110 protein-coding genes, 4 tRNA genes and 2 pseudogenes (1 of these 116 cut by a window edge) are annotated in these 111,249 nt (G+C 71.2%); 67 read left to right on the top strand and 49 right to left on the bottom strand.

The window, feature by feature from the left end; genetic code table 11:
* Window positions 1–1,759, bottom strand: partial view of an N-acetylmuramoyl-L-alanine amidase gene (locus ACIQOE_RS06300; RefSeq protein WP_401409918.1) — the 5' portion only. 161 nt of this gene lie to the left of the window's left edge; the window shows 1,759 of its 1,920 coding nt (coding positions 1–1,759); the start codon lies at window positions 1,757–1,759; its stop codon lies beyond the left edge, outside the window.
* 272 nt (window positions 1,760–2,031) lie between these two features.
* Here ACIQOE_RS06300 and ACIQOE_RS06295 point away from each other — a divergent pair, with 272 nt between their 5' ends.
* Both ACIQOE_RS06295 and ACIQOE_RS06290 read left to right on the top strand, forming a co-directional pair.
* The gene (locus ACIQOE_RS06295) at window positions 2,032–2,877 is read left to right on the top strand and encodes an alpha/beta hydrolase (protein ID WP_351322992.1); all 846 of its coding nucleotides are present in this window, start codon (window positions 2,032–2,034) and stop codon (window positions 2,875–2,877) included.
* Between the two features lie 22 nt (window positions 2,878–2,899).
* The gene (locus tag ACIQOE_RS06290; RefSeq protein WP_401410124.1) at window positions 2,900–3,433 is read left to right on the top strand and encodes a TetR/AcrR family transcriptional regulator; all 534 of its coding nucleotides are present in this window, start codon (window positions 2,900–2,902) and stop codon (window positions 3,431–3,433) included.
* Window positions 3,434–3,471: 38 nt separating this feature from the next.
* Here ACIQOE_RS06290 and ACIQOE_RS06285 read toward each other — a convergent pair whose 3' ends face one another.
* A complete protein-coding gene (locus tag ACIQOE_RS06285; RefSeq protein WP_401409916.1) occupies window positions 3,472–6,630 on the bottom strand; it encodes a DUF3427 domain-containing protein in 3,159 nt (1,052 codons plus the stop codon).
* A 124-nt stretch (window positions 6,631–6,754) separates the two neighbouring features.
* Here ACIQOE_RS06285 and ACIQOE_RS06280 point away from each other — a divergent pair, with 124 nt between their 5' ends.
* On the top strand, window positions 6,755–7,606 hold the full coding sequence (locus ACIQOE_RS06280) for a DUF6602 domain-containing protein (RefSeq protein ID WP_401409914.1): 852 nt from the start codon (window positions 6,755–6,757) through the stop codon (window positions 7,604–7,606).
* On the opposite strand, the gene ACIQOE_RS06275 is transcribed toward ACIQOE_RS06280, so the two are convergent.
* A complete protein-coding gene (locus ACIQOE_RS06275) occupies window positions 7,603–8,727 on the bottom strand; it encodes a hypothetical protein (protein WP_401409912.1) in 1,125 nt (374 codons plus the stop codon). The two genes, ACIQOE_RS06280 and ACIQOE_RS06275, sit on opposite strands and share 4 nt — an antisense overlap.
* Window positions 8,728–9,065: 338 nt before the next feature.
* Between ACIQOE_RS06275 and ACIQOE_RS06270 the strand changes: the two genes are divergently transcribed.
* The 4 genes from ACIQOE_RS06270 to ACIQOE_RS06255 are packed head-to-tail and all read left to right on the top strand — an operon-like array spanning window position 9,066 to window position 11,890.
* A complete protein-coding gene (locus tag ACIQOE_RS06270; protein WP_401409910.1) occupies window positions 9,066–9,383 on the top strand; it encodes a hypothetical protein in 318 nt (105 codons plus the stop codon).
* Complete coding sequence (locus tag ACIQOE_RS06265) at window positions 9,380–10,669, top strand: putative T7SS-secreted protein (RefSeq protein ID WP_401409908.1); 1,290 nt, start codon at window positions 9,380–9,382, stop codon at window positions 10,667–10,669. The genes ACIQOE_RS06270 and ACIQOE_RS06265 overlap by 4 nt, the downstream gene beginning before the upstream one ends.
* Window positions 10,666–11,292, top strand: coding sequence for a hypothetical protein (locus ACIQOE_RS06260; RefSeq protein WP_401409906.1), 627 nt, complete (start codon window positions 10,666–10,668; stop codon window positions 11,290–11,292). The genes ACIQOE_RS06265 and ACIQOE_RS06260 overlap by 4 nt, the downstream gene beginning before the upstream one ends.
* 4 nt (window positions 11,293–11,296) lie before the next feature.
* On the top strand, window positions 11,297–11,890 hold the full coding sequence (locus tag ACIQOE_RS06255; RefSeq protein ID WP_401409904.1) for a hypothetical protein: 594 nt from the start codon (window positions 11,297–11,299) through the stop codon (window positions 11,888–11,890).
* A gap of 21 nt (window positions 11,891–11,911) precedes the next feature.
* Here ACIQOE_RS06255 and ACIQOE_RS06250 read toward each other — a convergent pair whose 3' ends face one another.
* Window positions 11,912–12,931, bottom strand: coding sequence for a hypothetical protein (locus ACIQOE_RS06250; RefSeq protein WP_401409902.1), 1,020 nt, complete (start codon window positions 12,929–12,931; stop codon window positions 11,912–11,914).
* Between the two features lie 77 nt (window positions 12,932–13,008).
* On the opposite strand from ACIQOE_RS06250, the gene ACIQOE_RS06245 reads away from it, so the two are divergent.
* Window positions 13,009–13,299, top strand: a complete 291-nt coding sequence (locus ACIQOE_RS06245; protein ID WP_351323002.1) for a DUF1905 domain-containing protein — start codon at window positions 13,009–13,011, stop codon at window positions 13,297–13,299.
* Window positions 13,300–13,339: 40 nt separating this feature from the next.
* Here the strand turns inward: ACIQOE_RS06245 and ACIQOE_RS06240 are convergent, their stop codons facing one another.
* Window positions 13,340–14,812, bottom strand: a complete 1,473-nt coding sequence (locus ACIQOE_RS06240) for a beta-1,6-galactanase (protein WP_401409900.1) — start codon at window positions 14,810–14,812, stop codon at window positions 13,340–13,342.
* Between the two features lie 194 nt (window positions 14,813–15,006).
* Between ACIQOE_RS06240 and ACIQOE_RS06235 the strand changes: the two genes are divergently transcribed.
* The 7 genes from ACIQOE_RS06235 (at window position 15,007) to ACIQOE_RS06205 (ending at window position 22,900) form a co-directional block, all read left to right on the top strand.
* Window positions 15,007–15,639, top strand: a complete 633-nt coding sequence (locus ACIQOE_RS06235; protein WP_365561176.1) for a DUF2461 family protein — start codon at window positions 15,007–15,009, stop codon at window positions 15,637–15,639.
* A gap of 206 nt (window positions 15,640–15,845) precedes the next feature.
* Window positions 15,846–16,559, top strand: a complete 714-nt coding sequence (locus tag ACIQOE_RS06230; protein ID WP_365571998.1) for a class E sortase — start codon at window positions 15,846–15,848, stop codon at window positions 16,557–16,559.
* Window positions 16,560–16,668: 109 nt separating this feature from the next.
* Window positions 16,669–16,980 carry a hypothetical protein gene (locus ACIQOE_RS06225; RefSeq protein ID WP_351936380.1) on the top strand — a complete coding sequence of 104 codons (312 nt, stop codon included), beginning with the start codon at window positions 16,669–16,671 and terminating at the stop codon, window positions 16,978–16,980.
* Between the two features lie 7 nt (window positions 16,981–16,987).
* The gene (locus ACIQOE_RS06220; RefSeq protein WP_401409897.1) at window positions 16,988–21,412 is read left to right on the top strand and encodes a DUF6531 domain-containing protein; all 4,425 of its coding nucleotides are present in this window, start codon (window positions 16,988–16,990) and stop codon (window positions 21,410–21,412) included.
* A 16-nt stretch (window positions 21,413–21,428) separates the two neighbouring features.
* Complete coding sequence (locus ACIQOE_RS06215) at window positions 21,429–21,977, top strand: hypothetical protein (RefSeq protein ID WP_401409895.1); 549 nt, start codon at window positions 21,429–21,431, stop codon at window positions 21,975–21,977.
* Between the two features lie 103 nt (window positions 21,978–22,080).
* Window positions 22,081–22,587 carry an Imm50 family immunity protein gene (locus tag ACIQOE_RS06210; protein ID WP_401409893.1) on the top strand — a complete coding sequence of 169 codons (507 nt, stop codon included), beginning with the start codon at window positions 22,081–22,083 and terminating at the stop codon, window positions 22,585–22,587.
* Window positions 22,577–22,900: a hypothetical protein gene (locus ACIQOE_RS06205; protein WP_401409891.1), complete on the top strand. Its 324-nt coding sequence runs from the start codon at window positions 22,577–22,579 to the stop codon at window positions 22,898–22,900. The genes ACIQOE_RS06210 and ACIQOE_RS06205 overlap by 11 nt, the downstream gene beginning before the upstream one ends.
* A 17-nt stretch (window positions 22,901–22,917) precedes the next feature.
* Here ACIQOE_RS06205 and ACIQOE_RS06200 read toward each other — a convergent pair whose 3' ends face one another.
* Window positions 22,918–24,339, bottom strand: a complete 1,422-nt coding sequence (locus ACIQOE_RS06200; RefSeq protein WP_401409889.1) for an MFS transporter — start codon at window positions 24,337–24,339, stop codon at window positions 22,918–22,920.
* 68 nt (window positions 24,340–24,407) lie between these two features.
* Here ACIQOE_RS06200 and ACIQOE_RS06195 point away from each other — a divergent pair, with 68 nt between their 5' ends.
* From ACIQOE_RS06195 to ACIQOE_RS06180, 4 genes are all read left to right on the top strand, one after another.
* On the top strand, window positions 24,408–24,935 hold the full coding sequence (locus ACIQOE_RS06195; protein WP_362646787.1) for a helix-turn-helix domain-containing protein: 528 nt from the start codon (window positions 24,408–24,410) through the stop codon (window positions 24,933–24,935).
* Window positions 24,936–24,967: 32 nt separating this feature from the next.
* The gene (locus ACIQOE_RS06190; protein ID WP_351323140.1) at window positions 24,968–25,282 is read left to right on the top strand and encodes a DUF6412 domain-containing protein; all 315 of its coding nucleotides are present in this window, start codon (window positions 24,968–24,970) and stop codon (window positions 25,280–25,282) included.
* Window positions 25,283–25,379: 97 nt separating this feature from the next.
* Window positions 25,380–26,087 carry a membrane protein insertase YidC gene (gene yidC / locus ACIQOE_RS06185; RefSeq protein ID WP_401409887.1) on the top strand — a complete coding sequence of 236 codons (708 nt, stop codon included), beginning with the start codon at window positions 25,380–25,382 and terminating at the stop codon, window positions 26,085–26,087.
* 129 nt (window positions 26,088–26,216) lie between these two features.
* Window positions 26,217–27,074, top strand: a complete 858-nt coding sequence (locus ACIQOE_RS06180; protein ID WP_351323011.1) for a fumarylacetoacetate hydrolase family protein — start codon at window positions 26,217–26,219, stop codon at window positions 27,072–27,074.
* A gap of 69 nt (window positions 27,075–27,143) precedes the next feature.
* On the opposite strand, the gene ACIQOE_RS06175 is transcribed toward ACIQOE_RS06180, so the two are convergent.
* A complete protein-coding gene (locus ACIQOE_RS06175; RefSeq protein ID WP_365561192.1) occupies window positions 27,144–27,644 on the bottom strand; it encodes a heme-degrading domain-containing protein in 501 nt (166 codons plus the stop codon).
* Window positions 27,644–28,714 (bottom strand): Gfo/Idh/MocA family oxidoreductase, encoded by a 1,071-nt coding sequence (locus ACIQOE_RS06170; protein ID WP_365561194.1) that lies wholly within the window; start codon window positions 28,712–28,714, stop codon window positions 27,644–27,646. The genes ACIQOE_RS06175 and ACIQOE_RS06170 overlap by 1 nt, the downstream gene beginning before the upstream one ends.
* Before the next feature lie 48 nt (window positions 28,715–28,762).
* Here ACIQOE_RS06170 and ACIQOE_RS06165 point away from each other — a divergent pair, with 48 nt between their 5' ends.
* The 13 genes from ACIQOE_RS06165 (at window position 28,763) to ACIQOE_RS06105 (ending at window position 41,345) form a co-directional block, all read left to right on the top strand.
* Window positions 28,763–29,884, top strand: coding sequence for an ROK family protein (locus tag ACIQOE_RS06165; RefSeq protein WP_401409884.1), 1,122 nt, complete (start codon window positions 28,763–28,765; stop codon window positions 29,882–29,884).
* Between the two features lie 113 nt (window positions 29,885–29,997).
* Window positions 29,998–31,002 (top strand): hypothetical protein, encoded by a 1,005-nt coding sequence (locus tag ACIQOE_RS06160; protein WP_401409882.1) that lies wholly within the window; start codon window positions 29,998–30,000, stop codon window positions 31,000–31,002.
* Window positions 31,003–31,058: 56 nt separating this feature from the next.
* Window positions 31,059–31,814 (top strand): GntR family transcriptional regulator, encoded by a 756-nt coding sequence (locus ACIQOE_RS06155; RefSeq protein WP_351323016.1) that lies wholly within the window; start codon window positions 31,059–31,061, stop codon window positions 31,812–31,814.
* A gap of 141 nt (window positions 31,815–31,955) precedes the next feature.
* On the top strand, window positions 31,956–33,080 hold the full coding sequence (locus ACIQOE_RS06150) for a TIGR03364 family FAD-dependent oxidoreductase (RefSeq protein ID WP_362646766.1): 1,125 nt from the start codon (window positions 31,956–31,958) through the stop codon (window positions 33,078–33,080).
* Between the two features lie 5 nt (window positions 33,081–33,085).
* A complete protein-coding gene (locus ACIQOE_RS06145; protein WP_351323018.1) occupies window positions 33,086–33,769 on the top strand; it encodes a phosphonatase-like hydrolase in 684 nt (227 codons plus the stop codon).
* The gene (locus tag ACIQOE_RS06140; RefSeq protein WP_362646760.1) at window positions 33,766–34,818 is read left to right on the top strand and encodes an ABC transporter ATP-binding protein; all 1,053 of its coding nucleotides are present in this window, start codon (window positions 33,766–33,768) and stop codon (window positions 34,816–34,818) included. The genes ACIQOE_RS06145 and ACIQOE_RS06140 overlap by 4 nt, the downstream gene beginning before the upstream one ends.
* A 22-nt stretch (window positions 34,819–34,840) precedes the next feature.
* Entirely contained in the window at window positions 34,841–35,650 is an 810-nt protein-coding gene (locus ACIQOE_RS06135) for a 2-aminoethylphosphonate ABC transporter permease subunit (RefSeq protein ID WP_351323141.1), read from the top strand.
* Window positions 35,637–36,434, top strand: coding sequence for an ABC transporter permease subunit (locus ACIQOE_RS06130; protein ID WP_351323020.1), 798 nt, complete (start codon window positions 35,637–35,639; stop codon window positions 36,432–36,434). The genes ACIQOE_RS06135 and ACIQOE_RS06130 overlap by 14 nt, the downstream gene beginning before the upstream one ends.
* A gap of 51 nt (window positions 36,435–36,485) precedes the next feature.
* Complete coding sequence (locus ACIQOE_RS06125) at window positions 36,486–37,541, top strand: 2-aminoethylphosphonate ABC transporter substrate-binding protein (RefSeq protein WP_401409878.1); 1,056 nt, start codon at window positions 36,486–36,488, stop codon at window positions 37,539–37,541.
* 97 nt (window positions 37,542–37,638) lie between these two features.
* Entirely contained in the window at window positions 37,639–39,132 is a 1,494-nt protein-coding gene (locus tag ACIQOE_RS06120; protein ID WP_401409876.1) for an alkaline phosphatase family protein, read from the top strand.
* Window positions 39,133–39,210: 78 nt separating this feature from the next.
* A complete protein-coding gene (locus tag ACIQOE_RS06115) occupies window positions 39,211–39,990 on the top strand; it encodes an HAD-IIA family hydrolase (RefSeq protein ID WP_351323023.1) in 780 nt (259 codons plus the stop codon).
* A 215-nt stretch (window positions 39,991–40,205) separates the two neighbouring features.
* Window positions 40,206–40,658, top strand: coding sequence for a hypothetical protein (locus ACIQOE_RS06110; RefSeq protein ID WP_401409874.1), 453 nt, complete (start codon window positions 40,206–40,208; stop codon window positions 40,656–40,658).
* Window positions 40,659–40,673: 15 nt separating this feature from the next.
* Window positions 40,674–41,345 (top strand): class F sortase, encoded by a 672-nt coding sequence (locus tag ACIQOE_RS06105; protein ID WP_351323025.1) that lies wholly within the window; start codon window positions 40,674–40,676, stop codon window positions 41,343–41,345.
* A 477-nt stretch (window positions 41,346–41,822) separates the two neighbouring features.
* Here ACIQOE_RS06105 and ACIQOE_RS06100 read toward each other — a convergent pair.
* Window positions 41,823–42,482: pseudogene (locus tag ACIQOE_RS06100) on the bottom strand (glycosyl transferase); the annotation flags it as partial.
* A 343-nt stretch (window positions 42,483–42,825) separates the two neighbouring features.
* Window positions 42,826–42,899 (bottom strand) — tRNA-Lys (locus ACIQOE_RS06095).
* A gap of 185 nt (window positions 42,900–43,084) precedes the next feature.
* Here ACIQOE_RS06095 and ACIQOE_RS06090 point away from each other — a divergent pair.
* The 5 genes and pseudogenes from ACIQOE_RS06090 to ACIQOE_RS06070 all read left to right on the top strand — a co-directional run bounded on the left by ACIQOE_RS06090 (window position 43,085) and on the right by ACIQOE_RS06070 (window position 48,621).
* On the top strand, window positions 43,085–44,386 hold the full coding sequence (locus tag ACIQOE_RS06090) for a peptidoglycan-binding protein (protein ID WP_362646736.1): 1,302 nt from the start codon (window positions 43,085–43,087) through the stop codon (window positions 44,384–44,386).
* Window positions 44,387–44,435: 49 nt separating this feature from the next.
* A complete protein-coding gene (locus tag ACIQOE_RS06085; RefSeq protein WP_351323027.1) occupies window positions 44,436–45,566 on the top strand; it encodes an SPFH domain-containing protein in 1,131 nt (376 codons plus the stop codon).
* Window positions 45,567–45,680: 114 nt separating this feature from the next.
* Window positions 45,681–46,286, top strand: coding sequence for a lytic polysaccharide monooxygenase (locus tag ACIQOE_RS06080; RefSeq protein ID WP_351323028.1), 606 nt, complete (start codon window positions 45,681–45,683; stop codon window positions 46,284–46,286).
* A 130-nt stretch (window positions 46,287–46,416) separates the two neighbouring features.
* Window positions 46,417–46,932 (top strand): DUF3592 domain-containing protein, encoded by a 516-nt coding sequence (locus ACIQOE_RS06075; RefSeq protein WP_401409871.1) that lies wholly within the window; start codon window positions 46,417–46,419, stop codon window positions 46,930–46,932.
* A gap of 31 nt (window positions 46,933–46,963) precedes the next feature.
* Window positions 46,964–48,621, top strand: a pseudogene (locus ACIQOE_RS06070) (AMP-binding protein).
* On the opposite strand, the gene ACIQOE_RS06065 reads toward ACIQOE_RS06070, so the two are convergent.
* The 6 genes from ACIQOE_RS06065 to ehuB all read right to left on the bottom strand — a co-directional run bounded on the left by ACIQOE_RS06065 (window position 48,587) and on the right by ehuB (window position 52,848).
* Window positions 48,587–48,660: transfer RNA gene (locus tag ACIQOE_RS06065), tRNA-Lys, on the bottom strand. The pseudogene ACIQOE_RS06070 and the gene ACIQOE_RS06065 overlap by 35 nt on opposite strands.
* Before the next feature lie 98 nt (window positions 48,661–48,758).
* Entirely contained in the window at window positions 48,759–49,517 is a 759-nt protein-coding gene (locus ACIQOE_RS06060) for an IclR family transcriptional regulator C-terminal domain-containing protein (protein ID WP_365565449.1), read from the bottom strand.
* A 269-nt stretch (window positions 49,518–49,786) separates the two neighbouring features.
* The gene (gene ehuA / locus ACIQOE_RS06055; RefSeq protein ID WP_351936411.1) at window positions 49,787–50,569 is read right to left on the bottom strand and encodes an ectoine/hydroxyectoine ABC transporter ATP-binding protein EhuA; all 783 of its coding nucleotides are present in this window, start codon (window positions 50,567–50,569) and stop codon (window positions 49,787–49,789) included.
* Window positions 50,559–51,209, bottom strand: coding sequence for an ectoine/hydroxyectoine ABC transporter permease subunit EhuD (gene ehuD / locus ACIQOE_RS06050; protein WP_351323032.1), 651 nt, complete (start codon window positions 51,207–51,209; stop codon window positions 50,559–50,561). Before ehuD ends, ehuA begins: the two co-directional genes overlap by 11 nt.
* Window positions 51,206–51,922, bottom strand: coding sequence for an ectoine/hydroxyectoine ABC transporter permease subunit EhuC (gene ehuC / locus ACIQOE_RS06045; RefSeq protein WP_365572038.1), 717 nt, complete (start codon window positions 51,920–51,922; stop codon window positions 51,206–51,208). The genes ehuD and ehuC overlap by 4 nt, the downstream gene beginning before the upstream one ends.
* Window positions 51,919–52,848 carry an ectoine/hydroxyectoine ABC transporter substrate-binding protein EhuB gene (gene ehuB / locus ACIQOE_RS06040; protein ID WP_399008034.1) on the bottom strand — a complete coding sequence of 310 codons (930 nt, stop codon included), beginning with the start codon at window positions 52,846–52,848 and terminating at the stop codon, window positions 51,919–51,921. The genes ehuC and ehuB overlap by 4 nt, the downstream gene beginning before the upstream one ends.
* A 47-nt stretch (window positions 52,849–52,895) precedes the next feature.
* Between ehuB and ACIQOE_RS06035 the strand changes: the two genes are divergently transcribed.
* Window positions 52,896–53,390, top strand: a complete 495-nt coding sequence (locus ACIQOE_RS06035; protein ID WP_365565455.1) for a DUF3830 family protein — start codon at window positions 52,896–52,898, stop codon at window positions 53,388–53,390.
* 40 nt (window positions 53,391–53,430) lie between these two features.
* On the opposite strand, the gene ACIQOE_RS06030 is transcribed toward ACIQOE_RS06035, so the two are convergent.
* Window positions 53,431–54,846: an amidase gene (locus ACIQOE_RS06030; RefSeq protein WP_401409867.1), complete on the bottom strand. Its 1,416-nt coding sequence runs from the start codon at window positions 54,844–54,846 to the stop codon at window positions 53,431–53,433.
* A gap of 11 nt (window positions 54,847–54,857) precedes the next feature.
* Complete coding sequence (locus tag ACIQOE_RS06025) at window positions 54,858–55,811, bottom strand: D-2-hydroxyacid dehydrogenase (RefSeq protein ID WP_351323037.1); 954 nt, start codon at window positions 55,809–55,811, stop codon at window positions 54,858–54,860.
* Between the two features lie 158 nt (window positions 55,812–55,969).
* Between ACIQOE_RS06025 and ACIQOE_RS06020 the strand changes: the two genes are divergently transcribed.
* From ACIQOE_RS06020 to ACIQOE_RS06010, 3 genes are all read left to right on the top strand, one after another.
* Window positions 55,970–56,767, top strand: a complete 798-nt coding sequence (locus ACIQOE_RS06020; protein ID WP_351323038.1) for an aspartate/glutamate racemase family protein — start codon at window positions 55,970–55,972, stop codon at window positions 56,765–56,767.
* Window positions 56,764–57,495: an aspartate/glutamate racemase family protein gene (locus tag ACIQOE_RS06015; protein WP_351323039.1), complete on the top strand. Its 732-nt coding sequence runs from the start codon at window positions 56,764–56,766 to the stop codon at window positions 57,493–57,495. Before ACIQOE_RS06020 ends, ACIQOE_RS06015 begins: the two co-directional genes overlap by 4 nt.
* Before the next feature lie 107 nt (window positions 57,496–57,602).
* Window positions 57,603–58,700 (top strand): LLM class flavin-dependent oxidoreductase, encoded by a 1,098-nt coding sequence (locus ACIQOE_RS06010; RefSeq protein ID WP_401409862.1) that lies wholly within the window; start codon window positions 57,603–57,605, stop codon window positions 58,698–58,700.
* Here ACIQOE_RS06010 and ACIQOE_RS06005 read toward each other — a convergent pair.
* Window positions 58,670–60,577, bottom strand: coding sequence for an EAL domain-containing protein (locus ACIQOE_RS06005; protein WP_365565461.1), 1,908 nt, complete (start codon window positions 60,575–60,577; stop codon window positions 58,670–58,672). The genes ACIQOE_RS06010 and ACIQOE_RS06005 overlap by 31 nt on opposite strands.
* Window positions 60,578–60,927: 350 nt before the next feature.
* Between ACIQOE_RS06005 and ACIQOE_RS06000 the strand changes: the two genes are divergently transcribed.
* Window positions 60,928–62,142: a M6 family metalloprotease domain-containing protein gene (locus ACIQOE_RS06000; RefSeq protein WP_365565484.1), complete on the top strand. Its 1,215-nt coding sequence runs from the start codon at window positions 60,928–60,930 to the stop codon at window positions 62,140–62,142.
* Window positions 62,143–62,220: 78 nt separating this feature from the next.
* Here ACIQOE_RS06000 and ACIQOE_RS05995 read toward each other — a convergent pair.
* The 7 genes from ACIQOE_RS05995 to ACIQOE_RS05965 form a co-directional block, all read right to left on the bottom strand.
* Window positions 62,221–62,294, bottom strand: a tRNA-Lys gene (locus ACIQOE_RS05995).
* Window positions 62,285–62,887, bottom strand: a complete 603-nt coding sequence (locus ACIQOE_RS05990; protein WP_401409860.1) for a bifunctional DNA primase/polymerase — start codon at window positions 62,885–62,887, stop codon at window positions 62,285–62,287. The genes ACIQOE_RS05995 and ACIQOE_RS05990 overlap by 10 nt, the downstream gene beginning before the upstream one ends.
* A gap of 116 nt (window positions 62,888–63,003) precedes the next feature.
* On the bottom strand, window positions 63,004–63,369 hold the full coding sequence (locus ACIQOE_RS05985; RefSeq protein WP_351323043.1) for a hypothetical protein: 366 nt from the start codon (window positions 63,367–63,369) through the stop codon (window positions 63,004–63,006).
* A 271-nt stretch (window positions 63,370–63,640) separates the two neighbouring features.
* The gene (locus ACIQOE_RS05980) at window positions 63,641–64,981 is read right to left on the bottom strand and encodes an AAA domain-containing protein (protein WP_351323044.1); all 1,341 of its coding nucleotides are present in this window, start codon (window positions 64,979–64,981) and stop codon (window positions 63,641–63,643) included.
* Window positions 64,978–66,567: a hypothetical protein gene (locus ACIQOE_RS05975; protein WP_401409857.1), complete on the bottom strand. Its 1,590-nt coding sequence runs from the start codon at window positions 66,565–66,567 to the stop codon at window positions 64,978–64,980. The genes ACIQOE_RS05980 and ACIQOE_RS05975 overlap by 4 nt, the downstream gene beginning before the upstream one ends.
* Window positions 66,558–67,739, bottom strand: coding sequence for a hypothetical protein (locus ACIQOE_RS05970; protein WP_401409855.1), 1,182 nt, complete (start codon window positions 67,737–67,739; stop codon window positions 66,558–66,560). The genes ACIQOE_RS05975 and ACIQOE_RS05970 overlap by 10 nt, the downstream gene beginning before the upstream one ends.
* Window positions 67,636–68,589, bottom strand: a complete 954-nt coding sequence (locus tag ACIQOE_RS05965; RefSeq protein WP_351323046.1) for a phosphatase PAP2 family protein — start codon at window positions 68,587–68,589, stop codon at window positions 67,636–67,638. The genes ACIQOE_RS05970 and ACIQOE_RS05965 overlap by 104 nt, the downstream gene beginning before the upstream one ends.
* A 212-nt stretch (window positions 68,590–68,801) precedes the next feature.
* Here ACIQOE_RS05965 and ACIQOE_RS05960 point away from each other — a divergent pair, with 212 nt between their 5' ends.
* On the top strand, window positions 68,802–69,398 hold the full coding sequence (locus ACIQOE_RS05960; protein ID WP_351323047.1) for a histidine phosphatase family protein: 597 nt from the start codon (window positions 68,802–68,804) through the stop codon (window positions 69,396–69,398).
* A gap of 81 nt (window positions 69,399–69,479) precedes the next feature.
* Here the strand turns inward: ACIQOE_RS05960 and ACIQOE_RS05955 are convergent, their stop codons facing one another.
* Window positions 69,480–70,958, bottom strand: a complete 1,479-nt coding sequence (locus ACIQOE_RS05955) for a hypothetical protein (RefSeq protein ID WP_365565470.1) — start codon at window positions 70,956–70,958, stop codon at window positions 69,480–69,482.
* Window positions 70,959–71,213: 255 nt separating this feature from the next.
* On the opposite strand from ACIQOE_RS05955, the gene ACIQOE_RS05950 reads away from it, so the two are divergent.
* Window positions 71,214–71,618 (top strand): hypothetical protein, encoded by a 405-nt coding sequence (locus ACIQOE_RS05950; RefSeq protein WP_351323049.1) that lies wholly within the window; start codon window positions 71,214–71,216, stop codon window positions 71,616–71,618.
* Window positions 71,619–71,654: 36 nt separating this feature from the next.
* A complete protein-coding gene (locus ACIQOE_RS05945) occupies window positions 71,655–72,527 on the top strand; it encodes a spermidine synthase (protein WP_401409852.1) in 873 nt (290 codons plus the stop codon).
* A 7-nt stretch (window positions 72,528–72,534) separates the two neighbouring features.
* Here the strand turns inward: ACIQOE_RS05945 and ACIQOE_RS05940 are convergent, their stop codons facing one another.
* Entirely contained in the window at window positions 72,535–73,059 is a 525-nt protein-coding gene (locus ACIQOE_RS05940; RefSeq protein ID WP_365565475.1) for a hypothetical protein, read from the bottom strand.
* Between the two features lie 98 nt (window positions 73,060–73,157).
* On the opposite strand from ACIQOE_RS05940, the gene ACIQOE_RS05935 reads away from it, so the two are divergent.
* From ACIQOE_RS05935 to ACIQOE_RS05920, 4 genes are all read left to right on the top strand, one after another.
* Window positions 73,158–73,868, top strand: a complete 711-nt coding sequence (locus ACIQOE_RS05935) for a response regulator transcription factor (RefSeq protein WP_351323052.1) — start codon at window positions 73,158–73,160, stop codon at window positions 73,866–73,868.
* Window positions 73,865–75,316: a HAMP domain-containing sensor histidine kinase gene (locus tag ACIQOE_RS05930; protein WP_365565478.1), complete on the top strand. Its 1,452-nt coding sequence runs from the start codon at window positions 73,865–73,867 to the stop codon at window positions 75,314–75,316. The genes ACIQOE_RS05935 and ACIQOE_RS05930 overlap by 4 nt, the downstream gene beginning before the upstream one ends.
* Before the next feature lie 109 nt (window positions 75,317–75,425).
* Complete coding sequence (locus tag ACIQOE_RS05925) at window positions 75,426–76,904, top strand: cellulose binding domain-containing protein (RefSeq protein ID WP_401409849.1); 1,479 nt, start codon at window positions 75,426–75,428, stop codon at window positions 76,902–76,904.
* A 154-nt stretch (window positions 76,905–77,058) separates the two neighbouring features.
* Entirely contained in the window at window positions 77,059–77,298 is a 240-nt protein-coding gene (locus tag ACIQOE_RS05920) for a hypothetical protein (RefSeq protein ID WP_351323056.1), read from the top strand.
* Window positions 77,299–77,360: 62 nt separating this feature from the next.
* Here ACIQOE_RS05920 and ACIQOE_RS05915 read toward each other — a convergent pair whose 3' ends face one another.
* Complete coding sequence (locus ACIQOE_RS05915; RefSeq protein ID WP_351323057.1) at window positions 77,361–78,779, bottom strand: GH1 family beta-glucosidase; 1,419 nt, start codon at window positions 78,777–78,779, stop codon at window positions 77,361–77,363.
* Between the two features lie 857 nt (window positions 78,780–79,636).
* Here ACIQOE_RS05915 and ACIQOE_RS05910 point away from each other — a divergent pair.
* The 14 genes from ACIQOE_RS05910 (at window position 79,637) to ACIQOE_RS05845 (ending at window position 96,695) form a co-directional block, all read left to right on the top strand.
* A complete protein-coding gene (locus ACIQOE_RS05910; protein WP_351323058.1) occupies window positions 79,637–80,953 on the top strand; it encodes an extracellular solute-binding protein in 1,317 nt (438 codons plus the stop codon).
* Window positions 80,954–81,110: 157 nt separating this feature from the next.
* Window positions 81,111–82,103, top strand: a complete 993-nt coding sequence (locus ACIQOE_RS05905) for a sugar ABC transporter permease (RefSeq protein ID WP_351323059.1) — start codon at window positions 81,111–81,113, stop codon at window positions 82,101–82,103.
* Between the two features lie 14 nt (window positions 82,104–82,117).
* The gene (locus tag ACIQOE_RS05900; protein WP_351323060.1) at window positions 82,118–83,038 is read left to right on the top strand and encodes a carbohydrate ABC transporter permease; all 921 of its coding nucleotides are present in this window, start codon (window positions 82,118–82,120) and stop codon (window positions 83,036–83,038) included.
* A gap of 184 nt (window positions 83,039–83,222) precedes the next feature.
* Entirely contained in the window at window positions 83,223–84,680 is a 1,458-nt protein-coding gene (locus ACIQOE_RS05895; RefSeq protein ID WP_351323061.1) for a GH1 family beta-glucosidase, read from the top strand.
* A gap of 94 nt (window positions 84,681–84,774) precedes the next feature.
* Entirely contained in the window at window positions 84,775–85,830 is a 1,056-nt protein-coding gene (locus ACIQOE_RS05890; RefSeq protein ID WP_351323062.1) for a LacI family DNA-binding transcriptional regulator, read from the top strand.
* Between the two features lie 603 nt (window positions 85,831–86,433).
* Window positions 86,434–88,617: a hypothetical protein gene (locus ACIQOE_RS05885; protein ID WP_401409845.1), complete on the top strand. Its 2,184-nt coding sequence runs from the start codon at window positions 86,434–86,436 to the stop codon at window positions 88,615–88,617.
* 188 nt (window positions 88,618–88,805) lie between these two features.
* A complete protein-coding gene (gene pelF, locus ACIQOE_RS05880; RefSeq protein WP_401410121.1) occupies window positions 88,806–90,293 on the top strand; it encodes a GT4 family glycosyltransferase PelF in 1,488 nt (495 codons plus the stop codon).
* Window positions 90,290–91,636 carry a hypothetical protein gene (locus ACIQOE_RS05875; protein WP_401409843.1) on the top strand — a complete coding sequence of 449 codons (1,347 nt, stop codon included), beginning with the start codon at window positions 90,290–90,292 and terminating at the stop codon, window positions 91,634–91,636. The genes pelF and ACIQOE_RS05875 overlap by 4 nt, the downstream gene beginning before the upstream one ends.
* Before the next feature lie 213 nt (window positions 91,637–91,849).
* Window positions 91,850–92,857, top strand: coding sequence for an SDR family NAD(P)-dependent oxidoreductase (locus ACIQOE_RS05870; protein ID WP_351323065.1), 1,008 nt, complete (start codon window positions 91,850–91,852; stop codon window positions 92,855–92,857).
* Window positions 92,858–92,919: 62 nt separating this feature from the next.
* The gene (locus ACIQOE_RS05865; RefSeq protein WP_351323066.1) at window positions 92,920–93,633 is read left to right on the top strand and encodes a nucleotidyltransferase family protein; all 714 of its coding nucleotides are present in this window, start codon (window positions 92,920–92,922) and stop codon (window positions 93,631–93,633) included.
* A 4-nt stretch (window positions 93,634–93,637) separates the two neighbouring features.
* Window positions 93,638–94,543 (top strand): NAD-dependent epimerase/dehydratase family protein, encoded by a 906-nt coding sequence (locus ACIQOE_RS05860; protein WP_401409841.1) that lies wholly within the window; start codon window positions 93,638–93,640, stop codon window positions 94,541–94,543.
* A complete protein-coding gene (locus ACIQOE_RS05855; protein ID WP_365572078.1) occupies window positions 94,540–95,208 on the top strand; it encodes a spherulation-specific family 4 protein in 669 nt (222 codons plus the stop codon). The genes ACIQOE_RS05860 and ACIQOE_RS05855 overlap by 4 nt, the downstream gene beginning before the upstream one ends.
* Window positions 95,205–96,041: an endo alpha-1,4 polygalactosaminidase gene (locus ACIQOE_RS05850; protein ID WP_401409838.1), complete on the top strand. Its 837-nt coding sequence runs from the start codon at window positions 95,205–95,207 to the stop codon at window positions 96,039–96,041. Before ACIQOE_RS05855 ends, ACIQOE_RS05850 begins: the two co-directional genes overlap by 4 nt.
* Window positions 96,042–96,416: 375 nt before the next feature.
* Entirely contained in the window at window positions 96,417–96,695 is a 279-nt protein-coding gene (locus tag ACIQOE_RS05845) for a hypothetical protein (RefSeq protein WP_388718412.1), read from the top strand.
* Between the two features lie 49 nt (window positions 96,696–96,744).
* Here ACIQOE_RS05845 and ACIQOE_RS05840 read toward each other — a convergent pair whose 3' ends face one another.
* From ACIQOE_RS05840 to ACIQOE_RS05785, 12 genes are all read right to left on the bottom strand, one after another.
* A complete protein-coding gene (locus ACIQOE_RS05840; RefSeq protein ID WP_401409836.1) occupies window positions 96,745–96,933 on the bottom strand; it encodes a hypothetical protein in 189 nt (62 codons plus the stop codon).
* On the bottom strand, window positions 96,930–97,052 hold the full coding sequence (locus ACIQOE_RS05835; protein ID WP_401409834.1) for a hypothetical protein: 123 nt from the start codon (window positions 97,050–97,052) through the stop codon (window positions 96,930–96,932). The genes ACIQOE_RS05840 and ACIQOE_RS05835 overlap by 4 nt, the downstream gene beginning before the upstream one ends.
* Window positions 97,049–97,471: an ATP-binding protein gene (locus ACIQOE_RS05830; protein ID WP_401409832.1), complete on the bottom strand. Its 423-nt coding sequence runs from the start codon at window positions 97,469–97,471 to the stop codon at window positions 97,049–97,051. Before ACIQOE_RS05830 ends, ACIQOE_RS05835 begins: the two co-directional genes overlap by 4 nt.
* Window positions 97,472–97,627: 156 nt before the next feature.
* Window positions 97,628–98,476 carry a helix-turn-helix domain-containing protein gene (locus ACIQOE_RS05825; protein ID WP_401409830.1) on the bottom strand — a complete coding sequence of 283 codons (849 nt, stop codon included), beginning with the start codon at window positions 98,474–98,476 and terminating at the stop codon, window positions 97,628–97,630.
* 7 nt (window positions 98,477–98,483) lie between these two features.
* Window positions 98,484–99,008, bottom strand: a complete 525-nt coding sequence (locus ACIQOE_RS05820) for a DUF6879 family protein (RefSeq protein ID WP_401409828.1) — start codon at window positions 99,006–99,008, stop codon at window positions 98,484–98,486.
* The gene (locus ACIQOE_RS05815; protein ID WP_401409826.1) at window positions 98,980–99,222 is read right to left on the bottom strand and encodes a hypothetical protein; all 243 of its coding nucleotides are present in this window, start codon (window positions 99,220–99,222) and stop codon (window positions 98,980–98,982) included. Before ACIQOE_RS05815 ends, ACIQOE_RS05820 begins: the two co-directional genes overlap by 29 nt.
* Window positions 99,223–99,403: 181 nt before the next feature.
* A complete protein-coding gene (locus ACIQOE_RS05810; RefSeq protein ID WP_401409824.1) occupies window positions 99,404–100,186 on the bottom strand; it encodes a peptidoglycan-binding protein in 783 nt (260 codons plus the stop codon).
* 84 nt (window positions 100,187–100,270) lie between these two features.
* On the bottom strand, window positions 100,271–100,591 hold the full coding sequence (locus ACIQOE_RS05805) for a hypothetical protein (RefSeq protein ID WP_401409822.1): 321 nt from the start codon (window positions 100,589–100,591) through the stop codon (window positions 100,271–100,273).
* 14 nt (window positions 100,592–100,605) lie between these two features.
* Entirely contained in the window at window positions 100,606–100,827 is a 222-nt protein-coding gene (locus tag ACIQOE_RS05800; protein WP_401409820.1) for a hypothetical protein, read from the bottom strand.
* A gap of 1 nt (window position 100,828) precedes the next feature.
* Entirely contained in the window at window positions 100,829–101,167 is a 339-nt protein-coding gene (locus tag ACIQOE_RS05795; RefSeq protein WP_401409818.1) for a hypothetical protein, read from the bottom strand.
* Window positions 101,168–101,230: 63 nt separating this feature from the next.
* Complete coding sequence (locus tag ACIQOE_RS05790; protein WP_401409816.1) at window positions 101,231–102,181, bottom strand: hypothetical protein; 951 nt, start codon at window positions 102,179–102,181, stop codon at window positions 101,231–101,233.
* Window positions 102,182–102,283: 102 nt separating this feature from the next.
* A complete protein-coding gene (locus ACIQOE_RS05785; protein ID WP_401409814.1) occupies window positions 102,284–102,472 on the bottom strand; it encodes a hypothetical protein in 189 nt (62 codons plus the stop codon).
* Window positions 102,473–102,572: 100 nt separating this feature from the next.
* Between ACIQOE_RS05785 and ACIQOE_RS05780 the strand changes: the two genes are divergently transcribed.
* Together ACIQOE_RS05780 and ACIQOE_RS05775 are read left to right on the top strand one after the other, a co-directional pair.
* Entirely contained in the window at window positions 102,573–103,283 is a 711-nt protein-coding gene (locus ACIQOE_RS05780) for a hypothetical protein (RefSeq protein ID WP_401409812.1), read from the top strand.
* 28 nt (window positions 103,284–103,311) lie between these two features.
* Window positions 103,312–104,256 carry a hypothetical protein gene (locus tag ACIQOE_RS05775; protein WP_401409810.1) on the top strand — a complete coding sequence of 315 codons (945 nt, stop codon included), beginning with the start codon at window positions 103,312–103,314 and terminating at the stop codon, window positions 104,254–104,256.
* Here ACIQOE_RS05775 and ACIQOE_RS05770 read toward each other — a convergent pair.
* The 8 genes from ACIQOE_RS05770 to ACIQOE_RS05735 all read right to left on the bottom strand — a co-directional run bounded on the left by ACIQOE_RS05770 (window position 104,253) and on the right by ACIQOE_RS05735 (window position 109,422).
* Window positions 104,253–104,462, bottom strand: a complete 210-nt coding sequence (locus ACIQOE_RS05770) for a helix-turn-helix domain-containing protein (protein ID WP_401409808.1) — start codon at window positions 104,460–104,462, stop codon at window positions 104,253–104,255. The genes ACIQOE_RS05775 and ACIQOE_RS05770 overlap by 4 nt on opposite strands.
* 134 nt (window positions 104,463–104,596) lie before the next feature.
* Window positions 104,597–105,208 (bottom strand): hypothetical protein, encoded by a 612-nt coding sequence (locus tag ACIQOE_RS05765; RefSeq protein WP_401409806.1) that lies wholly within the window; start codon window positions 105,206–105,208, stop codon window positions 104,597–104,599.
* Between the two features lie 124 nt (window positions 105,209–105,332).
* The gene (locus ACIQOE_RS05760; RefSeq protein ID WP_401409804.1) at window positions 105,333–105,944 is read right to left on the bottom strand and encodes a hypothetical protein; all 612 of its coding nucleotides are present in this window, start codon (window positions 105,942–105,944) and stop codon (window positions 105,333–105,335) included.
* Window positions 105,945–106,059: 115 nt separating this feature from the next.
* Window positions 106,060–106,473 carry a hypothetical protein gene (locus ACIQOE_RS05755; RefSeq protein WP_401409802.1) on the bottom strand — a complete coding sequence of 138 codons (414 nt, stop codon included), beginning with the start codon at window positions 106,471–106,473 and terminating at the stop codon, window positions 106,060–106,062.
* A gap of 137 nt (window positions 106,474–106,610) precedes the next feature.
* Window positions 106,611–106,683: transfer RNA gene (locus tag ACIQOE_RS05750), tRNA-His, on the bottom strand.
* 114 nt (window positions 106,684–106,797) lie between these two features.
* Complete coding sequence (gene orn / locus ACIQOE_RS05745) at window positions 106,798–107,400, bottom strand: oligoribonuclease (RefSeq protein WP_351323070.1); 603 nt, start codon at window positions 107,398–107,400, stop codon at window positions 106,798–106,800.
* Between the two features lie 130 nt (window positions 107,401–107,530).
* Window positions 107,531–108,703 carry a helix-turn-helix domain-containing protein gene (locus ACIQOE_RS05740; protein WP_351323071.1) on the bottom strand — a complete coding sequence of 391 codons (1,173 nt, stop codon included), beginning with the start codon at window positions 108,701–108,703 and terminating at the stop codon, window positions 107,531–107,533.
* Window positions 108,704–109,080: 377 nt separating this feature from the next.
* Window positions 109,081–109,422: a hypothetical protein gene (locus ACIQOE_RS05735; protein ID WP_365563658.1), complete on the bottom strand. Its 342-nt coding sequence runs from the start codon at window positions 109,420–109,422 to the stop codon at window positions 109,081–109,083.
* A gap of 356 nt (window positions 109,423–109,778) precedes the next feature.
* Between ACIQOE_RS05735 and ACIQOE_RS05730 the strand changes: the two genes are divergently transcribed.
* Window positions 109,779–110,306, top strand: a complete 528-nt coding sequence (locus ACIQOE_RS05730; protein WP_351323073.1) for a universal stress protein — start codon at window positions 109,779–109,781, stop codon at window positions 110,304–110,306.
* 153 nt (window positions 110,307–110,459) lie between these two features.
* Complete coding sequence (locus ACIQOE_RS05725) at window positions 110,460–111,026, top strand: GPR1/FUN34/YaaH family transporter (RefSeq protein WP_351323074.1); 567 nt, start codon at window positions 110,460–110,462, stop codon at window positions 111,024–111,026.
* Window positions 111,027–111,249 lie beyond the last annotated feature (223 nt).

Genomic DNA, 111,249 nt, shown 5'->3' with positions numbered 1-111,249 from the left:
CCGGCACGGAGTACATGCTCAGCGGCGCCTGCGTGGACGGCGACAGGCCCGCCGGGTACTCGGCGGCGTCCGGGTAGCTGGAGCCGTACACCGCCACCGGCGAGGTGCCGGCCGCCGTGATCACCCGCACGCCGTGGGCGGGGGTGGTGTTGCAGCCGTGCGGGTTGTGGAACCACACCTTCGAGCCGCCGTACCAGACGGCGGTCCAGTCGCCGTCCTTGTCGGCGACCACGAACTGCTGCCCGGCCGCGGCCATGGCGCCCCAGTCGTTGATGCGGTCGGTGCCGGCCGCGCCCGGGTGCAGCGCCTGGTCCCCGAAGAGCGGCGCGCTGTCGCTGGGCCCGGTGCGCAGGTACAGGAAGTCGGACGCCTGCTGCGTCTCGGTGCACGCGGTGGTCGCGCCGGTCGGGTCGTCGGACGGGCAGATCTGCACGGTCTGCAGGTTCGTCTCGAACCGAGGGGCGATGGTGACCACCGAGCCGACCGGGCCGACGCCGTGCCGCCGCGCCTGCACGCCGACCAGGCTCATCAGGCGGTTCCAGTCCCAGGCCGGGCCCGGGTCCCAGTGCATGCCGGAGACGAGGGAGGAGTTCGGCCCGGCAACGTTGTCGTGCCCGACGATGTGCTCGCGGTCCAGCGGTATGCCGAACCGCGCGGAGAGGTACTTCACCAGGTCGGCGGTGGCCTCGTACTGCGCCTCGGTGTACCAGGTGGCACCGTGCGCGGCGTAGCCCTCGTGCTCGATGCCGATCGAGTGCATGTTGGTGGAGTAGTTGCCCGCGTGGAAGGCGAGGTCCTTCGTCGGCACCATCTGCGTCACCGCGCCGTCCGAGGACCGCATGACGTAGTGCGCGGCGGACCCGCCCGGCTGCTGGAAGAGGCTGACGGCGGTGTCGTACGACGTCTCGGTGTCGTGGATGACGATGCTGTCGATCCGGATGCCGTTGGCGGGACGGTTCGACACCTGCCCGTTGGACGCCGCCGCCGGTACGAAGGTGCAGGCGACGGTGGCCGGGCACTCGGTGTCCGCGGTGTCCGCCGACTTCAGGTCCAGGGCCTTCAACTGGCCGGTGGCCGGGGCGACATCGCCGTCGGCCGCCAGCCGTACGCGCTCGCCCTCGGCCGTGGTGCGGCCGACACCCTTCTCGATGGTGGCGAACACCCGCCCCGCGAAGGCCGCGGCACCCTGCCGGTCGGCGGCCTGGCTGTAACGGGCCACCGCGCCGTACCAGTTGCCGGGCCCGGCGGCGACCGAGCCGGTCACGTCCTTCTGGTACGAGGCGAGCAGCGCCGCACCGCCGCGGATGTTGGCGGCCGGGTCGGTACGCAGCCGCTCCGCCGGCAGACCGGTCAGCTCGGCGGCGGCCCGCAGGGTGTGCAGCGCCGGAGCGGCGGCCATCCGCTTCAGGTCCTGGCGCCCCACCGCACCGGCGTCCCCGCCGGCCATCATCGCCGGGGTGACGTCCGTCAGGTGCATCGGCCCGTAACCGCCGTCGGTGCTGTGCTGCCCGGCGTGCGCGTCCCAGGCGGACTCCTGGTAGGCCACGGCCAGCAGCACCTGGAGCGGGACGTGGTAGGCGTCGGCGGCGGCCACGAAGTCCCGCTGCAGACCGCCCGCTTCACCGGCGCCGCCACCGGCGGCCAGCGCCGGCACCGGGACGGCGGCGCCGCCGCCGATCGCGAGCGCGGCGACCGTGCTGAGCAGGGCCGTACGACGGAGCCTCGACGCGGTCCCGCGTCTCGGATTGCTTGTTCTCATGAATGGAGTCCCCGACCTCGGAAGATCAAATGGCTGTGGCGCAATGGGAGATGCGCGGGCCGGACCATCGGTTCATCGGACGACCGGCATCCGCGCGGCTCCGTGACCTTCTCCCTTCGAGCGAGGTCAAGTCAACCTCGCTCGGACGGGGCCGACTTGGGCCGCCCCACCCTCCTCAGGACGTTCACGCGAAGTCCACCGTTGACAGCTGGAGCTAATAGCCTTAGCTTTTAGCTAACAAGATTAGCCAGTGAGTCCTTCGGAGGGACGTCATGACCGAGCACCTTGCCGTCGACGGCGGCACGATCGCCTACGAGGTCACGGGCTCCGGCCCGCTGATCGTCCTCGCCCACGGCATGGGCGACAGCCGCGCCGCCTACCGTGCCGTGATCCCGCACCTGGTGGCCGCGGGCCACCGGGTCGCCGCGGTCGACCTGCGCGGCTGCGGCGAGTCCGACGCCGCCTGGACGGACTGGAGCCGCACGGCCGTCGCCGGCGACCTGCTCGCCGTCGTCCGCCATCTGGGCGGCCCGGCCGTACTGGTCGGCCACTCGATCTCCGGCGGGGCCGCGACCATCGCCGCCGCCCGGGAACCCTCCCTGATCACCGCCGTCGTCGAGCTGGCGCCGTTCACCCGCAAGCAGTCGGTCCGCCTCGGCGACCTGCGGGTCAGGCGCTTCCGGCAGGGGATGCTGCGGCTGCTCGGCACCGGTGTGTTCGGCAGCGTGCCGCTCTGGCGCTCGTACCTCGACGTGGCCACTCCCGGCGTGAAGCCGGCCGACTGGACCGAGCGGCTCGCCCGCATCGACGCCCTGCTGCGCGAGCCGGGCCGGATGAAGGCCCTCCAGGGCATGGGCCGCACGACCCCCGCCGACGCCGGCGCCCAGCTCGGCAACGTCCGCAGCCCGGTCCTGGTCGTCATGGGCACGCTCGACCCCGACTGGGCCGACCCGCACGCCGAGGGAGCCGCGATCGTCGACGCCCTGCCCTCCGGCCTCGGCCGCCTTGAGATGATCGAGGGCGCCGGACACTATCCGCACGACCAGTTCCCCGACCAGGTGGCCTCCCTCATGCTCTCCTTCCTGCGATCCCTCCCGTCGGACGCCGCCCGTGCCTAGGGCCGGCCTGGACCCGGCGGCCGTGGTCGCGGCCGGCGCCGCCCTCGCCGACGAAGTGGGCCTGGCCAACCTGACGATGGGGCTACTGGCGGAACGGGTGGGTGTACGCACCCCCTCCCTGTACAAGCACGTGGCCGGCCAGGAGGACCTCACCCGCCGCATCGCGGTCCTCGCCCTGAACGAGACGGCCGACGCCGTCGGCGGTGCGATCCAGGGCTACGCGGGCCGCGACGCCCTGGCCGCCGCGGCCCGCGCCTTCCGCGCCTTCGTCCTCGCACACCCCGGCCGCTACGCCGCGACGATCGGCATGGAACCGACCGGCCCCGACGACCCGCTCGCCACCGCGGGCGGCCGCCTCCTCGACTCCTTCACGGCGGTCCTGCGCGGCTACGACATCCCGGAGCCCGCCGCGGACCACGCCCTGCGCACCCTCCGCAGCCTCTGCCACGGCTTCGCGACGCTGCAGGCGGGCAACGCGTTCCAGTGGTCCGCGAACATCGACGAGAGCTTCGAGTGGCTGATCGGGTTCGCGGATCGGGGGTTGCGTGGGGTGTGAGGCCGCACGCGCTTCGACCGACGGTGATGCCTGGCGCGTCACCCGGAGGCGATCGCGGAGTACGTCCAGACATCCGCTGGGATCTCGTGCTTCAGTTTCCAGGTGATCGCCATCGGCTTGCTTCCGGTGTGCTCCATGTACTCAGCTGGCCCCAGCAACATCCATGGCTGTGCGCCACCGACGTCTGTGGTCTTGTACCGGCGAACAAAGAGCAGTACGTGACTCCCGTGCGCCACGTGTTGCTGATAACGCAGGCCAGTGGGGGAGGTCTCCGACGTCTGGTTCTGAGACTCCCAGTGAAAGAGGGTCTCGCTCAGCGCGTAGTCGTGGTACCGGGTCTGTGGAGAGAAGTCCTTCTCATCCTTGTCCAGAGTGACCAAGAGGGCGTCGGTTTTGAGCGATTCACACCACTTAACCCCCTCGCGAAAGTCGCTTGGCATGAAGCCGCCGATAGCGGACTGACCAAGAGCGGGCAGGATCTCCTCGCGTGTGTAGGAGGCGTGCACAGTCAACGGGATACCTGCATGGTCGCCGATTTCCAGGAGTGGGATCGGAACGCGTTCGGTGCGGGCCAGGTTGTACGCCAATACCTGTCGTAGCTCACTGCGCACCGCAGGCTGCTCTCGCAGCACGGCGAACCCGGCATCGTAGTGTGCGAATCCCTTCCTCGTCACGCCACCGAGCGGCCAGAGCTGGAAGAAGAGCATGCGAGCGTATGCCTGTCCTTGCTCGTCGAGCTCGTGATAAGTGGGGGCGTCATCGTGCAACTGTCGTGTATAGGCGGCAACGCGCAAAGGGTCGTCCACGTGCAAGAACGAGGAGATGCGCTTCAGGAGCGCCGCTTCCCCCTCCGGGGCATCCCCCTCAAGGATCCCGGAGCGGCGGAGCAGCCCAGTCCAGGAGTTGCCGTTGCCCCGGTACAACTCCTTGAGATCGCGACCGCTCTCGTTCAGGTAGCGGCTGAGAGTTGGCTCTGCATACTCGGCCACCTCACGAGCCAGCGCTGCGACGTTGACGCCAATTTGCTCCCTAATATTGGCGATGACAGTGTTCTTTGCTTTCTCCTCAAGGATGATCTGGCAACCGGAGGGCAACTGCGGAAAGTCGTGCTCGATGTGGTCCAGCAGGCGCTTGCGGCTGAGATTGATGAGTGCCCGAAACTGGTTCTCGAAGCGAAACTCCTTGCGGTGCTGTCCGATGAAATCGAGTACGGTCAGCACGGCCTTGGAATCCGTGCGGCGCAGCCCGCGGCCGAGCTGTTGCAAAAAAACGGTGGCACTGGACGTCGGACGTAGCAGTAGCAAGGTGTCCACGTCGGGAATGTCGAGCCCTTCATTGAACAGGTCAACGGAGAAGATCACTTGCAGCACACCGGACTTCAGGTCGATCAGTGCTTGCTCGCGCTGAGCTGGAGGAGTTTCGCCTGACAGAGCGGCGGCATTGAGTCCAGCTGTGCGAAATGCCTCCGCCATGAACCTCGCGTGCTGTACCGAAACACAAAATCCGAGCGCCCGCATAGCTCCCGGTTCGGAAACCTTCTCCTGAACTGCCTTAAGGATCAGCCTCGCCCGGGGCCCATCGCCGGACACTGCCTTGCTCAACGCGCCAGTGTCGTAAGCACCACGCTTCCATGCCACAGCGCGAAAGTCAGTATTGTCGGTGATGCCGAAATAGTGGAAGGGAGTGAGGAGATCGTTTTCTAGTGCTTCCCACAGTCGCATCTCGGCGGCAATTCTGCCGTCGAAGAACTCGTCCTGGACGTTCCTGCCATCCATGCGCTCAGGCGTCGCTGTCAGTCCGAGCAACTCCAAAGGCTCGAAGCGATCGAGGATCTTTCGGTAAGTGGGGGAGGTGCCATGATGGAACTCGTCGATCACGATCACATCGAAGTGATCGGGTGAGATTTGATCCAACGCCCGCGCGTTCAAGGACTGCACGCTGGCGAACACATGCGTCCACCGCTCCGGGATCTCGCCGCTATGTAGGGACTCGCCGAAGTTCGGTTCGACCAAAACGTCTTGATAGGTCCTCAGAGACTGCTGCAAGATTTCCTTGCGATGAGCCACGAACAGGAGACGCAGGTCACGGCCGAGCTTCTTTCGCATCTGCTTGTAGTCGAGAGCAGCCATGACTGTCTTGCCAGTACCGGTAGCGGCGACCAGGAGATTCCTGTGCCGGTTGTGCACCTCCCGCTCAACCTCCAGGCGCTCCAGCATGTCGCGCTGGTGCGGGTACGGACGCACTTCCAGACCTGACAAGGTAATGCGGCCCGCCGCAAGCTTGGATGATGCGCCGCCTGCGACTGCTAGCGCCTCCTGAAGACGACCGCCGTCAGCTTCAGGGTCGTAGATTTCGAAGGAAGGATCACTCCAGTAGGCCTCGAAAGTGGCCTCGAACTTCCGCAGTACGTCGGGTGTGGCGACGGAGGACAGGCGTACGTTCCACTCCAAGCCGTCGAGGAGCGCGGCCTTAGACAGGTTGGAACTGCCCACATAAGCCGTGTCGTAGCCGCTTGCACGGCGGAACAACCAAGCTTTGGCATGCAGTCGGGTAGATCGGGTCTCGTAGTTGACCTTGACCTCGGCGTTGAATTCCGTCACCAGTCGGTCCAACGCGCGCCGTTCGGTGGCACCGATGTAGGTGGTGGTGATGACCCGTATCGGCACACCTCGCTCACGGGCGGCCCTCAGCGACGGCTCGATGATACGCAGGCCATGCCACTTCACGAAGGCGCAGAGTAGGTCGACGCGGTCAGCGGTGGCGAGTTCGGCGCGCAGTTCGAAGCCGAGGCTCGGATCCTCGGGAGCGTTCGTCAGGAGTGCCGTGTCGGAGAGGGGTGTGGCAGGGCGGATCGCGAAGACGCCCTGAGCCTCCTGGTGAGTGAGCGCCAGCAGTTGGCGAGGTCCCTCTGATACGAGGTCGACCCACTCCCTGGCTCCCTCAAGCGTGCTGATGGACTCCAAGATGTGGTTGGCCGCATGGACCCGTTCCTCGACCGACAGGCTGTGGAGTACCCGCCGGACGGTTCTGGCGACGTGGGTTGCCAGTACTTGAGGGACAGATTCACTCCCCACGTGGTCGACCAGCGGGCGCCAGCCGAGATCACTGAGCTCTTTGAGTCGTTGCTCCACTCGGAGAGTGATCAACTCCTCGTACACACCTGCAACAGGGCGCAATGGCTCCTCCGGCTCAGGCACGTCAGCTCCCCTCGATCGCTCAAACGCCGTGCCATGTGTAACAGAGGCCACTGACAGCAGGGCACGCAGGATGGAGGGAGCGGCCTTCGTGCCGGCGCTAGGCCGAATGATCTACGATCTTGGCATGACTCAAGAGAAGCTTGGTAGAATTCTCAGCTCCGTCGCAATGAAAATGCGGGCAGATTTTGAGCAGTCCAGGAATTTCAAGCACAGCGGTGAAGCTGGAACTTCGCGCGAGCTACTCGTCCGTGAATTTCTCGCCAGCTATCTTCCGTCCCATGTCGAAGCTGTGCACAACGCAGAGGTTGTTACCGCTTCCGGAGAAACCTCTCCGCAATGCGACATCGTTCTGACCGACCGAGGCGCTCCTCCATTTACTCATCTGGCCGGCTATCGAATCATTCCTAATGAATGCGTCTATGGAATGGTTGAGGTCAAGACGAAATTGGACGGTGCTCAACTCGAAGATGCTTGTAGTAAGATTAGCAAACTGCGAAGCTTACCCAAGACATCGTATCGTCCCACTCCCGGAATGATTCCCAGATCTACGTCAGCGTACGGTAGAGTTCAGGACTTCTTTCCGACGTCCGGCGTCATCGTCGCTTTCGACAGTTTGAAGCTGGAGACCATTGGCGCACATCTCGTGGCGTGGTGCAATGAGCGAGACGTTGCTGAGTGGCCGGACAGCATCTGGGTGCTCGGTAAGGGGCAACTGCAGTGGCAGAATCCACATACTGGGCTCATTGATGCGTCGCCGGTTCCTGGGGCATCGCTCGTGCAGATAGACGCGATACCCGCTCAGGACATCCTGCTGGCCCTGGCGTTGCACCTCAATATTCGCTTCTCAGATGCATGGATGAATCCGCTGGACCTCGTTCCGTATTCAGGAGCCACCTTGTTGGGGGAGATGACACGGCGATGGCCTGGGGTCGGTATGAAGCATCGATCTCAAACCAGGGAACTGGAGAATCCCTAGGCAGGCGCAGTGCTGGCTCCACGGGAGAAGTTTCCATCTTCCGCGCGGTGAATTATTTCGACTTCGTATTTTCTGCAGAGGTCGTACATATCTGCATCGGGCTGAGCAGGAAGGAGGATGGTGCACTCTGGAGGATTGGGGTGCTGATCTGTGCTGACGTAGCGGCTGTAGTCGAGGAGTTGACCAAGAGCCATCCTCACATCTTCTCGGGCGTGAGCCCCCTTCACTTCATAGAGTCGGTGTTCAGTGGCGTCGTAGAGGTCGGTTCGAAGCGTTGAACTCAGGCCCTTGACCTTTATCTGAAAGGCGCCTACAGAGTGGCCCAGGGATCGAAGGTGCGCAATGTATTGCTGGGTCAGTTCTGCCTCGCGGCGCACAGCTACGATAGAGGCAGATGCGGAACGCAGGCTCATTTTCGTGTTAAATGCTTCCGGCATCACAAACGTGCCTTCTGTTGAAGCGTGGAGGGACGTCTTTTGTGACGTCAAGTTCTTTCGACGCCGCTTCGGCGTCGACAGCGGTCCGCTTGTGAGTGGATCAGACTGAAGCAGTGCCGCCGTAACTGGGATACTTACAAGTTCGGCGGTGGTCTTTTTGGCGACCGGAATCACGGTTCTCGGTGAACGCCCTATAGTGCTATTTGATTCCGGACGCAGTCGAAAAACGATTACGTTGCGATCGGGGCCGTTCTCGCTAGGTGCTCGACGCCAGACGTAGGGCTCCAGTTGGTCGAGAGTGAACTCGCCGAGATATTCATGTGTTTTTGTATCACTGTGCGGCTTTTTGCCTACTTGTGCGAAAACTCTCAGCGTTCGTTCTTCTATGGCATGCCGCAGAACGGCCCTGTTCCCGGTGCCGACCTGACCTTCGAAGGTTTGGTCTCCAGTCTTTCCGGCGCCCGTGTACTCGAAGACCGGTCCCAGGTCGTCATCCTCTGCAAGCCAGCCATCGTAGTAGCCCAGTTTCTCGCCTACGCTTCGGTCGGAAAACAGGTTGACGGACCGCTTTGGTATGGATGCGCAGATTCCACCTTGTCTGCTATTTCCGAACACCGCCGAGATCTCGGCCCTGGTGACGATATCGCCAGGATTTATCGTCGTGTCATCCGGTCTGCTTGTCATACTTAGATGATGTCATCGCAAGTTCCCAAGAAGCCTTGCAGGTGAGCCTGGAGTGTCAGGGTGATGCGACAGTTGGCCCACTTCGTGTTGTTTACGGGGTCGAAGGGCAACTAGTTGGCAGCTGGGTCCATATCAGACGTTTAGATTGTTTTTGTCTGTCGGGTCGCACTCCTTATGGTGCTCCCGCCCTGGTGCTTTCGCGTCCATGTCCACTGTGCGAGTGGATCTTGACGGAAATCCGGCTGGAGTAGGACCTTGCCGGGCCGCTAGCGTCGAGTCACTCGTGTCGTCCTGCGTGTCATCGGTAACCGGGGGCGCGGCAGGCGTGGAGGAGGGGGATGAGCGGCGGCGGTGGTGACATATTCGTCGACTTCGACGTGCTTCGGCGCGTTCGGGACGACATCCGGCACGTGGGCGAGATCATGCGGCGCCCCGGCCGGGAGATGGACGAGGTCGACGGCGCGGCCATGGGGGTGTTCGCGCTGGCCGTGCGGATGAACGACTTCGGCGACGAGTGGTCGTACGGCATCAAGCAGATCGAGAAGTTCTCCGACGCGGCCGTCAAAGCCCTCGACGGGATACAGCGGGCCTTCGAAGGCCTCGACGACCGGCTGGCCGAGCAACTGCGGAGGTCACCCGAGGTCGGCTCGGTATGAGCGATCTCTTCTCGTGGCCCTCTCCCACGCAGTGCTCGCCTCTGCGGGAGGAATTCACGGCCCTCGGGTTCGTCCCCTGCCCCGGTGATCCGCACGCCGCGAGGCAGGTGGCGGACATCGTGCGGCGTACGGCCGACGCGCTGCACGAGATATCCGACGTGCTGCACGGCACCGGGGAGGGCGACTGGAAGGGGCACCACGCCGAGGCCTTCCGGGAGCGGTTCGAGGACGACTTCCGGCCTCGGGTGGATCAGGCGAGGCGGTCGTTCGGCAAGGCGGCGACGGCGTTGCGCGGCTGGGCCGATGCCATGCCCGAGTGGCAGCGCGAGGCGGCTGTCCTGGAACAGCGGGCGCGGGACGCTCTCGCTGCCCGGCACGCGGCCGAACGGCGGCTGGCCGGTCTCCCGCCGGCCTTTCCGTCCGACCCGGACGCGGAGGACGACGCCGGGTTCCTCAGACGGCAGAAGAACGAGAAGGACAGGGCCTCCGCGGAGCTGGCGATCGCCACCGCCCGGGCGGACCTCGACAAAGCGCTCGCCGAGGCGCGCAATCTCGCGATCGACTTCGACCTCGAAGGCCGGGCCGTCGCGAGACGCCTCGACAAGGCGATGAACATCGCTCCGGACGAGCCCGGCGTGTTCGACAGGCTGGGCGACGCGGTCGCCGGGATCGGGAAAGCTCTGGACGCGATGAACCGAGCCGCCGACGACGCCGCGAGCGCGGCGCTGGGTGATGCCGTCGAGTGGCTCACCGAGCACGCGAACTCCATCGCGGCGCTCGGAGACGTACTGGGGACCGTCAGCGCGGGTCTCGGAGCGATCTCACTCGGCCTCGCCTTCGCCGCTCCCGAGACAGGCCCGTTGGCGTCTCTGCTCCTGGGCGGGGCCGAGGTGATCGGGCTCGCCTCGGGAGGCTTCTCACTCGGCGCGCTGGCGGTGCACGGCACGGCACGTGCCGTAGGGGGAGATGCCGTGGTCTCCGATCGGACCCTGGCCGAGGACGCTCTGGGCGTGCTTCCCTTCGGAGGCGTTCTGAGGGGCGTGTCCCGCGTGGCCGCCGAAAGCCGTCTCGCCGTCGGCGCCGCCAACTTCGGCCTGGTGGACACCGTCGCGGCGTTCATGGGGGATCCGACGGCACTCGGATACTGGGCTCCGGCGAACGAGCGGCAGGTCGCGGAGGACGTGGTCGTTCCCGGTGGGGCGCTCCTGGTGGCCTTCGAGAACGCCTGGCACGCCGGAAGCGAGAAGGACAGGGCGGCTCGGGAGAAGGAGCAGGCGTCGCGATGAAAGAAGCGGAGATTCCTGGCCACTTCGACGGGCGGGGGCGCGTCGAGTTCAGCCTGAGCGGACTTGAGGCCGGACAGTCGGACACGATCAGCGCGATCGCGTTCGAGTTCGGCTACGACCTCGCGGCGACCGAAGTGCGGAGCAGGAGCACAATGCGCCTGGTCTTCGTACGGAACGACTCCCCGACCGCTCGTCGACGGGCCGCGCAGACCCAGGACCGGCTGCGCGCCGGAGGCCCGCTGCTCATGACATGGGCGGTTCCGGTGCCCGGCACGGGACAGGCGGCGTCGCAGCCCCCTCTCACCGCCGTCGAGCTGGCGTCGAAACGCCGAGGTCTCGCCGCCTACGAGAGCAACGGCGTCCGCGGGCTGGTGGTTCTCGCCTCCGTGCTCGGCGCGGGCTGTCTCGTCCTCGCCTGGGCACTGCGCAACGGACCGGTCGGAGCTGTCGTGGCGGCGGTCCTGTTCGCCGTGGCCCTGGCCGTGGCGGCGGCACTCGTTCCCTCGCTGACAAGGCGCTGGTACGAGAAGAACCGACGACTGGTGGACCTCCACGACCGGCAGCGGGCCGGCGCCGTGGGGCCTCCGCCACTTCCGCCCGACCGCTTCGGGCAGAGAGGGTAGGACAGTGATACGGGTCGACTTCTCGCTGCCCGTGGAGTTCCAGGAGATCTCCCTGGAGACGGTCGCCACGGCCGGTGAGGAAGCGGAGCCGGCGGCCGACGCGACTCAGGTCGTGCGTCGCGTCTCACGCTTCCTGAACGATGTCGGCGTGGTGTACGCGGCCGACTGTCTGCACACCTTCGAGGGCCGCCCCTCACTCGGGTCGCTCGCTGTCGCCGTCGTCGACCAGCCGTACGGTCGCAGCGCCACCACGGCGGCACGCGGAGCCGTGCACGCCGTCCTCGGATCCAGGGGAGGGGGCTGGAGCGGACGGGTGGTGCACGCGCCGTGCGGTCCGGCCGCCGTCTTCACCGGTGGCCGGACGCTGAGCCTGCCCGCTCCGCTCGCGCCGCAGGCAGGTACCGGGCCCACCGAGGTGACCACCGCGCAGTTCCACGCCATGATCCCGATTCCACCGGCGACCGCGGACGGAGAAGGACAACACATGTGCCTGCTGGCCTTCTCCACGCCTCAGCCCGCCCATTGGGAGAAGTGCTACGCACCCGTCGTCGCCGGTGTGCTGCGAAGCCTGCGCTTCTCCGGTGACGGCCGTCCCTGACGCCTTCGGCAAGAGACCGGCTCAGGAGGCCGGCCCGCCGTGACACGCGTCGTACGCCTCGCTCTCGCCGCACCAGCACTCCGAAGCCCGCTGCGGCGGCCAGGCCACCGCTCGTCCTCGGGCCGCCAGCGTCGTCGCGTACTGCGGGAGCAGGGTCGTGTCCGACGGGGACGAGCCCTCCGAGGCGGCGAAGGCCTCGTAGGAGGGGACCGTGGCGGTCACGATGCCGAGGTTGGCCGTGCCGGAGGCGGAGAGTTCGCGCAGGGAGGACTCTATGGTCGAGAGGTGTTCGGGGTGGGACGGGTACTCCGTGGCCAGGTCGGGGTAGGCCGAGAGGAGTTCGGTGAGCTCCTGCGCCGGCCAGTGCAGGACCGCGACCGGGAAGGGGCGGGAGAGGGCCTCGCGGTAGGTGCCGAGTTCCGCGCGGAGGCGGGAGATCTCCGCTTCCAGTTCCGCGGGGTTGTCGGAGCCGAGCGACCACACGCGCTTCGGGTCGTGGAGCTCGTCCAGGGAGACCGAGGACGAGTGCAGGGTGTCGGCGCGGGCGTCCCATTCGTCGTGGGGGAGGCCCAGCATGCGGCGGACCCGGTGGCGGCCGAACAGCACCGGGTGCGTGGCGCGCGGCGGTTCCGCCACGTCCGTGAGGAGCAGCGTGGCCGCCTCCGTGAACGTGTCGTGCGCCGCCTCCAGCTCGTCGTGCGACTCCAGGGACTCGGCGACGATCACCCAGGGGGCCGGGTCGCGGGGTGCCGTGGTGCGGACGCCGTCGATGATCGCGCGCGCCTCGGCCTCGTGGTCGTACTCCCACAGGTTCGAGGCCTTGAGGGCTCGCACCAGCGGCGCGTTCTCCAGGCTGTCCGGCGTGGACAGCAGGCGGTCGTAGAGCGCGGTCGCGGCGGGGCGGGCGTCGGACAGCTCCAGGTGGGCCGCGGCCTGGAGGAGCAGGGCCTCGGCGTCCTCGGGGTAGAGGCCGGCGGTCCGCTCCAGGCGTGCCGCTTCGGCGGAGTGGTCGACGTTCTCGGCAGGCGTGTCGGGGCGCATGAACGACACCGTACTGCCCGGCGGTGACAAAGAAGAGATAGAGATGGGGGGCAGTCGCCTGCGAGGGGAGTCGTTCCGTGGAGTTCGTGTTCGGTGGGCAGGTCGTCGAGTGGCGGGGCCCCGCGCCGTACTACTTCGTTCCCGTGCCCGAGGAGGAGTCCGAGGAGATCCGGGGCGTCGCCGCCATGGCCTCGTACGGGTGGGGCGTGATTCCGGTCGAGGCGAGGGTCGGCGGGGTGGCCTTCGAGACGTCCCTGTTTCCCCGGGACGGCGGGTATCTGCTGCCGCTGAAGAACGCCGTGCGCGGGCCGCAGGGGCTGGGGGCGGGGGACGAGGTGCGGGTGGAGATGCGGGTTCTGCTGCGGTAGCGGCGCCGGGGCGCGGTGGGCCCCGGCGCCGCCGGTGCGGCTAGATCCTCACCCCGTCTATCTGGAGTGTCTGCACCGCCTTCGCCGGGACCTGCACCGCCACCGTCTTTCCCGAGACGTACGTGTCCGCGTACGCCCTGTACGCGTCGCCGCCGGTCGTCACCGTGTTCCAGCGGGGGACCAGGCCGCCCGTGCCGCCGGTCACCTTGGTGAAGCGGGAGAGGTCGAAGGTGAGGGTCTGGGCGGAGGCGGCGGTGTTCAGGGCCACGACGACCAGGCGCTCGGCCGACGCGTCGTAGGCCGCCACCGCGTTGCTCACGCCGGTGTCCAGGACGGTCATCCCCGGTCGGATGTGCCGGCTGAACTGGGCCATCACGTAGTACTTGGTGGTGACGGCGCCCGCCGCCAGCGTGTTCGCGTCGTACGCGATCATCGCCCAGTTCGTGGACGGGTCCATGACCTGCCAGTAGACCCAGGCGGTGGGGTGCAGCCAGCGGAAGTCGTAGAGGAGGTTGAAGGCGAGGGTGTAGCCGGTGCCGTCGTCGTCGCCGGTCTCGGAGTTCCACAGGGCCTTGCCCGCCGTGCTGACGACGTCCGTGTAGAGCAGGTCGCGGCGGCCGCCGGAGCCCTGGTAGCCGTGGACGTTGACGCGGTCCACGTAGCCCTTGGTGGTGGACGAGAAGGAGTTCCAGGTGGTGCGGGCCAGGTCGTAACTGGTCTCGTCCGAGGCGGAGATCTTCGTGGCCGTCAGGCCCCTGCCGTTCAACTCGCTGCGCAGATAGGGGAGTACGGCCGACTGGACCGTCGCATCGATGTGGCAGCCCTCCTGGGTGCCGGTCGCGGTCCACCACGAGGACGAGGGCTCGTTGAAGGCCTCGACCGTCGCGAAGTTCACGCCCCAGTGGTTCTTGGCGTACAGGGCGACGGCGGCGAGGTGGGAGGCGTGCTGGCGGTAGTTCCAGGACTGGAGGTTGTTGCCGCCGCCGGCCGCTCCGGACGGGTTGTGGTTCAAACACATCCACCACATGGGGGAGTTGGCGAAGAGCTCGGCCTGCGCGCCGCGGTTCACCGCCTTCACGAGCATCGCGCGCTGTGTCGCGTCCGCGGTCCAGTCCCAGGCGGCGGAGGTGGGGTCCTCGTTGTTCCAGTCCTGCCAGTAGCCCTCGATCTGCTTGAAGGCGGGGATGTTCGCGGAGGCGGCCATCGACTCGCCGTTCACGCTGTTCCAGCTGCACGCGCCCAGGTTGTAGCGGGCGATGTTCAGGCCGAGACCGGGGAGCGAAGTGTTGTTGTACGTCGTCGACTTGGTGGTGAAGAAGATGTCGGCGAAGTCGTCGCGGGCCCCGAAGACGTTCGCCCACCAGGCCAGGGAGGTGCCCCAGCCCTCCCAGGTGCCGTACGACGTCGACGGGCTGACGGCGACGGTGGCGTCGGCGCGGGCCGTGCCGGTGGCCAGGGCGCTGCCCAGCAGGCCGCCGCCCGCCGCGGTCAGGAGTGTTCTGCGTCGGATCATGGCTGTCTCTCCGCCTCTCCGTGCGGCTCGAACGCCGTGTCCCGTACCGGCGTCGACTCGTCCCCCCTGCGCGTGCCAACAGGAAGCATCGGGTGCGGCGCGTGAGGTTGTCGAGGGTTGTGACAGTGCTTGCTAAAACCAATGGAGAAAGGGGAGTCGGGGAGGTTCCGCCATGCGTGAGCTAGCCTGCGCGCATGCGCGGACGGTTCAGCGGCTGGCCGGAACAGGCCATGGACGTGTTGTGGCAGCTCCAGGGCGAACCGAGCCACGCGACCCGCGAGCGCTGTCGCGCGGACCGCGAACGCCTGGTCAGGCAGCCGATGATTGCGCTGCTCAACGAGGTCGCGGACGCCGAGCCGCGGTACGAGGACTTCTCCGTCTGGCACTACCGCACCGACTCCTGGTGGTGGCAGCACCAGAGCGCGGTGATCCGGCTCGGCCGCAAGATCGAGATCGGTCTCCGGTTCGACCTGGACGGCCTGCGGATCCAGGGCGCCTGGTGGTACCCCGATCCCGGCCAGGTGGACGCCTTCCGCGAAGCCGTGGCCGCCGAGGGGAGCGGCCGTGAACTGGCCGCCCTCGTCGAGGACGTACGGACGAAGGGGTACGACGTCTCCGGGGACGTGATGAAACGGCCCCCGCGCGGCTACCCGACGGACCACAGCCGCACGGATCTGCTGCGCCACCGTTCGCTGATCGCCGCCCGTCCCCTCGGCTGCGCGGAGTGGCTGCACACCCCCGAGGCGGTCGACCGGGTCCTGGCGGCCGCCGCCGACCTGGACGCCCTGCTCATGTGGCTGGTCCGCCACGTGCGGCGGGCCGGTTGACGTCACCAGGGTGCCGCGCGGCGCGTCGCAGGTCAGGGCGTCGGTGCGGGTGGCGGAGCGCGCTAGCCCGCGGCCAGGAGCCCTACGGCTCTGGTGACTTGGCGGTGGCCGCCCTATCGTGCGGGCCCAACCGGTGCGGCGGGAGGTGTGCGGTGCGGCGGGTCGTGGGGCACGGTGACCGGCGGTGGCGGGCTCGGCGACGGCGGGTGCTGTGGAGCGGGGGCGAACTCCTCGTCACGGTGGGCGTGGTGCTGATGCTGCTCGTCGTGCACCAGCTGTGGTGGACCAACCGGGAGGCGAAACAGGGGGCCGAACGGAAGGTGGAGGCGCTGGAGCGGGAGTGGGGCGGCCCCGTCGGATCGGGCGGCTCCGGGCAGCGCGAGCCGAGCGCGGGCGGCTCCTCGTCGTCCGCCGGGGCCCCCGGTTCCGGCCGGCGGCGGACGTCGTACCCCGCCCGCGTCGTCGCCTCTCAGGCGTACGCGATCCTCGTCATCCCCCGGCTCGGCCTCCGGGTCCCGGTCGCCGAGGGCGTGAGCAAGCCGGACGTGCTCAACCACGGGTACGTCGGCCACTATCCCGGCACCCAACAGCCCGGTGAGAGGGGGAACTTCGCACTCGCCGGGCACCGGAACACGCACGGCGAGCCGTTCCGGTACCTGCCGCGCCTGCGGCGAGAGGACACGGTCGAGGTCGAGACGGAGACGGCGACCTACACCTACTCGGTGGACCAGATCCTGCCGCAGACCTCGGCGCGGGACTCGGGGGTCATCAGGGCCGTACCGCGCTCGATCGTGAAGCCGTCGTACGGCTACGAGAAGCCGGGGTACTACATCACCCTCACCACCTGCACGCCCGAGTTCACCTCGCGGTACCGGATGGCGGTGTGGGGGGAGTTGGTGTCGGTGCGGGCACGGGGGTAGCGCGCCCGGTCTTTGCCATCCCTTGGGTCTGACCATGCCTTCCGCATAACCGCCCTCCCTAGGGTCTTGGGTTGGCATGTGCACAGAGTGAAGTACGGGGGTGGGCGGCATGTCGGACCTGAAGAAGGAAGCCGCGTCCATGCACAAGGCGGCGTCGGGGCTGCGGGGTGTGGGGCAGCACACGGCGAAGCCCTTGCAGCAGTTCGAGGCGCAGAGTCATGACCTGGGCGCGCTCGGGGCGTTGGGGTCGCTGCTCGGGGCGAAGGGCGAGATAGAGAAGGGCATGACCACCCTGGCCGGGCTCACCAGGCAGTTGGGCGAGGAGTGGGACGCGGAGGCGAAGCTGATCGGCGGGGTGTCCGACGCGTTCGACCTGCTGGACGTGCTGATCGCGGCCGCGGCCCGGGGCGAGAAGGGCTGATCCGGACGTGGTCGACCTCAACCCCCTGCATTACGTCAGCAAGTTCAACCACATGTTCGGCGACTCGGTCGCCAGTGGTCTTGAGTTCCTGGGCATCTCGGATCCCGCGGTGGATCCGGACGGCGTGCGGGAGATCGCGAAGAAGTGGCGGAGCCTGGCCACGGGGCTGGACGACGCGGCGACCGCGGCCGAGCGGTCGCTGCGGGGTGTGGAGTGGGAGGGCAAGACCGCCAAGGAGTTCGGCAAGCGCAACAAGGCGGCCCGCAAGCAGGCGACCGAGATGGCGCACGCGCTGCGCGAGGGCGCCAAGGCGCTGGACGACTTCGCGGACAAGGCGCACGAGTTGCTGTCCGAGATCGGTGTGATGCTCGCGGAGATCGCCGAGTTCGAGATCGCGGGTCTGGCGCTGTCGGTGCTGACCGCGGGCGCCTCGGACGTGGCCGCCACGCTGATGGCCGGTGAGCGGGCGCTGAAGGTGGTGGCGCTGGTCGGGCGGATCGAGGAGGAGGGCACCGCCCTCGGCACCGCCGTGCGCGGGGTCATGGAGGTCATCCGCGGGGTGGAGCGGGCGCTGAAGGCGCTGAAGGAGATCCGCGGGGTCGCGGCGGTGGCCAAAATGGCCAAGGAGGGCGCGGCGTTCACCGCGTTCACCACGCTGCTGGAGGACCCGGGGGCGTTCAAGGACCCGGAGAAGCTGGCCGGGATCCTCGCCGAGGGGGCGGCGATGGGGGTCGGGTTCGGGGTGCTGGGGAAGGCGTTGGGGAAGGGGTTGAAGGCGCTGGGGCCGGCGGCACTGGCCGGGCTCGGCAAGTCGATGGGCCTGGACTGCGCGGCCTTCGAACGGCTGTCGATGCGGCCGGGGTTCGACAAGCTGCCCGCCTCGATCCGCAACATGGTCAAGACGTTCGTGCGGGACCCGATCGACGTGGCGACCGGTGACATGGTGCTGTCCCGCACCGACGTGTCCCTGCCGGGCGTGCTGCCCCTGATCCTGGAACGCACGCACGTCTCGTCGTACCGCCACGGCGGCTGGTTCGGCCCCTCCTGGGCGTCCACCCTCGACCAGCGTGTCCAGGCGGACGACGAGGGCTTCGTGTACGCGGCGGCGGACGGCGCGCGTCTGTGCTTCCCGCCGCTGGACCCGGAGCGCGCGGACCCCGTGCGTCCGCTGACGCCGGGCTCCCGGCTGACCCTCTCCTGGGACGAGGAGACCGACGGAGCGGTCCGCGTCACCGACCCGGACACCGGACTGGCCACCGTCTTCCACTCGCCGGTCGCCGCGGCCGGCGACACGGCCGTCGACCTGCCCCTCCAGCACGTCGTCGACCGCAACGGCAACCGCCTCACCGTCGTCTACGCGCGGGGCGACATCCCGTCCGCGGTCGTCCACTCCGGCGGCTACCGCATCGCCCTCGACCACGACCAGGCCCGCTCCCGCGTCACCGGCCTGCGCCTGGTCGACCCCGCCCGACCGGAGCGGCCCGGTACGACCCTGCTTCGCTTCGGCTACGACGAGTCCGGCCACTTGGCGGAGGAGACCAACTCCTCGGGCCTGCCGATGCGGTACACCTACGACAGCGAAGGCCGCGTCACCTCCTGGACCGACCGGAACGACACCAGGTACTGGTACCGGTACGACGACCGGGGCCGGGTCACCGCCACCGGAGGCATGGGCGACGCCCTCGCCTCCACCCTCAGCTACGACGAGGCCAGCCGCACCACCAGGGTCACGGACTCCCTCGGTCATGCTCGGGTCTACGAGCACAACGAGGCGCTGCGTCTGGTCCGGGAGACAGACCCGCTGGGCGGGAGCGTCCGCCGGGAGTGGGACGGCGACCTTCAACTTGTCTCGGTGGCCGATCCCTTGGGCGCCCAGTGGCGGTACGGCTACGACGAGCACGGTCGTGTGACGTCCGTGGTGCGTCCGGACGGCCGGGAACTGCGTTCCGAGTACGACTCGCTCGGCCTGCCGGTCCTCATCGCGGGGCCTGACGGTGCGGTCTGGCGTCAGGAGTACAACGACCGCGGCGACCGTGTCGCGGTCACCGACCCGGCGGGCGGAACCACCCGCTTCACCCACGATGCCAGGGGGCATCTGGTCACCGTCACCGACGCCCTGGGGCACACCACACGCGTGCGGTGCGACGGTGCGGGACTCCCCGTCGAGATCACCGACCCCTTGGGGGCGTCCACCCGGTACACGCGTGACTTCTTCGGCCGCCCCGGCGTGATCACCGATCCTCTCGGACACGTGACGCGTCAGGAGTGGACCGTGGAGGGCAGACTCGTCCGCCGCACCGCCGCGGACGGATCCAGTGAGGCGTGGGCTTACGACGCCGAGGGCAACTGCGTCACGCACGAGGACGCCACCGGTGCGCTGACCCGGTTCGAGTACACCCACTTCGATCTCCTCGCCGCCCGGATCACGCCGGACGGTGTGCGTCACAGCTACGCGTACGACACCGAACTCCGCCTCACGCGGGTCACCAACCCGCAGGGACTGTCGTGGAGCTATGTGTACGACCCTTCCGGCCAGCTGGTGGCGGAGACGGATTTCGACGGTCGTGCCGTCACCTACGCACACGACCCCGCCGGGCGCCTTACGACCAGCACCGATGCCCTGGGCCAGACCAGCCGGTTCGAACGGGACGTCCTGGGGCAGGTCACACGGAAGACCGCCCCTGATCAGGTCACGGACTTCACGTACACGTCCTCGGGCCGTCTCGCCACCGCCACCACGGCTGAAGCGGCCCTGTCGCGGACGTACGACCTCGCGGGCCGGGTGCTGTCCGAGACCGTCGATGGTCGTGCCATCGCGTACGAGTACGACCTGACAGGCCGCCGGACGAGGCGCACGACACCCACCGGCCTGGTCAGCAGCTGGAACCACGATGCCGCGGGGAACTGTGTCGAGGCGACCAACGCCGGCCGCACGATGAGCTTCGCCTACGACGCGGCGGGCCAGGAACTCGGCCGTTCGGTCGGGAGCATCACGCTGACCAGTGGGTTCGACGCCTGCGGTCGCCTGACCGCCCAGTCCTTGCTGGACACGGCGGGTGACGCGGTGGTGGAGCGGGGCTACGCCTACCGGGCTGACGGCCACCTCGTCCGCATCGACGACCGGTTGAACGGCACGCGTCACTTCGATCTCGATGCCGTCGGCCGTGTCAGGCAGGTCCGTGCCCGGGAGTGGACGGAACGCTACACCTACGACGAGGCCGGTAATCAGACCAGCGCCGACTGGCCCGACGCGCACGCGGGTCACGACGCCACAGGCCCGAGGGACTACGTCGGGACGCGCATCACCCGTGCGGGGAGCATCCGGTACGAGCACGACGCCGCGGGGCGCATCGTCCTGCGCCAGAAGACCCGCGTGTCCCGGAAGCCCGACACCTGGCGCTACGCCTGGAACTCCGAGAACCGCCTCGTCTCGGTCACCGTGCCCGACGGCACCCGGTACCGGTACGTGTACGACCCGCTCGGGCGGCGTATCGCGAAGACGCGACTGGCCTCGGACGGTGTCACGGTCGCCGAGCGGACCACGTTCACCTGGGACGGAGCCACGCTCTGCGAACAGACCACGTCGTCGGCCAAGTCGCCACGTCCGGTGACTCTCACCTGGGACCACCGAGGGCTGCATCCGACCGCACAGATCGAACGCGCGGGCGCCGACGGGGCGACGCAGGACGAGATCGACAGTCGCTTCTTCGCCGTCGTCACCGATGTCGTCGGCACCCCGACCGAACTCGTCGACGACACAGGGCACGTCGCCTGGCGCTCCCGGGCCACGCTCTGGGGCACGACGACCTGGCTGTCCGGCAGTACCGCGTACACGCCTCTGCGGTTCCCCGGTCAGTATTTCGACCCGGAGACGGAACTCCACTACAACTACCACCGGTACTACGACCCGGCGACAGCCCGCTATCTCACCGCCGATCCCCTCGGCCTCGCGCCGGCTCCCAATCCATCCGCCTACGTCGACAACCCGCACGCGTGGACGGACCCGTTGGGGCTCGCTCCGCGTTGCGAGGACTTGATTCCCGGGTTCCGCAAGCAGACGGATCACCCGCTCAGCCGGCGGATCCACATCGGTGAGGACGGCAAGGTCACGATCACCGGCAAGGGGGCGCTGTACGTCAACCTCAGTGGCGATATCGGGCACACGGTACGGTTCCGTGGTGAGGGCGGCCAGATCGTGGAATTCCAGATCTCCTCGGAGTTCCGGGAGCAGATCAGAAGGACCGCGATCCCTCAGAAGCAGCCGGATGGATTGGGTTTCACCAAGGATGAGTGGAAGCAGCTGAAGAGGATCTGTCCTGAGATATCAGACCCGACAATGGGTGACGATCTGTACGGAATCCCGAGCGGGATGCTTGATGAATTCAGGCGTGAAGTGGCAAAGTATCCGGGCAAGATAGTTCGGGAGAATTGACGGAGATTTCTCGAAAATGATTCACGAAATTGAGGACATCGGTCGAGAGTGTGGCAGGCTGACGGCAAGGCCGGGACCGGAGGAGGCTCCTCCGGTGCTGTGTGCCTTCGAGGTGCGGACGAGCTGCCCGGTGCCGGAGTTTCACGACAGGCTCCGCTCCGTCCTGGACCCCGCTCTCCGGCTGGCGCTGTCGCACTCGTTCGACGGTGAGGACCTTCCCGTCGACACGATTCCCGACTGGTTCGCCGCCGCCGGTGACGGACGGCCGGTTCCCGAGTTCACCAGCAGAGGCGTGGAGCGTTATGTCTCTGCGATCGGAGGGGGGCGGTGGGAACTTCAGGAATGGCTGTACCAGTTCGATCCCGAATCCGAGTTCCGGGGATGGGCCTGGTGGGATCTGACGTCCTCGGGTGATCGAGAAGCCGTGATCTGGGTCGACACGTGGGGTGAGTCCTTCTTCGCCTGCGACGAGCTTCGGTGGCTGGCGTACGTCGCGGGCGGTGAGGAGGTGGCGGGCCCGAGGCTCGCCGGAGCCGACGGCTGGGTCGCCGCGAGCACACGCTGAGTCGGCAGGAGGAGGAGAGAGCGGATCGTCGCCTGGGCGCCGCCCGGGGAGAGTCCGCCCGTCTGTAGGGTCCGAGCTCGATCTCTGAGGAGGATGCGGACTCTTGGCTCTGAAGGACCACCTGGCGAACCCGCAGCTGCTGCTGCCCCTCTACGGCGAGGAATTGCCCGAGGTGCTGGCCGGCGTGCGGATCCGTTCCGTCAATCTCGACTGGCGAGGGCCCACGGCTCGGTTGCGGATCGATCTGCCGGGGCTTCCGCGGACGTCCCCCGTGGACTGGGGCGATCTGGACACCGTGCAGTGTCAGTTGGAGTTTCTCGCGGTGGAGCGGATCGCGATGGCGGAGTGGGAGCCGCCGGCGTTCGGGGACGTGCGGATGATGCGGCTCGGCGGCGACGGCGGGGGGCGGCGGATGCGGGTCGAAGTCGCGGGGCGAGGGGTCGATCTGCGTTTCGAGAGCCATGAGTCGGCGACCGTACGGCACGTGAGTGCGTTCCGCCGCGGGGCCGGTGGGGAGGACGACGGGCCTCAGCGGTTCGTCAGCGGACTCGACTCGCGGCTTCACACCTTCCTTCCCCCCACCGATGAGGAGACCTTTTATGAGCGCTGACGTGAGGGAGGTCCTCGGTGCCCACGACTGGTCCCTGTCCTCCGTCCACCTCGACGAACGCGAGAACTCGGTGACCCTCGGCTTCCGGCGGAGCGCGGACGGCCAGGGGTTCGCGTTCCACGTGGTGTTCACGCAGACCGAGGGTCTGCGGGTCACCGGGTGGGGAGCCGCGGAGGCTCGGGAGGTGCGGGTGTCCGGGGGTGCGGAGGACGGGTACGACGTACGCCTCGGGTGGCAGGAGTCCGGGATCCGGTTCCGGGCCGCCGGGGCCCGGCTCGGCGCCCGCCGGTCCGGTCCGGTCGGGCCGGAGTAGGCGCCCGCCGACTCCCTTCAGTCCCCCCGGCGTTCCCGCACCCCCCACACCACCCCCGCAGCCACCCCCGCCAGCCCCGCCGACACCGCGAGGGCGATGTTCGCGCCGTGGCCCGGGCCGGTGGTGGACGAGGTCACGATGGCGATCGTCAGGGCGACGCCCGCGCAGGAGCCGATGTAGCGGAACGTCTGCTGGGCGCCGGAGCCCATGGCGGCGCGGGCGGCCGGGACCGATTCGACGGAGAGCAGGGGCAGGGCCGCGTTCAGGAGGCCGCTGCCGATGCCGCCGAGGATCAGGCCGGGCAGCAGGCGCTGCCAGGAGCCCGAGTCGATGGCGCCGAGCATGCTCAGGACGCCGATCGCGTGGAGGGTGAAGCCGGCCGCCAACTGGTGGCGGGGCGGGACGCGGCCCGCGAGGCGCTTGGCCTGGAGCGCCACCGTGAAGGACAGGCCCGACCAGAGCAGGAACAGCCACGCGGTGTCCAGCGGGGTCAGCCCGAGCACCTGCTGGAACAGGACCGGCAGGAAGCTGAAGAGGCCGATCACCGCGAAGCCCGTGAACAGGCCGCCGGCGGAGGAGGCCAGGAAGGCCGGGCGGCGCAGCAGGCCCAGGTCGATCATGGGGGTGGCGGTGCGGCGCTCCACGAGGACGAAGACGGCCAGGAGGACGACCGCGGCCAGGAACAGCAGGTCCACCTCGGTGCGCAGCCAGCCGTCGCGGCCCAGGGTGAGCGCGGCCACCAGGGAGACCAGCGCCAGGCCGAAGGTGAGGGCGCCCAGGATGTCGGGGCGGCCGCCCCGCGGTGAGCGGGACTCGGTGAGCGCGCGCGGTGACAGGGCCGCCACCAGCAGCGTCGCCGCGGCCAGGACCGCGTAGGCCACCCGCCAGTTGGGGAGCGCGGCCGCCAGGAGCGGGCCGACCGCGATGCCGCCGCTGACGAAGGCGCCCCACACGCCGGTCGCGTGCAGCCGGCCGCGCGGGCTCGGGTAGGCGTGCACGAGCAGGCCGAGGCTGCTCGCGAGGATCGCCGCGCTGGCCGCGCCCTGGGCTATGCGGGCCAGGGTGAACAGCCAGGTGGAGCCGGTGAACGCGCCGAGGGCGGTGGTGATGCCGAGCGTGAGCGTGCCGAGCAGGAAGATCCGGCGGCGGCCGAAGTCGTCGGCGAGGCTGCCGGCCACCAGCAGGAGCGCGGCGAGGCCGAGCGGGGTGCCGTTGATCAGCCAGGCCTGGGCGGAGAGCGGGGTGTGCAGGTCGGCCGCGGTGTCCCGGAGGGTGACGACGGGCGCGGTGTACGTCATCAGGCTCACCGCGGTGGCCGCGCTGGTCAGGGCCAGGGTGGCGCGGGCGCGGGGCGTCGGGCCCGGATGGGGTGCCGGGGGCTCGTGCCGGGTGTCCGGCGCCTCGGACGCAGCGAGGGTTCGTTCATTGAACTCAGCCATGGGAGTACCGTAGCACCGTAGGTTCGTTCATTGAACCTGCAATGGACGGGCTGGCTAAGGTGGTCCCCATGGCACTGGGCAAGGACTATGCGACGCAGGAGTGCTCGATCGCCCGCGCGCTGGAGGTGGTCGGCGAGCGGTGGACCCTGCTCGTCATCCGCGACGCGCTCTACGGCGTACGGCGCTACAACGACTTCCTCGTCCACCTCGGCATCCCGCGCGCCGTCCTGTCGGCCCGCCTCAAGGCGCTCACCGAGGAGGGGATCCTGGAGAAGCGCCGGTACCAGGAGGCGCCGCCCCGCGACGAGTACGTCATCACCGAGCGCGGGACGGAGCTGTGGCCCGCCGTGCGCGCCCTCGCCGTCTGGGGGCGCGACCACCTGACGGACCGGCGGCTGCGCTACTTCCGGCACGCGGCCTGCGGCACCGAACTCGGTTCGTACGGCGAATGTCCCGCCTGCGGAACTCTCGTGCCCGTCGCGGACGTTGTCGTGACACCGGGCCCGGGACTCGACCCGGACCCGGCCGATCCGGTCAGCCGGGCGCTCCTGAAGCCCAAGCGGCTCCTGGAGCCGCTGGAGACGGATCCCGCGTAGCGGGCGAGAAGGGGGAGGGGGCGGACATGCGGATGAACGGCCGGTGGGCCCTGCGGTCGCGCCCGGCCGCCCTCCTGCTGCTGCTCCTGCTCGACCTGCTGCTGCTCGACTCCGGCAGCCTCTTCACCACCGTCGCGCTCGCCGCGACCGCGGCCGCCGGCTCGGCCCTCGCCGTCGCCGCCTTCCGGGCCGCGCGCTCCGCACCCGCCGTGCCGCCCACCCGGGTCCGCACGGCGATACGCGACCGGGCCCGGCGCACGGCCTTCCTGCCGCAGCGCGACCCCGACGCCAGGGGCCGCAGCCGCCCCCGAGCCCCCGGACCCGCCCTCCCGGCGACCACCGTGTAGACACCCGTCGGCACCCGGCGGGTGTCCTCGCGCGGGTCGTCATGCCGTCGCACCTCTTCACCCACGGCACGACGAGACCCCCGGAGGGCTCCCACCCATGTCCGTTTTCGCTGCTCTGGTCGAGCGGCTGGCCGACCTGCTCCAGCCGCTCTTCCACGCCTCCGCGGCCGCCGCCGCGATCGTCCTGTTCACCGCACTGGTACGACTCCTCGTGCTCCCGCTGTCCCGCGCCGCCGCCCGCGGCCGGAGGGCCCAGGCCCGGCTCCGGCCGGACCTCGCGGAGCTGCGGAGGAAGCACGCCAAGGACCAGGAGGCGCTGCGGCGGGCCGTACTGGAGCTGCACACGCGGGAGAAGGTCTCCCCGCTGTCCGGCATCCTCCCCGGCCTGCTCCAGCTGCCCGCCTTCTTCGTGCTCTACCACCTCTTCTCCAGCTCCACGATCGGCGGCCACGGCAACGGCCTGCTGGACCACGCGCTGCTCGGCGCCCCGCTCGGCGGCCGAGGGGCCGACGTCCTCGGCGGCGGCTCCGGCGGTGCCGCCCTGGTCTACGCGGTGCTGTTCGTCCTCGTCGCCGCCGTCGCCACGTTCAACCTCGTGCGCGCCCGGCGGGCCGCGGCGGACACGCCGGGCGCGGGCGGTACGCAGGGCGAGGAACTGCCGGGGCTGGGCGCGGTCACCAAGGCCGCGCCGTACCTGTCGTACCTCACGCTGCTCACGGTGGCCGTGGTGCCGCTGGCCGCCGCCCTGTACGTGGTGACCAGCACGACGTGGAGCGCGGTGGAGCGGGCCGTGCTGTACCCCTGACCACCCGCCCGCGGTCCAGTACATGAACAGGGTATTGCCCGCTGCATCCGAATCTTGGACGATCGACCAGTCCTCCGATGGCTGCACCCATCGGCCGGGCGACTGCTGTCAAAGGAGATGGTGACGACCATGAAGCTGCTGCGAGTCGGTACGGCGGGAGCGGAGCGGCCCGCTCTGCTCGACGCCGAAGGGGTCCTGCGGGACCTGTCGGGGATCGTCGACGACATCGACGGAGCCCTGCTCGCCGACGAGGCCGCCCTCGGGCGGGTCCGGGCCGCGGCCGACGCCGGCACACTGCCCGCGCTCGACGCGGACGGAGTGCGGGTCGGACCGCCGCTGGGCCGCATCGGCAAGATCGTGTGCATCGGCCTCAACTACCACGACCACGCCCGCGAGACCGGGGCCGAGCCGCCCGCCGAACCGGTCGTCTTCTTCAAGGCCGCGGACACGGTCGTCGGGCCGGACGACACCGTGCTGGTCCCGCGCGGGTCCGTGAAGACCGACTGGGAGGTCGAACTCGCCGTCGTCATCGGGCGCACGGCCCGCTACCTGACCGACGACGAGGACCCGCTGGCGTACGTCGCCGGGTACGCGGTCGCGCACGACGTGTCCGAGCGGGAGTTCCAGATCGAGCGCGGCGGGACCTGGGACAAGGGGAAGAACTGCGAGACGTTCAACCCGTTCGGGCCGTGGCTGGTCACGGCGGACGAGGTCGCCGACCCCCAGGACCTGTCGCTGAAGCTGTGGGTCAACGGCGAGCTGAAGCAGGACGGGACCACGGCCGAGCAGATCTTCCCGGTCGCGGAGGTCGTCCGCTACGTCAGCCGGTTCATGGTGCTGCGCCCCGGTGACGTCATCAACACCGGGACTCCCGCGGGCGTCGCGCTCGGGGCGCCCGAGCCGAAGCCGTACCTGCGCGGCGGTGACGTGGTGGAGCTGGAGATCGCGGGGCTCGGGAGGCAGCGGCAGGAGTTCAAGGACGCGTAGACGCTCCGGCCGGGGGGACCCCCAGCGCCCCTTGCGGGGCTGCCCCCTGCGGGGCGCCCCGCACGGGCGTCACCGGTCCAGGAAGCGTTCCAGGGCCTCCACCACCAGGCGGTGGTCCTGGAGCTGGGGCAGGCCGGAGACGGTCACCGAACCGATCACGCCGACGTTCTCGACCGTGACCGGGAAGGAGCCGCCGTGCGCGGCGTAGGTGTCGGGGTCCAGGCGCGAGGACTCCTCGAACGTCGTGCCCTTGGCCCGGAATCGGGCTCCCACCAGGTAGGACGCGGCGCCGTAGCGTTCCACCACCCGGCGCTTGCGGGCGATCCAGGCGTCGTTGTCGGGGGTGGAGCCGGGCAGGGCCGCGTGGAAGAGCTGCTGGCCGCCGCGGTGGATGTCGACGGCCACCGGAGCCTGCCGCTCCCGTGCCATCTCCACCAGCAGGGAGCCGAGCGCCCACGCGTCGTCGTAGGTGAACTGCCGGAAGACCAGCCGGCGTTCCTGCTTCTCCAGCTCCTCCACCGACGGGGTGAGTTCAGGGGTGGACCTGGGGGTGATCTGCGGGTGGTGCATCAGAGGGTCACCGTCACCTTGTCTCGGGCCGAGCGGCGGGCTGCTTCCAGTACGTCCAGGGCGGCGGCCGCCTCCAGCGCGGTCACCGGGTTGGGGCCCTCGCCCCGCAGGGCCGCGGCGACGGCCGCGTAGTAGGCGGGGTAGTCGCCGGGCAGGGTCGCCACGGTACGGCCGCCGCCGGTCACCGGGGACTCGCCCGCGCCGACCGTGCCGTACAGGGACTCCGGTTCGGCGCCCCAGCCGGGACCCGGGCGCTCGCCCTCGCGCAGCGCCGCCTCCTGCGGGTCGAGCCCGTACTTGACGTACCCGGCCTTCGAGCCCAGCACGCGGAAGCGCGGGCCGAGCTGGGCCGCCGTCGCCGAGGCGTAGAGGTGGGAGCGGACGCCGCTCGCGTGGGTGACGGCGATGAAGGTGTCGTCGTCGGTCTCGGCGCCGGCGCGGCGGATCACCGACTCGGCGTACACCTCGGTGGCCGGGCCGAACAGGACCAGCGCCTGGTCGACGACGTGGCTGCCGAGGTCGTAGAGGAGACCTCCGATCTCTGCCGGGTCTCCGGACTCGCGCCAGCCGCCCTTGGGCTGCGGGCGCCAGCGCTCGAAGCGGGACTCGAAGCGCCACGGGTCGCCGAGTTCGCCGTCGGCCAGGAGCTTGCGCAGGGTCAGGAAGTCGTTGTCCCAGCGGCGGTTCTGGAAGACCGAGAGCAGCAGGCCGCGCTCCTCGGCGAGGGCGGCCAGCTCGCGGGCCTCGGCGGCGGTGCCGGCCACCGGCTTGTCGACCACGACCGGCAGGCCCGCCTCGAGCGCGGTGGTCGCGAGCGGGACGTGCGTCTTGTTCGGGGAGGCGATGACGACCAGGTCGAGGTCGTCGGCCCGGTCGAACAGCTCGTCGGGGCCGGCGACGGTACGGACCTCGGGGAACTCGGCCTTCGCCTGTGCCTGCCGCTCGGGGTTCGAGGTGACGACCGTGTCCAGGGCGAGGCCCTCGGCGGCGGCGATCAGGGGGGCGTGGAAGACCGAGCCGGCGAGGCCGTAGCCGATGAGGCCGACGCGGAGGGGAGGGGCAGCTGTCATGCGTCCCACTTTGGCAACGCTGTTGCCAAAGTGCAAGCGGCAGGGAGAATGAGTGGCGTGAACAGGACGACGAGGAGCGGACGCCCGGACGCGGCCGGGGCGAATCTGCTCGCCGTGCGCAGTCACAACACCGCGCTGGTGCTGGACCTGCTGCGCACGGCGGGCGCGGACGGCATCAGCAGGCTGGAACTGGCCGCGCGCACCGGGCTCACCCCGCAGGCGGTCAGCAAGATCACCGCCCGGCTGCGGGAGGAGGGCCTGGCCGCGGAGGCCGGGCGGCGCGCGTCCACGGGCGGCAAGCCGGCCACCGTGCTGCGGCTGGTGCCGGAGGCCGGGCACGCGGTCGGACTGCAGCTCGACCGGGACGAGCTGCGCGCGGTGCTGGTCGACCTCGACGGCACGGTCGTCGGCGAACGGCAGGGCGGCCTCGACCTCGGCGCGGGGGCGGCGGCGGTGCTCGAAGCCGCCTCGGCCCTGGTCGGCGAGCTGCGCGAGGAGATCCCCGAGGAGGTCCTCGGCGTCGGGGTCGCGGCGCCCGGACCGCTCGACCACGTCCACGGGGTGCTGCACCGGGTCACCGGGTTCCCCGAGTGGGACGGCTTCCCGCTGCGGGACGCGCTCGCCGAGCGCCTCGGCGTGCCCGTCGTCGTCGACAAGGACAGCAACGCGGCCGCCCTCGGACTCGCCGTCGGCGGCGAGGGCGGCTCCTTCGCCTACCTCCACCTCGGGACGGGCCTGGGCGCCGGACTGGTGATCGGCGACAGCGTGCACCGCGGGGCGCGGACCGGTGCGGGCGAGTTCGGACACCAGGTCATCCAGCTGGACGGACCGCCGTGCCACTGCGGCAACCGGGGCTGCATCGAGGCGCTGTGCCTGGCGGCGGTGGACCGCGCGGACCCCGAGGAGGCGGCGCGGGTGCTGGGCGCCGGGGCCGCGAACCTGGCCGCGCTGCTCGACATCGACCTCGTGCTGCTCGGCGGCCGGACGATCGCGGCCGCACCGCAGACCTTCGTCCGCGGGGTCGCCGACGTCCTCGACGCCCGCGCGCGCCGGGAGGGCAGCCTCGGTACGACCGTGCCCGTCCGGCTCGCCCCCGGCAGCGACCGGCGCGTCGCGGAGGGCGCGGCCCAGCTGCTGCTCGCCCCGCTGTTCGGCCGGGCCGACGGCTGAGGGGGCCGATCGAGCGGTGTCGGTGTGCCCGCGCGGAGTGGCACCGGGCCGGGTCCGCCGGCACCCGGCATGATCATATGATCATGCGACTGAGCGCGTTACCGTCCCTCTGCGTGGCCGCAGCCGCCGTTCTCGCCCCCGTGCCGCCGGCGGCCGCCGTGTCCCGGCCGTCCCCGGAGCGCGCCGTGCTCCCGCGCCCGGCGGCCACCGTCTCCGCCGGTGCCTCCGGCACCTCCTGCGCCGCCGCCGACGAGCAGGGCTTCCCCCTCACCACCCGCATCCACGACGGCCCCACGTCCTACGAGGCCGGCGGCGGATACGGCACCTGGTACCTGGACCTCACCAACACCACCGGCCGGGTCTGCGCCGACGTCCACCCGGTCGTCGTCCTCGTGGACGACAAACGGGTCCTCAAGCCGTCCCAGGCCGAGCTGGAGTTCTACGACGGCCCGCGCACCCGGCCGGTGCCGCTGACCGAGACCGACGAGTCCGAGCTGGTCGGCGTGTTCGACGGGGACGGCTTCCCGGGGCTCACCGTGGCGCCCGGCGCGACCGTCTCGGTCAAGGTCAGACTCGCCGTCGCCTCGGACGCCGTACGGAACGCGGTCACGGCGAACGCGGCCGTCGTGCAGCGGCGCGGCTCGGACGGGGACTGGGTGGGGGAGTCGAACGGCTACCGGTTCGGCATCGGCGGCGAGCCGCCGCCCGCGAGCCTGGCGCCCGCGGTGCCCTCCGTCGGAGCCGAGATCGGCCCGCCGACGGCCGGCCTCACCGCCCCGGGCTCCTCCGGCGCGAGCAGCCCCGGAGCCGGCTCCGATGCCAGCCCCGGAGCCACCTCCGATACCGGCCCCGGTGCCACCTCCGGCGTCTCGCCCGGAGCCACGCCCGCGGGCACCTCCGCGGCCTCCCCGGACGGCGACCCGCCGTTCGAGGCGGAGGCCGGGGAGGACAGAGAGGCCGGAGAGGACGGAGAGGCCGGGGAGGCCGGTGAGGCCGCTGAACGGGCCCGTGAACTGGCCGGCACCGGCCTCGGCGCGGCCCACGCGCTGCTCGCGGCCGCCGTCGCCCTGCTCGCCGCGGGAGGCGCCGGGTACGCGCTGGCCCGCGGACGGCGCTGAGCTGCGCCCCGAACCCCTGCCCGACGCCGGGCGCCGCCGTCTGCGACCATCCCTGCGTGGACTACCCGAACGACCAGGCCCCCGGCGCCCCCGTCCGCTCCGGCATCCCGGAGCACGGCCGCATCCCGAAGTACTACGCGGTGAAGGCGCAGATCGACCATCTCGTCGGCGACCTCGGGGAGGGCAACGTCATCCCCACCGAGCGCGACCTGTCGGAGGCGTACGGCGTCGCCCGCGAGACCGTACGGCAGGCGCTGCGCGAGCTGGTGCTGGAGGGCAAGCTGCGCCGGCAGGGGCGCGGCACGGTGGTCGCGGGACCCAAGCTGGAGCAGCCGCTCTCCCTCGCCAGCTACACCGAGGGCGTGCGGCGGCAGGGCCGCACCCCGGGCCGTGGCCTGGTCACCCTGGACCGCTTCCCCTGCCCGCCCGCGCTCGCCGCCGAGACCGGCCTGGAGCGCGGCGAGCCCGTCTGGCACCTGGAGCGCGTGCTGCTCGCCGACGAGGAGCGGGTCGGCCTGGAGAGCACCTACGTCGCGGTGGCCCGGGTGCCCCGCCTGGACGCCGACTTCGAGCCCGACTCCTCCTTCTACAGCTACCTGCACGAGAAGGGCATCGGTTTCGGGGACGCCGACGAGCGCATCGAGACCGTGCTGGCCACCCCGCGCGAGGCCCTGCTCATCGGCACCCCGCCGGCGCTGCCGATGCTGCTGATCCACCGGGTGTCGCGGGACACCGAGGGGCTGCCGCTGGAACGCGTGCGGTCGCTGTACCGGGGCGACCGGTTCTCGTTCACCGCTCACCTGGGCGGCTGAAAAGTACCAATTTTTGCCTCTTTCGACCCTTCCTGGGTGTCACGAAAAGATAACGGGTCTAGCCCAAACGTGATGACCAGTTCACGCTTTCGTTGTCAGCCGGTCCCTTCCGGTTCCCCCATTGCGAGGAGCGTTGCCGTCGTGAGAGTGACAGTCGTTGGAGCAGGCGTGGTGGGCACCATGCACGCCTGGCAGGCAGTGGAACGCGGCCACGAGGTCGTCCAGATCGAGCGCGAGGCCGAGGCCCGCGGCGCCTCGCTGCGCAACTTCGGGCAGATCTGGGTGAGCGGGCGCGCGGGCGGTGAGGAACTGGAGACCGCCCTGCGGGCCCGGGAGATGTGGGAGGAGATCGGCGCCCGGGTGCCCGCGCTCGGCTTCCGCGCCAACGGGTCGCTGACCCCGGTGCGCGGCGCCCACGAGCTCGCCGTCGCCGAGGCCGCCGTGGCCCGCCAGGACGCGGCCGCCCGCGGCCACAAGCTGCTCACGCCCGCCGAGGCCCGCGCCCTGAACCCCGCCCTGCGCGGCGAGTTCGACGCGGCCCTGTACTGCGAGCGGGACGCGGCCGTCGAGCCCCGCACCGCCCAGCTCGCCCTCCGCGCCGAGCTGCTGAGGTCGCCGAACTACACCTTCCTGCCGGGCCGCGAGGTCCGCGAGGTGACCGGCCCGGGAACGGTCCGCGACGACCACGGCGACGTCCACCACGCCGACGCCGTCGTCCTGTGCACCGGCGCCTGGCTCGGCGGCCTGGTCCGCGAACTCGCCGGCCCCGGTCTGCCGGTGCGCCGGGTCCGGCTCCAGATGATGCAGACCGACCCGCTCGGCGAACCCCTGCCCACCTCGGTCGCCGACGCCGACAGCTTCCGCTACTACCCGGCCTACGCCTCCCCGGCCCTGGACGCCCTCAACGCCGGGCGGCCGCAGGCCACGACCGCGGCCGTGCACCGCATGCAGCTGCTGATGGTGCAGCGCGCCGACGGCGGCCTGACCATCGGCGACACCCACGAGTACGAACACCCCTTCGCCTTCGACACCGTCGAGGAGCCCTACGAGCACCTCACCGGCGTCGTCGAGTCCCTGCTCGGCCGGCCGCTGCCGCGCGTCCGGCGCCGCTGGGCCGGGGTGTACGCGCAGTGCACCGACACCACCCGGGTGGTGCACCGGCAGGAGCTGGCCGACGGGGTGTGGCTGGTCACCGGGCCCGGCGGGCGCGGCATGACCTGCTCGCCCGCGATAGCCGAGACGACCGCGAACGAACTGGGCTGGTGAGAGAGATGACCGACATGACAGAGAAGACCGAAGACATCCGGCTCGTCGTGCTCGACATGGCGGGCACGACCGTCGCCGACGGCGGGCTCGTCGAGCAGGCGTTCACGGCGGCCGCCCGCCACCTGGGCGCCGACCCCGGCCAGATGATCGACTACGTCCGCGCCACCATGGGCGAGTCCAAGATCTCCGTCTTCCGGCACCTGTTCGGGGACGAAGGCCGCGCCCAGGAGGCCAACCGGGCCTTCGAGGCGGCCTACGCGGACCTCGTCGACGGCGGCCGGGTGCACGCGCTGCCGGGCGCCCGGGAGACCATCGAGAAGCTCCAGGCGGACGGCCGAACCGTCGTCCTCACCACCGGGTTCGCCCGCGCCACCCAGGACGCCATCCTCGGCGCCCTCGGCTGGCGGCACCTGGTCCCGCTCACCCTGTGCCCCGCCGACGCCGGGGGCCGCGGGCGGCCCTACCCCGACATGGTCCTCACCGCGCTGCTGCGCACCGCCGCCGCCGACGACGTCCGCCAGGTCGCCGTCGTCGGCGACACCTCCTACGACATGCTCACCGGCGTCCGCGCCGGAGCGGGCCTGGTCGCCGGCGTGCTGACCGGTGCGCACGACGCGCCGGCACTGCGCGCGGCCGGCGCCACCCACGTCCTGGACTCCGTCGCGGGTCTGCCGGGAGTCCTCGGATGACCAGCGGCATCCGCTTCGACTCCGTCACGGTCGCCTACGACGGGAACGTCGTCCTCGACTCCCTGGACCTCACCGTCGCCCCCGGCGAGGTGATGGCCCTGCTCGGGCCGTCCGGGTCCGGCAAGACCACCGCGCTGCGGGCGGTCGCCGGGTTCGTACGGCCCGCCTCCGGGCGGGTGTTCCTCGGCGACCGTGACGTGACCGATCTGCCGCCGTACCGGCGGGGGATCGGGATGGTCGTCCAGCAGTACGCGCTCTTCCCGCACCTGCGGGTCGCCGACAACGTCGCCTTCGGCCTCAAGGCCCGCCGGACCCCCAGGGGCGAGATCCGCGAACGGGTCGCCGAGGCACTGGAGATGACCGGGATGGCGGCGTACGGGCGCCGCTATCCGCGGGAGCTGTCCGGCGGGCAGCAGCAACGGGTGGCCATCGCGCGGGCGCTGGCCATCCGGCCCGAGGTACTGCTCCTGGACGAGCCGCTGTCCGCGCTCGACGCGCAGCTGCGGTCCGGGATGCTCGCCGAACTCGCCCGGCTCCACCGCGAGCTGCCGGACGTCTCCATCCTGTACGTCACCCACGACCAGGTCGAGGCGCTGACGCTGGCGGACCGGATCGCGGTGATGGACACGGCGCGGCTGCGGGCCTGCGGGACACCGGCCGAGCTGTACCGGGCGCCCGCCGACGCGTTCACCGCGTCCTTCGTCGGCGGGGCGAACCTGCTGCCGGTGACCGTCGCGGCGGACGGCGTCGACTTCGCCGGAGCCGCGGTGAAGGTGGCCACGGGCGGTGCCGTCGCCGGGGCGCGGGCCACGCTGTGCGTGCGGCCGCATCTGGTCGGGCTGGGCCGGGGGCCCAACCAACTCACCGGTGTCGTCCGGGAGATCCAGTGGCGGGGGGCCACGCACCGGCTCCACGTCGACGTGGACGGGCACGTGGTGATGGCCGATCTGCGGGAGCTGAGGGATCCGCCCGGGTTCGGGGACGCGGTGAGTCTGCATTTCGCGCCGGAGGATGCGGTGTTGCTGCCCGCGGGGGTCGGCCGTGACTGAGGTCGTCTCCCGGGTGCGGGTGATGCGTGGCTGGTCGCGCCGCTCCCCGCGCCCCTTCCGGGGCGCGTTGATCCTGCCGCCTGTTGCGCTGCTCGGTCTGTTCTTCCTCTATCCGCTCGTCCTCGTCGTCCGGCAGTCGCTGCAGCCGGACACCGGGGGGACGTCCTTCCAGGCGTACGCCGACGTCTTCGCCTCCGACTCGTTCCGCACCGCGCTGTGGACGACCGTCTGGATCGCCGTCTCCTCCACCGTCGGGTGCATGGTCCTCGGGTTCGTGCTCGCCCTGATCATCGCCTTCGTCCCCTTCCCCGGCGCGAAGGCCGTCGCCCGCTTCGTCGACGTCTACCTCTCCTTCCCCTCCTTCCTCATCACCCTCGCCCTGCTCTTCATCTACGGCACGACCGGGATCATCGGATCGTTCCAGTTCCTCACCACGCCCTGGGGCGTGCTGCTGGCCGAGGTCACCTACTTCACGCCGTTCGTGATGCGGCCGCTGCTCGCCGCGTTCTCCCAGCTCGACACCGCGCAGCTGGAGGCCGCGTCGAGCCTGGGGGCGCGGGCGCCGCGGATCGTGCGGCAGGTGATCCTCCCCGAGGCGCTGCCCGCGCTGGCCGCCGGCGGGAGCCTGGTGCTCGTGCTGTGCCTCAACGAGTTCGGGATCGTGCTGTTCACCGGCGCCAAGGGGGTCACCACCCTGCCGATGCTCGTCTACAGCAAGGCGATCCTGGAGTCCGACTACCCGGGCGCCTGCGTCGTCGCCGTCGTCAACGTCCTGATCTCCGTGGGCCTCTACGGCCTCTACCGGGTGGTGAGCCGTCGTGCTGGTGCATAGCCGCAAGACCCGATGGGCGGTGTGGGCGCTGTTCCTCGTCCTCTTCCTGCCGCTCTTCGCCCTCCCGCTCCTCGTCGTCCTCGGCGCCTCCTTCGCCACCCACTGGTCCGGCGCCCTGCCGTCCGGGGCGACCCTCGGCAACTTCCGTTCCGCGACCCGCGGCGACGCCCTCCAGGCCCTCACCACCAGCCTCGTCACCGCCGTCACCGCGAGCGTGCTCGCGCTGGCCGTCGGCACCTGGGCCGCGCTCGCCGCCCACGCCCTCGGCAGGCGCGGCAAGGCCCTGGTCGACACCCTGTTCGTGCTGCCGGTCGCCGTGCCCTCGGTGGTGGTCGGACTGTCGCTCCTGGTGGCCTTCTCCCGACCGCCGATGCTGCTCAACGGCACCCGGTGGATCGTGATCCTCGCCCACACCGTGCTGGTGGCCGCCTTCGCCCACCAGTCGGTGTCGGCCGCCGTCACCCGCCTCGACCCGGCCTACGAACAGGCCGCCGCCTCCCTCGGCGCCCGGCCCGCCTACGTGCTCTGGCGGGTCCGGCTGCCGCTCCTGCTGCCCTCCCTGACCGCCGCCGCGGGCCTCTGCTTCGCCCTCTCCATGGGCGAGCTGAGCGCCACGATGATGCTCTATCCGCCCGACTGGACCACGCTTCCCGTCCTGATCTACTCGGCCACCGACCGCGGCGCCCTGTTCGCCGGCTCCGCCCTCGCGGTGGTCCTCATGACGGCGACCCTGATCGCCCTGTTCGCCGTCTCCCGCGTCCGCAACCGAGCTTCGTACCGCTGATCACCGTTCGCTGATCCGAAGTCACCACCGATGCAAGGAGTTCGCCTCGCCATGCCCAGAAACACGCTCAAGATCGCCATAGCCGTCTCCCTCCTCGCCACCCCGCTGCTCTCCGCCTGCGGCGGCTCCTCGGCCGCCGCCGACGAGAAGGTCGTCACCGTCTACAGCGCCGACGGCCTCAAGGGCGAGAACAACGACGGCTGGTACGACAAGGTCTTCGCCGACTTCCAGAAGCAGACCGGCATCAAGGTCAAGTACGTCGAGGGCGGCTCCGGCGAGGTCGTGCAGCGCGCCCTGCGGGAGAAGAGCAACACCCAGGCCGACGTCCTGGTCACCCTCCCGCCCTTCGTCCAGCAGGCCGACAGCAAGGGCCTGCTGCAGAAGTACGAGCCGAAGGACTCGGAGCTGGTCAGCGGCGGCGACAAGGCCGCCGACGGCACCTGGACCTCCGTCGTCAACAACTACTTCGGCTTCGTCTACAACAAGAAGGAGCTGAAGCAGGCCCCGACCACCTGGGAGCAGCTCCTCGACGGCTCGTACAAGAACAAGCTCCAGTACTCCACGCCCGGTGTCGCCGGCGACGGAACCGCCGTCCTGATCAAGGCGATGCACGACTTCAGCGGGCAGCAGCAGGCGCTGGACTACCTGAAGAAGCTCCAGGCCAACAACGTCGGACCGTCCGCCTCCACCGGCAAGCTCGCCCCCAAGGTGGACAAGGGCGAACTGCTGGTCGCCAACGGCGACGTGCAGATGAACTACGCCCAGTCCAAGACCATGCCGAACCTCGGCATCTGGTTCCCGGCCGCCCAGGGCGGCAAGCCCACCACCTTCGCGCTGCCGTACGCGGCCGGCCTGCTCACCGGCGCCCCGCACACCGAGAACGGCAAGAAGCTCCTCGACTTCATGCTCGCGCAGAAGCAGCAGCAGGAGGTCAGTTCGATCGGCGGCGGCTTCAGCGCCCGCACCGACGTCAAGGCCGTCGACGCCAACGCCATCGCGCTGACCAAGCTCATGGACGGCGTCGACGTCTTCTCGCCGGACTGGAACGACGTGGACAAGAACCTCACCTCCTACGTCGAGGCCTGGAAGTCCGCCACCGGCAGCTGAACCCTCCCGCACGACCGTCGACGCCCCTGGAACCACCGGGGGCGTCGGCGTGCCCGCACCGCGCACCTGCCCGCACCCCCCCGCTACGGAGGACCCCGTGTCGTACCGCGTGTCCCGTCGCACCTTCCTCGTCTCCGCCGCCGCGGTCGCCGCCACCGCCGGCCCGCTCGCCGCCGTGGCCCGTGCCGCCGCCCGCACCCCCAAGGTCCTGGTCATCGGCCTCGACGGCTGCCTGCTCAGCCGGATCAAGGACGCCGACGCCCCGAACCTCGACGCCCTGACCGCGGCCGGCCTCACCGCGCCCAGCAGCATCTACGCCGACCCGCTCGCCCCGACCCTGTCCGGCCCCGGCTGGTCCACGATCATCACCGGTGTCTGGCCCGACAAGCACAACGTCAAGGACAACACCCTCAGCGGCAACAAGTTTCCCCAGTACCCGGACTTCCTCACCCGGATCGAGACCGCCAGGCCCGCCCTGTCGACGTACGCCGTCTCCTCCTGGGCACCGATCACCGACACCGTCTTCTCGGCGAAGGTCGACACCCGGGTCTCCACACCGAGCGCCGAGTACGACACCGGGACCGCCTCGCGCGCCGTCGCCGTGCTCAAGAACGGCAACCCGGACGCCGTCTTCGTCCAGCTCGACAACGTCGACCACGCCGGGCACAGCTACGGCGCCGCCTCCCAGCAGTACCTGGACGCCATCCACGGCGTCGACGCCCAGGTGGGTCAGATGGTGGCCGCGCTCACGTCCCGCGCGACCTACGCGAACGAGGACTGGCTGGTCATGGTCACCGCCGACCACGGCCACACCGACCCCGGCGGCCACGGCGGCTCCACCCTCCAGGAACGCCAGACCTTCATGATCGCCACCGGTTCGGCGCTCGCCGCCGGTTCCGTCCGGTACGACGTGAAGATGCCGGACGTCGCCGCCTCCGCCCTCGCCCACCTCGGCGTCGCCATCGACCCGGCCTGGGGCCTGGACGGCCGCCCGGTCCAGCAGCCCACGCCGGACGCCTTCGACGGCCTGCGCGGCCGGCTGCAGTCCCGCGTCGACGAGACCGGCATCGCCGCCTCCGTCCTCGGCTTCACCCACACCCCGCCCGCCGGCTGGTCCGTCGACAACTCCGCGATGGGCACCGGCGGCGTCACAGAGTGGCGCGGCTGGTCCTTCACCACCGACGAGTTCTGGACCCAGGCCCAGCGCGACCAGAACCGCGAGTGCAACGTCCGCGCCCGGGGCGTCTTCGCGGTCGCCGACGGCGACGAGTGGAACGACAAGGCCGTCACCGGCACCTTCGACTCCACGCTGGTCAGCCCGGCCTACCCGGTCACCGGCGGCCGCACCGCCACCCTCACCTACACCACCTTCTACCGGCAGGAGTCCCCGCAGAAGGGCGAGGTCCTCGTCTCCTACGACGGCGCCGCCCCCGTCTCCGTGCGGACCTACACCGCCGACGTGCCCTCCCGCACCGAGACCGTCACCCTCCAGGTCCCCGCCGGCGCCACCACCGCCCGGATCCGCTTCCGCTACACCGGAGGCAACAACTGGTACTGGGTGATCGACGGGGTCGCTCTCACGCAGTCCTGACTAGGCTGGGGGCGTCGGTACGCCGTGGTTCCGGCGCCCCCAGCCCACGCACGCCCCGCACGCCAGGAGACGCACCACATGGCAGACCGCAAGCCCATCGAGTCGTGGCTCACCGACATGGACGGCGTCCTCATCCACGAGGGTGTCCCGATCCCCGGGGCCGACGCCTTCCTGAAGAAGCTGCGGGACTCCGAGCGGCCCTTCCTGGTCCTGACGAACAACTCCATCTACACCGCCCGGGACCTGCACGCGCGGCTGCGCCGGATGGGCCTGGACGTGCCGGTGGACAACATCTGGACCTCGGCCCTGGCCACCGCCCAGTTCCTGGACGACCAGCGGCCCGGCGGCAGCGCCTACGTCATCGGCGAGGCGGGCCTGACCACCGCGCTGCACGACATCGGCTACATCCTCACCGACCACGAGCCCGACTTCGTGATCCTCGGCGAGACCCGCACGTACTCCTTCGAGGCGCTCACCAAGGCCGTGCGCCTGATCAACGGCGGCGCCCGGTTCATCGCCACCAACCCCGACAACGTCGGCCCGTCCGCCGAGGGCGACCTGCCCGCCACCGGGTCGGTCGCCGCCCTGATCACCGCCGCGACCGGCAAGGAGCCGTACTTCGTCGGCAAGCCCAACCCGCTGATGATGCGGGCCGGGCTCAACGCGATCGGCGCCCACTCGGAGACCTCCGCGATGATCGGCGACCGGATGGACACCGACGTCCTCGCGGGCCTGGAGGCCGGCATGCGCACCTTCCTGGTGCTGTCCGGCGTCACCCAGCCGGCCGACGTCGACCGCCACCCGTTCCGGCCCTCCGAGGTCGTGGACTCGATCGCGGACCTCGTCGACCGGATCTGACCAGGTCAGACCCGCCCGTCCCAAACCTGATCTCACCCGTACGGAGCAACAAGGCGCCCCCCGAGGATGCGGGGGCGCCCCGTGCGGGGGAGCCTCCAGATATCTGGAGGTTCACGATGGGCTCATTTCGCCTCACTCTCTGTACCGGACTCCTGGCCTGCGCGGCCGGCCTCTCCCCGACGGCCGCCCGAGCCGCGGACGGCCAGGGAGTCACCGTGACCCCGGCCTCCCCGGCCCCGGGCTCGGTGGTGGCCCTGCGGGTGAGCGGCTGCTCCGGCACGACCGGCGCCGCCGCTTCGACGGCCTTCGTCTCGGACGCCCCCGTCAGCGGCTACGACGGCACCCTGACCGGGCAGAGCCAGGTCCGCTCCACGATCGGCGCCGGCGCCTACGACGTGAAGGTCACCTGCGGCGGCCAGGTCGTCACCGGCACCGTCACCGTCGTGGGACAGGCGGCCCTCGCGCAGCCGGACGGCTCCGGCGCGCTGCAGGCCACGCCGGTCGCGCCCGTGCACGCGGGCGGCGGCGGCACCGCCCCGTTCGCCTCGGTCGAGCCCCGCTCGACCGGTCCCGACACCGCGCAGGCGGTCACCGGTCTCGTTCTCGTCGGGTTCGCCGCGGCCGCAGTCGGGCTGCTGGGCGCCCGGCGGAGGCACGGCTCACGCTGAGGAGACGGCACGACGATGTCCGACGACGACACCGAACGACCCGCCGGTACCGGGCGGCTGCTGACCGGCGTGGCCTGGGCGATCCTGCTGCTCGGGCTCTGGCTGTGGGGCCGCGGGGTGACCGAGGTGCCCGACGGCATGTCCGGCCCCACCACGGGCGACGTGGCCGCGGTAGGCCGCCCCGTCGGCGCCGAACTACCGCCCGCCGCAGAGCCGTTGACTTCGGCGGCACCCGAGCGCATCGACATACCCGACCTGGGCGTGCAGGCTCCCGTGGTCGCCCGCGGCCTGGACGCCAAGGGCGGCATCGACCCGCCGCCCTTCGACCAGCCAGGCGTGGTCGGCTGGTACGGCTCCGGGACCGAACCGGGCGCGGCCGGCACCGCCATACTGGTCGGCCACGTCGACACCGAGACCCGGCCCGCGGTCTTCTACAAGCTCAGCGCCCTGCGCCCCGGCGAGACGATCCGCGTGGTCCGCACCGACGGCACGGTGGCCCGGTTCACCGTGGACGACGTACGGGTCCTGCCGCGCGACCACTTCGACGCCCGACAGGCCTACGGCGCACGCGAGTCGGGCCGTGCCGAACTCCGGCTGATCACCTGCGGCGGCACCTTCGACCGGACCAGCCACAGCTACACGGCGAACGTGGTCGTCTCCGCCTACCTCACCGGAACCAGCACGTGAACCGCGTGTGATCCGCACCGGACGCACCTGGCCCGGTCGGCAGTCCGCTCCCCTGAGACCGCCGGCCGGGCCGGCCCTCGACCGCGCGCGCTCGGGCTGCGGGAGTAACCCGGCGGCTGGCGCGGGAGGCTGGGAAGCACGACGGGGGCCGGGCCACCCGCAAGCGACTCTAGAGGGGAACCGGCGCCCGGGCCTAGGTTCACGCCCGCCCTGCCTCCTCCCCGCGGTCCCCGGCCGGTGACGACTCCCGGCCGAGACCGGGCGAACTCGTGGCGAGTGCGGCGGGTATGTCACGATTGGGGCCTGGTCGGGTACAGCCAGGGGGGAATCGGATGGACGACGGCAGGGGGGCCGGGCCGCCGGCCTGGGCGTGGGCACTGGGAGCGGCGCTGCTGCTCGCCGGCTGTTCCCCGGGCGCCGGCGGCGACGACCGTCCGGGACCCGCGGATCCGGGCGCGGCGATCACCCAGCGGCCCGGCGCGCGCAGACCTGCTTCACCTCCGGATCGTCGCCCTCGTCGAGCAGCCAGACGTGCAGCAGTCCCCGGTGGCGCAGCCGGACCGCGGCCTCCAGGGTCCGGGTGACCATGTCCAGCGGTTCCTTGCCGGGCACGAACGTGGTGACGAACGCGACCCGGGTGCCGGTCTCCGGGACCACCGGGACCGGGTCGCGGGCCACCAGGGTGGCGTGCGCGTTGGACAGCACGTTCAGGCAGCGGAAGAGCTCGATCAGGCCGATCGACACCAGCATCACGACGTCCAGGGCCGGCAGGAAGCCGTGGGCCGGGTGGTCGCGGTGCGTCCAGTGCTCGGGCCGCAGCAGCCAGGCCAGCAGCACCAGCGAGAGCAGCGGGGCGGCGCCCAGCATCAGGGCGGCGCGCAGGCGGTGCGGCTCCTGGGAGAGCAGCGAGCGGTACCGCACCCGGTACGGCGTGCCCGGGGCGGGCTCGGTGAGGGGGCCGGCGAGCCTGCTGTAGTGCTCGTAGTCGTAGCGGGGCGGTGTCCTCCCGTGCCGGTGATGGGCGCCGGTGGTGCCCCGCTGCACCGGTATGCGGAGCTGCGCGGTCCGTGACGGGTCGTACGGATCGGACGGGTCGTGTTCCTGCTCCTGGCGGGCGCCCGTCGGCGTCGACGTCATGAGTCATTCCCCCCACACGCGCGGATCGGCGCGTGTCTGTCGGTCTCACCGCCGCCGGCCGGATCCCCCTCGATCGGGCCGGGGCCGTCCATCAATCCCCCCAAGTGCCGTGAATCGTCGGCACTTTGGGCATCCAGGGTTCTACGGTGCCGAGCATGATCGCAAGAGCGAAACACGGTGTTTACCGGTCATAGGTGTTCATTGTGGAATCTCTGGTGAGGGAGTGGAACGACCGTGTTGGTAATTGACAAAACGGTGCACTTGCTGTCGAAGTAGCCGGGTGCGATCCGTGGGGTCTATGCCAGAAGGCCCTCCGCGATGCGGAGGGCCTTCTGGGTGTCTGTGCGCCGCCAGGGACTCGAACCCCGGACCCGCTGATTAAGAGTCAGCTGCTCTAACCAACTGAGCTAGCGGCGCCTGCTGACAGGAGAACTCTACCCGACGTGCGGCGGTGCTCCGGACCGGCGGCCACCGGAGGGACCCCCGTCCGCCCCCTGCCGTACATCATTCGGACCGTCAGCATGCGCACCGGGACGACAGTTGGGAAAGTGATTAATGTGCACAGTCCCGGACATATCCACCTGAAGTGTGAGGGGAATCGCATGCCGGCCCCCGTATTCGAGGAATTCGACCCCGCGAACGACTGCGAATGCCCCGGATGCGTCCACTGGCGGCGGGTCGGCCCGTACCCGCTGCCCGGACGCTTCGGCGGTCACCCGGCCGCCCGGGGAGTCCTGGTCGTGGCCGCCGCCGCGTCCGCCGCCCTCGCCGCGAGCGCCCCCACGGCCGCCGCCCACAGCACCCCGCCCGCCCCGCACCGCCCCGCCGCCCCCGCGGACGGCGAGCCGGACACCCCGCAGGGTGCGAAATCACCCCTGCACGGCCCCGCAGGCAAACCCGTCCACGGCCCCGTCACCACGCCCCCCATCACCCGTACTGAGATCATCAACCGGGCCAAGACCTGGGTCACCGCCAAGGTGCCCTACAGCATGTCCCTCTACTGGACGGACGGGTACCGGCAGGACTGCTCCGGCTACGTCTCGATGGCCTGGGGGCTGACCGGGAACGAGTGGACGGGCAGCCTCGGCCAGTTCGGCACGAAGATCACCAAGGAGGAGCTGCAACCCGGCGACATCCTGCTCTTCCACAACCCCGACAACCCCGAGAAGGGGTCCCACGTCGTGATCTTCGGCGGCTGGACGGACTACACGCACACCGCCTACACGGCGTACGAGCAGACGCCCCCGAACGCCCGCCGCCAGTCCACGCCGTACGCCTACTGGAGCAACTCGGCCAAGTACGTCCCCTACCGCTACAAGGGCCTGGCCACCGACCCCGGCGCGTCCGGCGCCCAGGCCGGCAAGACGGCGGTGCCCTATCCGGGCGCGGCCTACTTCGGGCCCGGCGCCGACAACAAGTACGTCACCCTGCTCGGCCGGCTGCTGATCACCCGGGGCGCCGGCGCCCACTACAGCAAGGGCCCCGGACCGGTCTGGGGCACCGCGGACCAGCAGGCCACCCGCGCCTTCCAGCTCGCCCAGGGCTGGACCGGCTCGGCCGCCGACGGTCTGCCCGGCCCGCGCACCTGGGAACTCCTCGCCACCGGCAGGGGCCGGAACATCAAGCCCGCCACCACGCCCACGCCCGCCCCCGCCTCGCACGGGGTCCCGGGCTACCCCGGCAAGAACTACTTCCGGCCCGGCGCCGACAACGACTTCGTCACCCGGCTCGGCCGGCGGCTGGTCGAGAAGGGTTTCGGCCGCTTCTACACCGACGGACCGGGACCCGCCTGGGGCGAGGCGGACCGCAGGGCCGTCGAGGCCTTCCAGCGCACCCAGGGCTGGCGCGGCGGCGCGGCCGACGGCTACCCGGGGCCGGAGACCTGGCGCCGGCTGTTCCTGTAACGACCCGAACGATCACGTGACGCATCTGGCGCGGAGGCTGGAGGCAGGCATGAGCACGACGACCGCACACACCCCTGAATCGGACGATCCCCTGGACAGCGGGCCGCCCGCCCGGCCCGTCCCACGGCTGATCCAGAACGAGGCCACCACCGAGATCCCGGTCCACCTGCTGTTCCGCGACGACCCCGACCCGGTGTCGGTGCCGCTGCGGCCCGCCGTGGTCGGCCGCCGGCAGGGCACCGGCGAACAGCCCCGGCTGCGGCGGCCGGCCCCGGCCAAGCCACGGCCGGTCGCCGCCGTCGACCCCGAACTGGTGGAGCGCCCCGCCCGGGTGCTGCCCGGCGCGGCCGGGGTCGCCGCCGGGCTGGCCGGGACGGCCGGCGGGCTCGCCACGTCCTGGTGGGCCGGAGTGCTGCCGCCGCTCGCGGTGCACGCGCTGCGGCTTCCGGCGTACGCGGGCGCGGGGCTGGGCCCCGCGCAGTGGGCCGCGTACGCCGGGGCCGGCGCGCTCGGCCTGTTCGGCTTCGCCGGGCTCGCCCGCGGAGCGACCGGACGGGCCTGGGTGCTGGGCCTGTTCGGCCGCTACCGGGGGACGGTGCGGCGCACCGGCCTGCTCTGGGTCAACCCGCTGCTGCTGCGCCGCCGGGTCGACGTCCGGCTGCGGCACTGGCGCAGCGAGGAGATGCCGGCGGCGGACGGCAGCGGGGTCGCGCTGCGGGTCGTCGTCCTGGTGGTGTGGCGGGTGCGGGACACCGCGCGGGCGGTGCTCGGCCTCGACGACCACGAGACCTACCTGCGGGAGTGCGTGGAGGCGGCACTGGCGCGGGTGCCGGTGGAGGTGCCGGGCCGGACCCGAGGCTCGGTGGAGATGGCCACCGACGCGCTGACCCGGCTGGTCACGCGGGACGCCGCCGGGATCGGCCTGGAGGTGTTCTCCGTGCAGCCGGTACGGGTGGAGTACGCCCCGGAGGTAGCCGCGGCCATGCACCGGCGCCGGATCGCCGCGCTCGACGCCCAGCAGCGGTCCGGGATGCTCGCCTCCGTCGTGGACTCGGTCGAGGACACGGTGACCCGGCTGACCATGCGCGGCCTGGTCGAACTCGACGACTACGAGCGCAAGGTGCTGGTGCGCGACCTCACGGTGGCGTTCTGCTCGGGGCGTTCCGACTCCGCACCCTGACCGGCAGGGAACTGTCGTTGATATGGACACGGTCAACGGATGGCAATAATCTGTGACTTGGTCTAGACCTGCACGGCTCACAGAACCTCCCCCACGTTCTCCAGGAGCGGCAGCATGCGTAAACGGACCAAGATCTCGGCCGTCGTGCTCGGTGTGGCGACCGCCGGAGCCTTCGCGCTCTCCACCGGCGGTGCCAGCGGGCACGGCTACACCGACCTGCCCATCAGCAGGCAGAAGCTCTGCGCCAACGGCACCGTGGCCAACTGCGGCGACATCCAGTGGGAGCCGCAGAGCGTCGAGGGTCCGAAGGGCTTCCCGGCCTCCGGTCCCGCCGACGGCCAGCTCTGCAACGGCGGGGTGAGCCGGTTCGCCCAGCTCAGCTCGCCGACCAAGCCGGGCGGCGGCGCGTGGCCGACGACCAAGGTGACGGGCGGTCAGTCGTACACGTTCCGCTGGCAGTTCACGGCCATGCACGCGACGACCGACTTCAAGTACTACGTCACCAAGGCGGGCTGGAACCAGAACCACGCCCTCGCCCGTTCGGACCTCAACACCACCCCGTTCCTCACCGTCCCCTACAACGGCCAGCGCCCGCCGGCCACCCTCAGCCACAGCGGCACGCTGCCGTCGGGGCTGAGCGGTCACCACGTGATCCTGGCGGTCTGGACGATCGCCGACACGGGCAACGCGTTCTACGCCTGCTCCGACGTCACGTTCTGACCGGCACTGTTCGACGGCTGGGTAACATCCGGCTGGTCTGAGCTTCGCTTGAGGCCCCGCAGCAGCCCCCGGGGGTACGTTCCCGCACACGCCGGTCGGTCGGACCGGTGTTCGGAACCGGGGGGTTGCCATGGGCCTGCTGGAGGCGTTCTTCTACGTCATTCCCGGCCTCTTCGTCGTCGGCGGAGTGTACGGGGTGATCAGGACACTGAAGCGTTCGCGTCGGATCAGCCGGACCTGGCGGCACGGCCGTACGGCCGAGGCGCGCTGCCTGCGCGTGTACACGACCACCAGTGGCGGCGGCGAGGACAGCGCCGTGCGGACCACGCTCCACCAGGTCCTGGAGTTCACCACGGCCGAGGGGCGCACCGTCCGCATCGACGAGACGGACGGCCCGTCGACCGTCGTCGAGGGCGACTTCGTGACCGTGTACTACCTGCCCGAGAGCCCGGAGCTGGCGACGGGGCAGCCGCCCGCGCAGCGCAAGCTGGCCGTGGGCACCGGCTGCCTGGTGCTGTTCCTCCTGGTGTTCGTCGGGTTCGCGGTCGCGTTCATGATCGGGGTGCACTGGGGCTTCTCGGAGACGGGGACGGACACCGGCCCGGACGACTGGCCGTGCGCGTCGTACCAGACCGCGGGCTGTTGAACTGACGGAGCATCAGTTACGCTGCCGCGTCATGGCCTTCGAAGGGCGCACGATCGCTGAGGCGGTGGCCGCGCGGTGGGGTGACCACCGGCCGGGTCTGTGGTTCGAGGAGCAGGTGCTGACGCACCACGAGGTGGCCGCGGGCGCCGCCGCCCGCGCCGCCCTGCTGCGGGACCTGCTGCCCGCCGGTGCCGTGCCGCACGTCGGCGTGCTGCTGGACAACACACCGGAGTTCCCGCTCTGGCTGTCCGCCGCGGCGCTCGCCGGAGCGGCCGTCGCCGGCATCAACCCGACCCGGCGCGGCGCCGAACTCGCGCGGGACATACGGCACACCGAGTGCCCGGTGCTCGTCACCGAGCGGGCCCACCTCCCGCTGCTCGACGGCCTCGACCTGCCCGGCGTGCGCCTCCTGGTCACCGACGACCCGGCGTACGGCACGCTGCTCGCGCCCCATCTCGGCGCCTTCCCGGACGCCTCGCGGGCCGCGCCCGGCGACCGGATCATGCTCTGCTTCACCTCCGGCTCCACCGGCGCCCCCAAGGCCGCCCTCTGCTCCCAGGGCAGGCTCGCGGCGGCCGGCCGGTCGCTCGCCGGACAGTTCGGCGTCGGGCCCGACGACGTGCACTACGTCTGCATGCCGATGTTCCACGGCAACGCCGTGATCGCCGACTGGGCGCCGGCGCTGACGGCGGGCGCCGGGGTGGCGTTGCGGCGGCGGTTCTCGGCGTCGGGTTTCCTGGCCGACGTACGGCGCTACCGGGCGACCTACTTCACCTACGTCGGCCGTGCGGTGCAGTACGTCCTCGCCACCGAGCGGCGCGCCGACGACCGGGACAATCCGCTGCGGCTCGGCTTCGGCACGGAGGCCGGTGCGGTGGACGCGGCCGCCTTCGAGGAACGGTTCGGGGTCCGGCTGGTCGAGGGGTACGGGTCCTCAGAGGGCGGGGCCGCGGTCCAGTGGACGCCGGGGACGCCCCGCGGGGCGGTGGGGCGCGCGGCACCCGGCCTGGCCGTGCTCGACCGGGAGACGGGGGCGGAGTGTCCGGCCGCGGCCTTCGACTCCGGAGGGCGGCTGCTCAACGGGGAGCGGGCGATAGGGGAGCTGGTGAACCGGGCGCCGAACCCGTTCGAGGGGTACTGGCGCAACCCGGAGGCGGAGGCCGAGCGGCGCCGGGGCGGGTGGTTCTGGACCGGTGACCTGTTCTACCGGGACGGCGACGGCTACCTGTACTTCGCGGGGCGCACCGACGACCGGATCCGGGTCGACGGGGAGAACCTGGCCGCCGCGATGATCGAGAACATCGTGGCGCGGTACGCGGGCGCGGACGCCGTCGCCGTGTACGGGGTGCCGGACCCGGTCACCGGCGACCAGGTGATGGCGACCCTGGCCGGACGGTTCGAGCCGCTGGACTTCGCCGAGTTCCTGCTGGCCCAGCCCGACCTGGGCACGAAGATGGCGCCCCGGTTCGTACGGGTGGTGGAGCGGATGCCGGTGACGGCGACCAACAAGATCCAGCGGGCCGCGCTGCGGCGGGAAGGGGTGCGGTGCGCCGACCCCGTGTGGTGGCGGCCGCCGGGGGAGCGGACCTACCGCAGACTGACCGCCGAGGACGCCGAAGGGCCCCTCGTCTCGACGAGGGGCCCTTCGGGGCAGTGCGCCGCCAGGGACTCGAACCCCGGACCCGCTGATTAAGAGTCAGCTGCTCTAACCAACTGAGCTAGCGGCGCATGACTCACGCCGGACCGTTCGATCGGTGTCTCGCGGTCGGCGACGAAGAAAATACTACCTGGTCCGCGGGGGTGCTTCCGACCAGCCTCGGCCGGTCTCAGATGGCCAGCGACAGCAGCACCGGGGCCGCGCCGCGGTTCAGGGCGTCGGCGGCCTGCCGCAGCCGGTGCGCGTGCTCGACCGGCAGGGACAGCGCCAGGCAGCCCACCGCGGAGCCGGCGGTGATCGGCACCGCCGCGCACACCGTGCCGATCGCGTACTCCTGGAGGTCCAGGACCGGCACGGTCGGCGGCTGCGCCGCCAGCCGGGACAGCAGCAGCTTGTCGCTGGTGATGGTGCGCGAGGTGAGGCGGGCCATCTTGTGCCGGGAGAGGTGGTCGCGGCGGCCGTCGTGGTCGAGCTGGGTGAGCAGGCTCTTGCCGATCGCGGTGGCGTGCGCGGAGGAGCGGAAGTCCACCCACTCGTTGACCGCGGGGGTGCCGGGGCCGGCCGCGTACGGGCCGATCCGCACCTCGCCGTCGACGTACCGGCTGAGGTAGACCGCCGCGCCGACCGAGTCGCGCAGCCGGTCCAGGGTCAGCTGGAGCCGCTCGCCGAGGGCGTGCTCCCGGTCGTGCGCGGAGCCGAGGCGGCGCAGGGTCTCGCCGGTGACCCAGGCGCCGTCCCCGGCCTGCTCGACGTAGCCCTCGCGGCGCAGCATGCGCAGCAGCGCGGTCAGCCGCTCGGGGCCGAGCCCGCTGCGGCGTGCCAGCTCGGTGTCGGTGACGCCGTCGGCGTGCCCCGCCACCGTCTCCAGGACCCGCAGTGCGTCCTGGGCGGAGTGGTACGGGGCGGTCGGCTCGTGCTTCAGCGCCACGGTGAATCCCCCTGCGCTCGCTCGGCGATGCTGCTCCGGCAGCACTGCTTGGGCCGTGATCCGGACAGCGGATCCTCTCCACGATAACGGCCACCGGCCCGAAACGGAGGGGGTGTTGGCGAGATTCCGGCCCTCCGAGCTGCGGCGAAGACCGTCCGGCATATGTCAGCGGAATGAGCCGACCGCCGGACCTCGGGTGATCGAGCGTTCACTTCCTGTAACCACGGCCCGGCGCCGGGAATCTTTTACGACGGTTCGTGGTGGCACGCTTACAGCACCGCGCTGAGGAACTCCCGGGTCCGCTCCTGCTCCGGGTCGCTGAAGATCTGCTCCGGCGGACCCGCCTCGATGATCCGGCCCGCGTCGAACATCAGGACCTGGTCGGAGATGTCCCGGGCGAAGTTCATCTCGTGGGTCACGCAGAGCATGGTGATGTCCGTGGTGCGGGCGATGTCCCTGAGCAGGTCCAGGACGCCCGCGACCAGCTCCGGGTCGAGCGCGGAGGTCACCTCGTCCAGGAGCAGCACCTTCGGCCGCATGGCCAGGGCGCGGGCGATCGCCACCCGCTGCTGCTGGCCGCCGGAGAGCCGGGTCGGCCGCTCGTCGGCCTTGTCGGCGAGGCCCACCAGGTCCAGCAGCTCCCGGGCGCGCGCCTCCGCCTCCTCCTTCGGCAGGCCGAGCACGGTCACCGGGGCCTCGGTGAGGTTGCGCAGCACGCTCATGTTCGGGAACAGGTTGAACTGCTGGAAGACCATCCCGATCTGCTTGCGGGCCTCCCGCAGCTCCTTCTCCGACGCCGGGAAGAGCCGCTGCCCGTCGACGGTGATGGTGCCCGAGTCCGGCTTGGTCAGCGTCATCAGCAGTCTGAGGATGGTGGTCTTGCCGGAGCCGGAGGGCCCGATCAGGGTGACGTGCCGGCCGGCCTGCACGCTGAGATCGAGGCCGTCCAGGACGGTGTTGTCCCCGAACCGCTTGGTGACCCCTTCGATGCGGATCAGCTCGCCGGAGGTCGTGTCGGGGGTGTTCGGCTGCTTGCTGGTCTCAACGGACAAGGCGACGCTCCAGGGTGCGCAGAAGAAGGGAGGCGAGGTAGGAGATGACGATGAAGGCCACGCCGATCACCGTCACCGGCTCGGTGAACTGGAAGTGCTGCTGGGAGAAGAGCCGCGCCTGCCCGAGCATCTCCAGGACCGTGATCGACATCAGGATCGGCGTGTCCTTCAGCATCGAGATCACGTAGTTGCCGAGCGGCGGCACGACCCGGCGCAGCGCCTGCGGCAGGATCACCACCGTCCAGGTCCGGCGCGCCGGCAGGTTCAGTGCCGTCGCCGCCTCCCACTGGCCGACGGGCACGGCCTCGATGCCGGCCCGGTAGACCTGCATGGTGTACGTCGAGTAGTGCAGGCCGATCGCGAAGACACCGGTGGTCAGCGCGGAGAACGTCAGGCCCCACTCGGGCAGCACGTAGAACAGGAAGAACAGCTGCACCAGCAGCGGGGTGTTGCGGACGAACTCGGTCACCACGCCCACCGGCCAGCGCACCCACCTCGTCGGCGCGCGCATCAGCAGCGTCCACACCAGCCCCAGCGAGAACGAGATCAGCGAGCCGAGCACCAGCGCCTGCAGGGTGACCAGCAGGCCGTCCCAGAAGTGCGGCATGAACTCGCTGACGGCACTCCAGTCCCACTTCACGCGACACCACCGACCCCGGTCGTCCGCGCGCGCTTTTCCTCGCGCGCGCTGCGTTCACTGCCCGGGTCCTTGCCGATCCCGGCCTTCAGGCGCTTCTCCAGGCCACGCATCAGCCGGGTGATGGCGAACGCGATCACGAAGTAGATCAGCAGCAGATACGTGTAGATGTGCGCGCTCTCCTGCAGCGCGAGGCGCACCAGGTTCCCGCTGAACGCCAGATCGCCCATGCCGGTGATCGACACCAGCGCGGTCCCCTTGAGGAGTTCGACCAGCAGGTTGCAGAAGGAGGGGATCATCTCCGGCACCGCCTGCGGCAGCAGGATCAGCCGCAGTCGCTGCCAGGGCGTGAAGCTGAGGGCGATCCCGCCCTCCTGCTGCGCCGGGTCGACCGCGTTCAGCGCGCCGCGCACGATCTCCGAGCCATAGGCGCCGTAGGTCAGTCCGAGCGCGAGGGTGCCCGCCCACAGCGGTACCAGCTGCCAGCCGAAGGCCACCGGCAGCACGAAGAACACCCAGAAGATCATCACGAGTGCCGAGGTGCCGCGGAACACCTCGGTGTAGAGGCCGGCGAGGAACCGCACGATCCAGAGCCGGCTGGTCCGTGCCACGCCCACCACGAAGGCCACGGCCGTCATCAGCAGCCCGCTGAGCACCAGGAGCTGGACGGTGGTCCAGACACCCTTGAGGACGAGGTCCCAGAGTCCCGAGGTCATCCGTTCTTCCCTCCCCCGCACAGCTGCTCGGCCGTCAGGTCGGTCATCTCGGCCTCGGTGAAGCCGAACGGCCTGAGGATCCGGAGGAGTTCGCCGCTCTTCTTGAGCTTGCGCAGTTCCACGTTGAAGGCGTCCCGCAGCTTCGTCTCGGCCGACCGGAACGCGAAGGCGCCGCCGTCGACGTGGGGTTTGCCGTCGACCAGCGGCGCGAAGGCCTTGGTGGCCTCGGCCTTGGCGGACTTCTTGACCACCTCGCGGGTGGTGAGCGCGGTTCCGGCGAAGACGTCCACGCGCCCGGCCTCCACCGCGTTCAGCCCGGCGACCTGGTCCGGCACGATCAGGATGTCGCTCTCCTTGTACCCGGCCTCGACCGCGTACTGGATCTCCGCGTACCCGGTGCCGGTGGCGAACTTCGCCTTCTTCGCGACGACGTCCTTGTAGTTGTGCAGACCCTTGGGGTTGCCCTTGCGCACGATGAACGAGTCGAGCATCTGGTAGTCGGGATCGGCGAAGATCACCTGCTCGCAGCGCTCGGGGTTCACGTACATCCCGGCTGCCACCACGTCGAACTGCTGCGAGTTCAGGCCCGGTATGAGCGAGCCGAACTCGGTCGGCACCGGCTGCACCCTGTCGACCCCGAGCCGCTTGAAGACCGCCTTCGCCAGCTCCGGTGCCTCACCGGTGAGTTCGCCGTTCCTGTCGATGAATCCGAAGGGGATCTCACCGGCTATGCCGAGCCGTACGACACCCTGGGCGCGCAGCCGCTCCAGCAGGTCACCGCCGCCGGAGCCGGTCGTGGCGGCCACCCGGGTGCAGCCGGCGGCGGCGAGTGCGCCGAGTGCGGCGGCACCCGCGAGCACTGCCCTCCTGGTTTGTCTGGATTCATACCCAGATGTGTCTGTATCGTTCGTAAGTGGTGGAGCCATGGCGGCGCGGCTACCCGAGGCCATTCGAGTTATGCATGATGGACGGCATGGCCGATCGATTCATCGAAGTCTCGCTGGTCACCCGCGGGGTCGGTGCCACGGCCCGGCTGCTGGACGACCGGGCCCCGGTGACCTGCGCCGCCGTCTGGGACGCGCTGCCGCTCGCCGGTGACGTGTACCACGCGAAGTACGCCCGCAACGAGATCTACGCCTTGTTCCCGCCATTCGCGGCGACCGAACCGCCCCTGGAGAACCCGACCGTCACCCCCGTCCCCGGCGACCTCTGCTACTTCTCCTTCGCCGGAGCGGAGTTGGGCACGAAGGCCTACGGCTACGACCGCGAGGTCCGCGCCGGATCCACCGTCGTCGACCTGGCCCTCTTCTACGAACGCAACAACCTGCTGCTCAACGGCGATGTGGGCTGGGTGCCCGGGATCGTGTGGGGCGAGGTGGTGACCGGACTGCCGGAACTCGCCGAGGCCTGCAACGACCTGTGGCGGACGGGAGCGGCGGGGGAGACCCTGGCCTTCCGCAGGGCGTGAGGCGCCCGGCGCCGGGCGCCGCCTGACACGCGCCGGTCCGTCAGGCCGCCACGGCGCGGTCCGGCGGTACCGAGGCCAGGCCCGCCTCGTACAGCGCGTGGGCCGCCCGCAGCACCAGATCGTCCCGGTGGCGGGCGGCCACCAGCTGCAGCCCCACCGGCAGCCCGTCCCCGTCCACGCCCACCGGGACGGTCGCGGCCGGCTGCTGGGTCAGGTTGAAGGGGTACGTGAACGGCGTCCACCCCGTCCAGCGCCGCAGCCCGGAGCCCTCCGGGACCTCCGCGCCCGCCTCGAACGCCGTGACCGGCAGCGTCGGCGTCACCAGCAGGTCGTACCGCTCGTGGAAGAGACCCATCCGGCGGCCCAGGTCCATCCGGGCGTCCACCGCCGCCAGATACTCCAGCGCGCTCAGCCGGGCCCCCTGCCCGCAGATCTCCCGCAGCCCAGGGTCCAGCAGCTTCCGCTGCTCCGGGGAGAGACGCTGGACCACCCGGGCCGCCCCGGCGAACCACAGGGCGTGGAAGGCCTCCACCGGATCGCTGAAGTCCGGGTCGGTCTCCTCGACGTACGCGCCCAGCCCGGCCAGCCCCGCCACCGCCCGCCGCACCGCCGCCGCGACCTGCGGACGGACCGCCACCTGACCGCCCAGCGCCGGCGAGAACGCCACCCGCAGTCCGCGCACGCCCCCGTCCAGCCCCGCCGCGAACGAACCCGGCGCCGGCGCCGACGCCGACCAGTCCCGGGCGTCCGGCGCGCCGATGACGTCCAGCAGCAGGGCCGCGTCGGCCGCGTCCCGGGTCATCGGCCCCACGTGCGACAGCGTGCCGAAGGCGCTCGCCGGGTAGAGCGGCACCCGGCCGTACGTCGGCTTCAGGGCGAAGATCCCGCAGAAGGCCGCCGGGATGCGCAGGCTGCCGCCGCCGTCCGTGCCCAGCGACAGCGGCCCGGCACCCAGGGCGACGGCCGCCGCGCTGCCCCCGCTCGAACCGCCTGCGGTGCGCGAGGGGTCGTACGGGTTGCGGGTGATCCCGGTCAGCGGGGAATCGGTCACGCCCTTCCAGCCGAACTCGGGCGTGGTCGTCTTGCCGACGAACACCGCGCCGTGCTCCCGGAGCCGGGCGACCGACGGCGCGTCCTCGTCCCAACTCCCCTCCGGGGAAATGGTCCTGGAGCCGCGCAAGGTCGGGTGGCCGCGCATCGGCAGGATGTCCTTGACCGTCACCGGGACCCCGTCGAGCAGGCCCTTCGGCTCGCCCCGCCGCCACCGCCGCTCCGACTCGGCCGCCTGGGCCAGCGCCTCCTCCTCGGTGAGCCGGACGAAGGCGTTGACCTCCGGCTGGATCCGGGCCGCCCGGTCCAGGGCCGCCCGCGCGGCCTCCTGCGGGCCGAACTCGCCGGTGCGGAAGCCGTCGAGGAGTTGCCGGGCGGTGAGGTCGGTGAGCTGCATGAGGGGCATCCTCCCGAGGGTCAGTGACCGGGCACGTAACCGCGCTTCTTGTCGACCACGTTCACCAGAGACCTGCCCGCCGCCCACCGCTCGTACAACTCCACGAACTGAACTCCCAGTTCGTCCCGCCAGCCGACCGTGTCCCCGCTCATGTGCGGCGAGACGAGGAGGCCGGGCACCCGCCACAACGGGCTGTCGGCGGGCAGCGGTTCGGTGGCGAAGACGTCCAGGGCCGCTGCGGCGATCCACCGCCGGGCCAGCGCCGTCACGAGCGCGTCCTCGTCGACCAGTTGGCCCCGGCCGACGTTGATGAAGGAGGCGGAGGGCTGCATCACGCCGAAGCGGTGCGCGTCGAACATGCGGTACGTCTGCTCGGTCAGCGGCGCGGCCGCGATCACCCAGTCCGCACGGGACATCAGCCGGTCCAGATCGCCGGGACCGTGGATGCCGGTGCGCGGGACGCGGCCCACCAGCGCGGTGGTGACACCGAGCGCCTTGAGGGTGCGGACGACGGCCCGGCCGATCGGCCCCGAGCCCACCACGCACGCGCGCGTGCCGGCCACCCGGCGCGCCTCGCGGTGCCGCCAGGTCCGCTCCCGCTGGTGGCCGAGGGTTCCCGGCAGGTCCTTGGCGAGCGCGAGGACCAGCGCGGCCACGTACTCGGCGATGGGCTGGTCGAAGATTCCGCGCGCGTTCGTCACGACCGTGTCGGACGCGGCGAGTTCGGGGCACATCAGGTGGTCGACGCCCGCGCTCGCCGTGTGCACCCAGCGCGGCCGCGGCCCCTCGCCCGGCCAGGCCTCGCGGACGGCGTGCGAGGTGAAGTCCCAGACGAGCAGGGCGTCGGCCGCGGGCAGCCGGGCCGCCAGGCCCGCCGCGTCCGTGTGCACGATCCGGGCGCGGCCGGTGAGCCTGCCGAGCCGCGGGGGCGGGTCGGCGTCGAGGACCAGCACGGTGGGGACGGGCGGCGTCATTCGGGGCGGTCTCCCGGCGTCCGGCAGCGTCTGACATGGGCGGATCGAGCGTCTGAGATGTGCGGATTGACCACGCTCGCACCCGAACCTACCTTCGTCAACACGGGCGTGACCATCGACCGTTGCCCCTCGACTTCCAGTGAGGCCGGTGACTTCCCATGGACGTCTCCTTTCTGGGCGGACCCCGTCCCCAGCGCGGTGTCGGCGTCGTGGCGCCGTTCGACTTCGCGCTCGACCGTGAGCTGTGGCGCTGGGTGCCCGACGACGTCTCCCTGCACCTGACCCGGACGCCGTTCGTACCGGTCGAGGTCGGCCTCGACCTGGCCCGGCTGGTCAGCGAGCACGAGACGCTCGGCGAGGCGGTGCGCGCGCTGACCGCCGTCGCCCCCGAGGTGGTCGCCTACGCCTGCACCTCCGGCAGCTTCGTCGGCGGGATCGCCGGGGAGCGCGCGATGTGCGAGGCGATGACCCGCTCCGGCGCCGTGCCCGCGCTCACCACCTCCGGCGCGCTGCTGGACGCGCTGACCGAGCTGGGCGTACGACGGCTCGCACTGGTCACGCCGTACACCGTGTCGGTCACGCGGGTCCTGGAGGAGTACGTCTCCGAGGCGGGCGTCCAGGTCGCCGGCTGCGCGTTCATGGGGCTGACCCGGCACATCTGGCGGGTGCCGTACCGGGACGTGGTCGCCATGGCCCGGCGCGCGGTGCGACCCGGAGCCGCCGACGCCCTGTTCATCTCCTGCACCAACCTGCCCACCTACGACGTCATCCCCCAGCTGGAGGCCGAGCTGCGGCTGCCCGTCCTGTCGGCCAACCAGGTCACGATGTGGGCGGCGCTGCGCAGGCTGGGTACCCGAGCCGTTGGGCCCTATCAGACGCTGATCCGTCATCCCGACGGATCCGCGCCGCGGGAGTGGCCCGTACTGCCGGAAGAACAGCAGGAAGGGTGGACATGACAGCGCTCGGAATCCTCTATCCGGGACACTCCGCGGAGGACGACTATCCGCGCATCGAGCAGCTCCTCGGCAGCGACATCCGGCTGGACGTCGTCCACACCGACATCGGCGAGGACGCGCACCGGGAGGACGCGCTGCGGGAGATGGGATCGGCGATCCGGCTGGCGGCCGGGGTGGACGAACTGCGGCTCGCGGGCGCCGACGCGGTGCTGTGGGCGTGCACCAGCGGCAGCTTCGTGTACGGATGGGAGGGCGCCCACCAGCAGATCCGCGACCTCGCCCGGACGGCCGGGCTGCCGGCGTCGTCCACGTCCTTCGCGTTCGTGCACGCGGCACGGGAGCTCGGGGTGCGGCGGGTGGCGGTCGGCGCGACCTACCCGGAGGACGTGACCCGGCTCTTCGCGGACTTCCTGCGGGCCGGCGGCCTGGAGGTCACCGCGGTCCGCTCGTCGGGGATCGTCACCGCCGCGGAGGTGGGCACGTGGGGCGAGGAGGACGTGCTCACCCTGGCCAGGACCGCCGACGACACCGGCGCCGAGGCCGTCCTCCTCCCGGACACCGCCCTGCACACGGCGGCCCACCTGCCGCTCCTGGAGAAGACGCTGTCCAAGCCGGTGCTCACGGCGAACCAGGTGACCGTCTGGGAGGGCCTGCGGCTGGCCGACCGCCGGGTGAACGAACCGGCGCTCGGCGCCCTCTTCACCCGCCAGCCGATCGTCCAGGCCTGACCGGCCCGCGGGGTGCGCCCGGTCCCGTCCGCGGGACCGGGAATAACCGGAGCCATCCTCCTGTTATGGCCCTCCGTACAGATCGGTCGTAACAGGAGGCTCTCACCGTGTCGGCAGACGAGATCCGGGGCACCACGCACGGGACGGCCCCCGTCCCCCTCTCCGTACTGGACCTGGTGACCGTCGGCACCGGCAGTACCGCCACCGACGCGCTGCGCACCGGCGTACGGCTGGCGCGGCTCGCCGAGGCGCGCGGCTTCCACCGGTACTGGGTCGCCGAGCACCACTCCATGCCCGGGGTGGCCTCCTCCTCGCCCGCCGTGATCCTCGCCCACCTCGCCGCGCACACGGAACGCATCCGGCTGGGCTCGGGCGGTGTCATGCTGCCCAACCACGCGCCGCTCGTCATCGCCGAGCAGTTCGGCACGCTGGAGGCGATGGCCCCGGGCCGCGTCGACCTCGGCCTCGGCCGGGCGCCGGGCACGGACGGGGCGACCGCGGCCGCGCTGCGCCGCACCCCGACCCTCAACGAGGGCGCCGACGACTTCCCGCAGCAGCTCGCCGAACTCACCCGCTTCCTCGACGACGACTTCCCCGACGGCCACCCCTACCGCCGGATCCACGCCATCCCCGGGCCCGTGCAGAGCACCAGCCCCGGCGGCGTGCAGTCCCCGCACCGGCCGGTCGTCTGGCTGCTCGGCTCCTCCGGCTTCAGCGCCCGGCTCGCCGGCATGCTCGGACTGCCGTTCGCCTTCGCGCACCACTTCTCCGCGCAGAACACCGTCCCGGCCCTGGACCTGTACCGCGAGTCCTTCCGGCCGTCCGCCGTCCTCGACGAGCCCTACGCCCTGATCGGCGTCTCCGCGCTCGCCGTGGACGAGGAGCGCGAGGCCCGGCGCCAGGTGCGGGCCGGCGCGGTGAACATGCTGCGGCTGCGCACCGGACGCCCCGGTCTGTTCCCGGACCCGGACGACGTCGAGAACCACACGTTCTCCCCGATGGAGGAGGAGTTCGTGCAGTCCTGGACCGCCAACATCGTGCACGGCACGGCCGACGAGGTGCGCGCGGGTCTCGACGACCTGCACAAGCGCACCGGCGCCGACGAGCTGATGCTCACCACGCACGCCCACCGCGGCGAGCTGCGGCTGCGCTCCTACGAACTGATCGCCGACGCCTACGGCTTGCCGGCCGGGGTCTCCGCGTAGGTCCGGCCGTCCAGCAGTTCGGAGATGCGGTCCGGTGCCACCGGCCGGGAGTACAGCCACCCCTGGCCGGTGTCGCAGCCGATGTGCCGCAGCCGGGAGGCCTGCGCCGAGGTCTCCACGCACTCGGCGGTGACGGTGAGGCCGAGCCGGTGGGCCAGCTGGATCATCGCCTCCACCACGACCTCGTCGGCGGGGTTCGGACGGTCGCCCGGGTCGTCGTACTGGAAGCCCCGGACGAAGGAGCCGTCGAGCTTGAGGACCGACACCGGCAGCCGGCTGAGGTAGGCGAGGTTGGAGTAGCCGGTGCCGAAGTCGTCGATGGCGATGCGGACGCCCATGTCGCTGAGGGCCTGGAGGGCCTGCAGCGGCCGGCCGGCCGAGCCCATCACCGCCGACTCCGTCAGCTCCAGCTGGAGCAGGTGCGGCGCCAGGCCGGTCTCGGCGAGGGTCTCCGCCACGTCGGCGACCAGGTCGGAGTCCCAGACCTGGCGCACGGCCACGTTGACGCTCACGAAGATCGGCGGTTCGCCGGGGTGGTCCAGCTGCCAGCGGCGGGCCTGGCGGCAGGCGGTGGTCAGGGCCCAGCGGCCGAGCGGGACGATCGAGCCGTCCTCCTCCGCCAGTCCGATGAACCGATTCGGCGTCAGCGTGCCGAACTGCGGGTGGTTCCACCGGACCAGCGCCTCGACCCCGCTCAGCCGTCCGTCCTCCATGCCCACCAGCGGCTGGTACTCGAGCACGAACTCGCCGCGCTCGATCGCCGGGCGCAGGGTGGAGGACAGGGCCTGCCGGGTGACCAGGTGGGCGTTGCGCTCCGGATCGAAGAGCGTCCAGCGTGACTTGCCGTCGGCCTTCGCCCAGTAGAGGGTCGTGTCGGCGGCCTGCATCAGGCCGGTGGCCGTGGTCCCGGCCGCGTGGCGCTCCACGACCCCGATGGAGGCCGACAGGGAGAGCCGCTGGCCGGCCAGGTCGAACGGCGCCTGCAGGGCCGCCAGCGCCGACTCGGCCAGATCGGCCAGCTGCTCGGTGCCCGTCGAGTCCTCGACCAGCAGGGCGAACTCGTCGCCGCCGAGCCGGGCCACCAGCGGCACCCCGGTCCGTGCGAAGCCCGCGTCGTCGGCGATCCGGGTCAGCCGTTCGGCGACGGCGGCCAGCAGCCGGTCGCCCACCCGGTGGCCGAGGGTGTCGTTGACCGCCTTGAAACCGTCAAGGTCCAGATAGCACAGGCCGATTCGGCCGGTACCGCTCTGTTCGTAGGACTCCGTCTCCAGCGCGGCCGAGAGCCGTTCGAAGAAGAGCGTCCGGTTGGGCAGCCGGGTCACCGGGTCGTGCATCTGCAAGTGCCGCAGCCGGGCCTGGAGTTCACGGCGGGCACTGATGTCGGAGACCGACAGCAGCACGCCCGGGGTGTCCTTCGCCAGCGGGGAGACGGTGACCTGGACCCAGAGCGAGTGCCCGTCGGGGTGCTTGATGCGCCGGGCGCAGCGCAGCCGGGCCTGGCGGCCGCGCAGGACCTCGCGGTAGGCGTGCCAGGTGCGGGCGTCGGAGGCCAGGTCCAGGAGATCGGCGGCGATCCGCCCGGTCAGACCGGCCGGGTCGGCGCCGATCAGCGAGCCGAACGCCGCGTTGGCGGTGCTGACCAGGCCGTCGCGGCCGACGACGGCCATGGGCAGCGCGGCGGACGTGAAGACGTGCTCGTACGTCTTCGGATCCGGCGTCCCGTCGGTCGTCGCTGGCGTCGTGGTGATCTCTGTTGTCTCGTCTGGCTTCGGGTCGGTCGCCTCGTCGTACGACTTCCGACAGATGTTGTCACTGTCTGTGACGGCGGACCGGTCGAGGTCTGCCGCGGGCGTCGGCCCTTCGGACGTTCCGCTCACCGCTCGCTCCCGCAGTGCACTCGATCTCTGTCCGTGCAGGAAAGTGTGCCGATCATAGAGGCTGGCCCGAGGGCCTTCCAGCCACAGTCCAGTGTCCACGATGAAGCACCGGTTCTGACAGATCGTTTCTGCCCGCACCTGGACGGGTTCTTGAGTCGTCTGGTCACTTGTGACGTTCCGTGAGTTTCCCGGGGTGTCGGCCGTTCGGGTTCCTCACCCTTCTGGGGCAGATAAACAGGTCATAAGATGACAAATGCACACAGGCTGGGTGGCGGTGTCCCGCGAACCGCCCCGGAGGTCCTTCCGTGCCGCGTCTCCTGCTGCGCAGCACCGCCGCCGTGTTCACCACGATGTCGGCGCTCGTCGCAACGACCATCCTCACCGGACCGTCGGCCGCCGAGCCGTTCTCCACGGCTCCCTGTGCCCTGCACCGGACCGACGCCCATCACTCCGAGGGCGTCGACACCTGGAACGCGGACTACACCCGCCCCACCCGGCCGCTCTCCGCCGTGATGGTCTTCCTCTCCTTCCCGGACGGGGTCCCGCGCACCACCCCCGCCGAGCTGGCCGCCGATCACTTCCCGGCGACCAGCCGCTACTTCGAGCAGGCCTCCTACGGGAAGTTCACCATCCGGCCGCACCCGCTGACGCACTGGCTGCGGATGCCCCGGCCCTCGGTCGCCTACGGCATGAAGCGCGACTGGAGCCTCGCGCTGCGGGCCGCCTACCTGCGGGACGCGTTCGCCGCGGCCGATCCCGAGGTCGACTTCTCGCACTACGACGTCGTGTACTTCGTCGCCGACCCGGACGCGCCGGGCGTCGACTCCGACGCCACGAAGGTCGTCAACATGGACGCCCCGGTGCACGTCGACGGCACGGACGTACGCCGGGTCGTCACCGTCTTCGAGAAGCATCCGCCGGACCGGCTGGTTCTCGCCCATGAGACCGGGCACGTCTTCGACCTCCCGGACCTCTACCACCGCCCGGTGGACGGCAAGGGCGACTGGGACACCTATGTGGGTGACTGGGATCTGATGGGCAGCCAGTTCGGGCTGTCCCCGGACCTCTTCGCCTGGCACAAGTGGAAGCTGGGCTGGCTGGATCCGCGCCAGGTGGTGTGCGTACGGGGGACCGGCGCGAGCCGGCTGACCCTGGAGACGCTGTCCGCCGGGCCGGGGGCGGCGGACAGCGGCGCCGCGGGCGCGCCCGCCTTCGGGCTCGGCGGCGGCACCAAGCTGGCGGTGGTGCGCACCGGGCCCGACACCGTGCTGGCCTTCGAGGCGCGCGGCACGTCCGGCAACGACAGCGCGGGCTGCCGGGAGGGCGTCCTCGTCTACCGGGTCCGCGACGAGACGGCCTCCGGCGGTGGCCCGATCGAGGTGATCGACGCCCATCCGCGCACCGAGGCCTGCTGGGAGAACTCCGTCTACCCGCCGCTGGCCGACGCCCCGGTCGCCCTCGGCGAGAGCTTCACGGTCCCGGGGGACGGCGTGAAGGTCGAGGTGGAGGGGCGGACGGCGTCCGGCGCGTGGAACGTGAAGATCACGCCGGGAGAGCTGGGCTGATCCCCGGGCGCCGGGGGACGGGGGCCGCACGCGCGAGAGGCCAAGCTCACAGGAGCTTGGCCTCTCGTCTTCTTCGCGTGCGCCGCCAGGGACTCGAACCCCGGACCCGCTGATTAAGAGTCAGCTGCTCTAACCAACTGAGCTAGCGGCGCCTGCTGACGTCGTAGACCTTAGCATCCTGATCGGCGGGAGGAAAAATCGATATCCGCACGGCCGAGCGGGCCGCCCGTACCGCGGCCCAGAGGAGAATCTCCGGCCCGGGAAGCCAGGGGTGCCGGGTGTCCGGGGCGACCAGCCAGCGCGTGTCGGCCGGGGACGGGCCGCCGCGCAGGGCCGGCACGGTCACCGCGTCGCCGGTGCCGTGGCACAGCAGCGGCGGGACGGCCTGGCCGCGGCCGCCCCACTCCTCCCAGTCCAGCAGCGACGGCAGCCGGGCGGCGGTGCCGGGCGCGGCGAACAGGAGCATCCGGCCCCGGCGCACCGCGACCGGCCCGGAGCCCGGCCCCTCGTCCCACAGCCGGTCCAGCATGCGGCGGCCGAACACCGCCGGGGTGTTCACCACGTCGAACACCGCGCCGCAGGGCAGCACGACCGGGGCGTCCGGCCGCTCCTCCCAGAGGGCGAGCGTGCTCCGCGGATACGTTCCTGCCGAGGCGAGCCAGGCGGCTCCGTCGGAGGTGACCCCGGCGGCGTCGGAGTGGTCGCCGGGGGCCTGCGGGGGCGTCTCGTACGGTGTGCGGCTCATGAGGAATTGATACCGACCGTGAGCCGCCGCTCGCGGTGAGTTGTGGAAAACCGGGACGCCCGACGAGGGAGCGGGTATCTTGCCCGCCTGGCACCCGCCTGGCATATGCCGACGCTCTAGACGGGCTCCGCCGGTTCCGCGTCCTCGCTGCCCTTGAGCAGGTCCCGGCCGAACTCGACCATCTTCTTCGCGTAGTCCTCGGTCCACTCGGCCCGTGCGGCGATGTCGGCCGCGGTCAGCCGGTCGAAGCGGCGCGGGTCGGCGAGCTGCGCGGCGGCCATGGCCTGGAACTCCACCGCCCGGTCGGTGGCTCCCCGGAACGCCTGGGTCAGCTCGGTCGCACGCGCCAGCAGCGCCCCGGGGTCGTCCATCGACTCCAGGCCGAAGAAGTGCTCCGGGTCGGCGACCGCCGCCACCGGCTCGAAGAGCAGGTGCGCGGGGCGTAGCCGCGGTTCGTTCCGACGCGGCGTGGGCTCCGCCATGTCTGGTCCTCCTCGTACGGTTCGGTGCCTGCGGCTCGATGGCCACCGTCCATTCTCTCGCGCCCGCGCAAGCCCACCCCGAGGCCGCCGTCTCACTCTCCGCTCACGACCCCGGCGCCCGCCGGGTTCAGGGGCGCCAGGTGACGCGGTGTTCGGCGAGGTGGGCCAGTACCGCGTGGTTCGCCTCCCAGCCGTCCGGGCTGTGTTCTTCGGCCGCCTGCGGCGGCGTGCCGGACTCCGTCCGGCGGGTGGGGGTGGGCGCCCGCCGGGTTCAGGGGCGCCAGGTGACGCGGTGTTCGGCGAGGTGGGCCAGTACCGCGTGGTTCGCCTCCCAGCCGTCCGGGAACTTCACCAGCGTTCCCAGCTGGACGGGTTCGGTCGAGGGGTAGTCGTCCAGGAGGTCGGTCACGCCGGCGCGGCAGACCACGATGCAGGCCTGGCGGTGCCGGGAGGCCAGGACGCACAGGCGGCCGGTCTCCAGGTGGAAGGCGGTGGCGTCGGGGCGGCCGGACAGCGGGTGCAGGACGACCGTCACGTCGTACTCGCGGCCCTGGAGACGATTCGCCGTGTCCACGGTGACGTCCGTCACGCCCAGCTCGGCGAGGGCCGCGCGGACCGCCGACGCCTGGTCCCGGTGGGCCGTGCCGACCGCGATCCGCTCGGCGGTGAGCGGGGACGGATCGGGCGAGCGCTCGGACAGCGCCGCACCGCCCCGGTCCAGGAGCCGTCGTACCACCGCGGCCACCGCCCGGACCGCCTCCGGATCGGTGCGCGGGGTGTGCCGGGCGGGCAGCTCCAGCAGGCCCCAGCCGGACTCCGCCGCCTCGTCGATCACCCGGTCGGGTCCCGAGCCGTCGCCGGGCACGGCGAAGGACAGCCGCCGGTCGCCGTGGCCGGTGCCGCTGCGGAACGGGGTGTACGGGTAGAACGCGCCGGAGACCAGCGGCGCCGCGGACGCCGGGAGCCGCCAGGAGACGGGGAGGCGGTGCTGCGGCAGGTCCGGGTTGTGGGCGAGGAGGGTGGAGACCGCCGAGGCCGAGGGGTCGTACGACAGGCCCGCCCACTGCTCGCTGCCCACCGTCGCGAACGGGTCCAGCTGGCCCGGGTCGCCCACGAACAGCGCCCGCTCGAACAGCCCGGCCACGGCCAGCAGCGAGTCCGAACGCATCTGGTACGCCTCGTCGACGATCGCGTGCCGCCAGGGCTCGTCCACCGTGACGTGCGCCCACTTCGCCGCGGTGGACAGCACCACCGGCGCCTCGCGCAGGTCGGCCGCCTTCGCGGACTTGCGGACGTTGGGCAGGTCGTCCAGCGCCTTGTCGTACGGGTCGGCGTCGCTGCTGTGCAGCCGGCCGACGGGCAGCTCCGGGTTCTTCTCGGCGAGCCTGAGGACCAGGTCGTCGACCTGCGCGTTGGTCTGCGCGACCACCATCAGCGGGCGGCCCGCGGCGGCCAGCTCCAGGGCGGCGCGAACCACCAGCGTGGACTTGCCCGCACCGGGCGGGGAGTCCACCACCACACCGCGGTCGGTGCCGTGCAGGGTGTCGTGGAGGATCGCGTCGGTGGCGCGCCCGGCGGCGGCACCCGGGTCGAAGCCGGCGTCGACGGTCACAGCACGTCCTCCTCGGTCACCGTGTCGGCCCTCTCCGCCGCGGCCTCGCCGGGCGGCCCGCCGTGGGTCCACGGGGTCGCCTCCGGGTCGGGCAGCTTCGCCCCGCCGCGCTGCTCGTGTTCGAACAGGGTCCAGACGAGCCGGTCGCCCTTCTCCGGCACCGACCCCTCCTCCGGTTCCTTGCCCCGGCCCATCTTGTCCAGGACCCGGAGCACCAGGACCCCCTCCGCCTCGTACCCGGCGAACTCCATGGACTGCGGCCTGCCGTCCAGCGACCGGTACGCCTTGGCACGCTCCCCGAGGTGCGGCCGGTCCTCCGTGCGCACGGTCACCAGCGGGCGCGGGCTGGGCCGCTTGCCCTCGCTGTACGCCATGACGACGTCGAGGACCTCGCCCGCGAACGCCTCCCCGGACAGCCGCCGGCCCGCCATCACCAGCGGGTCGTCCAGCGCCTCCTGGGCGTCCAGACGGGCCTGCTCGCGCTCCCGGCCGGCCAGCTTGTTGGCGGCGGTGACCGCGTCGTCACGGCGGGGCTGCGGCGGCTCGCCGGCCAGCACCCGGTCCCGGTGGCCGGTGAACGACCAGCGGTCGCGGGTCCACCGCTCCTCGACCCGGGCACCCTCCGGCAGCCCGCGCAGCAGGTCCAGGCCCTGCCAGACCGCGTCCCAGGCGGGCCGGGTCCGGCTCGCGACCAGGTCGCGGATCTCCCGCTCGGCGGCGGTGAGGACCGCGAGCCGTGCGTCGGCCTGCAGGCCGTCCTCGGCGCCCGCCAGGGCGGTACGCGCGCGGTCGTACCGCTCGAAGGCGGGAGCCAGCAGCTTGTTGTCGAACGCCGGGTCGGTGGCCGGGCCGGCCGGCGGGCACAGCAGCTGCCCGTCGCCGTCCCGGGCGAGTTCGGCCACCCGTGCGGCCGCCGCGCCCGTGCTCCCCTCGGGAGGCGCGATCCAGGCCAGCAGCGCGCCCAGGTGCTGGTCCTCGACGCCGGACTGCCCGGTCGCCCAGTGCCGGGAGAGCAGGTCCGTCATGGCGAGCAGGAGCGAGGAGCCGGGGACGCGGGCGCGCTCGCCGAAGTGGGTCAGCCAGCGGCCGAGCAGCGGGACCCGCGGCGGGGCCGGGTAGGGCGTCTCCGGGTCCTGCTCCGCCGTACGACGGAACCGCATCGACCGCCCGAGCAGCCGTACGTAGTCGATGCCCGCGCGGCCCGGGACGATCAACTGCGGTGCGTCCGCGCACAGTTCCACCTCGACCTTGACCCGCTTTCCGGTCTCCGGGTCGGTCTCGGTGCGCTCGGCCGCCTCGACCGAGGCGGCGTAGGACTCCAGGTACGGCAGGACGACGTCGGCGAGTTCGGCGAGGAACGCGAACCGCAGGTCACGGTCGCGCGGCTGCGGTACGGCCAGCAGCCGCGGCGCGTCCCGGTCGGTGCCGACCAGGGCGCCGAGCGGCGCTCCCGCCTCACCCGAGGTGGTGAGCGGCACGAAGACGAGCGGGTGCGCGGACAGGTGCCGGTGGCGGACGGTCGCGGCGGGCCGTGCGGTGCCCGTGCTCACGGCTTCGAGCCGGGCGAGGGTGGTGATCAGGGACACACGGCCCCCTGGACGGCGAGCGCCTCGGCGCGCAGGGCCGCCGCCCGGCGCAGGGCCGCCACCGCCGGGTCGTCCGGGTCGCCGCTGTCGCCGCGCGCCGCGGACAGGACGTCGGCGACGGTGGCCAGTCCGCCCAGCTCGGCCCGGACCGCGCGGCCGAGCTGGGTGACCTCGTCGGCCGCGCGGGAACGCTGCCGGCAGTGGAAGGCCAGTTCGCAGGCGGACAGGCACTCGGGCGCGTAGGCCGCCGGGACCGCCTCGACGGCCTCGGCCAGCTGCTCCGCGGGCAGGCCGGGCGCGAAGCAGGTGCCCTCGGGGAGGGTGTCCGCGATGTCCTGGATGCGGGTGAGCCGGGCCAGCTGGCGGGCGGTGACCGCGCGCTGCTTGCGGACGTCCACGGCGGCCGCGGTGGGCAGGTTGGAGAAGTCCTTGGGGCAGACCAGCAGCACGTCGTGGCGCACGCGCGGCGCGGGGTCCAGGCGGGCCGCGACCTCTTCGAGGGCCAGCACGTACACCGCGGCCTGCCGGGCGGCCGCCCCGACCTTGGCCGGGTCCGCCGAACCGTCCAGCATCGGGAAGGACTTGATCTCGACGACCGTCCAGCTGCCGTCGGGGTGCACGACCACGGCGTCCGGCTCCAGGAACGCGGGCGAGCCGGCCACCGGGAGCGCGAGCATCGGATGGTCGAGGAGGACCCAGCCGCCCGCCTCGCCGGCCTCGCGCAGCGCCAGTGCCGTACGGGCCGTGCGTCCCTCGGGGCCGGTCGCGGACAGGTCGGGCACGGCGGCCCGGTCGGACGGCTCGGCGCCCGGGTCGAGATGCCGTCGCACCAGCCGCAGCAACTCCGCCCCGCCGTCCGCCTTCACGCGTGCCTCGAAGGCGTTGCCGCGGGTCAGCGCGAACTGGGACTGGCCGAAGGCCGACGGTGAGCCGAGCGCGCTCGCCAGCGCGGTCTTGTCCACCCCGGCGCCGTCCAGGATCGCCCGCCGTCTGCAGCCCGGGTTCGCGGCGAGCGCCGCGAGGGCGCGCGCGTCCAGGGCCTTGGCGGGGACGTCGGGGCCGCGCAGCTCAGCGAGCCGGTGCCGGAGCGCCGTCCCCCGCGTCGGTGGGGGAGACGTCCGGTTCGGCTCCGGAGGCGAGCCGGGGCTCGCGCTGCGATGGGATTCGCTCACCCGCCGAAGTCTGGCATCCGTCACTGACAATCGGGGAAACTGCGCCGTCCGAGCGGGCTGCGACCAGTGAGGTGCCGCGGGTCATCCGGATCCGGACGGCGTTCGCGGCCCGCATCACGTACGGGGCGAGCAGGTAGCCGACGCCCATCACGAACACGCCCGCCACCGCGTCCAGGAGGTAGTGGTTGGCGGTGCCCATGACCACGAGCGCGGTGAGCAGCGGGTAGGCGACGCCGAGCACCTTGGTCAGCCGGTTGCCGCCGTGCCGCCACAGCATGACCCCGCACCACAGGGCCCAGCCGCAGTGCAGGCTCGGCATCGCCGCGTACTGGTTGGTCATGCCGCCCAGACCGCGCGGGGCGCTGGCGTCGCCGCCCCACCAGCCGTACGAGCTGTACTGCGCCATCGTGTCGACGAAGCCGTACTTCGCCTCCAGCAGCCGGGGCGGGCAGGTGGGCAGCAGGGTGAAGCCGATCAGGCCGATGAAGGTGGACGTCATCAGCCAGGTGCGGGCCCGCCGGTAGACCTCGGCACGCCTGCGGAACAGGAAGACCAGGATCGCCGGGGTGACCACGTAGTGCAGCGAGGCGTACCAGAAGTCGGCGGGTATCCCGAGCCAGGGCTCGCGGGTGAACAGGCGGTTGAGCGGGTGCTCGGCGTTCAGACGCAGGGCCTTCTCGATGCGCAGCAGGGCCAGGCCGTGGTCGACGGCGGTCGAGGTGTCCCCGCGCGCGAGCAGCCGGCCGGCCGTGTAGCAGCCGTACACCAGCAGTATCAGCGGCAGCTCGGTCCACCAGCGCAGCCGGGTCGGCGCGATCACCTCGGTGCCCGGTTTCTCGGTCTGCGGCATCCGACTGCCTCCCCCTTCTCGTCCCTGTCCGCGCGGCACCCGGCGCACCGACCGTGACACTTTACGTCGCGCGCATTCCCGGCCATGCGGGGCGCTCAGCCCTCAAAGACGCCGGGACCGCCCGCCGGGTTGCCCGTTCCAGGCGCCTACCCAGCGTGGGCGATGATGGAGGGGTCCCGCTTGCGAATATTTCCCGAAGGGTTTCGTCTCTCATGGCACCGCGCATCCTGCTGGCCCGGCACGGACAGACGCAGTGGTCGCTGTCCGGCAAGCACACCGGCAGGACCGACGTACCGCTCCTGGAGGAGGGCAGGCGCGGGGCGAAGCTGCTGGGCGAGCGGCTGCACCGGCCGCCGTACGACGGCCTCGCGGACGCCGAGGTGCGCACCAGCCCGCTGGCACGCGCGCGCGAGACGTGCGAACTCGCCGGATTCGGCGAGCGGGCCGAGCGCTGGGACACGCTGATGGAGTGGGACTACGGGGCGTACGAGGGCCTGACCCCGGCGGAGATCCAGGCGGTCCGCCCCGGCTGGCTGATCTGGCGCGACGGCGTCCCCGGCGGCGAGACGACCGCCGAGGTCACCGCGCGGGCGGACGAGGTGGTGGCGTGGGCCCGCTCCGCCGACCGGGACGTGCTGGTCTTCGCCCACGGGCACGTGCTGCGGTCGATCGGCGCCCGGTGGCTCGGCCTGCCGCTGGACTTCGCGGCGCGGATCCGGCTGAACCCGACGTCGCTGTCGGTGCTCGGCTGGGCCTACGGCGAGCCCGCGATCGAGAGCTGGAACGACCTGGGGCACCTGGCGGGCTGACGGCGCCCGCGGGGCGCCCGCGAGGGCGCGGGGAGCCACGCGACCGGCTCCCGCGCACCCGCGCCGTACGGTCGGCCGCCGCTACACGACCCGCGGAGTGGACGCGTGCCGGTCCAGGAACTCCTGGACCCCGCCGGCCCTGCGGTGCGGCAGCAGCACCCGGGCCGTCCCCGCCAGCATCCCCTGGATCCGCGACGACTGGACCTGGTCCAGCAGGTCCAGGACCCGCAGTCCGGCCCGCGCGGCCTCGTCGGGGCGCCCGCCGCGGGCGAGGTCGTCCGCGAGTTCCGCCGTGTACAGCGCGATGTTCCTCGTGAAGTGCGGATCCTGCAGCTCGGCGGCCCGGCGCGCGTGCCGGGAGGCCCGCCGCCAGTCGCCCAGCGTGGACCAGCACTGCGCCTCCAGGCCCTCCAGTTCGGCCTCTCCGTAGAAGCTCATCCACTCGGGGTCGGCGTCCGAGTGGCCCCGCTCGAAGAGTGCCTGCGCCCGCGCCAGGGCCTGCTCGCAGCCGGTGCGGTCGGCGAGCCCGGCCCAGCCGCCCGCCTCGCGCAGCGCCAGCAGCGACATCAGGCGGGCTGAGCCCAGGGGCCGGCCGACGCGCTGCGCGGCCTGGGCCGCGCGCACCGCTTCTCTCGGCCGGCCCGCGTCCCGGGCCAGGAACGCGGTGTTGCAGAAGGCGTGCGCCTCCAGCCCCTGGTCCCCGGTCATCCGGGCCGTCGCCAGCGCCTCCGCGTAGTGCGAGCGGGCGTCGTCGAAGCGGCCGGAGTCGTGGGCCAGCCAGCCCACCGAGATGGCCAGTTCACCGGCGCCCGAGTGCAGGCGTTCGGCGGTCGTCTGCCGGGTCGCGCCCGCGTCCAGCAGCGCGTACGCCGCGCGCAGCGGAGCCGCCGCGCGCCGGTACAGGCCGTCCGCGCCGTGCCGGTCGTCGAGCAGCCGGATCCGGCGTACGGCCTCTTCCAGGGCGGCCGCGTGCGAGGACCCGGCACGGTGCAGCGGCCGGTTCGCGGCCACCGCGTCGATGGTGGACCCCAGGGGGCCCAGCGTGGCGGCGGCCACCGTGGCGCCTCCGCCGGTCATGAATAGGCGACGCAGCACGTCGCTCTCCTCGTAGTTGTCGTGCGTCTCGTACGTGTTGTGCGGGTGATGCCTGTCCTGCTCTTCAAACCTGTCCTGTTGTTCGGACCCGTCCTGCGGGTCATACGGATCGACCGGCCCGCGCGTCTCACCGACGGCGAGGACGAGCGGTACGTCCCCGGCCGGACGCGCGCCGCGGCCGCGGACCGCGGAGCGGTGCGCGAAGCCGAGGTCGGCGAGCGTGCGACCGGGGAACATGTGCAGGAACACCCGTTCGTACGCGTAGTTCGGGCAGCGGATCTCACCCGCTTCGACCCGGCCGATGTAGCGCGCGTCACAGCTCACACGCTCGCCGATCTCGCGGGCGGCGCGCCGCACCAGCGCGGCGAACTCGGCCGGTGAGTGCCGGCCGCGCAGCTGCCGGAAGGTGTGGTTCGGCCGTACCGGCCGATCGGGCTGCGACGAGGTCGTGATGGACGACGTCATGGCCGGGTCCTCTCGTGCGAACCGTCGAACCATGCCGGACTTGTGGTGAGTTGTCCGAGTGGACCCCTGATTCCGGCGGGCAAGAACGTACCTGCTGTGGTGGACCCGTGACGCAGGGTTTGGCTACAAACCGGATATCTCATGCACGATCTGCCATGAACTGCCATCCTTTGCGGCTGACTTTCGCCGTAGCCGTTGACGCCGTGGCGCGTTGGACGTCACGGACGGCAAGAGGGCTGCGCGGTGGAGGCCGGGATGGAGACCAGCCAGAGCAACGATCCCTGTACGCCGCCGCCGGATCCGGCGGCAGACGACACGGGGTGCGACCTAGTCACGGTGCCGGCCCGGCAGGGGCTGGAGGCGGTCGACATCCTGCGCCGGGGATCCGGGGACGCGGTGGGGCCGGTGCTCCACGACGACGGGGGCGGCACCCTCGGCTTCGTGGTGCCGGCCGGTACGGCGGCGGCCTGGGACGTGCCGGGGAGCACCTGCACCGGGACCGAAGGACGCGGTCTGCGGCTCTGCCCCGAGCCGCCGGTCGAGGGCTCCGACTGGCTGCTGCCGCCCGGCGAGGCCGACCTGGCGACCGACCCGGCGGTGCTGCGCAGGGCGCTCGGGGAGGCGGCCCGGCTGATCGAGGCGGCCGACAGCTGCTGCTGAATGTCCGGTGCCGCCACGGCCTGCGAAAATGGCCCCATGGGCAAGTCCAGGAACGCACGGCGCCGGTCGGCGGCCACCGCCGAAGCCGTGGTCGAGGCCGTCGACGGCGGCCTCGCCCAGCTGATCCCCGACCCCGAGCGCGGCCGGGCCTGGACCCTGCTCATCGACGGCGCCCCGCAGTCGCACGTCGACCTCGACGACCCGGCCCACCTCTCCTTCGAGTACCAGCGCCGCCTCGGCCACGTGATCGACCTGGTCGCGCCGCCGGGCCGGCCGGTCCAGGCGGTACACCTCGGCGGCGGCGCCTTCACGCTGGCCCGGTACCTCGCGGCGACCCGGCCCCGGTCCACCCAGCAGATCGTCGAACGCGACGCGGCCCTCGTCCAACTGGTACGACGGGAGCTGCCGTTGGATCCGAACGCCCGGATACGGGTGCGGTCCGCGGACGCCCGCCAGGGACTGGCCAAGGTGCCCGAGGGCTGGGCGGACCTGGTCATAGCGGATGTGTTCAGCGGAGCGCGCACACCGGCGCACCTGACGTCCACGGAGTTCCTCGACGAGGTGCGCAGGGTGCTGCGGCCGGGCGGCACGTACGCGGCGAACCTCGCGGACGGCCCGCCGCTCGCCTACCTGAAGGCGCAGATCGCCACGGCGGGGGCACGGTTCGCCGAGACCGCCGTGGCCGCCGACGCGGCGGTGTGGCGCGGGAAGCGGTTCGGCAACGCGGTCCTGGTGGCGGCCGACACACCGCTGCCAGTCGCGGAACTGACCCGGCGCTGCGCCTCCGACTCGCACCCCGCCCGGGTCGAACACGGCCGGGCGCTACGGGACTTCACGGGCGGCGCCGCCGCCGTGCACGACGACGTGGCGGTGGCCTCCCCGTCGCCGCCGCCGTCGGTGTTCCGGTGACGCCCGGTCAGTAGGTCTCGACCTGCACGTGCGGCGGACCGTCGTGCCAGGTGCAGAACACCGAGACCCGGTCGGTGCTCCTGCTGAACTCGATGCGGATCCAGGTCTCCGTCTTCCACACCTGCATCGACCAGCCGGTGCCCGGCGTCGCCGAGACCAGGGTCGCGTCGGCGTCGCCCAGGTCGAAGACCGCCCGGCCGCCGTCGGTGTCGTAGGCCTTGACCTCGCCGGACGCGGCGGCGGACGCGGACGGGGCCGCCGAGGTCGGCGCGGTGCGGCTGGGCGTCGGGGCGGGAGCCGACGGCGCACGGGAGGAGACGGCGGGCGACGGGACCGGCGGCCGGGACGTGGCAGGCGCCAGCGGCTTGGAGCCCTGCGTCGTCGGACCGTCGTCGGCCGCCGTGATCGGCAGGGCGCGCGGCGGGTCGTAGGCCGTGCCCGCCATCACCGTGTGGACACCCCACCACGACAGCGTGACGGCCGCGCCCGTGGCGAGCAGCCAAGCCAGTACGTGTACGAGTCCTCTGCGCATCGCGGGCCATACTGCCTCAGCCGTACCGCCGTGCGCACCCGACCCGAGTTGTCCACAGGCTCCGGCCCGCACCGGCCGCATGGCGTACGGTGCGGCGCATGGCAAGTGTGCTCGTGGTCGAGGACGACCAGTTCGTCCGCTCGGCGCTCATCCGGCATCTCACCGACGCCTCGCACACGGTGCGCAGCGTCGGCACGGCACTGGAGGCGCTGCGCGAGGTCGCCCATTTCCGCTTCGACGTGGTCGTCCTGGACCTCGGACTCCCGGACCTGGACGGCTCCGAGGCCCTGAAGATGCTGCGCGGGATCACCGACGTCCCGGTGATCATCGCCACCGCCCGGGACGACGAGTCGGAGGTCGTCCGGCTGCTCAACGCCGGTGCGGACGACTACCTCACCAAGCCGTTCTCCGTCGAACACCTGTCGGCGCGGATGGCCGCCGTGCTGCGCCGGGCGCGGTCGGGCGGAGGCGAGGCGGCACCCTCCAGCGTGCTCCGGGTCGGCGGCCTGACCGTCGACCCGCTGCGCCGGCAGGCCGAGTTGGACGGAGCACGCCTCGACCTGACCCGGCGCGAGTTCGACCTGCTGGCCTTCCTGGCGGGGCGGCCCGGCGTCGTCGTCCCGCGCAAGGAACTGCTCGCGGAGGTCTGGCAGCAGTCCTACGGGGACGACCAGACCATCGACGTGCACCTGTCCTGGCTGCGGCGGAAGTTGGGGGAGACGGCGGCCAGCCCGCGCTATCTGCACACCCTTCGGGGGGTCGGTGTGAAGCTGGAGCCGCCGGGCGCGGAAGCGAGGCCGGTCGGATGAGATGGGCACTGGTCAAGGTCTGTCTTGCGGTCACCGCGATGGTCGTGGTCGCGTTCGCCGTCCCGCTCGGCCTGGTGGTCAAGGAGATGGCCCGGGACCGCGCCTTCTCCAACGCCGAGCGGGAGGCGGCCGCCGTCGCGCCCGCCCTGTCCATCACCACCGACCGGGACAAGCTGGAGCGGGTGGTGGCCTCGGCCGGCGCCGACCGGGGCATGGCCGTGCACATCCCCGCGTCCGCGGGCGGCGCCGCCGTCGACATCGGACAACAGCGCGCCGCCGGCCGGGACATAGCGACCGTACGGAAGCTGGGGCGTGCCTCCACGACCGGGGTGGCGGGCGGCTCGACGCTGCTCCAGCCTGTCGCGCTCGGCTCCGGCGCCATCGCGGTCGTCGAGGTGTACGTCCCCGAGTCCGAGGTGACCCACGGCGTCTTCACGGCCTGGGCGGTGCTGGCCGCCGTCGGCCTGGCCCTGATCGTCGGCTCGGTCGCCGTCGCCGACCGGCTGGGCGTACGGATGGTGCGCCCGGCCCGGCGGCTGGTCGAGGGCGCGCACGAACTGGGCGAGGGCAAGCTGGGATCGCGGGTGCCCGAGGACGGCCCGACCGAACTGCGGCTGGCGGCGGCCGCGTTCAACTCGATGGCCGACCAGGTCGTCCAACTGCTCGCGAACGAGCGGGAGCTGGCCGCCGACCTCTCGCACCGGCTGCGGACCCCGCTCACCGTGCTCCGGCTCAACGCGGCCTCGCTCGGGGACGGGCCGGCCGCCGAGCAGACCCGGGCCGCCGTCGCCCAGCTGGAACGCGAGGTGGACACCATCATCCGCACCGCCCGCGAGGCCAAGCCGCAGACGGCGACCGCCGGACCGGGCGCCGGGTGCGACGCGGCCGAGGTGGTGCGGGAGCGGATGGGCTTCTGGTCGGCGCTCGCCGAGGACGAGGGCCGCAAGTGGCGGGTGGCCGGGGTCGACCGGCCGGTGCGGATACCGGTGGCCCGCGCCGACCTGGCCGCCGCGCTCGACGCGCTGCTCGGCAACGTCTTCCGGCACACCGCCGAGGGCACCGCCTTCGCGGTCGACGTGCACAACGGGGACGACGCGGTGATCATGCTGGTCTCCGACGCCGGACAGGGCATCCGGGACCCGGAGTCGGCGATGGCCCGGGGGCGCGGATCGGGGACGGCCGGGTCGACGGGCCTCGGCCTGGACATCGTGCGCCGGCTCGCCGAGTCGACCGGCGGGGACGTGCGGATCGGCTCGTCGGTGCTCGGCGGGACCGAGGTGCGGATCTGGATCCAGCTGGACGGCGGCACACCGGAGCGCAAGGGACACCGGGGTTCCATGCGCAGGCGCCGTTCGCGCAGGCAGCCGGGGGAGCCGGGCAGGAGGGGGAGCGGCGAGCCGGCGGGGAAAATGGTCTCGACCTTTAATCGGTCCCGATCCCTTCCTTAAGCGCGGCCTAAGATCCCCGACGACCGCGCCGATCAGGCCGTTTGTCCGATTCCCGGTCGCTAGCGTGCTGCCGCACCCCCCCATTCGGCAGGCGAAGGCAGGCACGCGCATGAGCACGCACCGGCGCAGCATCAGTGGCAGGAACAAGGCGATAGGCGGTCTGGTCGCCGCGGCCGTGGTCGGTGGCGGGGCGGTCCTGTTCACCGGCATCGCGCACGCGGCCGGGGTCGGCGCCGCCTACACCAAGACCAGCGACTGGTCGACCGGGTACACCGCGCAGTACGTCGTCACCAACAACAGCGGTGCCGCCGAGAAGGACTGGACGCTGGAGTTCGACCTGCCGGCCGGCGCGAAGCTCAGCTCGCTGTGGAACGCCGAGTCCACGGTCAGCGGGCAGCACGTCACCGTGAAGCCGCCGAAGTGGGACACGGACGGCCTCGCCGCCGACGAGTCGGTCACCGTCGGCTTCGTGGTCAACGGCAGTGGCGACCCGACCGGTTGCCGTATCGACTCCGCGAGCTGTTCCGCGGACGGCTCGGCGACCCCCGAGCCGAGCGGCCGCCCCACCCAGTCCGCCACCCCGACCCCCACGCCCACCCCCACGGCGACGAAGACGCAGACCCCCACCGCGACCCCCTCGCAGAGCACGGGCACGGGTACCGGTACCGGTACCGGCACGGGGTCCGGCACCACCGGTTCCGCCGCGTTCGCGCCCTACGTCGACACCTCCCTCTACCCGGCGTTCGACCTCCTCGCGGCGGCCGACGCGACCGGCGTGAAGAACTACAACCTCGCGTTCGTCACCGACGGCGGCGGCTGCACCCCCAAGTGGGGCGGGGTGAGCGACCTGTCCAGCGACGGCGTGGCCGCCCAGATCGGTTCGCTCCGCGCCAAGGGCGGCGACGTCCGGGTCTCCTTCGGCGGCGCCTCCGGCTCCGAACTCGCCACCACCTGCTCCTCGGCGGACGCGCTGGCGACCGCGTACGGCAAGGTCGTCGACGCCTACAAGCTCACCAAGGTCGACTTCGACGTGGAGGGCGGCGCGCTGCCCAACACCACGGCCAACACCAACCGCGCCAAGGCGATAGCCAAGCTCCAGGCGAGCCACCCGGACCTGGACGTCTCCTTCACCCTGCCGGTCATGCCGGAGGGCCTGACCCAGGACGGCGTCAACCTGCTCTCCGACGCCAAGGCCAACGGCGTGAAGATCGCCAACGTCAACATCATGGCGATGGACTACGGCCCCTCCTACAACGGCGACATGGGCACCTACGCCATCCAGGCGGCCACCGCCACCCAGGCCCAGGTCAAGAGCGTCCTCGGCCTCTCCGACGCGGCCGCCTGGAAGACGGTCGCCGTCACCCCGATGATCGGCGTCAACGACGTCTCCGCCGAGGTCTTCACGGTGGACGACGCCACCCAGCTCGTGGACTTCGCCAAGTCCAAGGGCATCGGCTGGCTCTCCATGTGGTCGGCCACCCGCGACAAGCAGTGCGCGGGCGGCGCCAAGCCCACCGCCGACGCCACGTGCAGCTCGATCACCCAGCCCCAGAACGCCTTCACCAAGGCCTTCGCAACGATCGGCTGACCGCCCGGCCCACCGCACCACCGGCACGGGCCGGAGGCAGGTTCACCCCCAGGACTGAACCCCGGCCTCCGGCCCGCACGGCTGCCGGGGTGCGGCTAGGTTCGGGTCGTATCGGTCGGGGGACACTCGGGCCCGTGCACTGTGGAGGCATCTGATGGCCACGTACACTCCCCGGTTCCCGGGCAGCGGCACCCTCATCGAGGAGACGCTCATCGAGGGTGAGGCCAAGGGGCGGGCCGAGGACATCCTGCGCATCCTCGATCTCCGGGGCGTCGCGGTGGCCGAGGCGGACCGTGAGCGGGTCCTGGCCTGTGAGGACCTCGACACCCTGGGGGTCTGGTTCGACCGTGCCGTCACCGCCACCGGCGCCGAGGAGCTGTTCACGGCGGAATGACGCCCGGGGCCGGTGGAGGAACGCGGAAGGGGGCGCGGTCCCCCAAGGCCGCGCCCCCGGTCTCAGGCCGGCCGGGGCAGGGTTCCCGTCCGGGCCGCCTCCGCGTACCAGTGGGCGCTCGACTTCGGGGTGCGGGTGAGGGTCGTGTAGTCGACGTACACCGCTCCGAACCTCTTGCCGTAGCCGTACGCCCACTCGAAGTTGTCCATCAGGGACCACAGGTAGTAGCCCCGCACCCGGGCGCCGTCGGCGATCGCGCGGCGCACCGCGGAGAGGTGGCCGTGCAGGTAGGCGATGCGCTCGGGGTCGTGGACCGCGCCGTCCGGGTCGGGCTTGTCGTCGTAGGCCGCGCCGTTCTCCGTGATGTACAGCGGCAGCCCCGGCGCCTCGGCCGAGTAGCGCATGATCAGCTCGTACAGGCCCGCCGGGTCGATCGTCCAGCCCATCTCGGTGCGCTCGCCGGGCGTCTGGTGGAAGGCGACGCCCTCGGCGCCCGGCCAGGGCGAGTGGTCGCCGCCGCCGTGCCCGTCCGCCCGGGGACCGCCGGCCGTGCCGGACGCCGCCGACACCAGGGCCGGCGTGTAGTAGTTGAGGCCGAGGGCGTCCAGCGGCTGCCGCGCCGTGGCCAGGTCGCCGTCCAGGACGTACGACCAGTCCGTCACCGAGGCCGTCGCCGCGAGCAGCGTCTCGGGATACGCGCCGTGCAGGATCGGGCCGTGGAACACCCCGTTGGCCAGGTCGTCGATGGTCCGGGCCGCCGCCAGGTCGGCGGGGCTCTGGCTCAGCGGCCGTACCACCGACGAGTTGAGGCTGACGGCGACACGGCCGCGGGCCGGCAGCACCGAGCGCAGTGCCGTGGCGCCCAGGCCGTGCGCGAGGTTGAGGTGGTGCGCGGCGCGCAGGGCGGCGGCCGGGTCGGTACGGCCGGGGGCGTGCACGCCGGAGCCGTAGCCCAGGAAGGCGCTGCACCAGGGCTCGTTGAGGGTGGTCCACAGGTCGACCCGGTCGCCGAGCGCCTCGCCGACGATCCGCGCGTACTCGGCGAACCGGAAGGCGGTGTCCCGCTCCGGCCAGCCGCCCGCGTCCTCCAGCTCCTGCGGCAGGTCCCAGTGGTAGAGGGTGAGCGCGGGCTGGATGCCCTTGGCCAGCAGCTCGTCGACCAGGCGCCGGTAGAAGTCCAGGCCCACCTGCACCGCCGGGCCCCGGCCGGTCGGCTGCACCCGTGACCAGGAGACCGAGAACCGGTACGCGTTCAGGCCGAGGTCCGCCATCAGCGCCACGTCGTCGCGGTAGCGGTGGTAGTGGTCGACCGCGATGTCACCGGTGTCACCACCGGCCGTCCTGCCCGGCGTGTGGCTGAAGGTGTCCCAGATGGACGGCGTCCGGCCGTCCTCCCGGACCGCGCCCTCGATCTGGTACGCGGAGGTCGCGGCGCCCCAGAGGAAGGCGGGCGGAAAACTCTCGGTCAGCGATTCGGGCATGGAAGCGCTCCCACAGTCGGTAGGCCCTCATTATGCATGGGAGCGCTCCCACCGGAAAGGGTCGAGCAGAAGCGAGGTGCGGGGAGGCGGGGGAGGGGTGTCGCCGGGAGGGGTGCGGGGAGGCGGCAGGTCGGTGTGCCCGGTCGCGTTGGCCGGATGTCGGCCGGTGCGCGTGGCCCGCCGTTCGGGTTCCCGGGCTGCGGTGCGGTCCTCGGCCGGGAGCCCTCGCGGGGGCGGCCGGTCCGGGTCGGCGGGTGTCGGCGCGCGGCGGACCGGCGGTGACCGGCCGTTCCCGCCCGCCGGGCGCCGTTCCGCGGGGGCCGGTGCCGACTGTCCCGGCGCGGGCCGGAGTTGACGGCACCGTTCACCTTCCGGCGGGCGGTTCCGGTGCGGAGGCTCCGGCTCCGGAAAACCTCCGTACCGTCCCGTCGGTCCGTGGGGCGCCTGGGGCGCCAGGGGATCGTCACCCCGGTGACCTGCATGATTCCCCCGTGAGACGCGCCGATGTCCGCCGGGTGAACCGCCGCGGCGCGACACGTTCCCGTGACGTGCTGAACACGCTTGCGCAACAACGCCGTTTTCAAGTCTTGACAGCTGGCCCGGCAGGAACCAGTCTTCCGGCATGCCGCGTGGGAGCGGTCCCACGGGTAGACGGGGGAGCTTCTCCCGTGTGGACCGAACCACCTCATGGCCTATCCCTCTGTCGTCACCGCACCTCGTTGACCAGCACCTTTTCATCGCACGCCGCGTGCGGTGGGCCGGCCGCTGCTCGCACCAAGAGGGCAGGTCCGGACCGTCGAGACCCCGGCGGTCTGATTCCTGAGATCCCGTTCCCCACTGGAACAAGGAGTAGTGGAATGCGCATCACCCGTACCGGCAGGAGCGGCCGCAGAGCGGCGGTCCTGGCCACATCGGCCCTGACGGCCTCGGCCCTGCTGCTGACCGGTTGCAGCGACGACAGCGGCTCGGACGCCTCGGACTCCAACGGGAACATCACTCTCACGGTCGCCGACTTCGGTCAGTTCGGCTACAAGGAAGCCGACCTGTTCGCCAAGTACCACAAGCTGCACCCGAACATCACGGTGAAGGAGCAGACGACCGCCAACGAGCAGGACTACTACCCGAAGCTGCTCCAGCAGCTGAACACGGGCAGCGGTCTGGCGGACGTCACCGGTATCGAGGTGGGCCGCATCAAGGAGGTCGTGGACACCCAGGCGGCCAAGTTCACCGACCTGAGCAAGACCATCGACGTGAACGACTGGGTCTCCTGGAAGGAGAAGCAGGCCACCGCCGCGGACGGCACGGTCATCGGCGCCGGTACCGACATCGGCCCCATGTCCCTGTGCTACCGCACGGACCTCTTCAAGCAGGCGGGTCTGCCCACCGACCGCGAGGCCGTCGCCAAGGCCGTCGCCGGCGGCTGGGAGGACTACCTCAAGCTCGGCGAGCAGTTCAAGAAGAAGGCGCCGTCGGGCACCTACTTCATGGACTCGGCGAGCGCCATGTACAACGCGGTGGTCAGCTCCTCCCCGCAGCAGTACTACGACGCCAGCGGCAAGGCGATCTACAAGGACAGCCCCTCCGTGCAGCAGGGCTGGAACCTGGCCGCCGAGGCCGCGTCCAAGAAGCTGACCCAGGGCCTGCCGCAGTTCACCGACGCCTGGACGGCGGCGCTGCGCAAGGGCACGGTCGCCACCGTGGCCTGCCCCGCCTGGATGGCCGGCCAGATCTCCACCAACTCCGGTGACGCCTTCAAGGGCAAGTGGGACATCGCCAAGGCGCCCGGTTCGACCGCGGCCAACTGGGGCGGCTCCTTCCTGGCCGTGCCCAAGAGCGGCAAGCACGCCAAGGAGGCCGCCGAGCTGGTCAAGTGGCTGACCGCGCCGGAGCAGCAGGCCGAGGTGTTCAAGGCGATCGGCGTCTTCCCGTCGAACAAGGGCGCCTACGACCTGGCCAGCGTGAAGGACGCGAAGCTCCCGTACTTCAGTGACGCGCCGATCGGCCAGATCTACGCCGACGAGGCCAAGTCCATCCCCGAGGCGGTGCTCGGCCCGAAGGACGCCACCATCAAGGACACCATCTCCACGCAGATCAACAACATGGAGCAGCGGGGCACCAAGCCCGCCGACGCGTGGAAGGCCGCGACCGACCAGATCGACAAGGTGATCGGCTGACGACCCGCGGTGCGGGCGGCCCCTGCGGCCGCCCGCACCGCGCTGTGCCGCGTCGGCCGTGCGGCTCCCCCCGCACGGCCGCCCGGCTTCGACCCGGCGGGACGCCCCGGCGTCGCCAGCCCACCCCCCGGCCGTGATTCCAGGAAGGAACTCCCCCGTGGCCACCACAACTCCCACACGGGGTGCCCCCACCCCGCCCGCCGGCGGCACCGCCGCCGCACCGGACGGCCGCGGCACCTGGCGCAGCCGGCTGTGGCGCTTCGACGACCTGGCTTCCCCGTACGCGTACATCGCCCCGTTCTTCCTCGTCTTCGGCGCCTTCGGGCTCTACCCGCTGCTGTACACGGGCTGGATCGCCCTGCACCGGGTGGAGATGACGAGCCTCAGCCAGTCCGAGTGGGTCGGCTTCGACAACTTCACCAGGATCCTCCAGGACTCGGAGTTCTGGACCGCGGTCACCAACACCTTCCTGATCGGTGTCATCTCCACCGTCCCGCAGCTGCTGGTGGCCCTCGGCCTGGCCCACCTGCTCAACTACAAGCTGCGCGCCAGCACGTTCTGGCGGACGGTGGTCCTCACCCCGTACGCCACCTCGGTGGCCACCGCGGCGCTGGTCTTCGCGCTGGTGTTCCGGGCCGACGGCGGCATCCTGAACTGGGTGCTGCACTTCGTCGGGATCGGCAACACCGACTGGGGCAACGGCGAGTGGACCTCCAAGATCGCCATCTCGGTGATCGTGATCTGGCGCTGGACCGGGTACAACGCGCTGATCTACCTGGCGGCCATGCAGGCCGTGCCCACCGACCTGTACGAGGCGGCCTCCATCGACGGGGCGACGCGCTGGCAGCAGTTCCGCAAGGTGACCGTCCCCTCGCTGCGGCCGACGATCCTGTTCACCATCGTGATCTCGACGATCGGCTCCATGCAGCTGTTCGGTGAGCCGCTGTTGCTCCAGGGCGGCACGCTCGGCTCCACCGGAGGCAGCGAGCACCAGTACGAGACCCTCAGCATCTACCTCTACAACTACGGCTGGAAGCTCGGGCACCTCGGTCCGGCCGCCGCCGTGGCCTGGGCCATGCTCGCCCTGCTGCTGCTCATCGCCCTGATCAACCTGATCGTCGGCCGGTTCGTGCGCAAGAGCGCGGCCTGACGGGAGCGACCTCGATGACCACGACCAGCCCCACCAAGACCGCGCCTGACCTCGGCCCGGTACCGCCGGCCGCGTCCCCGTCCACCGGCCGCGTCCGCCTCAAGCTCGGCGCCGGGCAGCAGCTCAAGGGCGGCCCGCTCACCTACCTCGCCCTGGTCGTCGTCGGCCTGGGTTCCGTCTTCCCGCTGTACTGGACCCTGGTCGCCGCCTCGCACGACCAGCAGCGGGTCCTCGACAGCCCGCCGCCGCTCCTGCCGGGCGGCCGGCTGTGGAGCAACCTCCAGACCGCCTGGGAACAGGCCCACCTGGGCAAGGCGATCGTCAACAGCGTCATCGTCTCGGGATGCATCACCGCGGCGACGCTGTTCTTCTGCACGCTGGCCGGCTACGCGTTCGCGAAGATGCGGTTCCGCGGCCGGGGCGCGCTGATGACCGCGGTCATCGCGACCCTGACGATCCCGCCGCAGCTCAGCGTGGTCCCGCTGTTCATGATGATGTCGGACATCGGCTGGGGCGGAAAGCTGGAGTCGGTGATCTTCCCGACCCTGGTCGGCGCCTTCGGTGTCTTCTTCATGCGCCAGTACCTGCTGGAGGCGCTGCCCTACGAGCTGATCGAGGCGGCCAAGGTGGACGGCGCGACCAACATCCGCATCGTGTGGAACGTGGTCCTGCCCGCGGCCCGGCCCGCGATGATGGTCCTCGGCATGCTGACCTTCGTCCAGGCGTGGAACGACTTCTTCTGGCCCTTCCTCGCCCTGAACCAGGACAACCCGACGCTCCAGGTGGCGCTCGGCCAGCTCAGCGCCTCCTACACCCCCGACCAGTCCATCGTCATGGCCGGGGCGCTGATCAGCACCCTGCCGCTGCTGCTGGTCTTCGTGATCTTCGGCAAGCAGATCGTCGGCGGCATCATGGCGGGCGCCGTCAAGGGCTGACGCCGCCGCGGGCCGGCGCCGGCCCCGTCCTGACCGGCGCCGGCCCCGCCCGTCCCGTCCCGTACGGCCCGCCCCGCACGCGGGCCGTACCCGGCCGGACGGCGCCGTGCGCGCCCCGACCGGTTCCCGCCGCAGCAGCACCCGTCCCACCCCTTCCCCACGCCACTTCGGGAGCGTTCTCACCATGACCGCCGTACGAACCGAGTCCAGCGCCCAGCCGGCCTCCGACGCCTCCTTCCCGCCCGGTTTCGTCTGGGGGGCCGCCACCGCCGCCTACCAGGTGGAGGGCGCCGCGGCCGAGGACGGCCGCACCCCGTCGATCTGGGACACCTTCAGCCACACCCCCGGCAAGGTCCGCAACGGCGACACCGGTGACATCGCGGCCGACCACTACCACCGCTACGGCGACGACGTGGCGCTGATGAAGGACCTGGGGCTGCAGGCCTACCGGTTCTCCGTCTCCTGGTCGCGGGTGCAGCCGACCGGCCGGGGGCCCGCCGTGGAGCGCGGCCTCGACTTCTACCGGCGGCTCACCGACCGGCTCCTGGAGGCGGGCATCACCCCCGTCGCCACGCTCTACCACTGGGACCTGCCGCAGGAGCTGGAGGACGCGGGCGGCTGGCCGCACCGCGACACCGCGCACCGGTTCGCCGACTACGCCGAGATCATGGCCCGCGCCCTGGGCGACCGCGTCGGGGTGTGGACCACCCTCAACGAGCCCTGGTGCAGCGCCTTCCTGGGCTACGGCTCCGGCGTGCACGCCCCCGGCCGTACCGACCCGGCGGCCACCCTGCGCGCCGCCCACCACCTGAACCTGGCGCACGGGAAGGCGGTCGGGGTGCTCCGGGAGCACCTGCCGTCGACCGCGCAGCTCTCCCTCACCCTCAACCTGCACCAGGTGCGCCCGCTCGGCGACAGCGCGGCGGACGCCGAGGCCGCCCGCCGGATCGACGCGGTCGGCAACCGGATCTTCACCGGCCCGGTCCTGGACGGCGCCTACCCCGAGGACCTGCTCGCCGACACCGCGCAGATCGTGGACTGGGCGGAGCTGGTGCACGACGGCGACCTGGCGGAGATCTCCCGCCCGATCGACCTGCTCGGCGTCAACTACTACTCCCCGACGGTGGTCTCGGCGGCGGCCGAGGGCGGCGCCAGCACCCGCGACGACGGCCACGGCGCGAGCGAGCACTCGCCGTGGACGGGCGCCGCGGACGTCGCCTTCCACCTGGCCAACGACCAGCTCACCGCGATGAACTGGGCCATCGACGCGAGCGGCCTGCACACCCTGCTCACCGGCCTGGCCGCCTCCCACCCGGGTCTGCCGCTGATGGTCACCGAGAACGGCGCGGCCTTCGACGACTACGTCTCTCCCGAGGGTCTGGTCAACGACCCGCAGCGGATCGCCTACGTGCACGCGCACCTGGACGCCGTCCGCCGGGCGGTCGCCGACGGCGCCGACGTGCGCGGCTACTTCCTGTGGTCCCTGCTGGACAACTTCGAGTGGTCCTACGGCTACTCGAAGCGGTTCGGAGCCGTCTACGTCGACTACTCCACCCAGCGGCGCATCCCCAAGGCCAGCGCACACTGGTACGCGGACGTGATCCGCCGGAACGCGCTGCCGGGCGCCGGCGAGCGGGGCTGACCGGCACGGTTGCGGGGGGACGACAGGGCCGGGAACGGCCGGATCACGGCTGTTACATTCCTGGCCTGAAGGCTGCGAACGGAAGGCGGCGACCATGACGGTGAAGGGCGAACGGGGGCGGGGCGCGCGGCGGCCGACCCTGGAGGAGGTCGCCGTCCGCGCCGGCGTGGGCCGCGGCACGGTGTCGCGGGTGATCAACGGCTCGCCACGGGTCAGCGACGCCACCCGGGCCGCCGTCGAGGCGGCCGTCGCGGAGCTGGGGTACGTGCCGAACACCGCCGCGCGCGCCCTCGCGGCCAACCGCACCGACGCGATCGCCTTGGTCGTCCCCGAGCCGGAGACCCGGTTCTTCGCGGAGCCGTACTTCTCCGACATGGTCAGCGGTGTCGGCGCCGAACTCGCCGACACCGAGATGCAGTTGCTGCTGATCTTCGCGGGCAGCGACCGCGAGCGGCGGCGGCTCGCCCAGTACCTGGCCGCGCACCGGGTGGACGGCGTGCTGCTGGTCTCGGTGCACGCCGACGACCCGCTGCCCGACCTGCTGGCCCAGCTGGAGATCCCGGCGGTGATCAGCGGCCCGCGTTCGGCTCGGGAGACGCTGACCTCCGTCGACTCGGACAACTACGGCGGCGCGCGTTCTGCGGTGGAGCACCTGCTGTCGCGGGGCCGCGGCAAGATCGCGCACATCACCGGCCGGCTGGACGTGTACGGCGCCCAGCGCCGCGTCGACGGCTACCGCGAGGCGCTCCGGGACGCGGGCCACGAGGTGGACGAACTCCTCGTCGAGCCCGGGGACTTCACCGAGCAGGGCGGCCGCCGGGCGATGTCCGTGCTGCTGGAGCGGCATCCGGACCTGGACGCGGTCTTCGCCGGGTCGGACGTGATGGCGGCCGGCGCCCGCCAGGTGCTGCGCGGCGCGGGCCGCCGCATCCCGGACGACGTGGCGCTGGTCGGGTACGACGACTCGGCGATCGCCCGGCACATGGAGCCGCCGCTCACCAGCGTCCGCCAGCCCATAGAGGAGATGGGCCGGGCGATGATCGACCTGCTGCTGGCGGAGATCGCCGACCGCCGTCCGGCCACGGCCCGGGTCACCGAGCGCCGCCACGCGGTGCTCCCCACCGAACTGGTGATCCGCGCCTCGTCCTGACCGGGGTCACCGGGGTCACCGGGGTCGTCACGGCTGCCGGGGGTGCGTCGCGCCCCCGGCAGCGGCATGTCCGCCGCCGGACCACGGGCCGGTGCCCGTGCGTGCCCGCGCACCGGACGCGGCGGCCGCGTGCGGTCGTTTAGCGGATGCGGGGATTATCCGCACGACGGACCCGATGGAATCGCACCATCGGGTGATCCGATTTCCGGCCGTTCCGTGAAGTCCCGGCGCGGCTCCGGCGCATTCGCCGGCGCATTCACCGGCGCACCCCTCCCGTGTCGAACGCGCCCTGAGCTGCGCATGTCTTTGATCATTTATTCATTCGGCGAGGGTTAATCGCACACTGCGCGATTTCTTCGGACCCCGTCTTCCGCGCCTCCGAAGGGGCCGGCGGGAATTCCCGGCGGCGGATCGGGAGGTGATATACCTCTGGGCGATGGGGGAGCGGGAATCGGGGGATTCACGTATGCGCGGTCGTATTCGCCGGCGGCACGGTCGTGTTCGCACGTAGGCGGACCTGCGCAATTCCTATCGCTTTTTGATCCGTATCCGATCTGTGTCATGCCGCGCCGCGTCGAACCGCGGCGCTGGGGGGAGTTCGTCATGCGTTCCATGCTGTTGAAAGCCGGTGTGTGCGGCAGCGCCGCCGCGCTCGCACTCGTCACGTCGCCCATAACGGCGAAGGCGGCCACGCCGGACCCGAGGATCGACCTGAAGGTGCTCGTCGTCGACGACGGAGGCCCGGCCACCGGAGCCATCACCGCCGAACTGGACTCGGCGGGTACCCCGTACACCAGGGTGAACCTGGCCGACAGCGGGCGGCCGCAGATCAACGCCGCCTTCCTCAGCGACACCGTCAGCGGCCGGCCCAGGGCCAAGTACCAGGCCGTCGTGCTGCCGAACGACAACCCGTTCGGAGCCGGCTCCGCCGAGATGGCGGCCCTCACGGCCTTCGAGCAGACCTTCGGCATCCGGCAGGCCGACGCCTACACCTACGCCAGACCCGAGGTCGGGCTCAACTACGCGCAGTCGCCCGGGTACATCGGCTCGCTCGACGGCATGACCGGCCAGGTGACGTCCGCCGGCAAGGCCGGACCCTTCGGCTACCTGGGAGGGAACGTTCCTTTCGAGGACAACGCGCCCGACGTGGCCGAGAGCTACGGCTACCTGGCCGTGCCGCTCGCCCAGCAGCAGGCCGGCGCCACGTTCACCAGCTACGTGGACGCCCCGATCCCCGGCAGCAGCGCGCGCGGATCACTCGTCGGCGAGTACGCCCACGACGGACGCCGGGAACTGGTCGTCAACTTCGTCTACAACCAGTACCAGGAGCAGTACCGGCTGCTGACCCGGGGCATCGTCGAGTGGCTGACCCAGGGCATCCACCTGGGCGCCGACCGCAACTACTTCGCGGTCCACGTCGACGACGTCTTCCTCGCCGACGACCGGTGGAACACCACGCTCAACTGCACGCCCGGAGACGTCGACTGCACCCCGGGCGGCGGCGCGACCCCCGACCCGATCCGGATGACCGCGGCGGACGCCCAGTACGCCAAGCAGTGGTCCGCCGCCCACGGCCTCACCCTGGACATGGTGTTCAACGGCGGCGGCAGCGAGGACTACAAGGCCGAGCACGGCGGCGCCGACCCGACGGCGGCCCAGCTCATCGCCGACAAGAACGCCTACCGCTGGGTCAACCACACCTACCAGCACCCGTTCCTCGGCTGCGTCCAGGACGTCAGCGTGGTGCCGTGGAAGTGCGCCACCGACGCGAACGGAAAGACCAAGTGGGTCAGCCAGTCCGACATCACCTCGCAGATCACCCAGAACCGCACCTGGGCGAGCGGCAAGGGCCTCACCCTCGACAACACCGAACTGGTCACCGGTGAGCACTCCGGGATGAAGGTGCTCCCGCAGCAGCCCGACGACAACCCCAACCTGGCCCCGTCCCTGACCTCCACCGGCGTGAAGTGGCTGGCCAGCGACAACTCCCGGGACCCGCAGCAGCGTCAGGTCGGCCCCGCCCTCACCGTGCCGCGCTTCCCGATGAACGTCTACTACAACGCGGGCCACGCCGCCGAGGAAGTCGACGAGTACAACTACATCTACACCAGCAAGGCCGACGGCGGCAGCGGCATCTGCGAGGGCTCCGCGACCACCACCTGCCTGAGCGCCCCGCTGGACCCCCAGACCGGCTACACGTCGTACATCGTCCCGCTGGAGAGCCGCATCGCCCTCGGGCACGCCCTCTCCAACGACCCCCGGCCGGTGTACATGCACCAGTCGAACCTCGCCGAGGACCGCATCGCCTACCCGGTGCTGAACAAGATCCTGGGCGACTACGGCAGCCTCTACGCCGCCAACACGCCGCTGGTCAACCTGCGGCTGAAGGACATCGGCACCGAGCTGAAGAACCGGGCCGCCTGGTCCACCGCGGTGAAGAACAACCAGGTCACCGCCTACCGGATCGGCAACACGGTGACCATCACCTCGCCGAGCGGCACCCAGGCCACCGCGACCATGCCCGTCGGCACCACCCAGAGCCAGCTGCTCGGCAGCACCGCCTTCGGCACCGCCTACGCCGGGCAGCTGTCCGGCTGGACCGCCCCCGGCCTGCTGCAGAGCTCGATCACCCTGCAACTGACCGCGCAGGGCACGCCCGCGGCTCCCACCGCCACCGCCACCGGCACCGCGAAGGCGGCCGCACCGGCGCCGGCGCTGCGGGTGCCCGGCGGGGTCACCACCCCCGTCCCGGCGGGCCCCGGCGACACCGTCCGCCGCAAGCGCTGACCGTGATCACCGCGCACGACCCGCACGACGGGCGAAGACGTCCCCACCGGCCCGAGGGGACACGGGGACACGAGGATGCGGGGACCGTGGCAGGGACCGATCGCACCGTGCCGGACGGCGGGAACACCCCGCCGTCCGGCACGGCCAGGGCCGTCACGGCCGTCGACACCGGCGCGACACGCGTCACGATGCTCACCGAGGGCACCTACCCGCACAGCCACGGCGGCGTGAGTGTCTGGTGCGACCAGCTGGTCCAGGGCATCCCCGACGTGGACTTCCAGATACTCGCGGTCACCGGTGACGGCCGCGAGTCCCTCACCTGGGAGACACCCGCGCACGTCAGCAAGGTGACCTCCATCCCCACCTGGGGACCGACGCCGGCCGGCCGCGCACCGCGCGGCCGGCGGCTGCGGACCTTCCTCGACACCTTCGAGATGTTCCTGCTGGCCCTCCTCGACCCCGGCCCGGGTACCGGCACCCGGGCCGGCCCCGGTACCCGGGAGCGCTTCGCCGAGGGGCTGTACGGCCTCGCGGCACGCGCCCGGTACGGGGAACTGACGGCGGCGCTGCGCAGCGAGGCGGCGATCCGCACCCTGGCCGCCGTCTGGAACCGTCCGCACCTGCCCACGCACGCCGCCCGGCCCACCATGCACGACGTGGTCACCGCCACCGACCTGCTGGAACACGCCCTGCGCCCACTCGCGGCCGTACCGCCCCGGCACGGCATCACCCACGCCGTCAGCGGCGGACTGGCCGCCCTGCCCGGACTGCTCGCCCGGCACCTGCACGGCACCCCCCTGCTGCTCACCGAACACGGCGTCTACCTGCGCGAGCGCTACCTCGGCTACGGCGCCGGAGGCTACCCCTGGCCGGTGAAGGCGCTGCTCCTCGGCTTCTTCCGGCTGCTGGCGCAGGAGACCTACGCCCGCGCCGCGCTGGTCACGCCGGGCAGCCACTACAACCGGCGCTGGGAGGAACGCGGCGGCACCGCACCCGACAGGATCCGCACCGTCTACAACGGCGTGGACCCCGGGGCCTTCCCGCCCGCCGGGCCGGAGCCGGAGATCCCCACGCTGGCCTGGGCGGGACGCGTCGACCCCATCAAGGACCTGGAGACGCTGATCCGGGCCTTCGCCCTGGTCCGCCAGGAGATGCCCGAGGTGCGGCTGCGGCTGTTCGGCGGCACACCCAAGGGCGGCGAGGCCTACCGGGAACGCTGCCGAGCCCTCGCCGGGGAGCTGGACATCGCCGAGGCCGTGGCCTTCGAGGGCCGGGTCGAGGACATCCGCGACGCCTACGCGGCGGGCACCGTCGTCATGCTCTCCAGCATCAGCGAGGGCTTTCCCTTCACCCTCATCGAGGCCATGTCGTGCGGCCGGGCCACCGTCTCCACCGACGTCGGCGGGGTCCGTGAGGCCGTGGGCGACGCCGGACTCGTCGTACCGCCGAGGGAACCGGAGGCGATGGCGCGGGCGGCGCTGGAACTGCTGCGCGCGCCCGCCCGCCGGGCCCGGATGGGCGAGGTCGCCCGGCTGAGGGTGATCGACCAGTTCACCCTCCGGCACACCATCGACTCCTTCCGGGAGATCTACGGCGCGCTGGCGGCCGGCGAGGACCCGGTCCGCCCCGCCGAGGTCCCGGCGCCGCACGCCCGACGGGCCGGAGGTGCGTGGTGAACCGGCTGGACGACGAACCGACCCTGCTGCTGCGCCTGCCGACGTCGCCGCTGCCGCCGGCCTGGGACGACGACCCGCTCGACGAACTCGCCGAACGGCTCGCCGACGTGTGCGGAGCCGCCGTTCACCCGGACGAGATCGCCGCGGTGCTGGAGTCCGACGGGCTGACGCACGAACAGATCACCACCCGCTACGCGCGACGGGACCTGTTCGACATGGCGGAGCAGCTGTACGCCCGGGTGCCGCGCCGGTTCCCGGACCCCGCACCGGTGCCCGACCCGTGGCGGACCAGCCCGTGGCAGTGCCTGCTGCGCGGAATGCTGTTCGGCCTGCCGGGACTGGCCTACCTGCTGGGCGCGGGACTGCTGCCGGGACGGGTCACCGGGCTCGCCGCCTCGGCCCTCGTCGCCTGGGCCTGGAACCAGGGTCTGGCCCACCGCGCCTACGTACGGCTCGCCGCGGGCGGCCGGCGGGCGGCCGCGCGCTGCCTGCTGCTCGGGGCCCCGGCCGGGGTGACCGTGGCGGCGGCGACCGCACTGGCCGTCTCGGGTCCCGGCGCCGTCCCGGCCTTCGCGGCGGGGGAGTCGCTCTACCTGGCGGCGGCCACGGTGCTGCTCGTGCTGGGGCGCGAGCAGCACCTGCTGATCGCGCTCGTGCCGACGGCGGCCGGGGCGGCCTGCCTGCCGCTGTGGCGCCCCGGCCCGGTGCCGGCCGCCGTGCTGCTGCTGGCCACCGTCGTGGCGGCGGTGCTGTCGGCGGTACGGGAGACCGTGCGGTCGCTGCGCACCGAAGGCTCCCCGGCACCGGGCACCGCCCGGCTCGGCGCCTCCGTCCCGTACGGACTGTTCGGCCTCGCCGGCGGGGCGCTGACGCTGATGGCCCCGGCGGCGGGCCGGCCGGCCGCGGTCGTGCTGACGCTCAGCATGGGCGTGGCCGAGTGGCTGCTCTACCGCTACCGGAGCCTGACGCTCACCGCCCTGCGGCACAGCAGGACCCCCCGCGGTTTCCGGCTCCGGGCGGCCGGCGCGCTCGGCCTGTGCCTCACCGGATACCTGGCGGCGCTCGCCGCGCCCGCGCTGGTCACCGGGGTGCCGTCGCTGCCGCTGCTCGCCCTCGGCGCGGCGCTCTGGGTCGCCCTGCTGCTCCAGGCGGCCGGGATCGCCTGGCCGTCCGCCGTGGCCTGCCTCGCCGCCGCGGCGGCGGAGGCGGCCCTGTCGGACGGCACCCACGCGGCCGGCCCGCTCAGCCCGGCCGCCGCCGAACTGGCGTCCTGCGGCTGCGCGACGGCGGTGCTGCTGGCGGTCGCGTGCACCCGGATGGGCCGGGCCACGGCCCACCGCTGAGCGGCCCCCGGCACCACAACCCGCGGCACCACTCCCCCCACGCGCCCCGGCCCCCACGGATCCGCCCCGACCGGATCCGCCTTCATCGAACCCGCCTTCACGAGCCCGCCTTCAACGAGCCCGCCTTCAACGAGCCCGCCTTCATCGAACCCGCTTCCATCCAACTCGCCGTCATCAGACCCGGCTTCACCAGATTCAGAGGAGACAGATCCCGTGACCTCGTCCGCTCCCGCGACCGTCGCAGTAACCGGTGCCGAGGGATTCATCGGCTCGCACCTGGTGGAGGCGCTCGTCGCCTCGGGCCACCGGGTGCGCGCCATGGCCCAGTACAACTCCTTCTCGTCGTACGGCTGGCTGGAGACCCTGCCGCAGGACGTGATGGACAGCGTGGAGGTCGTCCTCGGCGACGTGCGCGACGCCGGGTCGGTGCAGCACCTGCTCACCGGCACCGAGGCCGTCTACCACCTGGCCGCGCTGATCGCGATCCCGTACTCCTACCAGGCACCGCACAGCTACGTGGCCACCAACGTCACCGGCACGCTCAACGTGCTGGAGGCCGTGCGCCGGCTCGGCATCCCCAGGATGGTGCACACCTCCACCAGCGAGACGTACGGCACCGCGCAGACCGTCCCCATCACCGAGGACCACCCGATCAACACCCAGTCCCCGTACTCCGCCTCCAAGGCGGGCGGCGACCGGCTCGCCGACGGCTACTACGCCAGCTTCGGCACCCCGGTGGTCACCCTGCGGCCGTTCAACACCTTCGGGCCGCGCCAGTCCATGCGGGCGGTGATCCCCACCGTCATCGGACAGGTCGCCGCCGGAGAACGCACCATCGCCCTGGGCGACCTGCGGCCCACCCGGGACTTCCTGTTCGTCAAGGACACCGCGCGGGCGTTCCTCACCGTGGGCACCGCTCCCGCCGAGGCGGTCGTCGGCAGGACGTTCAACGCCGGTACCGGCGGCGAGATCTCGGTCGGCGACCTGGTGACGCTGGTCGGCAAGCTCATGGGGGCCGACATCGAGGTCCGCGAGGACGCGCAGCGCATCCGGCCCGCCGCGTCCGAGGTGATGCGGCTGGTCTGCGACGCCTCCCGGCTGCGCGCCGCGACCGGCTGGGCACCGGCCCACAGCCTCCAGGAAGGCCTGGAGCAGACCATCCGGTTCTTCTCCGACCCGGCGAACCTGGCCCGCTACAAGACCGCCATCTACAACGTCTGACCACTCGTCCCGGTCGCCGGCCGCCCCCGTCGACCACCGACCGACCCACCACGGAGTCCGCCATGCACGCAGTCATTCTGGCCGGAGGCAAGGGTGTCCGGCTGCGCCCCTACACCACCGCGCTGCCCAAGCCGCTCGTCCCCATCGGCGACCAGCACGCGATCCTGGAGATCGTGATGCGGCAGCTCGCCAACTCCGGATTCACCAGCTGCACCATCGCCATCGGCCACCTCGGCCACATCATCCGCGCCTACGTCGGCGACGGCTCCCAGTGGGGCATGCGCGTCGACTACTCGACCGAGGACAGCCCGCTGGGCACCATGGGCCCGCTGCTGACCATGCTCGACCGGCTGCCGGAGCACTTCCTCGTCATGAACGGCGACATCCTCACCGACCTGGACTTCCGCGCCGTCCTGCGCGGCCACCAGGCCGGCGGCGCCCCGCTGACCATCGCCACCTACTGCCGCAAGGTCAGGATCGACTTCGGTGTCCTGACCACCGACAGCGCGCAGGTCGTCGCCTTCACCGAGAAGCCGACCCTGGACTACCGGGTCTCCATGGGCGTCTACGGGCTCTCCCGGTCCACCCTCGACGGCTACACCCCCGGCCTGCCGCTCGGCTTCGACGAACTCGTCCTCGACCTGCTCCGCGACGGCACCCCGCCGGCCGCCCACGAGTTCGAGGGCTACTGGCTGGACATCGGCCGCCCGGACGACTACGACCGGGCCAACGCCGAGTTCACCACCCACCGCGACCTGCTGCTGAAGGGGGCCTGACCCGATGCGCGTCCTCGTCCTCGGCTCCACCGGATTCCTGGGCCTGCACATCACGGAACACCTGCGCGCCCTGACCGGCGTCCGGGTGCTCCGCGCCGGCCGCTCCCCGGGCGCCGACCTGCGGGTCGACCTCGCCACCGCCACCGTCCCCGAGCTCGCCGCCGGGCTGCGCGCGCTGGCCCCGGACGCCGTCGTCAACTGCGCCGGCGCCGTCGGAGGCGGCCCGCTGCTGCTGGCCGAGACCAACGCCCGGGGCCCCGCCGTCCTCTGCGAGGCCCTGACCGCGGCCGGCCTCCCGGTCCGCCTGGTGCACCTCGGGTCCGCCGGCGAGTACGGGACCACCACCGGGCGGTCGCTCGCCGAGGACTCGGCAACCTGCCCGCAGGGCGCCTACGGGGCCACCAAGCTGGCGGGGTCGCTGACCGTCGCCGAGGCCGCGCTGGACGCGGTCGTCCTGCGGGTGTTCAACCCGCTCGGGCCGGGCTCGCCCGGCACCAGCCTGCCCGGCCGGCTCGCCGACGAACTGCTGCGCGCCGGGCCCGACGGCACGGTGCGGGTCGGTGACCTGTCCGCCTACCGCGACTTCGTCGACGCGCGGGACGTGGCCCGTGCCGCCGTCCTCGCCACCACCGCACCCGGTCCGCTGCCCCGGATCCTCAACATCGCGGGCGGCAGCGCCACCCAGGTCCGCACGGTCGCGGAAGGCCTGAGCCGGGTCAGCGGATTCCGCGGCCGGATCGACGAGAACGGCGCCGGTTCGGAGCGCTCGTCGGCCGTCTCCTGGCAGCAGGCGGACATCACGGCCGCCGCCTCGGCGCTGGGCTGGCACCCCGAGCGGCCCCTCGCCACCTCGCTCGCCGACCTGTGGACCTCACGCACCGGCACCCCCGCGATCCCGCACCCGGCATGACACACGGCCGGCTGCTGGTCCCGCTGTACGTCCACCCCGCTGTGGACCCGGCGGCGTGGCAGGCCCTGACGCGGGTCCCGTCGCGGCTGTACGGCGTCGTCCTCAACGTCGCCGACGGCCCCGGCGCGACCCGCGACCCGGCCTTCGCCGCCGCCGCAGGGGCGCTGCGCGCGGCGGGCGTCCGCGTGCTCGGCTACCTCGACACCGCCTACGGCACCCGCCCGCACCCGACGGTGCTGCACGAGCTGCGCCGCCACACCGCCTGGTACGGAACCGACGGCGTCTTCCTCGACCAGGCCGGCGCCGACGCCGGCCTGCTGCCGTACTACCGTGCGCTGGCCGACGCGGCCCGCGACGACGGCGCCGCCACCGTGGTCCTCAACCCGGGCGTCCATCCCGACCCCGGTTACGCCTCCGTCGCCGATCTGCTGGTCACCTTCGAAGGAGACTGGCACACCTATCTCACCTCCGGCGCGCCGTCCTGGACCGAGGCGCACCCGCCGGAGAGCTTCTGCCATCTGATCCACGGCGTCCCCGACGGCCTGTGTGATCTCGCCGCCCGCACCGCGCGCAACCGCCGTGCCGGCGTCCACTGCGCGGTGCCGGGCACGGGCGCGAACCCCTGGGCCGCCCTGCCCCCTGCCGTGAGGACGGGAGTCACATGAGGTGCACGATCCGTCGGCCGCTCCGGCTGCCGGCCCTGTTCCCGCTGGTCGCGGCGCTGCTCGCGGGACTGCTCGCCGGGTGCGCCACCGTCCCGGACCGGCCCTCGGACCGGGCCCGGGACGGACGTCCGGCGACACGCTGGCAGCCACGCCCCGGCACAGCCTGGCAGTGGCAGCTCAGCGGCCGCGTCGACACCGGCGTGGACGTCCCCGTCTACGACATCGACGGCTTCACGAACAGCGCGGAGGTCGTGAGCCGCCTGCACAGGAGCGGCCGCAAGGTCATCTGCTACATCAACGCCGGCGCCTGGGAGTCCTTCCGTCCCGACCGCGCCGCCTTCCCCGCGTCCGTCCTCGGCCGCTCCGACGGCTGGCGCGGCGAGCGCTGGCTCGACATCCGCCGCCGCTCGCTGCTCCGCCCCCTCATGGCCGCACGGTTCGACATGTGCCGGGCGAAGGGCTTCGACGCCGTCGAGCCCGACCTCGCGGACGCCTACAGCAACGACACCGGTTTCCCGCTGACCGCCGCCGACCAGCTCGCGTACAACCGCATGATCGCCGACCTGGCCCACGAACGGGGCCTGGCGGTCGGTCTCAAGAACGACCTGGAACAGATTCCCGACCTGGTCGGCGACTACGATTTCGCGGTCAACGAGCAGTGCGCGGAGTACCACGAATGCCAGGCGCTGAGCCCCTTCGTAGCAGCGGGCAAGGCCGTCTTCCACGTGGAATACCACGTGCCCGAGAGCACGTTCTGCCCGCTCGCCAAGCGCCTCGGCCTCGACTCCATGCGCAAGAGGCTCGCCCTGGGCCGCTGGCGCAGCCCCTGCTGAACCCGGCCGGCGCACCGGTGCGCCACGGTGCGGAAGGCCGCCCGCGCCGAACTGCCTCGGGCGGCACCGGAATTGCACGAAAAGGCCCCTGGCCCGCGTCTCCGCGGGCCAGGGGCCTTTTCCTCAAGGGTGAGTGACGGGACTCGAACCCAATCCTTGGAAGAGGCTTGACCTTGGGATCCTCGCTCACCAAGACATGCTGGTGCGTTTCGATGAGTGTTCGGTTGCCGTGGATGTCGTCAGTGTGGCCACGCGTGTGGCCGCGTCCACACCGTCTCGGCCACCTGCTCAATGCCGAAGACCGACTTCCGAGAACACTAGCGGCCCGATCGCGTGGCTGAGCAGACTAGTCCTCCACTGACGAGGGAGGGGCCCGTGGGCGTCAAGAAGGTGCTGACGATCAAACTGGAGATCGAGGTCAACGAGAAGGTGACCCGTTCCAGCCGCCTGGAGAACACGTACGGCGAGGTGGTCATCGCCGCCATGAAGGCGGCTCGTGCCGAGATGCCAGCGGACAGCATTGAGCAGATCACCACTCACGCGCGCTGGGAGTACCGACACTGGGATCCGGAGCCGATCACCTACGCCAATGGGGAGGACCCGGAGATCGAGGACTTCGACGACGAGGACTTCGTCTTCGAGGATGAGGTCTGATCAAAAGGAGAGCCCCAGCAGTCCGAAGACGACCGGAGCTCTGCTCACCTCACGAGCCCTGTGGAGCATTGTCCGGAGCCGGCTCCTGGGCGTTGTGGGGGAGGCCCGGCTCGGACAGCAGGTCCTCCCAGTCGAAGTGCGCGGAGGTCCACAGCAGAGTCACGCCGTGCTTCGGGCAGTAGGCCCCGGTTGCGTCCTCGATCGGAAACTCATGGTCGCCGTGGATGCACCTGGTCACCGGGCCTCCCTCAGGGTTTTGTGCAGGGTGGCTGCGTCGGCGCAGTTCTCCGGGCAGTCCGGGCACTCCAGGACGTAGGCGTAGAGGACCTTGTACGCCTCCCGGTACTCGTCGGTCACGCGGCCGGCTCACAGATCAGCTCGGCCCAGACCTGCTTGCCCCAGCGGTACAGGTCGGTCCCCCAGCGTTCGGCGAGGGCGTCGACCAGGAGAAGCCCCCGGCCGCTGGTGAGGAGGTCGTCTCCCGGCTTGGCCATCTCCGGCATCAAGCGGGCCTTGTCGACCACGCCGATCCGGACGAACCGCGGGCTGGGCCGGGAAACGATGACCCGGACGTATCGCGTGTTGGTGTGCTTGACCGCGTTGGCCACCAGTTCGGTGACGAGGAGTATCCCGGGGTCCGACAGCTCCTCCAGGTGCCAGACGGCCAGGGCCGTCCGTACGAGCCTCCGGGCGACCTCGGCGCTCTCCTCCAGGCCTGGAAGCGTCTCGGAGTATCCGGGGTGCCCCGTCGGGTGCGGCTTCGCTGACACGATCATCTGGACCTCGTCCGCTGTCGAGCGTTCAGGGATGCCGCCCGGCCGTGCGTCACAAACCGTTCCAGAGGCGCGAGATGACCCGGCAGCAAGCGGTGCTGCGACCCTAGGGAAGGCGAAGACGGTGTCTCCACAATTTTCTATGCTTTTCTACGGTGACTACCCAAGATGAGCAATGGCTCCGGTGATCAGATCCCGCGCGGTACTGCCGTACACGGCCATCTCGGCCATCTCCTTGGAGGCCCTGACGTACTGCTCGACCTCACCCGGAGCGGTGATCTTGACGGCCGCTGAGAGCAGTTCGACATGGACCCGGGCGTCGTCGAAGACGTTGAAGGTTTCCAGGGTCCAGAGCGGCCGTGGAGCGGAGAAGGGGATCACGCCGAGGCTCACCGACGGCAGAGACATCAGAGTGAGCAGGTAGCCCAGTTGGCCCGCCATGGTCTCCGAGTCGCCAATCTGGTAGCGGAGGACGGACTCCTCCACCAGGACGGAGAACCGGTTGCCGTTGATGAACAGCACCCGGGAGCGGCGCATCCGGGCCTCCACCGCCTCCTCCACGTCGTTCGGTGTCCGGTGGAAGCGGGAGATCGAGTTGAGCAGCGCGGTGGCGTACGAGGGCGTCTGGAGGAGCCCGGGGACCACGGTGGAGCAGTAGATCCGGAACTGCCGCGTGCGCTCGTACAGCTCGACGCGGGACTCCTGGAGGTGCCGCAGACCGGTGCGCTGCACCCGGCGCCACTCCATGTACATCGAGTCGGCGGACTGGGCGGAGGCCACGAGGTCGTTCGCCGCGCTCTCGGCTCCGCACGCCGCACACCAGACGCGGATGTCGGCGATGGCCGGTGGGGTCCGGGCGTGCTCGATGCGGGAGACCTTGGAGGGGTACCAGTCCAGCCGCCGCGCAAGCTCGGTTGCCGTCAGACCTGCCTCTTTGCGGATCTCCCGCAGGCGGGCGGCGAGCTGGCGTCGGGCAGCCTGTACGGCGGCTGTCGGTGACTCGGTCATTCCTCGCTCAGGTGCAGTAGCTGTCGTGCGGGAGGGCTCTGTTCCAGATGGTCTCGAACGCCTCGGAGACACTCTTGATCAGGGTGGGGTCGTCGCTGAGAGTGTGGCCCACGAAGGCCCCGTCACCGGAGAAGAGGCCGAAGCGGACCAGTTTTTGGTCGAAGAGCCAGAGGTCGTTGCCCGGGATCAGCAGATCCGAGGCCAACCGGCGCGGAAGCCACCGGACCTCCTCCCCGGCCAGGACGTTCTGGAACGTGGACGCGTGCTCGTACCGTATGTACTCCGAGAGCGGCTCGGAGACGATCCGGGCCCGGCGGACCTTCACGCCCCGCTCCACGGCCTCGGCCACGGTGGTGTGGAAGTCATTCCACCACTCGTCCCGGTTCTCAGGCGTGTGCCGCTGGCCGGCTCGCCAGGCAGCGAAGTCCTCGTCCTCGTTCTCGACCCCGTAGACGTCGTGGGTCTCCAAGTGGACAGCGCTGTGACGGCAGTTGGCGAGCAGATCAGCGAACGGCGGCACCGTCTGCGGCATCGCACGCCTCCCTGATCGCGGCCACCATGCGGGCGGGGAGCCGGACGACTGCTTCGGTGTCGGGGATGCCTCCCGTCTCCAGGCACTCGCGCTCCGTCGCCTCGTCGGCCTTCCAGCCCTGGATGATGAGGTCCTTCGTTTCCTCATCGACCCAGATGGTCGGGCAGTTGTCCCCGTTCGTGTTCGGGTCCTTAGCGATGAACCGTAACGTCATGGCTCTCTCCGAATCTTCTGGCTTCTACAGACTTCTACGACGGTCACCCATCGGGCCCTCGCGGTCAATAGCGCATGGGCGCTCACGAGACCACCGTCGGAACGACAAAAAGCCCCCTCGCGGCCGGAGCCGAGAGGGGGGTGTTCCCGCCAGAGAGACACCACGGGGCACACTATGTGAATCAGACCTTCGGGACCTTCAGCTCTGCCCAGGAAGTGGGACCAGGAGGCCAGGTGGCCGCCGAGCCTGTGAAGCCCAGCTTGCGCTGGAACGCCTCGTACGAGGCCTTGTCGCCGGAGCCGATGGTGTCCTTGTTCGTGCTGCTCTTGTACCGGTCGCATCCCTCCGCCACCAGGCGGTCGTGCATGCGCGCCACGATCGGGGACTTCCGGCCCACGGAGAACCAGGCGGCCCCGGGGAAGGGCTCGTATGTCTTCGCAGGGGCGGCCGGCTCAGTGCCCTTGGGGCGAGGAGCGCCCTCCTGCACCCACGCATACAGCTCCGCACCGGGGCACTCGGTGGCGTAGCCGTCGCGGTGGCCCTTGATCTCGTTGCCCGCACCGTGCTGGCACAGCAGCTCGATGCCGTCCCGGATCCCGCCCAGCATGGCGTCCGTGGGCTTCGTGAGGCCCTCGTCTCCGACCAGGCCGATGATGGCGTAGTGCGCCACGTTCAGTGGCTGGTTGCCGTTGGAGCCGGTGCGCTTGCCGATGCCCCGGCCCTCCAGGAGGTAGCCGTGGGGACAGGCGCCGTAGTTGTACGCGATATCGGCGTAGTGCTCCTTCTGGTTGGCCAGGTGGCTCTTACGTATGGCCTGCCATTCCGCGATGCACGCGGCATGGTCCGTGAGGAGCTTGGTGGAGACCTCGGTCCCCTCGTAGTGGACCTTCACGCCCTTTGTGGAGGTCTGGGTCGGAGCGGCCGAGGCGGGCCATCCGAGCTGGGTTTTGGTCACGAGCTTCATGGGTGCTCCTCAGGGGTCTGGCGGGCATGAAGAAGCCCCTCCGGCAGGGGGGAAGGGGCCGGAGGGGGCGGCTTGGGGGAGGGCTCAGTCGGCCGTGGGTGGGTCCTCGGGATGAGCCCGGAGGTACCGGAGGTAGGAGACGAACCGGATCAGGAGCAGGGCCGTGGTGGCCGTCAGGAGGCCGAGGGACAGGACGGTGTCCCACCAGGGCCCGGTGGGTCCACCACCGCGGATTCCCAGCAGCAGGAGCGACCGGGCGTAGATCAGGCCGATGATGACGACCCAGCCCGAGGAGTTGACCTCGGTGATCCGGAACGGGTGCCGGGGGTGGTGCAGGACGAGGAACCCGGCCGAGGCGGCCAGGCCGACGCCCAGGAGGACGTACAGGGCGAGGGAGTAGAGCATCAGGCCTCCTTGTGTCAGCCGTCGGACAGCCGGCCCAGGACGACCGCCTCGATCCAGTCGCTGTACTGGTTGGCCCGGTTGTGTGCTCTGAGCTGCTCCTTCACCCGGCGGCTCTCGGTGAGCTTGGCCTCGACCTCGGGGTAGTGGGCCTGAGCCTGCTGGAGGGACTTCTCGGCGGCCCTCATCGCGGTCTCCGCCTCGGGAGACACCTTGGTACGTCGGGTGAAGAGCCGCATGTCACGCGCTCCCGGGCAGGGCGGGACGGTGGCCGAGTTCTTCGAGTAGATGGGTCAGGGTCTTGCCCTGCTCGACCGCGACGTCCCCGCGCTCCTCGGCCTTGGCGAGCTGCTGGCGGGTGAGCTGGTGGGCGTCCCGCTCCTTCTCGAACGCGTCGCGCCACCGGTCCCTGTCGGCCGTGAGGCCCGTCATCACGTACCTCGGCACGATGATGCCGATCATCAGGAGGACGACCACCTCGCCGACGATGCCGTACTGGACGAACTGGCCCAGCAGCTTCCCGACGTCGGGGCCGGAGTCCTCCGGCACGGCGAGTCTCAGCAGCTCGGGGATCAGCAAGAGGACCTCCTAGCTGGGCATGCGAAAGGCCCCGACTCTGAGAGCCGGGGCCTTCTGGGCAGATCAGGGTTTCATGGCCTTGAACTTCGCGATGGCTTCCTCCGGGGTGAGCGTGGGCCCGTGCGAGAGAAACACTTCGGTCACTCCGGTCGTATTCAGCGGAGTGTTGGCCTTCCGCAAGGCGGCCATCTCTTCGGGTCCGATCACCTCGAAGTTGCATAGATAGCAGCCGAAACGGGTCGGGGTGAAAGCACGACCGCTCGCCGACTCCTTGGCCGGTGTGAAGGTGAGGAGGCCCTGCCCGCCACAAGCGGGACACTCGCCGCCCGAGGCCCTCAACGCGATCTCCCCGTTCACGAGGAAATCCATGGGCTGGGCGAACCACTCTGCGCTGGACGGCTGAGGCGCTTTGAGAGCCCGCTCCTTGACCTCCGCCGGAAGACCCACGAACCGGTCCTCGAACGCGTGCCGAGCCTGAGTGATTCGGAGCTGTACGTCCCGGAAGACCTGATCTTCCTGCTCGTTCACCGCGTTCTTGAGCGGGTCTGTCCACCGCTCCCAGAACTCGTCCAGCGGCTTGCCGAGATCGCTGAGGAGAGTCTCGATGGTCCCGGCGAGAGGAGAGATCATCCCCTTGGCCAGCGCGCTGTCCGGTGCGGCATGAGCCGCCCCGTTGCGCATGGCGATCAGCAGATCGAGCTGGTCGTCCTTCTGGAGCACCCCGATCTTACGGAGACGGGCAAGGGCTTCTGTGGCCCCGACCGTGCGGACCTTCTCCTCGTCCAACTGGAGGTGCCCGCCGAGGTACATCGTCATGTCCGCGCTGTTGTTGCGGATCTCCGCGACGTAGACCGGGTTCTTCGCAGCGAGGACCGCCTTGGCGAGCTTCTCGACGGCTATACCGGCGTGGAGCGCGAAGTCCTCGTAATCCGGGCGTCCATGGTCGTCCATGGCTCTGTGGGCGGCCCTCTTGGCGCCCTGATAGAAGCTCTCAGAAGAGAGCGAATCGTTCATGGATGGACGGTAACCGCCACCTGTAGTACAGGGCGATGGAATTTAAAAAGACCCGGCCCCAGGGCGAACCACCCCCAGGAACTCCCGGGGCCGGGAGCTAGGTCAGGAGCCGTGCGAGTGGCCGCCGTCCTCGTCGTAAGAGCGGCTGTGGCCGTGCTCCACCTCGGGGCCGAGCTGGGCCCTGAGGGCCTCGTTCTCGGCCTCCAGGACGGCCATGCGGCGCCGGGTGAGGTGCAACTCCAGGACGGTGTCCCGGTACTCCTCGACGAGCTGCTCAGGGGTCATCTGCATGACATGCTCCAGGGGTGCGGCCGGCTCACCCCCTCACGTGCGTGTGGTGACGGGTGACCGGTCAGGCGCTGACGGGCGTCAGCTATGTCATCTTGGAGGAGTGAAGGTCGATACGTCGGTAAGCGATTTTGCAACGATTGTGGGATTTGGAGCGGCAGTTGTAGGCCTGCTCGTCGCTGTCTATCAGGCCTCTCGCGAGCAACGGAGACTCACCAAGGATGTCGATCAAGAGCGTGTCCGGCTGAAACAAGAAGTGCTCGGGCCCGACGGAGCTGAGCCGACTGGCGTCGAAAGGGCTGAACCGACCCCGGAGACCAGGTTCGCCAAGCTCCTGATCGAGTACTACGCCTATGGACTTACCCAGGCCCGCCGGAGTTTCAGCGTCAGTCTGTCCTGCTCGATCCTGGGCGGGCTCGTCCTGATCTCCGGCGCTGGCACGGCGATCCTCAGGGCCAACAGTGACGGAGACCAGTACGCCTCCGTCACGGCGAGCGTGGCCGGTCTCGTGATGACGGTCATCGGCACCCTGTTCCACCGGCGTGCGGACTTGGCGCTGAAGCACATGGAGTCCCAGACCCAGTCGCTCCGACAGGACATGAAGGTCGAGCGGGATGCGGGTCAGGCCATCAAGCTCCTGGAGGACGTGGACGATCCGGCCCTCCGGGCTCATCTCCAAGCCGCGCTGATTCTCAAGTTCTCCGCGGCGAAGCTCCCCGAGCTGGGCGGCGTCCTGAAGACGATCGAGGTCCTTCCGGAGCCACGCACCAACGGGACGGTCCCGCACCAGCAGTCGGAGTCAGCGAGTTCCTGACGCTCGTCATACGGCCTACGATCCAGGCATGACAGACCAGGCTGAGGCCGAAGACGGCATTCCCATCACGTTTACCGTGCCCGTCAGCGAGCCGTTCGCGCAGGCTGCTGCTGCGGCGCTCAAGGACCTGCGGGAGTTGGCCGCGAATGCCTTTCCCGATGAGGTCGGTGGCCCGGACGCGCCGTTCAGGCGAGACGCGGCGGCTATCGATGCGCAGCCTGAGCCGATACGCGAAGCCCGTCGGTCAATGCTCGGCATGATCTTCGACCTGGCCCAATTGTCATGGTCCAACGCTCTCGATCATGTGAGGGCTCTCGAACAGGATGTGGTCATGCAGCCGCCGCCAGTCTGGTCGCCGCTGACGCTGAGCAGGGCCGTGATGGAGAATTGCCTATTCCTGCACTACCTGATTGATCCGGACATCTCTACTGCCAAGCGGCTGGCACGCTGTGCTGGCCTCTGGCGGACCGACGTCGAACACATGGAGAAGGCGGCGAAGGCATTCGGGCCGGCTCAGGAGGCAGAGATCGCCAAGACCAGGGACTACGTGCTGACGGCACTCCGTGACGTTGGGGCTGTGGAGCGAACCAACGCGCAAGGCCGGCTGATCGGTTACGAGGTCGACGGCGAGAATTCCGGTCTGGACATCAACATCACCGAAGAGGCCAAGGCCATGCCGGCTCACCTGCCAGCGCCCTACCGGATCCTCTCGGGGGCCGCACACGGGCGCCCATGGATGACGAACCGCGCGCGAATGCTGGCCGAGGGCTCTGAAGATGACCTGGTGGGCGAGGCGGCCACCGTCATGATGGCCGTCGCGGTTGTCACCGGCGCGCTGGAAACAGCGCTAAAGGCGTGGCGGGATTACGTCGGTCTGAATTTCGGTGACACCCTGGAACACCTGAACGGGTTGTACAGGATGTTCTTCATCGAGGCCGTCAACCTGGGCGTGGAGAGCGCGAAGCAGCTCTAGGCGGAGGACACCAGCACGCGCTTGGCCCTCGCTCTGGTGGCCTTCTCGGCCTGGGCGACGGACAGATGGCGGAAGAGCTTCTGGCCTCGGTGATCGAGGCCTTCGACTTTCAGGTGTCCTCGGCGGACCCACGAGTAGACCGTCACGATGCTGACGCCCGTCAGCTCGGCGGCCTCCCGGGCCGTCAGCCAGAGTTCGTCCTCCACTGAAGCCCTCCCGGACATGCGAAAGGCCCCGGTCCGCCAGTGGCGTCGGGGCCTGCACGAGCACGTACGTGTCCTGCTGACACGAAGTATGCGGTCGCCTTGATTCAAATTGCAAGCACTCTCTCTGACGGGCGTCATGACGGGGCGGAGTGGCGCATGGCCTCCTCTTCACCCGGGTCGACGTTGGCAGGGTCGGGGTCGTGCAACTGCTCGAAGCGGCGCCGCTGGGCCAGTTCGTGCTGGATGGCCCTTTGCCGCTTCGACTCCGTCCGTTGGGAGAGTGGCGGAAGGGGCTCGGAGAGGATGTAGGCCGACAGAAGTTCGGTCAGCTCGCCTGTCAGCTCCGCGAGCCAGCTCACCGCGAAGAAGTGCCGGACACCGGCAGCCCTGTACTTCCGCATGACGATCATGAGGTCCCGCACGCGCTCACGAAGCTTTCGGTCCGGGATGCGGGCCACGGCCCTGTCGATGTTCTGCACGTGGCCGAACACGGTGTCCAGGTACGACGCGCTCTCGTCCATACGCATCGTGGCTACTTCGCCCGTGACCGACCCCAGGAACTCGGTGAGCGCGATCAGCTCGTTCAGGGCCTTGTCGGCTGCTGCCTGGCCGATGTCCTGGAGACGGGCCTTCTGCGCTTCCCTCGTCTGGTGGGACAGCGTCAGCCACACGCCGCCGAGGGACGTCGCACCACCGACGACGGCGCCGCCGAAGCCGATCAGGCCCGAAAGCACTTCTGGTTGCATGCCGGTCATCATGCCGACGGGACCGGCCCTCGTGGGGCTAATCCCGTCAAGTCCATGTTGGCCGACGCCAAGAGTACGTCGGGACGTACCCATAGGCCCATCCCAGAACCACGTTCAGCCGACGTCAGGCAGTTCCAGGACCTACGACGTTGCTGCCGGAGGCCATGAGCTTCTTCAGAACCGCGAGCCTCTCGGTTGCGCCTCGCTCTTCCAGATCCTGCACACGTAGCCGGTAGGCACGTAGTGCCTCACCTTTCATCTCCGGAACCCCTGATTCGCCTCGGGCGTAGGTGCTTAGCAGGGCAAGCGCGAAGGCGGCTGTGAAGGTGATCCAAACCCACTCCCCCCGCTTCGTGTCGGCGTGGTGCCAGACGCGCACCATGTAGGTAGCGTTGTCCATACGCTCGCGCGCGATGGGATCGCGGATTAGGAGTACGGCCATCCCAATTTGCCCTAGATGTTCGGCTACTTGGGCCTCTAGCGCCTGCTGCCTCTCGTCGTCGCTCTGATACCAGTCGCGCGAGATTGTCCTCAGGGCGTATAGGTGCGTCATGGCGTTGGATATCGCTTGGCGTTCTTGCTCGGCCAATCGCTCTTCGCGTAGACGGTCGTTCTCGGCCTGGAGTGTGATCTTAGTGGCCTTGAGTGAGGTACTTCCTCCGATCCAGGCGCCGATCACGGCACCTCCTAGTGCCGCAAGACCACCTATCCAACCTGCCGCTACGGTTGCGTCCATAGGGAAGATCCTGCCGGACGGAGGATCAACCGCGCGGCTGATCCGGTCGTCGGGTTAGTGCCCGCAGCCGGGTTTGGTCCACCAGCCGCACTTGCCGCAGTACTCCATGGGCGCCTCACTGTCCGATCGGCCCGATGACCCGTACGTGGGTCCGGGCAGGGTTGTCGGGGTCGGAAACCGAGATGATCTGGGCCCCGCCCGGGAGGCGAGTCACGGTCAGCTCGGTGTCGTTGTTGTTGGCCTGACCAGGACCAACAACAGGTCCGGGGCCCTCGGGGGAGGGGCTCGGAAGGGGGATGTCGGCGGCCTTCACGCCCGTGCTCACGCCCCGGCCCTTCATCCGCACGTCGGTAATGGGGACACCGGCCTGGGTGAGGACCTCCCGCACGTGGGCGGTGTCGGTCCCCAGCGCCTTGGCGACGGCGGAGAGGTGGGCGTGGGGCTCCGCGACCTTCCGCAGGGCTTCCAGGACCTCGGGGGAGTCGTCCTTCGCGGCGGCCGGCTCCGGGGATTCCTGGGGCGGTGCCACCGCGGCCTCCTCCGGCTTCCCCTTCCGGTAGGCGACGACGGTCCTCAAGATCCCGTGTGGCCACCGGTGTGACCCACAGAAGAGACGATAGAGGCCGGTGATCTGCGTTTCCGCAGATCACCGGCCTCTACATAAAGGGTGAGTGACGGGACTCGAACCCGCGACATCCTGGACCACAACCAGGTGCTCTACCAGCTGAGCTACACCCACCATGACCGGCGGTCATTCTGTGGTTTCTCCGACCGGCCGAGAAAAAGTGTACAGGGTCCGAAGGGGTGCTCGCGCACGGCTTTACGGGAGCACCCGCCGGGGCCTCCCGGACGCCTACTCCGCAGGCAGGACGTGCTTGGCCGCGATCGTCCGCGCGGTGTCCGAGTCCGGGCCGGGCTGCGGTACGAAGACGGCCTCCCGGTAGTAGCGCAGTTCCGCGATCGACTCGCGGATGTCGGCGAGGGCGCGGTGGTTGCCGTTCTTCTCCGGGCTGTTGAAGTACGCCCGCGGGTACCAGCGCCGGGCCAGCTCCTTGACGCTGGAGACGTCGACGATCCGGTAGTGGAGGTATCCCTCCAGGTCCGGCATGTCCCGGGACAGGAAGCCGCGGTCGGTGCCGACGGAGTTGCCGCACAGCGGGGCCTTGCCGGGCTCCTTGACGTGCTCCCGGACGTAGGCCAGGACCTGCTCCTCGGCCTCGGCGAGCGTCGTGCCGCCGGCCAGCTCGTCGAGCAGGCCGGACGAGGTGTGCATCTGGCGCACCACCTCCGGCATCGTCTCCAGTGCCTTGGCCGGCGGACGGATGACGATGTCCACGCCCTCGCCGAGCACGTTCAGCTCGGAGTCGGTGACCAGTGCGGCCACCTCGATGAGCGCGTCGTCGGACAGCGAGAGGCCGGTCATCTCGCAGTCGATCCACACCATGCGATCGTTCATGTGTCTAACCTTACGGCGCGCCGCTGTGAGCTGAACCGACCGTGCGGTGACCTTGTGCGGGAGATCGCGCGGCGGGCCCCGCGAAACGGCGACCGCCCACCCGGCGGGACCGGGTGGGCGGAGGCGCGGATCAGCTGCCGGTGCGCGGTCCGGGGAGGCTGGCCGACAGGCCCACCGCCGCGGTCCTGCGGGTCTGCATCGGCAGTACTCCCTCGGGGTACTGCACGGTCAGCGGGCCCGTCGGCGGCAGCGGTGCCGGTTCCGGCGTGTCGGCGCGCTCGGCCTGCGGACGCCTGGCCCGGTACGCGGCCCGGTACGCCGCCGGGGACGAGCCCAGCTGGCGCCGGAAGTGACCGCGCAGGGCGACGGGGGAGCGGAAGCCGCAGCGGCCCGCCACCTCGTCCACCGAGTAGTCGGACGTCTCCAGGAGGCGCTGCGCCTGGAGGACCCGCTGCGTGATCAGCCACTGGAGCGGGGCGCTGCCCGTCAGCGAGCGGAACCGGCGGTCGAAGGTCCGGCGGCTCATGTACGCGCGTGCCGCCAGGGTCTCCACGTCGAACTGCTCGTGGAGGTGCTCCAGCGCCCAGGCGACGACCTCGGCGAGCGGGTCGGCGCCGATCTCCTCTGGTAAAGACCTGTCGAGGTAGCGCTCCTGACCGCCCGAGCGGCGCGGCGGTACCACCAGGCGGCGGGCGAGCGCGCCGGCCGCCTCGTTGCCGTGGTCCGTCCGCACGATGTGGAGACAGAGATCGATTCCGGCCGCCGTGCCGGCGGACGTCAGGACGTCGCCGTCGTCCACGAAGAGTTCGCGCGGGTCGACGTGGACCGACGGATAGCGCTTGGCCAGCGTCGGCGCGTACATCCAGTGGGTGGTGGCCGGCCGGCCGTCCAGCAGCCCGGCGGCGGCCAGTACGAACGCGCCGGTGCACAGCCCGACGATGCGGGCACCTTCCTCGTGGGCGCGGCGCAGCGCGTCCAGTGCCTCTTCGGGCGGTGGCGCGGTGATGGAGCGCCAGGCCGGTACGACGACCGTGCCGGCGCGTGAGATCGCCTCCAGGCCATGTGGCGCGGTGAGTTCCAGGCCCCCTGTGGTCCGCAGCGGGCCTTCCTCGCCTCCGCACACCAGCAGTCGGTAGCGCGGTACGCCGGCGTCCTGGCGGTCTATCCCGAACACCGACAGCGGTATGGAACTCTCGAAGATGGGGCCGCCGCTGAACAGCAGCACCGCGACGATCTCCTTGCGGCGTCGCCCGGAGAGTTTCCGGGCCGCGGCTTCCGGCGCGGCAGTGGAGTCGTGGCTCATACTGCTAAGCCCCCCTCGGTGGTCGCGGCTCCTCGGTTGTGTCGCTCCTGCACGTTTCCCCTCGGTCCTGCACGAGTCCCCCGCCGTAAGACGTCAAGATCGAATCTACTGGTTTCCACGATGTCGCGTTGACCAGTTCGACACGCCGCAGATTGTCGACATGACAACTTGGCGTGAAGCATTCGATCACGAAGCGTTGCACTCACGGGCCGTGCAGGGAAGTGCGCCTCGTGGCAGTGGCCAAACCGCGTAGGGTGCGCGGGGTCCCCGGGACCCTTTCCGTGCAGGTGGAACGGGGGTTGGGGGGTGGTCGGGACCCCTCTTGCACAGGGGCGGGAAGTTGGCTGAAAAGAAGCGTTCCCGTGCGCGGAAACCGGTCAGTCGACCGGTGTACCGCTCCTAGTGTGACGTCCGCCTCCCCGGGCCGCCTGCCGGGGGGCCCGGTGCGGCGCCCGGCGGGGCGCGCGGTGCGGTGTTCCCGGCTCCCTGTGCGGCTCCGTCCCGGGCGGAAGGGGGCGCTCCGAGCGGCGCAGCAGGTACCGGCAGGCGACGGTGACGGCGGTCAGGCCGACGGTGGTGCCCGCGGCGGCGGCCGGCGAGGTGCCGTACCAGAGGAGCACCACGGGGACGAGGACGCAGGAGAACGCGGCCCAGCGGACGACGTCGCTCGCGGCGTCCTGGGCGGAGTGCGGCTCGGGTTTCGGGCGCGGTCCGGACATGCGGGTGACTCCCTGCTCTCCCTGGCGTGGCTCCCGCCGGCTCCCGGCGGTGCCGCCGCCGGGTTCAACGCGGGTTCGAGCGGTCGGTCACCGTGGGTACGCCCCGCCGCTGTCCGAATCCTGTGCAAACCGCCTGTACGGGGCAGCAACCATTGCGTTACGGGCGCGGCTCGTGCATGCTCCCTGGAACCCCGACGGACTCCGCGGGACGTCCCCTACGGAGAGTGCGCGGGATCTGGGCCGAGGAGGCGTGCCGCCGTACCCTTGGGGGTAAGGGGTTGGGAAGATGTTTCCCGGACACAGCTCCGCCGCACACTGTCGTCCCCTCCACAAAGGATCACAACGCCGAGACAGCCATGGCCGGTCACGAATTCTTCGATCCAGCGGACCGCAAGCGGCCGGTCGCCGACCCCACGGCGGCCGACGCGCTGGCGGCGGAAGAGGCACGCCCTTCCTGCGATCCCGCCTTCCAGCACGGAGTGGTCGTCGGTTTCGACGGCTCCACCTCCAGTGAGCGCGCCCTCGCCTATGCGGTCGGGATGGCACACCGCTCCCGCGCAGGGCTGATCATCGTCCATGTCGCCAACCGACTGCCGACCACCGTGTGGGCCGGCTGCGAGCCACCCGTCTTCGTCGACGTGCCGGACCACCGCACCGAGGTGCTCGGTCTCGAACTCGCCTGCGCCGACTACCTGTCCGAGGTGCCCTGGATCCTCGTCGAGCGCGGCGGCGACATCTGCCACGAACTCGAAGAGGTGGGGCGGGAGTACGAGGCCGACGCGATCGTCGTGGGGTCGACCCACGGGATCGTCGGGCGGATCTTCGGCTCCGTCGCGGGCAGACTCGCCAAGCGGGCCAAGCGGCCCGTCGTTGTCATTCCGTGACTCCCCGTTCTCCCAGGTGAGATGCGCCGTGGGTACGGCCCGACTCCCTTTGTGCCGCGCGCAGATTACTCGTGCGTAGAGGTGTTTGTGCCCTTGTGAAGGGCATATATCGGTCACCGCGCACAACTGCACAGAGCATGAAGGGAGCCCGCCGTGGACAACGACGTTCCTGCGGGAAGCGGAACCACTACCGTGGCCGGCCGACTCGCCCTGGGGATCACCCTGTTGGCGTTCGGCATCGGCACCACCGGCGTGATCGACGACGTCACCACGTCCGACGCCGTGTCAGTCGCCCACTACGTGGGCGGAGTCGCCCTCTTCCTCGTCGGCCTGCTGGCCTTCCGTGACCGTGACGCCGTGAGCGGCACGGGCTATGTCGCCCTCGGGGCCCTCTGGTTCACCTGGGCCGTCTCGTCCGGCTCCAACGCCTCGGCCAACGCGGCCGGGCTCTTCCTGCTCCTCTTCGCCCTGGTGGCCCTGTCGTTGACCCTCGCGGGCGGCGACCAGCTCGGACAGGGCATGCACGCGCTGCTGTTCCTGTCGATGCTGCTGCTGGCCGTCGCGAACTTCGCCGACAGCTCCTCGCTGGTCAAGGCGGGCGGCTGGGTGGCCGTGGCGGCGGGGGCGGTGGCCTGGTACGCCGCGACGGCCGCGCTCGCGCACTGGCCGACGGTGCTTCCGAGGCGGGCTGCCGGCCGGGGGGTGACGGCCACCGGCTGATACGGCAGCCGACGCCGGGGAGTTGGGCGTCCCCGGCGATCCAATGAGCGGACCCCTTCGTGGCTTGGTGGCACACGTGGGGGTCCGTTCGGCTGTCCGGCCCCTGCGGGTACGTCGTGGTCGCTCGCGCAGTTCCCCGCGCCCCTGAAGGGGCGCGGGGGACAGCGCGACAAGCCCCCCCCCGCCCGCCCCCGCTGAACGGCCGTACACCCCCCGCACCCCC

The sequence above is a fragment of the Streptomyces sp. NPDC091282 genome (assembly GCF_044757385.1).
Classification (GTDB): Bacteria; Actinomycetota; Actinomycetes; order Streptomycetales; family Streptomycetaceae; genus Streptomyces; species Streptomyces gramineus.
The sequence above is the reverse complement of the archived record's forward strand: the minus strand, read 5'-3'. Positions and strand labels throughout refer to the sequence as shown.

Coding starts and splice junctions, on each gene's coding strand:
- ACIQOE_RS06295 (WP_351322992.1), top strand. CDS start 2,032: ATGACCGAGCACCTTGCCGTCGACGGCGGCACGATCGCCTACGAGGTC.
- ACIQOE_RS05920 (WP_351323056.1), top strand. CDS start 77,059: ATGGCCACGTACACTCCCCGGTTCCCGGGCAGCGGCACCCTCATCGAG.
- ACIQOE_RS06115 (WP_351323023.1), top strand. CDS start 39,211: ATGGCAGACCGCAAGCCCATCGAGTCGTGGCTCACCGACATGGACGGC.
- ACIQOE_RS05930 (WP_365565478.1), top strand. CDS start 73,865: ATGAGATGGGCACTGGTCAAGGTCTGTCTTGCGGTCACCGCGATGGTC.
- ehuC (WP_365572038.1), bottom strand. CDS start 51,922: ATGACCTCGGGACTCTGGGACCTCGTCCTCAAGGGTGTCTGGACCACC.
- ACIQOE_RS05805 (WP_401409822.1), bottom strand. CDS start 100,591: ATGCTCTACTCCCTCGCCCTGTACGTCCTCCTGGGCGTCGGCCTGGCC.
- ACIQOE_RS05850 (WP_401409838.1), top strand. CDS start 95,205: ATGAGGTGCACGATCCGTCGGCCGCTCCGGCTGCCGGCCCTGTTCCCG.
- ACIQOE_RS05990 (WP_401409860.1), bottom strand. CDS start 62,887: ATGAGCCGCACACCGTACGAGACGCCCCCGCAGGCCCCCGGCGACCAC.
- ACIQOE_RS06270 (WP_401409910.1), top strand. CDS start 9,066: ATGAGCGGCGGCGGTGGTGACATATTCGTCGACTTCGACGTGCTTCGG.
- ACIQOE_RS05855 (WP_365572078.1), top strand. CDS start 94,540: ATGACACACGGCCGGCTGCTGGTCCCGCTGTACGTCCACCCCGCTGTG.
- ACIQOE_RS05730 (WP_351323073.1), top strand. CDS start 109,779: ATGGCCGGTCACGAATTCTTCGATCCAGCGGACCGCAAGCGGCCGGTC.
- ACIQOE_RS06265 (WP_401409908.1), top strand. CDS start 9,380: ATGAGCGATCTCTTCTCGTGGCCCTCTCCCACGCAGTGCTCGCCTCTG.
- ACIQOE_RS05915 (WP_351323057.1), bottom strand. CDS start 78,779: ATGCCCGAATCGCTGACCGAGAGTTTTCCGCCCGCCTTCCTCTGGGGC.
- ACIQOE_RS05935 (WP_351323052.1), top strand. CDS start 73,158: ATGGCAAGTGTGCTCGTGGTCGAGGACGACCAGTTCGTCCGCTCGGCG.
- ACIQOE_RS05885 (WP_401409845.1), top strand. CDS start 86,434: ATGCGTTCCATGCTGTTGAAAGCCGGTGTGTGCGGCAGCGCCGCCGCG.
- ACIQOE_RS05955 (WP_365565470.1), bottom strand. CDS start 70,958: ATGACGTCGTCCATCACGACCTCGTCGCAGCCCGATCGGCCGGTACGG.
- ACIQOE_RS05775 (WP_401409810.1), top strand. CDS start 103,312: ATGACAGACCAGGCTGAGGCCGAAGACGGCATTCCCATCACGTTTACC.
- ACIQOE_RS05785 (WP_401409814.1), bottom strand. CDS start 102,472: ATGCAGATGACCCCTGAGCAGCTCGTCGAGGAGTACCGGGACACCGTC.
- ACIQOE_RS06000 (WP_365565484.1), top strand. CDS start 60,928: ATGTCGGCGCTCGTCGCAACGACCATCCTCACCGGACCGTCGGCCGCC.
- ACIQOE_RS05765 (WP_401409806.1), bottom strand. CDS start 105,208: ATGCAACCAGAAGTGCTTTCGGGCCTGATCGGCTTCGGCGGCGCCGTC.
- ACIQOE_RS06200 (WP_401409889.1), bottom strand. CDS start 24,339: ATGGCTGAGTTCAATGAACGAACCCTCGCTGCGTCCGAGGCGCCGGAC.
- ACIQOE_RS06190 (WP_351323140.1), top strand. CDS start 24,968: ATGAACGGCCGGTGGGCCCTGCGGTCGCGCCCGGCCGCCCTCCTGCTG.
- ACIQOE_RS06170 (WP_365561194.1), bottom strand. CDS start 28,714: ATGACAGCTGCCCCTCCCCTCCGCGTCGGCCTCATCGGCTACGGCCTC.
- ACIQOE_RS06025 (WP_351323037.1), bottom strand. CDS start 55,811: ATGACGCCGCCCGTCCCCACCGTGCTGGTCCTCGACGCCGACCCGCCC.
- ACIQOE_RS06075 (WP_401409871.1), top strand. CDS start 46,417: ATGGGCCTGCTGGAGGCGTTCTTCTACGTCATTCCCGGCCTCTTCGTC.
- ACIQOE_RS06090 (WP_362646736.1), top strand. CDS start 43,085: ATGCCGGCCCCCGTATTCGAGGAATTCGACCCCGCGAACGACTGCGAA.
- ACIQOE_RS05830 (WP_401409832.1), bottom strand. CDS start 97,471: ATGATCGTGTCAGCGAAGCCGCACCCGACGGGGCACCCCGGATACTCC.
- ACIQOE_RS06105 (WP_351323025.1), top strand. CDS start 40,674: ATGTCCGACGACGACACCGAACGACCCGCCGGTACCGGGCGGCTGCTG.
- ACIQOE_RS05925 (WP_401409849.1), top strand. CDS start 75,426: ATGAGCACGCACCGGCGCAGCATCAGTGGCAGGAACAAGGCGATAGGC.
- ACIQOE_RS05860 (WP_401409841.1), top strand. CDS start 93,638: ATGCGCGTCCTCGTCCTCGGCTCCACCGGATTCCTGGGCCTGCACATC.
- ACIQOE_RS05985 (WP_351323043.1), bottom strand. CDS start 63,369: ATGGCGGAGCCCACGCCGCGTCGGAACGAACCGCGGCTACGCCCCGCG.
- ACIQOE_RS05890 (WP_351323062.1), top strand. CDS start 84,775: ATGACGGTGAAGGGCGAACGGGGGCGGGGCGCGCGGCGGCCGACCCTG.
- ACIQOE_RS05810 (WP_401409824.1), bottom strand. CDS start 100,186: ATGAAGCTCGTGACCAAAACCCAGCTCGGATGGCCCGCCTCGGCCGCT.
- ACIQOE_RS06250 (WP_401409902.1), bottom strand. CDS start 12,931: ATGCGCCCCGACACGCCTGCCGAGAACGTCGACCACTCCGCCGAAGCG.
- ACIQOE_RS06240 (WP_401409900.1), bottom strand. CDS start 14,812: ATGATCCGACGCAGAACACTCCTGACCGCGGCGGGCGGCGGCCTGCTG.
- ACIQOE_RS06015 (WP_351323039.1), top strand. CDS start 56,764: ATGACAGCGCTCGGAATCCTCTATCCGGGACACTCCGCGGAGGACGAC.
- ACIQOE_RS05940 (WP_365565475.1), bottom strand. CDS start 73,059: ATGCGCAGAGGACTCGTACACGTACTGGCTTGGCTGCTCGCCACGGGC.
- ACIQOE_RS06235 (WP_365561176.1), top strand. CDS start 15,007: ATGCGCGGACGGTTCAGCGGCTGGCCGGAACAGGCCATGGACGTGTTG.
- ACIQOE_RS06080 (WP_351323028.1), top strand. CDS start 45,681: ATGCGTAAACGGACCAAGATCTCGGCCGTCGTGCTCGGTGTGGCGACC.
- ACIQOE_RS06030 (WP_401409867.1), bottom strand. CDS start 54,846: ATGCCCCTCATGCAGCTCACCGACCTCACCGCCCGGCAACTCCTCGAC.
- pelF (WP_401410121.1), top strand. CDS start 88,806: ATGCTCACCGAGGGCACCTACCCGCACAGCCACGGCGGCGTGAGTGTC.
- ACIQOE_RS06145 (WP_351323018.1), top strand. CDS start 33,086: ATGACCGACATGACAGAGAAGACCGAAGACATCCGGCTCGTCGTGCTC.
- ACIQOE_RS05960 (WP_351323047.1), top strand. CDS start 68,802: ATGGCACCGCGCATCCTGCTGGCCCGGCACGGACAGACGCAGTGGTCG.
- ACIQOE_RS06035 (WP_365565455.1), top strand. CDS start 52,896: ATGGCCGATCGATTCATCGAAGTCTCGCTGGTCACCCGCGGGGTCGGT.
- ACIQOE_RS05865 (WP_351323066.1), top strand. CDS start 92,920: ATGCACGCAGTCATTCTGGCCGGAGGCAAGGGTGTCCGGCTGCGCCCC.
- ACIQOE_RS05910 (WP_351323058.1), top strand. CDS start 79,637: ATGCGCATCACCCGTACCGGCAGGAGCGGCCGCAGAGCGGCGGTCCTG.
- ACIQOE_RS06140 (WP_362646760.1), top strand. CDS start 33,766: ATGACCAGCGGCATCCGCTTCGACTCCGTCACGGTCGCCTACGACGGG.
- ACIQOE_RS05760 (WP_401409804.1), bottom strand. CDS start 105,944: ATGGACGCAACCGTAGCGGCAGGTTGGATAGGTGGTCTTGCGGCACTA.
- ACIQOE_RS06135 (WP_351323141.1), top strand. CDS start 34,841: ATGCGTGGCTGGTCGCGCCGCTCCCCGCGCCCCTTCCGGGGCGCGTTG.
- ACIQOE_RS06085 (WP_351323027.1), top strand. CDS start 44,436: ATGAGCACGACGACCGCACACACCCCTGAATCGGACGATCCCCTGGAC.
- ACIQOE_RS06260 (WP_401409906.1), top strand. CDS start 10,666: ATGAAAGAAGCGGAGATTCCTGGCCACTTCGACGGGCGGGGGCGCGTC.
- ACIQOE_RS05895 (WP_351323061.1), top strand. CDS start 83,223: ATGACCGCCGTACGAACCGAGTCCAGCGCCCAGCCGGCCTCCGACGCC.
- ACIQOE_RS05900 (WP_351323060.1), top strand. CDS start 82,118: ATGACCACGACCAGCCCCACCAAGACCGCGCCTGACCTCGGCCCGGTA.
- ACIQOE_RS06175 (WP_365561192.1), bottom strand. CDS start 27,644: ATGCACCACCCGCAGATCACCCCCAGGTCCACCCCTGAACTCACCCCG.
- ACIQOE_RS05815 (WP_401409826.1), bottom strand. CDS start 99,222: ATGACGTTACGGTTCATCGCTAAGGACCCGAACACGAACGGGGACAAC.
- ACIQOE_RS06280 (WP_401409914.1), top strand. CDS start 6,755: ATGACTCAAGAGAAGCTTGGTAGAATTCTCAGCTCCGTCGCAATGAAA.
- ACIQOE_RS06205 (WP_401409891.1), top strand. CDS start 22,577: ATGAGCGCTGACGTGAGGGAGGTCCTCGGTGCCCACGACTGGTCCCTG.
- ACIQOE_RS06215 (WP_401409895.1), top strand. CDS start 21,429: ATGATTCACGAAATTGAGGACATCGGTCGAGAGTGTGGCAGGCTGACG.
- ACIQOE_RS05735 (WP_365563658.1), bottom strand. CDS start 109,422: ATGTCCGGACCGCGCCCGAAACCCGAGCCGCACTCCGCCCAGGACGCC.
- orn (WP_351323070.1), bottom strand. CDS start 107,400: ATGAACGATCGCATGGTGTGGATCGACTGCGAGATGACCGGCCTCTCG.
- ACIQOE_RS06195 (WP_362646787.1), top strand. CDS start 24,408: ATGGCACTGGGCAAGGACTATGCGACGCAGGAGTGCTCGATCGCCCGC.
- ACIQOE_RS06275 (WP_401409912.1), bottom strand. CDS start 8,727: ATGACAAGCAGACCGGATGACACGACGATAAATCCTGGCGATATCGTC.
- ACIQOE_RS05800 (WP_401409820.1), bottom strand. CDS start 100,827: ATGCGGCTCTTCACCCGACGTACCAAGGTGTCTCCCGAGGCGGAGACC.
- ACIQOE_RS05945 (WP_401409852.1), top strand. CDS start 71,655: ATGGGCAAGTCCAGGAACGCACGGCGCCGGTCGGCGGCCACCGCCGAA.
- ACIQOE_RS05820 (WP_401409828.1), bottom strand. CDS start 99,008: ATGCCGCAGACGGTGCCGCCGTTCGCTGATCTGCTCGCCAACTGCCGT.
- ACIQOE_RS05825 (WP_401409830.1), bottom strand. CDS start 98,476: ATGACCGAGTCACCGACAGCCGCCGTACAGGCTGCCCGACGCCAGCTC.
- ACIQOE_RS05965 (WP_351323046.1), bottom strand. CDS start 68,589: ATGCCGCAGACCGAGAAACCGGGCACCGAGGTGATCGCGCCGACCCGG.
- ACIQOE_RS05740 (WP_351323071.1), bottom strand. CDS start 108,703: ATGAGCCACGACTCCACTGCCGCGCCGGAAGCCGCGGCCCGGAAACTC.
- ACIQOE_RS06125 (WP_401409878.1), top strand. CDS start 36,486: ATGCCCAGAAACACGCTCAAGATCGCCATAGCCGTCTCCCTCCTCGCC.
- yidC (WP_401409887.1), top strand. CDS start 25,380: ATGTCCGTTTTCGCTGCTCTGGTCGAGCGGCTGGCCGACCTGCTCCAG.
- ACIQOE_RS06225 (WP_351936380.1), top strand. CDS start 16,669: ATGTCGGACCTGAAGAAGGAAGCCGCGTCCATGCACAAGGCGGCGTCG.
- ACIQOE_RS05950 (WP_351323049.1), top strand. CDS start 71,214: ATGGAGACCAGCCAGAGCAACGATCCCTGTACGCCGCCGCCGGATCCG.
- ACIQOE_RS06180 (WP_351323011.1), top strand. CDS start 26,217: ATGAAGCTGCTGCGAGTCGGTACGGCGGGAGCGGAGCGGCCCGCTCTG.
- ACIQOE_RS06165 (WP_401409884.1), top strand. CDS start 28,763: ATGAGTGGCGTGAACAGGACGACGAGGAGCGGACGCCCGGACGCGGCC.
- ACIQOE_RS05790 (WP_401409816.1), bottom strand. CDS start 102,181: ATGAACGATTCGCTCTCTTCTGAGAGCTTCTATCAGGGCGCCAAGAGG.
- ACIQOE_RS06020 (WP_351323038.1), top strand. CDS start 55,970: ATGGACGTCTCCTTTCTGGGCGGACCCCGTCCCCAGCGCGGTGTCGGC.
- ehuB (WP_399008034.1), bottom strand. CDS start 52,848: ATGGCTCCACCACTTACGAACGATACAGACACATCTGGGTATGAATCC.